This window comes from Paenibacillus wenxiniae, from assembly GCF_039822605.1.
In the GTDB taxonomy this organism is placed as follows: Bacteria; Bacillota; Bacilli; order Paenibacillales; family Paenibacillaceae; genus Saccharibacillus; species Saccharibacillus wenxiniae.
Genome location: NZ_JBCGUH010000003.1, coordinates 230,686 through 346,028, shown reverse-complemented (window position 1 = coordinate 346,028; position 115,343 = coordinate 230,686). Strand labels below are relative to the sequence as shown.

90 protein-coding genes and 1 riboswitch are annotated in these 115,343 nt (G+C 46.8%); of the genes, 52 read left to right on the top strand and 38 right to left on the bottom strand.

The window, feature by feature from the left end; genetic code table 11:
- Positions 1-188: 188 nt before the first annotated feature.
- Positions 189-1,064, bottom strand: coding sequence for an NAD(P)-dependent oxidoreductase (locus AAHF22_RS07510; RefSeq protein ID WP_347324375.1), 876 nt, complete (start codon positions 1,062-1,064; stop codon positions 189-191).
- A 614-nt stretch (positions 1,065-1,678) separates the two neighbouring features.
- Here AAHF22_RS07510 and AAHF22_RS07505 point away from each other — a divergent pair.
- The 3 genes from AAHF22_RS07505 to AAHF22_RS07495 all read left to right on the top strand — a co-directional run bounded on the left by AAHF22_RS07505 (position 1,679) and on the right by AAHF22_RS07495 (position 4,507).
- Complete coding sequence (locus AAHF22_RS07505) at positions 1,679-2,314, top strand: NAD(P)-dependent oxidoreductase (protein ID WP_347324374.1); 636 nt, start codon at positions 1,679-1,681, stop codon at positions 2,312-2,314.
- Positions 2,315-2,736: 422 nt separating this feature from the next.
- On the top strand, positions 2,737-3,216 hold the full coding sequence (locus AAHF22_RS07500; protein ID WP_347324373.1) for a DUF3139 domain-containing protein: 480 nt from the start codon (positions 2,737-2,739) through the stop codon (positions 3,214-3,216).
- Between the two features lie 88 nt (positions 3,217-3,304).
- Entirely contained in the window at positions 3,305-4,507 is a 1,203-nt protein-coding gene (locus AAHF22_RS07495) for an ROK family protein (RefSeq protein WP_347324372.1), read from the top strand.
- A gap of 231 nt (positions 4,508-4,738) precedes the next feature.
- Here the strand turns inward: AAHF22_RS07495 and AAHF22_RS07490 are convergent, their stop codons facing one another.
- The 5 genes from AAHF22_RS07490 to AAHF22_RS07470 form a co-directional block, all read right to left on the bottom strand.
- The gene (locus tag AAHF22_RS07490; RefSeq protein ID WP_347324371.1) at positions 4,739-5,242 is read right to left on the bottom strand and encodes a DinB family protein; all 504 of its coding nucleotides are present in this window, start codon (positions 5,240-5,242) and stop codon (positions 4,739-4,741) included.
- Between the two features lie 12 nt (positions 5,243-5,254).
- On the bottom strand, positions 5,255-10,309 hold the full coding sequence (locus AAHF22_RS07485; RefSeq protein ID WP_347324370.1) for a DUF4132 domain-containing protein: 5,055 nt from the start codon (positions 10,307-10,309) through the stop codon (positions 5,255-5,257).
- Positions 10,310-10,366: 57 nt separating this feature from the next.
- On the bottom strand, positions 10,367-10,702 hold the full coding sequence (locus AAHF22_RS07480) for a hypothetical protein (protein WP_347324369.1): 336 nt from the start codon (positions 10,700-10,702) through the stop codon (positions 10,367-10,369).
- Between the two features lie 28 nt (positions 10,703-10,730).
- The gene (locus AAHF22_RS07475) at positions 10,731-11,150 is read right to left on the bottom strand and encodes a hypothetical protein (RefSeq protein ID WP_347324368.1); all 420 of its coding nucleotides are present in this window, start codon (positions 11,148-11,150) and stop codon (positions 10,731-10,733) included.
- A gap of 672 nt (positions 11,151-11,822) precedes the next feature.
- The gene (locus AAHF22_RS07470) at positions 11,823-12,626 is read right to left on the bottom strand and encodes a VLRF1 family aeRF1-type release factor (RefSeq protein ID WP_347324367.1); all 804 of its coding nucleotides are present in this window, start codon (positions 12,624-12,626) and stop codon (positions 11,823-11,825) included.
- A gap of 475 nt (positions 12,627-13,101) precedes the next feature.
- Between AAHF22_RS07470 and AAHF22_RS07465 the strand changes: the two genes are divergently transcribed.
- The 8 genes from AAHF22_RS07465 (at position 13,102) to AAHF22_RS07430 (ending at position 20,789) form a co-directional block, all read left to right on the top strand.
- Positions 13,102-14,046 carry a hypothetical protein gene (locus AAHF22_RS07465; RefSeq protein ID WP_347324366.1) on the top strand — a complete coding sequence of 315 codons (945 nt, stop codon included), beginning with the start codon at positions 13,102-13,104 and terminating at the stop codon, positions 14,044-14,046.
- A 614-nt stretch (positions 14,047-14,660) separates the two neighbouring features.
- Positions 14,661-15,428: a TIM barrel protein gene (locus AAHF22_RS07460; protein ID WP_347324365.1), complete on the top strand. Its 768-nt coding sequence runs from the start codon at positions 14,661-14,663 to the stop codon at positions 15,426-15,428.
- 95 nt (positions 15,429-15,523) lie between these two features.
- The gene (locus AAHF22_RS07455) at positions 15,524-16,195 is read left to right on the top strand and encodes an NAD(P)H-dependent oxidoreductase (protein ID WP_347324364.1); all 672 of its coding nucleotides are present in this window, start codon (positions 15,524-15,526) and stop codon (positions 16,193-16,195) included.
- Between the two features lie 374 nt (positions 16,196-16,569).
- The gene (locus AAHF22_RS07450) at positions 16,570-17,727 is read left to right on the top strand and encodes a YhgE/Pip domain-containing protein (protein WP_347324363.1); all 1,158 of its coding nucleotides are present in this window, start codon (positions 16,570-16,572) and stop codon (positions 17,725-17,727) included.
- A gap of 48 nt (positions 17,728-17,775) precedes the next feature.
- Positions 17,776-18,387 carry a TetR/AcrR family transcriptional regulator gene (locus AAHF22_RS07445; RefSeq protein ID WP_347324362.1) on the top strand — a complete coding sequence of 204 codons (612 nt, stop codon included), beginning with the start codon at positions 17,776-17,778 and terminating at the stop codon, positions 18,385-18,387.
- 801 nt (positions 18,388-19,188) lie between these two features.
- On the top strand, positions 19,189-19,752 hold the full coding sequence (gene amaP / locus AAHF22_RS07440) for an alkaline shock response membrane anchor protein AmaP (RefSeq protein ID WP_347324361.1): 564 nt from the start codon (positions 19,189-19,191) through the stop codon (positions 19,750-19,752).
- Between the two features lie 21 nt (positions 19,753-19,773).
- Positions 19,774-19,971, top strand: a complete 198-nt coding sequence (locus tag AAHF22_RS07435; RefSeq protein WP_347324645.1) for a DUF2273 domain-containing protein — start codon at positions 19,774-19,776, stop codon at positions 19,969-19,971.
- 371 nt (positions 19,972-20,342) lie between these two features.
- Positions 20,343-20,789: an Asp23/Gls24 family envelope stress response protein gene (locus AAHF22_RS07430; protein ID WP_347324360.1), complete on the top strand. Its 447-nt coding sequence runs from the start codon at positions 20,343-20,345 to the stop codon at positions 20,787-20,789.
- Positions 20,790-21,056: 267 nt separating this feature from the next.
- On the opposite strand, the gene AAHF22_RS07425 is transcribed toward AAHF22_RS07430, so the two are convergent.
- Positions 21,057-21,629 (bottom strand): thymidine kinase, encoded by a 573-nt coding sequence (locus AAHF22_RS07425; protein WP_347324359.1) that lies wholly within the window; start codon positions 21,627-21,629, stop codon positions 21,057-21,059.
- 128 nt (positions 21,630-21,757) lie between these two features.
- Entirely contained in the window at positions 21,758-22,123 is a 366-nt protein-coding gene (locus AAHF22_RS07420; RefSeq protein ID WP_347324358.1) for an Hpt domain-containing protein, read from the bottom strand.
- Positions 22,124-22,166: 43 nt separating this feature from the next.
- Here AAHF22_RS07420 and AAHF22_RS07415 point away from each other — a divergent pair, with 43 nt between their 5' ends.
- The 6 genes from AAHF22_RS07415 to nfsA all read left to right on the top strand — a co-directional run bounded on the left by AAHF22_RS07415 (position 22,167) and on the right by nfsA (position 28,339).
- Positions 22,167-22,580, top strand: a complete 414-nt coding sequence (locus AAHF22_RS07415; RefSeq protein WP_347324357.1) for a response regulator — start codon at positions 22,167-22,169, stop codon at positions 22,578-22,580.
- A gap of 365 nt (positions 22,581-22,945) precedes the next feature.
- Positions 22,946-23,308, top strand: a complete 363-nt coding sequence (locus AAHF22_RS07410; protein WP_347324644.1) for a metal-sensitive transcriptional regulator — start codon at positions 22,946-22,948, stop codon at positions 23,306-23,308.
- Positions 23,309-23,393: 85 nt separating this feature from the next.
- Entirely contained in the window at positions 23,394-23,606 is a 213-nt protein-coding gene (locus AAHF22_RS07405) for a cation transporter (RefSeq protein WP_347324356.1), read from the top strand.
- A gap of 103 nt (positions 23,607-23,709) precedes the next feature.
- The gene (locus tag AAHF22_RS07400; RefSeq protein WP_347324355.1) at positions 23,710-24,411 is read left to right on the top strand and encodes a DUF4274 domain-containing protein; all 702 of its coding nucleotides are present in this window, start codon (positions 23,710-23,712) and stop codon (positions 24,409-24,411) included.
- A 440-nt stretch (positions 24,412-24,851) separates the two neighbouring features.
- On the top strand, positions 24,852-27,347 hold the full coding sequence (locus AAHF22_RS07395; RefSeq protein WP_347324354.1) for a heavy metal translocating P-type ATPase: 2,496 nt from the start codon (positions 24,852-24,854) through the stop codon (positions 27,345-27,347).
- A 248-nt stretch (positions 27,348-27,595) separates the two neighbouring features.
- A complete protein-coding gene (nfsA, locus tag AAHF22_RS07390; RefSeq protein ID WP_347324353.1) occupies positions 27,596-28,339 on the top strand; it encodes an oxygen-insensitive NADPH nitroreductase in 744 nt (247 codons plus the stop codon).
- 161 nt (positions 28,340-28,500) lie between these two features.
- Here the strand turns inward: nfsA and AAHF22_RS07385 are convergent, their stop codons facing one another.
- Positions 28,501-29,886 (bottom strand): MDR family MFS transporter, encoded by a 1,386-nt coding sequence (locus AAHF22_RS07385; RefSeq protein ID WP_347324352.1) that lies wholly within the window; start codon positions 29,884-29,886, stop codon positions 28,501-28,503.
- A 592-nt stretch (positions 29,887-30,478) separates the two neighbouring features.
- On the opposite strand from AAHF22_RS07385, the gene AAHF22_RS07380 reads away from it, so the two are divergent.
- The gene (locus tag AAHF22_RS07380) at positions 30,479-32,770 is read left to right on the top strand and encodes a hybrid sensor histidine kinase/response regulator (RefSeq protein WP_347324351.1); all 2,292 of its coding nucleotides are present in this window, start codon (positions 30,479-30,481) and stop codon (positions 32,768-32,770) included.
- Positions 32,771-32,952: 182 nt separating this feature from the next.
- Here the strand turns inward: AAHF22_RS07380 and AAHF22_RS07375 are convergent, their stop codons facing one another.
- The 5 genes from AAHF22_RS07375 to AAHF22_RS07355 form a co-directional block, all read right to left on the bottom strand.
- Entirely contained in the window at positions 32,953-33,747 is a 795-nt protein-coding gene (locus AAHF22_RS07375) for a TatD family hydrolase (RefSeq protein ID WP_347324350.1), read from the bottom strand.
- Positions 33,744-34,604, bottom strand: a complete 861-nt coding sequence (locus AAHF22_RS07370; protein WP_347324349.1) for an ABC transporter ATP-binding protein — start codon at positions 34,602-34,604, stop codon at positions 33,744-33,746. The genes AAHF22_RS07375 and AAHF22_RS07370 overlap by 4 nt, the downstream gene beginning before the upstream one ends.
- Positions 34,591-35,388 carry an ABC transporter permease gene (locus AAHF22_RS07365; protein ID WP_347324348.1) on the bottom strand — a complete coding sequence of 266 codons (798 nt, stop codon included), beginning with the start codon at positions 35,386-35,388 and terminating at the stop codon, positions 34,591-34,593. Before AAHF22_RS07365 ends, AAHF22_RS07370 begins: the two co-directional genes overlap by 14 nt.
- A complete protein-coding gene (locus tag AAHF22_RS07360; protein ID WP_347324347.1) occupies positions 35,388-35,678 on the bottom strand; it encodes an MTH1187 family thiamine-binding protein in 291 nt (96 codons plus the stop codon). Before AAHF22_RS07360 ends, AAHF22_RS07365 begins: the two co-directional genes overlap by 1 nt.
- A gap of 648 nt (positions 35,679-36,326) precedes the next feature.
- Positions 36,327-37,361, bottom strand: coding sequence for an ABC transporter substrate-binding protein (locus AAHF22_RS07355; protein WP_347324346.1), 1,035 nt, complete (start codon positions 37,359-37,361; stop codon positions 36,327-36,329).
- Between the two features lie 88 nt (positions 37,362-37,449).
- Positions 37,450-37,561: riboswitch (TPP riboswitch) on the bottom strand.
- A gap of 182 nt (positions 37,562-37,743) precedes the next feature.
- Here AAHF22_RS07355 and AAHF22_RS07350 point away from each other — a divergent pair.
- The 6 genes from AAHF22_RS07350 to AAHF22_RS07325 all read left to right on the top strand — a co-directional run bounded on the left by AAHF22_RS07350 (position 37,744) and on the right by AAHF22_RS07325 (position 45,439).
- Positions 37,744-38,160 (top strand): pyridoxamine 5'-phosphate oxidase family protein, encoded by a 417-nt coding sequence (locus tag AAHF22_RS07350; protein WP_347324345.1) that lies wholly within the window; start codon positions 37,744-37,746, stop codon positions 38,158-38,160.
- 507 nt (positions 38,161-38,667) lie between these two features.
- On the top strand, positions 38,668-38,886 hold the full coding sequence (locus AAHF22_RS07345) for a Spo0E family sporulation regulatory protein-aspartic acid phosphatase (RefSeq protein ID WP_347324344.1): 219 nt from the start codon (positions 38,668-38,670) through the stop codon (positions 38,884-38,886).
- Between the two features lie 202 nt (positions 38,887-39,088).
- Positions 39,089-40,759, top strand: a complete 1,671-nt coding sequence (locus tag AAHF22_RS07340) for a DUF8769 domain-containing protein (RefSeq protein WP_347324343.1) — start codon at positions 39,089-39,091, stop codon at positions 40,757-40,759.
- A gap of 676 nt (positions 40,760-41,435) precedes the next feature.
- Positions 41,436-43,715 carry a bifunctional 2',3'-cyclic-nucleotide 2'-phosphodiesterase/3'-nucleotidase gene (locus AAHF22_RS07335; RefSeq protein WP_347324342.1) on the top strand — a complete coding sequence of 760 codons (2,280 nt, stop codon included), beginning with the start codon at positions 41,436-41,438 and terminating at the stop codon, positions 43,713-43,715.
- Between the two features lie 336 nt (positions 43,716-44,051).
- On the top strand, positions 44,052-45,074 hold the full coding sequence (locus AAHF22_RS07330) for an EAL domain-containing protein (protein ID WP_347324341.1): 1,023 nt from the start codon (positions 44,052-44,054) through the stop codon (positions 45,072-45,074).
- Positions 45,075-45,298: 224 nt separating this feature from the next.
- Positions 45,299-45,439 (top strand): hypothetical protein, encoded by a 141-nt coding sequence (locus AAHF22_RS07325; RefSeq protein ID WP_347324340.1) that lies wholly within the window; start codon positions 45,299-45,301, stop codon positions 45,437-45,439.
- Positions 45,440-45,758: 319 nt separating this feature from the next.
- On the opposite strand, the gene AAHF22_RS07320 is transcribed toward AAHF22_RS07325, so the two are convergent.
- The 5 genes from AAHF22_RS07320 to AAHF22_RS07300 all read right to left on the bottom strand — a co-directional run bounded on the left by AAHF22_RS07320 (position 45,759) and on the right by AAHF22_RS07300 (position 55,546).
- Positions 45,759-46,913, bottom strand: coding sequence for a mannitol-1-phosphate 5-dehydrogenase (locus AAHF22_RS07320; protein WP_347324339.1), 1,155 nt, complete (start codon positions 46,911-46,913; stop codon positions 45,759-45,761).
- A gap of 282 nt (positions 46,914-47,195) precedes the next feature.
- Complete coding sequence (locus tag AAHF22_RS07315; RefSeq protein WP_347324338.1) at positions 47,196-49,166, bottom strand: PTS mannitol transporter subunit IICBA; 1,971 nt, start codon at positions 49,164-49,166, stop codon at positions 47,196-47,198.
- Positions 49,163-51,289, bottom strand: coding sequence for a BglG family transcription antiterminator (locus AAHF22_RS07310; RefSeq protein ID WP_347324337.1), 2,127 nt, complete (start codon positions 51,287-51,289; stop codon positions 49,163-49,165). The genes AAHF22_RS07315 and AAHF22_RS07310 overlap by 4 nt, the downstream gene beginning before the upstream one ends.
- 774 nt (positions 51,290-52,063) lie before the next feature.
- Positions 52,064-53,014 (bottom strand): cation diffusion facilitator family transporter, encoded by a 951-nt coding sequence (locus AAHF22_RS07305; protein ID WP_347324336.1) that lies wholly within the window; start codon positions 53,012-53,014, stop codon positions 52,064-52,066.
- A gap of 780 nt (positions 53,015-53,794) precedes the next feature.
- Complete coding sequence (locus AAHF22_RS07300) at positions 53,795-55,546, bottom strand: alpha-glycosidase (RefSeq protein WP_347324335.1); 1,752 nt, start codon at positions 55,544-55,546, stop codon at positions 53,795-53,797.
- 220 nt (positions 55,547-55,766) lie between these two features.
- On the opposite strand from AAHF22_RS07300, the gene AAHF22_RS07295 reads away from it, so the two are divergent.
- From AAHF22_RS07295 to AAHF22_RS07285, 3 genes are all read left to right on the top strand, one after another.
- Complete coding sequence (locus AAHF22_RS07295) at positions 55,767-56,249, top strand: hypothetical protein (RefSeq protein WP_347324334.1); 483 nt, start codon at positions 55,767-55,769, stop codon at positions 56,247-56,249.
- 388 nt (positions 56,250-56,637) lie between these two features.
- Positions 56,638-58,035, top strand: coding sequence for an L-cystine transporter (locus AAHF22_RS07290; protein ID WP_347324333.1), 1,398 nt, complete (start codon positions 56,638-56,640; stop codon positions 58,033-58,035).
- Between the two features lie 317 nt (positions 58,036-58,352).
- Positions 58,353-58,901 (top strand): hypothetical protein, encoded by a 549-nt coding sequence (locus tag AAHF22_RS07285; RefSeq protein WP_347324332.1) that lies wholly within the window; start codon positions 58,353-58,355, stop codon positions 58,899-58,901.
- 125 nt (positions 58,902-59,026) lie between these two features.
- On the opposite strand, the gene AAHF22_RS07280 is transcribed toward AAHF22_RS07285, so the two are convergent.
- From AAHF22_RS07280 to AAHF22_RS07255, 6 genes are all read right to left on the bottom strand, one after another.
- On the bottom strand, positions 59,027-60,538 hold the full coding sequence (locus AAHF22_RS07280; protein WP_347324331.1) for a CoA transferase: 1,512 nt from the start codon (positions 60,536-60,538) through the stop codon (positions 59,027-59,029).
- 485 nt (positions 60,539-61,023) lie between these two features.
- Positions 61,024-62,013 (bottom strand): Gfo/Idh/MocA family protein, encoded by a 990-nt coding sequence (locus AAHF22_RS07275; RefSeq protein WP_347324330.1) that lies wholly within the window; start codon positions 62,011-62,013, stop codon positions 61,024-61,026.
- 12 nt (positions 62,014-62,025) lie between these two features.
- On the bottom strand, positions 62,026-63,003 hold the full coding sequence (locus AAHF22_RS07270; protein WP_347324329.1) for a Gfo/Idh/MocA family protein: 978 nt from the start codon (positions 63,001-63,003) through the stop codon (positions 62,026-62,028).
- Between the two features lie 28 nt (positions 63,004-63,031).
- Complete coding sequence (locus AAHF22_RS07265; RefSeq protein ID WP_347324328.1) at positions 63,032-63,856, bottom strand: carbohydrate ABC transporter permease; 825 nt, start codon at positions 63,854-63,856, stop codon at positions 63,032-63,034.
- Between the two features lie 16 nt (positions 63,857-63,872).
- On the bottom strand, positions 63,873-64,772 hold the full coding sequence (locus AAHF22_RS07260) for a carbohydrate ABC transporter permease (RefSeq protein WP_347324327.1): 900 nt from the start codon (positions 64,770-64,772) through the stop codon (positions 63,873-63,875).
- Positions 64,773-64,841: 69 nt separating this feature from the next.
- Entirely contained in the window at positions 64,842-66,122 is a 1,281-nt protein-coding gene (locus AAHF22_RS07255) for an ABC transporter substrate-binding protein (protein ID WP_347324326.1), read from the bottom strand.
- Positions 66,123-66,435: 313 nt separating this feature from the next.
- Here AAHF22_RS07255 and AAHF22_RS07250 point away from each other — a divergent pair, with 313 nt between their 5' ends.
- On the top strand, positions 66,436-67,434 hold the full coding sequence (locus AAHF22_RS07250) for a LacI family DNA-binding transcriptional regulator (protein ID WP_347324325.1): 999 nt from the start codon (positions 66,436-66,438) through the stop codon (positions 67,432-67,434).
- 334 nt (positions 67,435-67,768) lie between these two features.
- Here the strand turns inward: AAHF22_RS07250 and AAHF22_RS07245 are convergent, their stop codons facing one another.
- Positions 67,769-68,704, bottom strand: a complete 936-nt coding sequence (locus AAHF22_RS07245) for an Rpn family recombination-promoting nuclease/putative transposase (RefSeq protein ID WP_347324324.1) — start codon at positions 68,702-68,704, stop codon at positions 67,769-67,771.
- 842 nt (positions 68,705-69,546) lie between these two features.
- Entirely contained in the window at positions 69,547-70,848 is a 1,302-nt protein-coding gene (locus tag AAHF22_RS07240) for an aldehyde dehydrogenase (RefSeq protein WP_347324323.1), read from the bottom strand.
- Between the two features lie 527 nt (positions 70,849-71,375).
- Between AAHF22_RS07240 and AAHF22_RS07235 the strand changes: the two genes are divergently transcribed.
- Complete coding sequence (locus tag AAHF22_RS07235; protein ID WP_347324322.1) at positions 71,376-72,032, top strand: TetR/AcrR family transcriptional regulator; 657 nt, start codon at positions 71,376-71,378, stop codon at positions 72,030-72,032.
- 341 nt (positions 72,033-72,373) lie between these two features.
- On the opposite strand, the gene AAHF22_RS07230 is transcribed toward AAHF22_RS07235, so the two are convergent.
- Complete coding sequence (locus AAHF22_RS07230) at positions 72,374-72,832, bottom strand: MarR family winged helix-turn-helix transcriptional regulator (RefSeq protein WP_347324321.1); 459 nt, start codon at positions 72,830-72,832, stop codon at positions 72,374-72,376.
- Positions 72,833-73,582: 750 nt separating this feature from the next.
- Between AAHF22_RS07230 and zwf the strand changes: the two genes are divergently transcribed.
- The 5 genes from zwf (at position 73,583) to AAHF22_RS07205 (ending at position 80,129) form a co-directional block, all read left to right on the top strand.
- Complete coding sequence (zwf, locus tag AAHF22_RS07225) at positions 73,583-75,085, top strand: glucose-6-phosphate dehydrogenase (protein ID WP_347324320.1); 1,503 nt, start codon at positions 73,583-73,585, stop codon at positions 75,083-75,085.
- 214 nt (positions 75,086-75,299) lie between these two features.
- A complete protein-coding gene (gnd, locus tag AAHF22_RS07220; RefSeq protein WP_347324319.1) occupies positions 75,300-76,199 on the top strand; it encodes a phosphogluconate dehydrogenase (NAD(+)-dependent, decarboxylating) in 900 nt (299 codons plus the stop codon).
- Between the two features lie 1,117 nt (positions 76,200-77,316).
- Positions 77,317-77,769: a MerR family transcriptional regulator gene (locus AAHF22_RS07215; RefSeq protein ID WP_347324318.1), complete on the top strand. Its 453-nt coding sequence runs from the start codon at positions 77,317-77,319 to the stop codon at positions 77,767-77,769.
- Between the two features lie 380 nt (positions 77,770-78,149).
- Positions 78,150-79,364 carry an MFS transporter gene (locus AAHF22_RS07210; protein WP_347324317.1) on the top strand — a complete coding sequence of 405 codons (1,215 nt, stop codon included), beginning with the start codon at positions 78,150-78,152 and terminating at the stop codon, positions 79,362-79,364.
- Positions 79,365-79,682: 318 nt separating this feature from the next.
- Positions 79,683-80,129, top strand: a complete 447-nt coding sequence (locus tag AAHF22_RS07205; protein ID WP_347324316.1) for a universal stress protein — start codon at positions 79,683-79,685, stop codon at positions 80,127-80,129.
- 528 nt (positions 80,130-80,657) lie between these two features.
- On the opposite strand, the gene AAHF22_RS07200 is transcribed toward AAHF22_RS07205, so the two are convergent.
- A complete protein-coding gene (locus AAHF22_RS07200; protein ID WP_347324315.1) occupies positions 80,658-81,614 on the bottom strand; it encodes an L-lactate dehydrogenase in 957 nt (318 codons plus the stop codon).
- An 886-nt stretch (positions 81,615-82,500) separates the two neighbouring features.
- Here AAHF22_RS07200 and AAHF22_RS07195 point away from each other — a divergent pair.
- The gene (locus AAHF22_RS07195; RefSeq protein WP_347324314.1) at positions 82,501-83,517 is read left to right on the top strand and encodes an NADP-dependent oxidoreductase; all 1,017 of its coding nucleotides are present in this window, start codon (positions 82,501-82,503) and stop codon (positions 83,515-83,517) included.
- Between the two features lie 589 nt (positions 83,518-84,106).
- Here AAHF22_RS07195 and AAHF22_RS07190 read toward each other — a convergent pair.
- Positions 84,107-84,607: a CcdC family protein gene (locus tag AAHF22_RS07190; RefSeq protein ID WP_347324313.1), complete on the bottom strand. Its 501-nt coding sequence runs from the start codon at positions 84,605-84,607 to the stop codon at positions 84,107-84,109.
- A 675-nt stretch (positions 84,608-85,282) separates the two neighbouring features.
- Between AAHF22_RS07190 and AAHF22_RS07185 the strand changes: the two genes are divergently transcribed.
- The 7 genes from AAHF22_RS07185 (at position 85,283) to AAHF22_RS07155 (ending at position 96,068) form a co-directional block, all read left to right on the top strand.
- Positions 85,283-85,666, top strand: a complete 384-nt coding sequence (locus AAHF22_RS07185; protein WP_347324312.1) for a response regulator transcription factor — start codon at positions 85,283-85,285, stop codon at positions 85,664-85,666.
- Positions 85,666-88,749, top strand: coding sequence for an ATP-binding protein (locus AAHF22_RS07180; RefSeq protein WP_347324311.1), 3,084 nt, complete (start codon positions 85,666-85,668; stop codon positions 88,747-88,749). Before AAHF22_RS07185 ends, AAHF22_RS07180 begins: the two co-directional genes overlap by 1 nt.
- Positions 88,750-88,956: 207 nt before the next feature.
- Complete coding sequence (locus tag AAHF22_RS07175) at positions 88,957-91,320, top strand: response regulator (protein ID WP_347324310.1); 2,364 nt, start codon at positions 88,957-88,959, stop codon at positions 91,318-91,320.
- The gene (locus tag AAHF22_RS07170) at positions 91,317-92,435 is read left to right on the top strand and encodes a HEAT repeat domain-containing protein (RefSeq protein WP_347324309.1); all 1,119 of its coding nucleotides are present in this window, start codon (positions 91,317-91,319) and stop codon (positions 92,433-92,435) included. Before AAHF22_RS07175 ends, AAHF22_RS07170 begins: the two co-directional genes overlap by 4 nt.
- The gene (locus tag AAHF22_RS07165) at positions 92,416-93,897 is read left to right on the top strand and encodes a glycosyltransferase family 2 protein (protein ID WP_347324308.1); all 1,482 of its coding nucleotides are present in this window, start codon (positions 92,416-92,418) and stop codon (positions 93,895-93,897) included. Before AAHF22_RS07170 ends, AAHF22_RS07165 begins: the two co-directional genes overlap by 20 nt.
- Positions 93,894-95,051, top strand: a complete 1,158-nt coding sequence (locus tag AAHF22_RS07160) for a hypothetical protein (RefSeq protein WP_347324307.1) — start codon at positions 93,894-93,896, stop codon at positions 95,049-95,051. Before AAHF22_RS07165 ends, AAHF22_RS07160 begins: the two co-directional genes overlap by 4 nt.
- 564 nt (positions 95,052-95,615) lie before the next feature.
- Complete coding sequence (locus AAHF22_RS07155) at positions 95,616-96,068, top strand: Lrp/AsnC family transcriptional regulator (RefSeq protein ID WP_347324306.1); 453 nt, start codon at positions 95,616-95,618, stop codon at positions 96,066-96,068.
- 265 nt (positions 96,069-96,333) lie between these two features.
- Here the strand turns inward: AAHF22_RS07155 and chrA are convergent, their stop codons facing one another.
- From chrA to chrS, 3 genes are read right to left on the bottom strand one after another with little or no spacing between them, the layout of a single operon-like run.
- Positions 96,334-96,891, bottom strand: coding sequence for a chromate efflux transporter ChrA (gene chrA / locus AAHF22_RS07150; RefSeq protein WP_347324305.1), 558 nt, complete (start codon positions 96,889-96,891; stop codon positions 96,334-96,336).
- A complete protein-coding gene (gene chrB / locus AAHF22_RS07145; protein ID WP_347324304.1) occupies positions 96,891-97,523 on the bottom strand; it encodes a chromate efflux transporter ChrB in 633 nt (210 codons plus the stop codon). Before chrB ends, chrA begins: the two co-directional genes overlap by 1 nt.
- A 2-nt stretch (positions 97,524-97,525) precedes the next feature.
- On the bottom strand, positions 97,526-98,011 hold the full coding sequence (chrS, locus tag AAHF22_RS07140) for a chromate efflux transcriptional regulator ChrS (RefSeq protein WP_347324303.1): 486 nt from the start codon (positions 98,009-98,011) through the stop codon (positions 97,526-97,528).
- Between the two features lie 258 nt (positions 98,012-98,269).
- On the opposite strand from chrS, the gene AAHF22_RS07135 reads away from it, so the two are divergent.
- The 6 genes from AAHF22_RS07135 to AAHF22_RS07110 all read left to right on the top strand — a co-directional run bounded on the left by AAHF22_RS07135 (position 98,270) and on the right by AAHF22_RS07110 (position 104,894).
- Positions 98,270-99,478, top strand: coding sequence for an amidase (locus AAHF22_RS07135; RefSeq protein WP_347324302.1), 1,209 nt, complete (start codon positions 98,270-98,272; stop codon positions 99,476-99,478).
- A 224-nt stretch (positions 99,479-99,702) separates the two neighbouring features.
- Complete coding sequence (locus AAHF22_RS07130) at positions 99,703-100,332, top strand: nitroreductase family protein (protein WP_347324301.1); 630 nt, start codon at positions 99,703-99,705, stop codon at positions 100,330-100,332.
- Between the two features lie 274 nt (positions 100,333-100,606).
- Positions 100,607-101,680 (top strand): GGDEF domain-containing protein, encoded by a 1,074-nt coding sequence (locus AAHF22_RS07125; protein WP_347324300.1) that lies wholly within the window; start codon positions 100,607-100,609, stop codon positions 101,678-101,680.
- Positions 101,681-101,775: 95 nt separating this feature from the next.
- Entirely contained in the window at positions 101,776-102,582 is an 807-nt protein-coding gene (locus tag AAHF22_RS07120; protein WP_347324299.1) for an MBL fold metallo-hydrolase, read from the top strand.
- Positions 102,579-103,667, top strand: a complete 1,089-nt coding sequence (locus AAHF22_RS07115) for an AbrB family transcriptional regulator (protein WP_347324298.1) — start codon at positions 102,579-102,581, stop codon at positions 103,665-103,667. The genes AAHF22_RS07120 and AAHF22_RS07115 overlap by 4 nt, the downstream gene beginning before the upstream one ends.
- 156 nt (positions 103,668-103,823) lie before the next feature.
- Entirely contained in the window at positions 103,824-104,894 is a 1,071-nt protein-coding gene (locus AAHF22_RS07110; protein ID WP_347324297.1) for a lactonase family protein, read from the top strand.
- Positions 104,895-105,162: 268 nt separating this feature from the next.
- Here AAHF22_RS07110 and AAHF22_RS07105 read toward each other — a convergent pair whose 3' ends face one another.
- Positions 105,163-106,005: a hypothetical protein gene (locus tag AAHF22_RS07105; RefSeq protein ID WP_347324296.1), complete on the bottom strand. Its 843-nt coding sequence runs from the start codon at positions 106,003-106,005 to the stop codon at positions 105,163-105,165.
- 124 nt (positions 106,006-106,129) lie between these two features.
- The gene (locus AAHF22_RS07100; RefSeq protein WP_347324295.1) at positions 106,130-106,480 is read right to left on the bottom strand and encodes a hypothetical protein; all 351 of its coding nucleotides are present in this window, start codon (positions 106,478-106,480) and stop codon (positions 106,130-106,132) included.
- A gap of 370 nt (positions 106,481-106,850) precedes the next feature.
- On the opposite strand from AAHF22_RS07100, the gene AAHF22_RS07095 reads away from it, so the two are divergent.
- From AAHF22_RS07095 to AAHF22_RS07085, 3 genes are all read left to right on the top strand, one after another.
- Complete coding sequence (locus AAHF22_RS07095; protein WP_347324294.1) at positions 106,851-107,303, top strand: Rrf2 family transcriptional regulator; 453 nt, start codon at positions 106,851-106,853, stop codon at positions 107,301-107,303.
- A gap of 78 nt (positions 107,304-107,381) precedes the next feature.
- Positions 107,382-108,014, top strand: a complete 633-nt coding sequence (locus AAHF22_RS07090) for an NAD(P)-dependent oxidoreductase (protein WP_347324293.1) — start codon at positions 107,382-107,384, stop codon at positions 108,012-108,014.
- A 612-nt stretch (positions 108,015-108,626) separates the two neighbouring features.
- Entirely contained in the window at positions 108,627-110,333 is a 1,707-nt protein-coding gene (locus AAHF22_RS07085) for an NAD(P)H-hydrate dehydratase (RefSeq protein WP_347324292.1), read from the top strand.
- Positions 110,334-110,730: 397 nt separating this feature from the next.
- Here the strand turns inward: AAHF22_RS07085 and AAHF22_RS07080 are convergent, their stop codons facing one another.
- From AAHF22_RS07080 to AAHF22_RS07070, 3 genes are all read right to left on the bottom strand, one after another.
- Positions 110,731-111,558 (bottom strand): TerC family protein, encoded by an 828-nt coding sequence (locus AAHF22_RS07080; RefSeq protein ID WP_347324291.1) that lies wholly within the window; start codon positions 111,556-111,558, stop codon positions 110,731-110,733.
- A gap of 485 nt (positions 111,559-112,043) precedes the next feature.
- The gene (gene nrdG, locus AAHF22_RS07075; RefSeq protein WP_347324290.1) at positions 112,044-112,547 is read right to left on the bottom strand and encodes an anaerobic ribonucleoside-triphosphate reductase activating protein; all 504 of its coding nucleotides are present in this window, start codon (positions 112,545-112,547) and stop codon (positions 112,044-112,046) included.
- A complete protein-coding gene (locus AAHF22_RS07070) occupies positions 112,522-114,759 on the bottom strand; it encodes an anaerobic ribonucleoside triphosphate reductase (RefSeq protein WP_347324289.1) in 2,238 nt (745 codons plus the stop codon). Before AAHF22_RS07070 ends, nrdG begins: the two co-directional genes overlap by 26 nt.
- A gap of 248 nt (positions 114,760-115,007) precedes the next feature.
- On the opposite strand from AAHF22_RS07070, the gene AAHF22_RS07065 reads away from it, so the two are divergent.
- A complete protein-coding gene (locus tag AAHF22_RS07065) occupies positions 115,008-115,343 on the top strand; it encodes an MTH1187 family thiamine-binding protein (RefSeq protein ID WP_347324288.1) in 336 nt (111 codons plus the stop codon).

Below are 115,343 nucleotides of genomic sequence, written 5' to 3'. Positions count from 1 at the left end.
TCATACGATTGTATTCCGACTTTATAGTCGTATACGTCGTATAAAGTGTATAGATTGGTATTCATTTTAAGCAAAGAAAAGCAAAGAAAAGCAAAGAAAAAATATATCATTTTATTCGAACGGGATACGGGTTATCCGCTACATTTTCTTTGATGTTTCATTCCGCTCTTCATTTTGGACTGCTGTCCTCACTTCTGATTTCGTTCCTGCAACTCCAACCAGATCGCTGCCATATCCATTTCACCTTTACCATGCTCGACCGCATCGGCAAATGTACGACTGGCTGCTGCGGACAGAGGTAATTCGATATCGTTTTTACGTGCTTCGTCCATCAGCAGGCCGAGGTCTTTGGATAGCAGGCTAACCATAAATGCGGATGGAAATTGCTCTTCGAGCAGCATCTTTTGCTTCGCATTCAGCATCGGTGTAGCGACCGCCGATTGACCGATCATCTCCAGCAATTGCGCACGTTTCAGTCCAGCCTGCTCGCCGATGACCAGCGCTTCGGCGATCCCTTGCATCGTTACCGCAAGCATCAGATTGATCGATAGCTTGGCAGAACTACCCGCACCCACCTCGCCAAAATGAATCGTATGCTTGCCCAAAATATCAAAATACGGCTGACAGCGTTCCACAGCATCAGCAGAGCCACCTGCCAGAATGACCAGCTGCCCTTGCTCCGCAGGCGCAACTGTACCTGATACCGGCGCATCCACATAGATCGCACCCACTTCTGCCGCCAGCGCTGCAAATGTTCGTGCCTCATCCGGGCTAATAGTGCTCATATTAATAATGCAGGCGCCTTCACAAATATGCTTCAAAATTCCGTGCTCGCCTTTCAGCACCGCTTCTACCGCATCGCCTTTAGTTAGCATAATAAATACGGTATCTACATCAGCGACAGCTTCGCCTGCTGTGGAAGCAAGAGTTGCGCCATCCTGCTGTAATGGGGCTGCTTTTTCCGCTGTACGATTGTATACGTGCACGGCATAACCGGCTTTGAGCAGATTGCGTGCCATCGGCAATCCCATATGTCCGGTGCCAATCCATGCGAGTTTGTTCATCATCTTCACTCCTTGCTTGATATAGAAAGATTGGTGTGGAAATAAATGGATAAATCACGTTTCAGTATAGGTATGACGGTACAATGATAACTATGGAGCTAACAACGTATCCTGTATGTACTTCACCTGTATACCGGCTAAGGAAACGTTGGAGTACAGTCTGTTTATGCGCTGTGTATGTTTGTATGTGCGATGCATGTTTGTATGTATTGTAGCATAAGCGAATAGTGTCATCGAATGATGAGCATTTAGCTTTCAGGTGTCAGTACAGGAGATAGATTTTCTTTTTTCATACTACTTTAAATACGACCTTTATCGCATCTAAACATCATCCTATACAAACATCACTCCATACAAACATCATCACATCTAAACACGATCTCAATTCCATTGCTAAACACGATCATAGCGTCGCATTAGCAGACCAGATCATATCCTCCAATACGATGACATCGTTATTCTCCAATACGATAATATTGCTATCCTCGAATAGGCATCATTTTAGAAATAGTTGACAGCAGAATCAATTGTAACTAAAATAGTTACATGTAAGCGAAAATGAATAACAGCTTCACCCTATACACATAAATGACCAAACCAGGGAGGAACTACACATGAAAATCGGAGTGATCGGAGCAACAGGTAAAGCAGGTTCGTTGATCGCAGAGGAAGCATTGAATCGCGGACACGAAGTGACCGCAATCGTGCGTGATGCAAGCAAAGTACAGAACAGCAAACTGAACGTAGTCGAAAAAGAAGTGACTGCACTGACCACAGACGATGTTAGCGGCTTTGATGTGCTGGTTAATGCGTTTGGTACACCGAATGCAGATGAGCATGTACCGGTCGGTCGTCATCTGATCGAGATTTTAAAAGGTGCTAGTACTACCCGTCTGATCGTCGTTGGCGGCGCAGGCAGTCTGTATGTAGACGATGCGTTAACGACACGTCTGATCGATACACCGGACTTCCCAGAACAGTACAAACCAACAGCATCCAAGCAGGGTGAAAACTTGCAAGACTTGAAGCAGTCCTCTGGTATCCAATGGACATTCGTAAGCCCGGGCGCATTCTTTGATCCAAACGGCCCTCGCACTGGTTCTTATACACTCGCAGGCGAGAAACTGACCGTAAACAGCGAAGGCAATAGCTATTCCAGCTATGCTGACTACGCGATCGCGATCGTAGACGAATCGGAAAAAGCAGCCCATGTAGGCGAGCGTATCAGCGTTGTCACTGAGGCGAAGTAAGAAAGAAAGTAAGGAAATACGAACACTGCATAAGGTCTAGTTTTATAAATAAGATGCTTATAGATATAATCCCTATAGATCGATAAGCTATATCTATTGAAATAGTGTCGAGTAGTAGATCGATTCGAAATAAAATAACAATAAAAAGCCGCTATCCATGTGATTGCGGTTTTTTTATGTAGTCTTACAAGTTCGATGCCCATACACTTAATCGTGCAGAGTGCAGAGTGCAGAGTGCAGAGTGCAGAGTGCAGAGTGCAGAGTGCAGAGTGCAGAGTGCAGAGTGCAGATCCAGCCCATAACGCGATAAGTTACAAACAATATATGGAATTTTATGTAATTACATACTATGATAGTCTTTTAGCACTCGATCCAAACATGCCAACATGAACGTAGCCATACCTATTATGGAGGTCGATATCATGTCATCCCGACTATCATCACCGACCGAATCAACTCATCTATCGAAACATCCGCAAACGTCCAGCACTGTTCCCGATCATATAAAGGGACGCTTCTCACGCCCGCATCCTATCGTCCGTTTCATTCTCACCACATTGCTGGTGCTAATCATTATAGGCTGTGCGGCATCTCCATTTATTGCCGTGCATTACCAGAAGCAAGTGTTTGCCGAGCGAGTACATACCTATCTCATCCAACACGAGCATTACAAACTAGAAGAGATCGCTTCGGTACAAGGAGTATGGGGCATCATGCTGCCTACTTTTTATGTCGACGTTGTATTCACAGATGAGCCAAATCGGGTGTATACGTATTTTGCTCATGATGAAGTATTACAGCACAGTCATCGCGCTATAGATGCAAGCGAACCCGACCAGACCGGCAACAGTAAGGCGCAGCATATTGAAGAAACGACATCAGCCTGGCAAACAGCTAAATAAATGACATAAATCCATAGCATTCCCATTCAAAACCGGATATAATAGTTAAAACAATTCCGATCAGAATTATAGGAAATGGTGGGGCGATATGGCTAAACAGTTCAAAGGGATGCCGTCCGTCAAAAAAGCGGTGTACGATCGCATTGCTGCGCAGCGAGATATTTCCAAGGCGGAGATTATGGAGCAGTTCCAACTGACGAGTAGCAGTCTAACGCGTTTGCTGGATGAACTGTCACGGGAAGGCTGGATTATGGAATCCGGCTTCGGGCAGTCCACCGGGGGACGCAGACCGATTTTGTATCAGATTAATCCGGGACATCGGTATATATTTGGATTGGACATTTCTCGTATCTATTCAGTGCTAGGTTTATACGATATGGAAATGCGGCCACTAGAACTCGTTCGCTGGAATATGGACGAGCACATGACACCGCAGCGTTTGACCCAGCATGTGGGCGAGAAAGTGCAGGAGTTGTTAGCCCGTCATCGTATTCCAGCAGAGCATGTGCTTGGACTGGGAGTTGGAGCGGTTGGGCCGCTAAGTCGCGAGCAGGGGCGCATTTTGAACCCGCTCTATTTTGCCGCTTCCGGTTGGAACGATGTACCACTGCGTCAATGGCTGGAAGAAGCGACCGGCATGTCGGTGATCGTGGAAAATGGCGCCAATACGGCGCTAATCGGGGAGCATTGGATGGTGCGCAGCGAGCATATTCGGCATATGCTCTATGTGCACGTCGGTACAGGACTGCGCTCTGCAATGCTGTCGAACGGACAAATTGTACACGGTGCAGTCGATATGGAAGGATCGATCGGACAGATGATTATTCAGACCGATGGCCCTCGTCTGCATGGCACCGGCAATTATGGCGCATTGGAAGCTTTCGCTTCGGTGCAGGCAGTCGAGCAGCAAGTGCGCGCACGCAGTAAAATGAATCGCGAGCAATGGATCGGTGGTAGTCTGGCGGTTAAGCCAGAAGCGATTAACTTTGCGACTATCGTACAGGCGCTCGAATCGGGCAATGAGTATGTGCGTGAAATTTTCGCGCAATCGGCAGCTTATCTTGGGATTGGTCTCGCCAATCTGATCAATGTGCTGCATCCTGAGCAGATCATTTTGGGCGGCGTGATGATCAGCGCAGGTGATTTATTTTATAACACAGCAATTTCAGTCGCCGAGCAAAATATTTATTATTCGGGCAGCTATCATCCTGAGTTTTCACGTGGCATATTGCAGGAAACCGCCGTGTCCACCGGAGCTGCCGTGATGGTGTGGAATGAGTATGAGCTGTGATCTATGTATCTAGTATATAGATCAGGTTAAAGATCAACTTTGATTGTGTACGGGCACACGTATAATTCAACATGTAAAGCAGCTGTAAAACTGAAATGAATCTCGGTCAAAGAACTAGCATTGTCGCTAAACTTAGGATTTTATATAGAAAAATAGAGCACTCTAGCATAGAAAACGCCAGCGATTGTCATCTATAGACAGTCGCTGGCGTTTTTTTATAAATATACACGTTTATTCAAACAAACGAACCTTTGGATCACGCTGTAAATTATGCACGAGCATCGCATGAAGCTGCCCGCGATGATGGTAAAAGTGTGCCTGCGTATCGAGTAGCCACTCAAAGCGTGAATGAACACCGCCCCAGAAAGCAGTCGTCTTCGTCAACAGCTCGTCATCACTCAATCTGGCGATCCCTTGCTTGAGTGCAGCATAATGTATAGTTAATGCGCGTTGGATCGCTTCACGGTTCATAGCAGGCTCGTTCTGCTCATAAAACACGTCCATTTCTTCTTCTGACGCACCTGCACCAATGAGATAATCGGCTTCACACAGTACGGCAAGATGAGCGAGCAATTCGCCAACGGACATTTTATCGGCTGTGGGACGGACAGCTAAGTCTTGCTCTCGCAATGTGTCGATGATGCCCAACACAGACTCAATCGCCATATCCATCTGATCGAATACGCTCTGACAATATCGATTCATCTTCATCTGATCTATCTTCGCCTCATTCATCGTTATTTCTCCTTAGCGCCGCAGTTGCTCCAAAATTTGTGGATCTTTAATCTTCTGATCCTCTGCCAGCAGCAAAATTTTGGACACAATCTCTGCTGTGCGCGGATCTTCATCCAGGAATGGCAGGAATAAACGACCACGGTGCTGGGAATGTACAGGTACGATATGAATGGCGCCGACGGTTTGTTTATGCACGATCGCACTGCCGAGATGCACGCTGTATTCGCCCAGCTTACCCTCAATGATGGCATGATTACGATCTAGCTTGACATTGTCCAGCTTCAGCAGGCGAATTGTTTCTTCGACAATAATACGACGCAGCTCAATCGTCGTCAGGCTGGCTTCTGGATCGACACCGCCCACATGGGCAACGCTCACGACCAGATCCAGATCACGCATCACCTCAGAAAATACAATCGGTGGCACATCTTCTAGCGGAATCGGCTTGTAGGTGGAACGGTCATGAAACTGTACCGTTTCCAGCGTTGGTGCTTCGGTATCTGCCGGAGAGAACCAGTCGGCAAGGGCATAGATGCTGGCAATTAAATTATGCTTGTAATCGACCTTTTGCAATCCTTCTTCATAGTTCACCGTCCAGCCACGTCCGCGTAGCAACGCGCTCGTTTTGCTTGGCTGTACCTGATGTCCAGCGTAACGACGGGAAATAATGCCACTCGCCTTCTCATCCGCATTGGGCAAATATAGCTCACGGAATACCTGCTTGAACGGTTCACGACGCACCTGATCCGCACGATCTGCCTGTTGCGCGTAAAATTGTCGTTCCAGCGCATCACGCTGAAATGCCTGCCATTGTCCGCTTTCAAACAGATGAATCGGGTGAGCAATCGTCACTTCGTCTGTTGCGTCCAGCGTTCCTGCTTCAGGTATGAAGGACGTAGATAAACTTGTGCCATCGTTCGATAAGTAACCGAGGCTGCCATCTTCGACTTTGCGGAACACAAGTGCTTTGAACAGCGGTGATAGCACCGGATTGTGCAGCAGATTCACGATTTCCTCCGACTTGAATGCCGTCTGATTAATCATGGAACGCTCTAACTCCTGACGTGCACGCTTGTACTGATCAGTCAGTTCGCTTTTCAATTCCTTGAGTTTGACGATATATTCATTTTTATTCAATCTGGAAGGGACGGACTTGAGCAATTTGCCGCCTTTGGTAGCGACCAGACTCGTCTGACCTTCGTTATCGATATCCAGACGTACAAGCAAGTCGTCTTCCACTTCATAGTCGTTAAAATAAAGCAGCATATCGCCCAGCTTACGCGCTTCCAAATCCCAGATCAGACGTGTCACATCCGCATAGCCAGCATTGCGTGCCAGATTATCCAGCGCAATAGCTGCCGATGTGCTTTCACTCGCGCGTCGCTGTGCACCGAATGCTTTACTCTGTTTCAGGAATAGCTGGATAAATTCATAACGTTCACGCAGATCGGTATCGCGTTCCGCGCTGGATGCGAGCGGGATCAGGCTATAGGCGAGTAATTGATCCTTTGTGCGCTTATCCGCTACCTGCTTATGCGTTTTTTGTAGATCCAGCTTACCGAGCACCGCATCGGCGAACAGCTGACTGCGTCGATGATTGGCACCACCAGAAATGTACTTGGCACAATCGTACAGAATCGCGAAGCGCTCCGCACCAATCTCTTCATACGCTTGTTGGAACCAGTTCAGATCGAATGCGCCGTCATTGAACTGCTGCGGCGTGATCGGCGAATAATGCGCAACGATCGTTTCCTTTTCCGCAGAGAACGTTTCGTTAATATGGGCGTGGAAATACCATGCCGCACTGCGCAGACCTTTCCAGTTCAGATGCTTCGCTACAATTTCCAGCCATTGTGGTGCATACATCGCCGCTTCCAGCAATCGACGCTCGGATACCGGCTGAGTTTGCAGCAGTTCTGCCAGCAATTGCTCGTCTTCACCTTCCATTGGATAACAGCCTTTGAGCAGATGGCTGAACATTTCTTTTTTCGTAAAATCGCCACCGTACATATAGCCACGTACAAATGTTTCTTTTTGCAAATGGGTCAAAATAGAAATGAAATACTTCATGCCAGAGTAGCGCATAATGCTGGCAGCAAGCGGTGATACGGGTGTTGGCAATTCACCGCGCTTAAGCTCGATATCGAGCACACGAGCGATAATCTGATCACGTAAAGGCTGCAAATTCGGGCAGCGATCCACAACATTCGTTTTGGCATACGTCATCGTCATTTCGTGCATCAGCTGGCGGCTACTGCTCGGATCGTGCATCACCAGACGATAAATCGCTTGCTCGCTAATACAGCCAATCAGATGCGCACGTGCATAATCTTCAAGCGTATTAGCGCCATGCAGATCATACTCCAATTGCTCGCTAACTTGTTCAATCGCATACAATGTGCGGAAGCGTTCCTTGAACGATTCATCCTCTATAGTACGCTCACGTAGCACACGAACCCACGGATTAATTAGCAGATTCAGCACGAATGCTTCCTTTTTCAAATGTTCCTGCGGGAACGATTGCAGAAGCTCATGGACAGCTAGATTGCTCAGATGATAGGATTGTTCATCCAGCAATTCATCTGCCAGTGCGCCGAGCAAGGAGTCGATCTGATTGCGGTAGTCCAGCTTTTCCCTTGCCTGCTGAATATCCAGAATCTGATCCATCGGATAAACCGACTTCATATACTCCTCACGCCATCCGTCCAGCAGGTTTTCGTTATTCGGGAAGTACTGGCGATAGTACCAGAAATAGCTCATATTATGAATCGTAGTATTCAGTGCTTCAAGCCGGATGTGAAATTGCAATTGTAGCAGTTCAGGCGGCGTTAGTTTCAGTCTGTCAAAATAGCCTCGCCACACGTCAGCTTGTGGAAAGTCATCCAGCGCATTGTACGTTTCCGGGACGGGTTCAAATAGAGGCATGGATGTTCTCGCTTGCAGACTGTGACCGATGAGCTGATCAATCGTATAGCCGCTAGAGTAATGGAGCTGATACTCCACATTTCGCTGCTCATAGACCAGATCGTTTAGCTCCTGAAAAATCTGCTTGATGCGCTCCGGTTCCATTGTCAGCACATCACGCGTTATATGAAAATCGCCGAGATCTACTGGCTCATTCAGCCACGGCTGCTGTTCCTCTGGATCGTATAGACCATAACCATTGCTAGCTGTATATTCAGCCTGTTCACTCTGGAGCTTATCTAGCAATACCTGCTCCTTTGCGGTCGGATTCGTTAACGCTGCTGTCGCTCCAACGAGTCTTGTGAATTGCTCCTGTCGGGACGATTTCGCTTGCAGCTCAGTTAACAACTCCAGTCCAGCAAGGCGTTGCAGTTCTGTTTTGCTATTTAATAGACGCGGGATCACAGACTCCAGACGTTCCTCTGGCTGCGATAGCAGCATACGGATACCACCCTGGCGCAGCGAGCCTGTTTTCAGCCGGAATAGATCCTCAATTCGCTGAATTTCCTCATCATTTAGCGTGAAGTGGGTAGCACAACGAACCGCTTTTTCACGATTGCTCATACTTTTGTCGCTCAGTGCATCCAGTACAAAGCGGCGTTGGGCCGCGTCTTCGCCATCTTTGATAACATGCTCCAAAATCTGGCCGCGCAAATCAGGTGACATCTGATCCTTCATATCGAGCACCTGCGAGATGCGCACCGGATCAGGCTCATAGCTCGCCAGATAAAGCAGCTTATTGATGAGCATATCCGTGTGCAATTGATACGTCGAAAAGGTCAGCGTATCCGATGTGCCAGACAGCTCGTTCGACGGCATCATTTGTAACAGGTCGCGAATACGCACAAAGTCGCGCTCACGCTCTGCCTGATCTTCTAAAACCGGCGTGCGACGAATGCGCAGCACACGTTCCGAACCGAGCACATCATTATGGAACTCCCATATGAATTCGCAACCGTACACATAATTGACCAGTACACTGTAAAATAGCTCTGGATCAGTAGCCGGATTCAGCTCCTGTTCGTGCAGTAACTTGCGCGCAAGCGTAAATCGCAGCTCCTCATACTGACTGTTCGCCAGTACATAGAGTGCAATCAGCTTGCGATAACGAATACCAGAGTCGATCACCGTTTCAATGCGTGCAGGTAGATCCATTTCTTCATGTACTGCGGTTGCCCAGAGACTGATATAAATCTGGTTCGCATTTTCACTAGTCAGCCACTCGTGACGTACATTTTCATCCTGTAAAGCATCATAGATGAATTGAACGACTTGCTTAGCTACACGCTGCTGCGACGCTTCCAGATTCATGCCTGTCCATACATCCAGTGCGCGCACGATCGAGCTATAGCGAATCAAATCATGCTCTATAATCGTACCGAGCAGTGTCGTCGTTGCCGCTAATGTGCCTTCGTCCATCATCTCAGCAATCGTCTGACGCAACCCCTCCTGTAAACGTGCAGCCACGAGCAAATCAGCGACCGTTGCATAACAATCCGATTGATGGGATATAAGCATACCTTTGAGCATCGAATGTTTGAGCAGCGCCGTCTGATTCTCACCATGAATAATGTCCATCAGCAGTCCGCGTATCGTCTGATCGCCTTCATCCAGCGCGCGTGCAATCAGATCGGCAATAGCAACTTCATTCGGCATATGATGCCAATCATAATCCGGTTGCTTCAAATACGCATGCAGATCAAAGCCTCCGCCGTATAGTCGCAGTAAAGAACTCATTTTCTCAATAATGCGGCCTTTATGTAGTGTGATGTTGCTTGTGCGGTAAGGTTTGCGCATATAGCCGGCGCTGTATGGATATTCGGTAGCGTGCTTGATTATATATTGTACAGGGGCGATGATCTCTGGCCCAGCGAGATGCTTTGCCACCGATAATAAGGGGTCAAACAAACGCGCTTCGTCTCCAGCTGCCAACGCTTCCAGCTTACTGCATAACGGCTCGTAAGCTTCACTATTCGGCGCGTACATCGTCTGCATTAGCTCGATGCACAGCTCTGCGATCTGTTTCTCGTCACCTTGTAATGTATCGCTAATCTCTTGAAAACGTGTTTTCAGTTCTACCGTTATTTCATACCAGGTTGCCATAGAAATGCTCCTTTCGGATGAACGTGATAGTTATGGTGATAGAGGGTATAGGTAAGCTTATTGCTGTAACCATGCAGCCCATCGTTTACGGGAAACAGGTCGATAAAACAGCCGTTCCAGTTCATCATATTGTTGCTCATCCACATGTAGCCAGAGCGCCTTTTTGGCGATTTTGGCACAGGGCTGTGCAGTGGCATGCTGTCCACCTATCTTATGGCGCATAGGAATGCGAAATGCTAGTAAAGCGGATCGTTCAGTCCATTCCTCCCAGCTAAAACAAGCTTTGCGCTTCCAATCGATCATGTAGATGGAATAAAGCGATTGCTGCGCCACCTGTCTATGTATGATTAACCATGTCGATGGCACAATTTTTTGCCGTTGTCTTCGATTCATAACATGTTCCTCGCCTGTTGTTGATTGCTTACCATAGTCGTCCAGCCAGCATCGTTAGCCGAATAAGCACGATGGTATCATTCTCCTGTAGCGCTAACGGTGCAGCAAGCTCTGTCAGCTCTTCATCACGCCAAAATACGCGGTACAGTCCATCCTTGAAAGCGAGCAATGCTGCATCAATCGCCTGCTGCTCGTCCGGCACACGTGTATCCTCCACATGTCCAAAGCCAACCTTGCCTGTGTCTGCGCTCTGCTGTACTTCCTGCTCGGTTAAATACGGTAAAATATTGCCGGTATGTTGCCGTTCAACAAACGCATTCACACTCGACTGCACAAGCATCGTAAGTAACTGCTGCAATGTGGTTGGTTCACCAGCCAGTGCGATCGTCTGGTTCATCAGACTGCTGCGACGTCGCGATGGACTTTTGACGGTGACCTGGATGTTCATCATATCCCTCCTAATGTGATTGGTTGTATACATGTATTGTGTGCGGTTACAGCATGAAATAATGGCTCTAATCGTTCATTCCATCACTTCATCAAGCAGACCATAACAGCTGGCGCAGACAGCGGATGAAAGTATAATTCGTTCGATACTGCGGTATGTAAAATAGAGTAATAGACGCCTGCGTTATACTTATCATGGTACTGTTATACGTAGCATAACACAAATTTTACAATAGGAACAAGTGTTCTGTTAAATTCTGCTTGCACAGATTGACTGGTATGCACTGGCATCAGAAACGAAGTGCCGACAAAGGAAATAAAATGAAGTAGCGATAGAAGAAATAAAGATAAAGAAAACAAAGATAAAGAAAACAAAGATAAAGGAAGTTACGACAAAGGAAGTCATAATAAACGAAGTAATGATAAACAAAGTAACGATAAACAAAGTAATGATAAACAACAACGAATGTTATTCAATAAAGTAACCTAAACTGGCGATCCAAACGATCCAGACCATTCAAAAAAAGCCCTCCTGCCGTAATCGAAGCGTGGTTCGATCCGGCGGAGAGCTGTTGCTTTCACATAAAATGGAGAAAGATTCATAACCAGCATGGATGGCTGTACAGGTCACATTAGCCATGCCAGGCATCCAGTGAGAGCGCCTGGAAGCAGATTAATCCTGTAGGACAGCGTATGCCTCCTGAAGTACGTCTTTCGGCTTCATATTGCTCAAGTTTTTCGGTACAACATGGACGGAAATACGCGCATTCAGTGCTTCCTTCACCTGAGAAGCAAGCTGCTTCTCGCCGCTTAAAATAATTTCCTCCCACTGCTTATCCTTCGCCATATGTTCAATGATCGGTACGAGGCGTTTAATCCAGCGCGGACGAATCACATCCCATTGTTCGGAATAATTCTCGCGCTGCTTATTCACCGCAGATTTGAGATCGCTCGTATTTTGACTGGAGCGTTCACGCCATTCATCATGGACCAGATCCCATTCATAATAGTGTTCGCCATGAATCTCACATAGTAGACTATCGAGTATGGTAACCGTGTCATTGCTCAGCTGTACAATTCCAGCTGCCGGGCAACGTGACATGATCGCTTCCAATTCTTCCAGATGCGGCTCCGCTTCAAAATAAAAAGCATTTGGCACGCCCGTCTGCACCTTCTCGCAAAAGAACAATCCGCCTGATGAATCGGTCACGATGATCAGACCCTTTTTCATCTCTGTACGACTGTTTTCAATACGTTCTTCGACCTTCGCTTGCATGTCCAGCAGCATATCGAGATAGCGTTTTTCCTCGCCAGCTTCGGTGTACTCGGCTAGCTTTTTAAAACCGTTCTTGAGGCGTATTTTCCATTCCGGCTGGGTGTTGGCAGTTGGTTCAGTGTTCAGATAGATGGTCAAAAACCGTTCCGCCGATTGGGCAGAATACTTCTGAAGTGCTTTCCAATTTTCCATAAATCCCATAGTAGTACCTCCTCAAAGAGAGTTCCTTTTGTCTTTACCCTTACACAAAAGGCTCAAAACTATTTTTACAAATTCTTCAATAATGATCAACCTTATGTATAAATAGTGCGTATAAATAATAGAGTAATATCCTAAAAAATAGGATATAGGAATAATGTACTATTTGTTACTATTTCCAACTATTACTAATTAAAATGATTTATAATTAGCCTATAGTAAGGGTGTATCGTCCTGTTATGAAGAGGATTTTTGGGGAATGGGTCTAACTTAAGTTGCACTATTGGAATAAAAGTAATGAATAAATAGTACATTCTGAGTAGGTATGAAAAACGTCGAGTCGGCTTTAAGGAGTCGATTTATTTCATAATAGATGTTGTTGTCGCGGTTTGCGTTTTCCTGACTATACAGGCTAATAAAGCATAGCGATTGTAGGTCCTAGCAATTTATTAGTCAGAGAAATAAGGAGAATAGGGATATGAAATTACATGATTGGCTACAAGCTACACGTCGATTCGTACACACGCATACATTAAGTGTAACCGGAGCAGGACTATTGCTTCTGTGTGGGAGCGGTGCGTTCGTTATTGCTATGTTAACCGAGCCAGAACATGAAGTAGCCGCGCATTCGTCAACGGTACAGGCTGCTTCTACTTCAGTGTCTGCATCATCACGGGTTAATCAAGCGAATGTGATAGAGGCCACATCAGATATGGGACAGTTGCCGACAAGCGAGGCTGTGCCAGTAGAAACGTTACCTGATCCTGCGGCTACAGCGATTACCATTTATCCTACAGGACAGATGGTGAGCAATGAACCGGGTGGCAAACGACCGGTGACACTAGCGGTAGAACGCCAGATCAAGGCGGATCAATGGCTCGGTGATAAACTGGTCATCGGACCGAAGGAGTCTGCATTGACTGTCGATATGTTACGCAAAGATGGTGGCGATACCGGTGTATATCTTATGCCTGCTGCGAATCCGGTAGAAGTGGCAGATCTGTATTTTACGTTAACAAAAGCCGGCGGAGAGAGACTGGCAAGCTCAGGCTATGGCCTGGCTGTGAAGGCGTTATATGGCGAACTGGTCATTCCAGTAGAAACGATGAAAAAATCTGCCCAGCGTGATATGAACGTACAGATGCATACCGACCATACACTACCCCAACCAGCAGGCGCACAGTCCACCTCCATGCAGGTCAATGTAGGCGATAGCGCTGGCGACATGTATATCACTTTACCTATCGAAAATACGTCATTAACATCTTCTCAACTGAAGCAACTCAAAGTCGAATTCCAACCAGCAGACGGACAAAAGCAATACGTAGATTCATCATTAACAAACTATAACGAAACGTATGCACACGGACTCCGTTTCCAGGTGAAAGCATCCGGCACCTATACGATTGTACTTCCAGTTTGACAGGTACAAACTTTGTAAAGGTAAGGCATTTTGCTATGGAAAAATAGTCTTGTATTCAACCCGATGTCGGAAAAGCATAACCACGATAGCAGTAAAGTATTTCACTATCAAAAAAATACAGCACTAAGGTATTTCGCTGTCACAAAAACCATTAAAAACCATTTGTCATTGAACCACATGTTAGAGATCATAAACACTTATAAAAGCTGCTGCTATATCCAAAGCTTCTGCATCCACTATCGATGTAGAAGCTTTTTTTATACTTTGATAATGAGTAAAAATGGTTATAAAAGGTTTAAATGTTTTTTATTGCTACTAAAATGTTATGTGTATGCAAATCCGTTTGCTGCGGCAAGCACTTCACTGCGGGAAGGAAATAAGGGGAAAGGACGACCTCTAGTGTTAGCGATCTCCTAACACGGGGTCTAATGAAAAGGGATTTTTGTGTAGCAAAATATCATACAGCTTCCGAGCACGGGAATCTACCATTCACTTCTACTCCGTAGATTCCTGTGCGAGACCGGAGTCCGTCCCCTTATTCCTTCCCGGAGTGGTGTACGCCCCACAACCCAATTTCAGCCCCATAACTACCCCAATGATTAGGAGTGAACAGCATGAAATTATCGTACAATACAGAAACACTGTTTCAAGGACGAAATATTGTGGAAGTGATGAAGTTGCTGCATGAGCATGGGCTGGATACGATTGAGTTCTGGTCATGGAAAGATAAAGATCTGGCTGCGATTCGACAACTACAAATGGAGCTGGGTATGAATGTAGCTACGATTGTGGTCAGTCCATCGACGATGGTGGAGCCGGAGCGCCGGGATGAGGCGCTGCAAGCACTGCGAGAAACGGCAGAGGCAGCAAAGTCGCTGCATTGCGACACGATGGTGCATACGATTGGTTTTGAAAAGGAAGGATTATCACGCGATGAGATGCTACAAAGCCTGATCGATGGGCTACGCGCTGCGATTCCGATATTGGAGCAAACGGGCGTCACCACAGCCATCGAACCGTTAAACACGACAATCGACCGTGAGCTGAGCGGATATGTGCTGAACACATCACAGCTTGCGTTTGATATTGTGGAGGAAGTGAACCATCCGCTCGTTAAAGTCTGCTATGATATGTACCATGTGCAGGTGATGGAAGGCAATGTGCTTACCCGACTGCAAAATCATATCCGCCATGTCGGTCATATCCAGGCTGCCGGTGCACCAGGACGACATGAGCTGTATATGAGCGAGCTGAATTATGATTATGTGATGGATGCGATCAAGCAGCTCCAGTATAACGGGTATGTGGGCATTGAATATTTTCCGATTCATGATCCATTGCGTGACCTGATCGATTTGCAGCAGCGGTTTCATACGGGATAATCCTCGGTTGACAGTAGACCGAATACAATCTATAATTTCATTGTTACTAAAAGTAAATATGTTATCAAACATATATATATTTGGAGGAACCATACATGGATAAAGAAGTAAGAAAAAAAGAGATTTTGGACGCTTATCATTTCAGACATGCAACGAAGGCATTTGATCCAGCACGCAAAATTTCGGACGATGATTTTGCTTTCATTTTGGAAACAGGACGTCTATCACCAAGCTCGGTTGGTTCAGAGCCGTGGAAGTTCCTCGTTGTGCAAAATGAGCAATTGCGCGGTAAGCTGCGTGAAGTCACATGGGGTGCACAAGGACAATTGCCAACAGCGAGCCATTTTGTCATTATCCTTGCACGCAAAAACGTGCGTTACGATTCCCCGTATCTGCGCGAGCAAATGCTCGAAGTGAAGCAAATGCCGGAAGAAGTGTTCAATCAGGTGCTGAGACGCTATCGTGAGTTCCAGGAGCGCGATCTGAACATTTTGGAAAATGAGCGCGCTTTGTTTGACTGGGCTTCCAAGCAGACGTACATCGCGCTTGGCAATATGATGACCGCAGCCGCAGAAATCGGCATTGATTCTTGCCCAATCGAAGGCTTCCAGCTCGATAATGTAGAGAAGCTGCTCAAAGAAGAAGGCTTGCTGGATGACAGCGAATTTGGCGTCAGTGTGATGGCAGCGTTTGGCTATCGTACAGACAAGGAACTGCGTTCCAAACAAAGACGTACAACAGAGCAAGTTGTACAATGGATCAACTAAGGTTTAACAGATTAACTAAGGCTTAGCGGATCAACAAAATAGAATGAATGATAATTAAATAATGATTGATGAGGGAGAGCATAGATCATTCCGATAGCTGGTGATGATTTATGCTCTTTTTGTGTCTGTCCTTTGTGCATAGGATGGGCGTATATAAACGTATATCGTAGCTGAAAATATCGTTAAAATTTTAGCTTTGACAGTATGCGCTTACAGCTTTTATAGTTATAAAACAAATGTTTAAAACGTTTGTTTGAAACAGAGTATTCGTTTATTTGAAATGGATCATTCATTGGTAATAGATGATACGGTAGCAAACAACGGCTGCGAACAGACGAAGAAAGTATAGAATAAGAGAGTACAAAGGAGACGGTATGAAACCTATTTTGCAAGCATTTCTTCATTTACCGACCACTCGTGTCGGCATCATTACAGCTATTTTATTTCAGTTGATTTTTGCAGTCGTATGGATGACAGGGTATCATGGCATTACCGACCGTTTGAATCAGTTAAGTGTAGCGGTTGTGAACGAGGACAGCACATTTGGCGAGCAGGTTGTGAACGGTTTGAACGGCAAATTGCCGGTACAACTCAAGACAGGGCTGACGATGGAACAAGCACAGCAACAACTGCAAGCACGTGATATTCAGATGATCGTGGACATTCCGGCGGATTTTGGTGCGACGATCACATCGACTAAGCCGGCACAGATTCATTATCTGGTGAACGAATCCAATCCGGTGATGATCAAAAATATGATGACCGGTATTGCAGATGGCATCACAGCCAGTGTGAATAAAGTCGCAATCGAAAATGGATTGCAGGGCGTGCTGAGCGGCTCTGGGCAAATGTCTGCACAGCAGACGCAAAGCATGGCTACCGCGTTATCGCAGCGTGTTGTATCCAATATCGAATCGGTCAATCCGGTACAGGGCATGAACAATCAGATGGTGCCGATGATGATGATTCTTGCCTCCTATGTGGGCGCGATGATTATGGGACAAAACTTCGAAATCTCTTCGCGTGCACTAGCTACACGCTTTGGTCGCTGGCCGCGTATGACCGTGCGTCTGCTCGTTACTGCGGCGGCATCGATCGTCGTATCGTTCGTAGGCACCTCGCTCGTTGCGCTGCTCGGTGGGCAGCTTGGACATGGCTTCTTTGCCCTGTGGGGATTTCAGGCATTGTTCCTGCTAACTTTTATGTTCGTTTCCCAAATGTTCTTGTTTGTATTCGGGATGGCGGGCATGCTATTTAACATTTTGATCCTGTCCGCACAGCTGGTGTCGTCCGGTGCGATGATGCCGCGTGAACTGTTGCCTGCTTTTTATCAGGTACTGGGTGAGATTTTCCCAGCCACCTATGCGGTGCAAGGACTAATGAACATTTTGTTTGGAGGGACGGGCACAGCGAAGGATAGTTTGGCGCTGGTAATCATTATGATCGTGGCACTGCTCATCATCGTAGTTGCTACATCGCGGAAGCCTGATCGCATGCCAACTCCGGCTCCGGTTGTGATTACTGAATCCTAATTGTAAACGTAACGAATGATACTGAATGGATATAGGGAAGTGACTTCTGTGAGTAAGGATGAAGAGCACGTCAAACTGCGTATTTTGAAGGCGACGCGCAAGCTGGCAGCGGCGCGCGGCTTTGATACGACAACGGTGCGCGAAATTTGCCGTGAAGCTGATGCGAATATATCACTTGTCTCGTATTATTATGGCGGTAAAGAGCAGTTGTTTGAAGCGATGCTGGATGAGTTTATGCTGGGCAAGCCCTTTTCGGATGCACTGCGGCAGGAAAATCTTGATCCGGTAAACGGAGTGGAAAAGCTGGTCGCTCGTTTATTTGAGCTATGGCAGCAGGACCCGGAGATTTCGCTTATTTTACATCAGGAATTGGCGCTGCGCTCCGAGCGAATCGAAATCATTCAGCGGTATACATTGCCTGCATGGAGCTTGCTACGTCATTATTTGGAGCAAGGAAGGGCAGAGGGATTATTTTATTTTCAATCGCTTGATCTGGCGTTGCTGCAAATGACAGGCAGTATCGTATTTGCCAGCAATGCCGCAAAGGCGTATCCGATGCTGCCGCTACTGGATGAGCAGCCTTTACCACCGCATGAGCATTTAGCCCAGTTAACGGGAAGTTTGCTGGCATCGGTTGGTTATCATAGTTTCACCACATAGTACAGTTATGATCCAACAGGGGATTTCCGAATGAGCCGGCTCGCTGGCAGCTCGGAAATCCCTTTTTTGCGCTAGGAAAAGGCGATAAGAGGACAGTAACAATTTACATAATCCCTCCATTTAGTTAACATAATTTACAATTTAGTCATATAAATAAGTGATTCAACTAATAAAAAGGCTGGTTATGTTAATAACAGGATTGAAGTTGGCACAAACCAATTGGGTACGAGATATAAGTGAGCTATAAGTCAGTGATCCGATTGCTTATTATCACTTGTATCCTGGTACATGTGCAGGCATAGTGCAATACGCTGTATTTTCTTATTTCCTAGCTGCTGTTAAGCGAATGATAGGTACAGGAAGTGAAGGGAACGTACAGGATGTGCAGGTGAAATGCCTTTACATGATGAATCAAGTTGTTTGAGTTGAAGAAGACGGGCTGGCCGCCAAAAAATGTAACATGCTTCATCTAACTTCTTATTAACAATGTTGTAACCTTTTTATTGCCGCTTTATTGCAGCGTATCGATCGTTCAATACGGGCAACCGAATGGTCTTACTATGTTGAAATTGTCTTACTAACGATAATAGGTACATGCAAGCGATAAAATAAGACAGCCTGCACATCCAGATGGGCTGGATCGGATAGCACAGCTTTTAACCAGCATATGCCAGTATAAGGGCGTGAACTTGAAAATAAGCTCGGCATCTGAGCTATATCTGGTCTCATTATAACGATAAAGAATAGGAATCAAGAAAAGGGCAGCAGATCCAGACTGCTCACAAGTGAAGGAGAGATGGCATGAACAGGCTGACACGTTTATCTTTTGTACTGATCGGACTGGTGGGGATGGCGGCGATGGCAGTATTTGGCGCAATCGTATATCCACTGGGCAACTTTTCGAACATGGTTGATCAATACTTAAATGCACAACCGTGGGCGTTACAAACGGTCGCAATCGCTGCACTCGTATTGTTTGTTCTGTTTGCGCTATTGTTTTTGATCGGATTGCTGGCTCGTCCGAAGACACGGGCGCTTTATATTACGACTCCAGTTGGTCATATTCGTCTGACGCAAAATATGATTGAACAGACCATTTTCCATGCGGTCAAGGAAAAAAATGTACTCAAGCAACCGCAAATTTACACACGGCTCCAAAAGCGCAACAATGCCGTCTATACGAGCATTCGCGGTGGATTGATTCCGACGAGTCATGTGGTTGATGCTGCCAGTGATCTACAGCTTCACGTGGAACAACAATTGAAGCAGCTGCTGCAAATCGATCATGTACGTGTAGAAGTGCGTGTGGATGAGCGTCAGGAAGAAACGCAAAACAAAAACAAAAATGTAGCCCGTGTCATTTAAAGGAGGGAGTCTGCATTGGACATGATGGAACTATTATTGCCTTACCGTAGACGGATTATATGGACACTGCTGGGCTTGATGGTTGGTATTTTATGGATCACGATCGGTTTCGGTTATACCCTGCTGATCGTTGCCTGTATGCTGGTTGGTTATCTGATTGGCAAATGGCAGGATGGCGCAATGGATGTACAACGATGGATTCAGTTTTTTACGAGGTAGCCCATAAGCTACGGCTTGATGCATAGCTGGATGCATAGCATGTTCATCCAATAGATAGATTGATGTTTATCCAAGCTAATCTTTGCTCGTATATTTCGTAAGTCTAGTTCAAGTGTTGAGTTAAGGTTTATGTGAGAATTATAGTTAAATATGAATGAAATGAACAAGTATTCAGGATTATCGCATTTCGGTTCAGACCGGGCGAATCCTTTTACTATAAATATTAAGAATGATCAGGTATAACGAGGCAAACGTAATCATTGCGCTTGCCGCTTCATGAATGGCAACACTGTCGACAAACAATAACACATTGCTGCTATCAACGAATAGTAGCACCAAAAATGGATTGAACACAGAAAGGATGACTGAACATGGCAGAAACCAGACTGGACACAATCGAGACACAAACACAAGGCATACAGGTACGCAAAAATTCCCTGACTTTTGAAGATCAGGTCATTCAGAAGATCGCGGCATTGGCAGCAAATGAGGTACAGGGTATCCTGTCTCTGGAAGGTGGCTTCTTTAGCAATCTGGCAGGTCGCTTCAGCAATGCCGAAAATGTGATCCGTGGTGTAGATGTAGAAGTAGGTGAAAAGCAGGTAGCGTTGGATCTAGTAGCAACGGTCGAATACGGCAAGAGCATCCCAACGATCTTCAATGAACTGATCAAAAAGGTAAGTGAAGCGGTAAATCGCATGACTGGCCTTGAAGTAATTGAAGTAAACCTGAACATTGTGGATGTGAAAACACGCAAAGAATTCGAACTGGAAACGAAAGGCCCACAAGAGGAGCCGAAGGTAGAACGCGTTAACTAATGTTTGAATGGGATGCTGTATAATAGCATAAGCATGATCGTAGGCATAAAATAGGCAGCCATATCGGGAGAAAGATCATCCGATATGGCTGTTTCATAAGTATAAATAAAAGCCTGTGAACAGAGAGCAACATTATTACCATAAACAGCATCTCGTCGCAAAACGTAAAGTAAAAAAGCTGCCTGACTCCATAAAAGGGAATCAGACAGCTCTTTTATTTTACTTCATCATGCACAGACACGTCCTACACAGCATAGGCCTGCTCGATCACGATATAGGCGGGTTATTATAGCATTTGCGGCAGACCGGATAATATGTTTCGTTGCCACCGATCTGGATCTGCTCACCGGTATACACCGGATGGCCGTCAAGCATACGCATATTCATCGTTGCTTTACGTTCGCAGAACCAGCAGATCGTTTTCATTTCCTCAATCTTATCCGCGTAGAGCAACATATACTGACTGCCTTCAAATAGCTGGTTTTGGAAATCATTTTTGAGTCCGAAGCCCATAACCGGAATGCCCAGCTTGTCGACGATATCGACTAGCTGCAATACGGCGTTCTTTTTCAAAAATTGACATTCATCAATTAGCACACACGAAGGCTTCGGCGTGACATGTTGAACGATATTGAAAATATCCGTGTCTTCATGAATGGCAATCGCCTGACGACGAACACCGATGCGTGATGAGACATAGCCGATCTCGTCTCTCGTATCCAGCGCAGACGTGAAGATCAGGACATGCTTATTTTGTTCCTCGTAATTATGGGCGACTTTAAGAATTTCAATCGATTTGCCGCTATTCATGGCTCCGTATTTAAAAAACAATTGTGCCACTGCAAAGTGCCCCTTTCTCCGTAAATTCGCTCTTGCAACCTGATCTATTGTATCAGGAAAAGGAGAACAGACCAACCCGGTAGAAAGATAAAAGCAGAGACGGACGTTGATCTGTAGGGCACACCCATTTACGTCTTGTTGGCGCTGGCTGTCGCTTCATCAATAAGTTGCCCCAGCTGGTCAACCTGTTGCTGTAAACGATCCACATGTTCTCGTTTCCATATTCTGGACGAATCGTTTAAAATGTAGTTAACCATATCACCACACAGCTCATCAATCCCTGAATACGATAGGGTGAGCGCCAGTCCTTTGATGGCATGCACATGGCGATGAATCTGATGAGCGAGCGCCTGACCGGCGTCAGCATCAGGCGCTTCTAGCCCATTGTAGTCCTGCAAGCTCTGGTGCATATCGTGCATTTTGATCGCGGCATCTTGAAGGAAACGGACCCTTGTCTGCTCGATAATCTGCCGATAACGTTCTGCTTTGGACATGGGAAGCCTCCCTTTAATAATGAATAAGGATGTGAAGTGGTAGATGAAAAAGATTGGTATTGTTGATGATAGCAGTCCATTTGTCATGCTAGTCAGGCAGTTGTTAGAGCCTGAAAATGTCATGGTGGAATCGTATGAAGATGCAGCCGAGTTTTTCCGCATTCCTTCGCGGATTACAGGCTACGATCTGATCATTCTGGATATTAATTTGCCCAATCGAGATGGACTGGACGTACTGGACCAGCTCAAACGTACAGCAGCGACCCGTGATATTCCGGTGTTGTTATTGTCCGGCGACTCACGCCCAGAAATGGTCAGAAAAGGTGTACGAGGCGGCGCGATCGACTTTTTGACCAAGCCAATCGATCCGCCACAGCTAGTAGAACGGGTGATGGGGCATCTGGGCATTTCCGATTCCGAGCAGGATGAGTCTCAGCAGGAGATTGCCGACCAGTGACAGGAGTCGTCTCACTGGATGAAGAGCACGAACATCGTTAACCGTTTACAAAAACAGGAATTCGCTTCTGCACAGTATAACAAAGTAGCTTTTGTGGTTGTTAGCACAAGTATTGCATAAGCAAAAGCTACTCCATACAAAGTCATTCCAAGTGTAGCATAAATGTATTTACAAATGGAGAAAGATGCATGGTTTTAGCAATATTTGATAGATAATATTCGCTTGTAAAAAAGGATCTCCATACTCGCTTGAATACCCTATGGGGGTATGTTAAAATAAAGACAGTCACATTCTGCTTATTGGGCATATCCTGTATAGATGAACGTGCTGGATTAGACGTGGAAGGGGGACACAGGATGGAGAAGATGAACGCCAGTGAGCAGGAACTGCTCACGACGAAGTTGCCTGACACCGATAATGTGGATGCCTGTGGAACCGGCGATCATGCCAGTCGTCGCAGTCACCATTCGGAAGAAATGAAGCACAATCTAGTACGCAGACTTAATCGGGTAGAAGGTCAGATTCGCGGCATTAAAGGTATGATTGAGAAGGATACGTATTGTGATGATGTGTTGAATCAGATCGCTGCTGCTCAATCTGCATTGAATTCGGTCGGTCGCTTACTGCTTGAAGGTCATATGAAAAGTTGTGTCGTTGAACGGATCGAATCCGGTGAGCATGAAGTGATCGACGAGCTGCTCGTTACGATCAACAAGCTATTGAAATAGAAGGTTTAGATCATTGGAGTTGGGTAAATCATCGCCGTACAGCTAATGAAGGCGAGCATATAACAATATTAGGGAGGCTACAATTATGGCACAGGTGAAATTAGAAGTTGAAGGCATGTCCTGTCAGCATTGTGTGAACGCAGTCGAGGGAGCACTGTCAGAGATTGGTGCGAGTGGCAAAGTGAATCTGGAAGCCAAATCAGTCGATATTAGCTACGATGAATCCAAGCTGGATGTAGTGAAATTGACCGAAGTGATTGAAGAACAGGGCTATGATGTCATTTCTGCGGGTGCCTGAGTAGTACAGGCATGTAGACATTTTACAGTATTCAATGGTTAGTAAACGTAGCAGTCATCCGATCCGATCACACATCACCGCTGAGGGCGAAGGAGTGCACGACATGAACTGGACAGACATATGTCGAAATGGCACGCTGGAGCAAGTGCAGCTTGCCGTTCGGCAAGGGAATGTGAACGAGCGAGATCAACGGGAACGCACACCGCTTATGCTATTAATTACGAATAAGCGGCCTGTAGAACAGGTCGAGTTACTTTTACAACACCATGCTGATCTGGAGGCGACCGATAAGCTGGGCGAAACGGCTTTGTTCAAGTCTGTCAAATTCAAGCAGTATGCGATATTGAAGCTACTGGTCGAAGCAGGAGCTAAGCTGGATCATCCGCACGGTGTACCGTATACCGCCTGGTATGAAGCACATAAGCGCGGAGATAGGGCAGCTGCTGAACTGCTCCATAATACGCCAGGTGCTATCCGGCTGGAGCTGACCGATAAGGAACAACAACTTGTCGACAGTATTTTGGATCAGGAATCTGTCGCTCAAGCATGTGAGGCGATCCAGCACATCGATGATGCAGCTCTGCTACATGCGGTTGTACAGGAGTATAACTGGGATGACGGACATGAACCGATGCAAGCGGTAGCTAGCCATCCGTTATGCCAGTGGATTACACATTATCAAATGTTCGAACTGCTGGAAGGCGAATACTGGCTCAATATGGAGCAGGAAGAACGCGATCACCGTTCAGATGGTGCCGGTTGGTATACATTGGCGGCATTGTTGAAGCAGAAGCTAAGCCGTTAAGGGCAATGCAGTTATAGTGAATGAAGTCGTAGTGAATGAAATTGTAGTGTGCAATAGCAGAATGCGGATAGAAGTAAATTGAACAGATCTGAAAAGCCTGATTCACATAGCCTGATTCATATAGGATGAACAGAACAGTGAAATCAGGTTTTTTTAGGCAAAAAATATACCCCCATACCGTATATTTTGAAGATATAAAACAGTTTGGAGATATAAAATAATAATGTACAAAGGATATACGACCAGCGTGTATAGATTTTAAGCTCAGTAAATGAGGGTGTTGCTTATAAAAGAATGCTGCCATCCAAATGTGACAACCTGGTATGTGCAGTCGTTTACTGCGACTCCGTCCAAGTCGATACCCTTATTCCTTAGTGTAGTGTGGTTGAACCAGCACAATTTACGCATACACTATCATGTAAACCAAAGGAGGTACACCTATGACTCAACATGAACCCGAAGCTGACACGATCACTTCAGACGTAACTTCATCATCAGCACCAGCTGCGCCTGCCGAGCTACAGCAATTAAAACTGCAAATCGGCGGCATGACCTGCGCGGCCTGCGCGACTCGCATCGAAAAAGGTTTGCGCCGTATGGACGGCGTGGCAGAGGCGAATGTGAATCTAGCGATGGAAAATGCACTTGTTACCTATAATCCAAAGCAACTACAAGCAGATGAGATCGAGCAGAAGATCGGCAAGCTAGGTTATTCCGTGTTGCATGAAACGGTCTACTTAGACATTTCCGGCATGACCTGTGCCGCTTGCTCTGCTCGCATCGAAAAAGGTCTTGCGCGCATGGATGGCATAGCTGAAGCACAGGTGAATCTGATGCTGGAAACGGCGCGTGTGAGCTTTGATGCTGGCACGGTTAGCGTGCAGGATATTACGGATAAAGTGGCACGGCTTGGTTATAAGGCGTCTATTCAGGAGCAGGAAGGTGCAGAAGAACGCCGCGATCAACTACAACACAAACGCGGTTTGCAGCTGTTGATCTCGATCATATTGTCGCTGCCGCTGCTGTGGACGATGGTGGCGCATTTTAGCTTTACCTCATGGATCTATATGCCACATGTGCTTATGATTCCGTGGGTGCAATGGTTGCTTGCGACTCCCGTACAGCTTGTGATCGGCTGGCAATTTTATAAAGGCGCGTACAAAGCGCTACGTGGAGGCAGTGCGAATATGGATGTGCTCGTTGTGCTGGGCACGTCGGCTGCTTATGTTTACAGCGTGTTTTTAATGATTCGGGAGTGGATGGAGCCAGGCTTTCAAGCACAGCTGTATTTTGAAGTGAGCAGTATGCTGATTACGCTCATTCTGCTCGGAAAATGGCTGGAGCATCGTGCGAAAAGCCGTTCCTCTTCCGCCATTCGTAGCCTGATGAATTTGCGCGCCCAGCATGCGCTAGTTGAGCGGGATGGACAGGAAGTGCAAATCGCCGCTGAAGAAGTGCGTGTCGGCGATATCGTGATCGTAAAACCCGGCGAGAAAATTCCAGTCGACGGTATCGTACTGGATGGACGCTCCTCTGTTGACGAATCGATGCTGACCGGGGAAAGTTTGCCTGTAGACAAGACAAACGGAGATCGTGTGATTGGAGCAACGATCAATCAGAACGGACGTCTGCGCTTCCGTGCTGAACGGATCGGTAAACATACCGCGTTAGCACAAATTATTGGAGTCGTTGAGCAGGCGCAAGTGTCCAAAGCGCCGATTCAACGTATGGCAGACGTGATCTCTGGTATTTTCGTACCGATTGTCATCGGGATTGCGCTGCTGACATTCGGTATCTTTTACTTTGGCGTAGAACCCGGACAATTTAGCGGCGCACTGGAAAAAGCGATTGCGGTGCTAGTTATCGCCTGTCCGTGCGCGCTAGGATTAGCGACACCCACATCGATTATGGCTGGCTCAGGCCGAGCGGCTGAGTATGGCATTCTGTTCAAAGGCGGTGAGCATCTGGAAACCGCCCATCGTATCGATACTGTAGTATTGGACAAAACGGGCACAATCACCCGTGGCGAGCCGGTACTGACCGATTGGCATGTACAAGCTGACGTATTACCAGAAGCGCAATGGCTGGCACTCGTGGCAGGCGCGGAAAGCGCGTCCGAGCATCCATTGGCACGTGCAATTGTGGAAGGGTTGAAGGAACAAAATGTACAACCAGCGCCGCTGCAAGCATTTGATAATATACCGGGCAAGGGTATCGTCGCTACCTATGCAGAGCATACGATACGTATCGGAACACGCCTGCTAATGCAGGAGGCAGGCATAGCTACCGACGAGCTGGAAGCTTCCATTCAGGAGCTGGAACAGCAGGGTAAAACGGTCATGCTAACCGCCATAGATGATCAATATGGGGGCTGGATCGCCGTTGCGGATACCGTCAAAGATACATCCGCTGGAGCGATTCAGCGCCTGCAACAGATGGGTCTGAACGTGATCATGATTACAGGCGATAACGAACGCACCGCTCAGGCAATTGCCGCCCAAACCGGAATCCAGCACGTACTAGCAGGCGTACTGCCTGAAGGTAAAGCTGCCGAGATTAAACGCCTGCAAGACAAAGGACATATCGTAGCGATGGTAGGCGACGGCATTAACGATGCTCCTGCACTGGCGACAGCCAACACAGGCATCGCCATCGGCACCGGAACCGACGTCGCTATGGAAGCCGCCGACATCACCCTGATGCGTGGCGATCTGGACGGCATCGCCGATGCTATCCTGGTCAGCCGCCGCACGATCCGCAATATCCGTCAAAATCTATTCTGGGCACTCGCTTACAACGTCATCGGCATCCCCATTGCCGCGATTGGCCTTCTAGCCCCCTGGCTAGCCGGCGCTGCGATGGCATTCAGCTCGGTATCGGTCGTACTCAATTCCTTGCGTTTGCAGCGCATTAAGTTACAACGTGAACAGGTCTGAGTGGGAGTTTGACACGTCTTGGTTACGAGTAAATGTCTTTGATTACAATGGAACGAGTCTGACTGGAAAGTTATAAGTACGACGACAAGCAAGCAGCAAAGCAGCCAGCGATCATAGGATATGAATAAAAGAATGGATTCAATCCAGCTGTACACCTTCTGCGTGACTTTGCTCCTACTGTGTTAATAATGTAATATACTTATGAAACATAAGTAGAGAATCACAAGCAGACAGGAGTGACTACTCGGATGAATGATACAATCCGTTTATTAATGAACCACCGCTCAATCCGTAGCTACAAGCCGGACGCGGTAACCGATGAACAAATAGAAGCGATTGTGGCAGCAGGACAGATGGCGTCTAGCTCCAGCAATGTGCAGGCGTATAGCGTAATTGCAGTAAGAGATCCTGAACGCAAAGCAAACCTTGCTCGTATGGCAGGCAGTCAGCGCTACATTGAGGAATGCCCTGTATTCCTCGTCTGGTGTGCAGACCTGTATCGTCTGGAACATGCAGCACAGACGCATGCGCCGGAGAAAGAATCGTATTCCGATGCCGTCGAGAACTTTATCGTGGCTACGGCGGATGTCACACTAGCTGCTCAGAACGCAGCCATCGCGGCTGAATCGATGGGGCTTGGTGTTGTGTATATCGGTGGTATTCGTACCGATATCGAAGGCGTATCCGAGCTGCTGGGCTTGCCCGAACTCGTTTACCCGATCTATGGCATGTGCATCGGCTATCCGAATCAGGAACCCGGTTTGCGTCCACGTTTGCCGCTCAAAGCTGTATTGCATAATGAAGCTTACCAAGCAGAGACGACATTGCAAGCGGTAGAAGAATATGACCAGACGATGGTGCAGTATTTGTCCGAACGTACAGGTGGTACCAAAACTACACCGTGGTCACAGCAAATGGCGCAAAAGCTGACTACGCCTTCTCGGATGCAGTTGAAAGAGTTTTTGGAGAAGAAAGGTTTTAACAAGCGTTGATTCAAGCATTCTAAAAGTGTATGTAGGATGTAGAAATGTGTGTGCGTATGAATATAGCAAAGCCCTCAGTCGTTAGGACCGAGGGCTTTAAGTCGTGGAATGTGCAGATTTTGTCTGTTTATCATCCATTTCGTTTACGATCTATTGTGCTTGAAATCGATCTACTGCTGATGATTCAACAACTTACTACTCGGCGGCAAAAACAACGCCACCACCAGATTAAGCACCGCTACAGCCAGCATCAGCAGGAACACCGCATGAATACCACTTGCAATCTGCTCCGGGCTATCTGCGGTAACGATCGAGTTGAACACCAGACCGAATACGGCGACACTGACCGTTTGACCGAGGGAGTTCATCAATGTGTTCGTTGAGGTCGCCACACTACGCATACGGAAGTCGACCGCGCCCTGAATGATGACCATCGATGGGGTCACAATACAGCCCATGCCCAGTCCGATCAGCACAAGCGAAGCAACGATCAGTCCATACGAGGAGCCTGCCTGCATAATCGCGACGAGCAAGCTACCTGCGACGACGAGTGCGGAGCCGAATATAATGAGCCATTTGGCACCGATACGGTACATGAATCTACCCGACAGCGTCGACGCAAGCGGCCAGGCGATTGACATCGGCATCAGAGCAAGACCAGCCATCGTTGCACTGGAGCCGGACACATCTTGCATCCACAGTGCACAGTAGACGGTTACACCCATTACCATCCAGCGCGTCGTGAAGCCAAGAATATACGGAATGTTCAGCACCGGATTGCGGAACAGACTAAGTGGTAACATCGGTTCAGCCGCTCGCCGCTCGATCCACAGGAACAGACCGAGAAAGACGACAGTCACGAGAAACATCACCAGAATGAGTGGAGAATTCCATGCATATTCCTCACCGCCTGTTAACAAGGCAAGCAGCAAGGCGGTCATCCCGATCGTGAACGTAATCGCACCGGCATAATCGATCGCCTTTTTTTGCTTCGCAAACGATTCGTGGTAATACAGGAAAATAAACATAATCGCAATCACCCCGACCGGCAGATTAATAAAGAAAATCCAGCGCCAGGAAATATAATCGACAAAATAGCCACCGACCAGTGGTCCGAACAAGCCGGCAATTGACCAGACAGACGAGAAAATCCCCTGTACCTTCGCACGTTCCTTCCCTGGATACAGATCGCCAACGATCGTAAACGTGACCGGTGTCAGCGCACCAGCGCCAATCCCTTGTAGCGCACGATACCAGATTAGTTCAGTCATCGAGTCAGCCAATCCGCATAGCATCGAGCCGACGACGAACAGACCGAGACCGATTGCAAATACGAGCCGGCGTCCGTACAGATCGCCCAGCTTGCCGAAGATCGGGGTGGCGATACAGGTCGTTAATGTATAGACGGAGAAAATCCAGCTGATCAGGCTGAGTCCGCCGAGTGAATCAATAATACGTGGTGAAGCGGTACTAACAACGGTCGAATCCAGCGCCCCGATGAAGAGGGCGGCTAGTAAACCTACCGTTACCATAGAGCGGTTCGTTTCTTTAGACATAGCGAGGTTTTCCTTCTTCCTGTTCTGGTATATCAAAGCTGTATTCTCTTTTAAAGTAAATCGAGCAACTCCAATCAGAAGTTTGTCTATTTTAAGATGCACATCTAAAAATATGCGTTTTTATAGTAGCACAATTCAGAAGGCACACCCCTTATCATTTTATAATCTGGCGCAATTTTGGCTTTTACTGGTACGATGCTGCTCTGTCTGAACAGGCTAAAATCGCATCGGTAGTACGCAGTCCTGACAATGGTCTCGTCCTACGTGATGTTGCTCATATTTAATGTAAATATATTATTATTTCTAGCTTTGCATCCCAATTAAAGCGAATTGCAGTGCAGCTTGAATATATAATATGCCCGATCACCATCCAAATCTAGTTACACAACGTACATATAGATGATACTGTCTATCCATGTTGCCGTGTAGGTGAATGTCTTAATCATAAGATCCATAAAAATAACCAGATTCATTTTTTAAATATACTCCTGTGCGCAACCGATTAGCGTATACTTAGAGTAGCATCCATTATCTTACAAGCTTATCGTATATCGTCGCCGATACATTACCGGAGAGGAAGAACATTTTATTCATGAATTATAAAAAGCAACAGGTTTTCGGCTTTGGTTTTCTGTTAGCACTTTCCGTCGTTTTATTTATTATTGAAGGGCTTATTTTGCAATACACCTCCATCTCAGGTGTATGGGGCGTAACAGGTATTTTAATGTTAGTGTTGCTTACGAGCGGAATCACAATCGCGATATGGACGATTCGGCGTACAACCGAGCGTTTGAAATTGGCGACTGATCTGATTAATAATACGGATTTTAATGAAGCTGAACGTCTTCCGCGTCTGACCGTAGAAGGTGGCGATGAAATTTCTAATATCGCTGAGGCGTTTAATCAAATGTCGCTGACACTGGAGATGCACAATCGCAAAGTCCGTGAAACGTCTGAACGTCTGGAAGACAGCAACTGGGTACAGACACAATTCGCGTTAACCGGCAACATTTATCAAGGGATTAACAACAAACAGGAATTAGCTGAAAAGATGATGACACGGCTTGTTCCTCTGCTGGAAGCTGCCTACGGATTGTTGTATTACACAGCACAGGACGAACAGGGCAAATATTTTCAATTGGAGTGTTCCTATTCGGCGTATACAGATATGCCAGCAGCTATTGCGTCATTTCGACCGGGTGAAGGGATAATTGGACGTGTTGCTAGCACACAACAGGTTATCGTTCTGAATGATACGGCGGAGCATCCTATTCGAATTCAGACCGGTCAGGCTGCATTGACGCCGCGCCAAATTGTGGTGACACCTATTGTATTCGATGGACAGATCATCGCTGTATGGGAGCTAGGTTCACTCCAGGCCTTTACTGCGCGTCAGTTGCAGCTGATCGAGCTGGTATGTACTAATTTTGGAGTAGTTATTAATAATATTGAGAATCGGATGCAGGTGGATCGATTATTGTATGATTCTCAGCAGTTGAATCAAGAGCTTCAGGCACAACAGGAGGAGCTTCAGGTGCAACAGGAGGAGCTTCAAACTATCAATGAACAATTGCGCGAACGAAGTGAGTTTGCCGAATCCAAAACGCATGAACTGGAAGCAACACAACAGGAGTTGCAAGATTATGCCCAGAAATTGGAACAAAGTTCAGGCTACAAAAGTCAGTTTCTTGCCAATATGTCCCATGAATTGCGCACACCGATTAACAGTATTCTTATTTTGTCGCAATTGATTGCTGAGCTTGAGCCGACCCATGAAGAAGATGAAGTGCCAAAGTATGGCAGTATTATTCATCGTTCTGGTGAAGATTTGCTAGCCTTGATTGATGATATTTTGGATCTGTCTAAAGTGGAAGCAGGTATGGTGGAAGTGCATCATGAAAGGGTATCACTGTTTGATCTGCCAGAAACGTTAAGCTACAGTTTTAACAAGCTGGCAGAACAACGAGGCATTGCCTTCCATTATACGATAGATCCCGATCTTTCTGATGAGATCTATACGGATGGGAAACGATTACAGCAAATATTGAAAAATTTACTTTCCAATGCGTTTAAGTTTACACCGAGTGGATCGGTGACGTTAAAAATAGAGCCAGCCCATCGCGCTATTCCGGCTCAGGGCTATAGCATACCGGATCATATGGAACAATGGATTGCCATCTCGGTAATCGATACCGGCATAGGTATTGCTAAGGATCGCCAACAGCTTATTTTTGATGCCTTTCAACAGGAAAAAGGATCTTTGACAGAGCGTGATTACGGTGGCACCGGTCTGGGATTGTCAATTTGCCGTGAGTTTTCGCGTCTGCTGGGTGGCTTTGTTACGGTAGAGAGTGAGCAAGGCAAAGGCAGTACATTTACCCTGTATCTGCCTGCTCAACAAGATGAAAAGGATGCAGTTGCAGTGGACATGCGCGATTCCGGCCCGATCGAGACTGCACCAACGATGCAAATTTTGCAAGACAAGCATGTGCTGCTGGTGGATGATGATCCGCGCAATATTGTCGCTCTGGAAAGTGCACTAAAAGTCAAAGGCATGAAAGTGTTCAGCGTTGCTGATGGCATGCGGGCACTAGACATGCTGGAGCAAGTGAAACCGGATCTGATTTTAATGGATATGATGATGCCGGTTATGGATGGTTATGAGGCGCTGCGACAAATTCGTCTACGTCCGGAGTGGAGGGAGCTTCCGATTATTGCTCTGACTGCCAAAGCAATGAAGGATGATCGTGAACGCTGTCTGCAAGCTGGCGCGTCCGACTATTTGAGCAAACCTATTCATATGACACAATTGCTATCAGCTATGCAGGTCTGGTTAACTCGTGTACAGGCGTATTCAAACGATAACGAGCTGGAAAACAAATGAGCCTAGCCTATACTTGTATACTATAGTCACGAAACGCACTGGATAACGAGAAGCAGACAACCGCAAAGCCCGCTTTAGTTCCGCATATGCGGCTGAAGCGGGCTTTTTGTAGCGCTAGTGGATTTCATGGTAGTCATTATATAGAAATAGCAGAGCAACAGCGACATTCCATCTCATTAGAGCTATATTCGGTAAAAGCGACGTGCATTTCCATATAGCAATGCAGCTGCATCGCTAACATCGAGTCTTTGAATATGTGCCCACGCACGGCATACATCTACCACCATCGCTGGTGTCGTTGATTTGCCGGCAAAAGGCCCTTCAAACGGCCACGGCCCATCCGTTTCTGTCATGACCAGTTCACGCGGATACAGCGCAGCCAGTTCACGAATGTCAGACTCATACACAATATCTGGTGTAAACGAAATATAGTATCCGCTTTGTGCCAGTCGATGGATTTGCGCTACCGAACCTTTAAACCAGTGGAAATGCGCACGTGTGATGTTATGCTGCTCCAGCAAATCACAGACCGTATCTGCATCATCGTACACGGCATGCAGCACGACAGGTTTATCATAACGTTTGGCCAATCGCAGATGCTGATCGAGCAGATCGATATAGCCCTGTTCATCCAGTGCATACCCTTCAGCGGCAAGCTCCTGCCGACGATAATACGGCAGACCGATCTCACCAACAGCTACCGCTTCGCTGATTCGTGTCTCGATCCATTGTAGTAATGCTCCCGTTTGCTGGGAGTTAGGTAGCGGTTGCTCTGGATGATAGCCATATGCAGGCTTAACGATACCTGGATACGTGCGTGCCAGCGATTCGGTACGTTGGCAGGATTCCCGATTCATCGATACAGCGATGAGTGTATCCAGTCCATAACGTGGCAGCTCGCGAATGATGGAACGCACATCGGCATCGCTGTATTGATCCAGATGAATATGCGTATCGATCCATGATAAGGCTGTCATCGCGCGCTCACCTCCTCACGTAGCAGCTCCGTTAGCCGTCTGCGTAGCGCGATAAATGAAGGGGTATCCACCAGTTCTTCGCGCCGTGGACGTTCAAATGGCACTTCGACTCGTTCCAGCACATGTGCTGGACGATTGGATAACACATAGATCGTATCGGACAGCAGTAAAGCTTCTTCAATATGATGTGTAATAAACACAACCGAGCGCCGATTTTCCTCCCAGATACGCAGCAGCCAGCTTTGCATCTCACTGCGCGTAAAAGCATCCAGTGCGCTAAACGGTTCATCCAGGCAGAGCAGTGATTGCGGTCCCAGTAATGCGCGTAGAAAAGCAACACGCTGCTGCATCCCACCAGATAACGTATGAGGATACGCCTGCCGAAAATCGCCCAGTCCAACTTTATCCAGCCAAACGCGTGCCATTTCCAGCGATTCCCGTTGTGGCAAGCCGGCAGTCTCACGTGCGAGCACGACATTTTGTTCAATCGTGCGCCACGGAAACAGGGCAGGTTGCTGCGGCATATAACCGGCACGTCCACGCTGTCCATTGATGCGTTTGCCCTGTAGCATAATGGCACCATCGTCTGGCAGCAATACGCCGCCGATCATTTGCAGCAGCGTACTTTTGCCAGAGCCAGACGGCCCAATGATCGATACGAATTCGCCCTCCTGCACAGTGAGCGAGATATCGTCCATCACCTGAAGCTGTTTTTTGCCCCTGCCGAATGTTTTGGAAATATGGCGTAGCTCTAAAAAAGGTGCGTCCGGCTTCGGGAAGTCCGATTGAGCCAAATGTGCCAGTGTGCTACTTGGTACAGGGGACGTGTGATCTGTCGATAAATTAGGACTTTTCATCTCCATGTCCTCCTTGTCGCTCATGATTGGTTCGTTGCCAGCGAATGCACCAGTGCTCCAGCAGTACAATGAGCGAGAACATGACCAGACTGAGTGCAATGACGATCAGAATGGCTACAAACATCCGGTCGGTGCGAAATGCCGATTGCTGCAATAGCATATAATACCCAAGTCCCTGATCACTGCTAATCCATTCCGCAATAATCGCGCCCATAATGCTATAGGTCGCCGCAATCCGCAGTCCGGAAAAGACCGCAGGCAGACTGTACGGTAATTCCAGCTTCCAAAATATCTGACCGCGATTAGCGCCGATCATTTGCATATAATTGAGCATCGTCCGATCTGTTCCAGCCAGTCCGCCGAGTGCGGCGACCGTGATTGGGAAAAAGCAGACGAGTACAATGACGATCAGCTTCGATAGAATACCAAAGCCGAACCAGATAATGAGCAGTGGGCCAAGTGCGATCACCGGAATATTTTGACTTAAAATAAGCAGCGGATACAACGCCTGCCGCAGAAATGGAATCACATGCAAAATGCCAGCCACAAGCAGACCAATCACCACACCGATGCCAAAGCCCTCCAGTGTCAGCTGTAGCGTTGCCCACGTATGTCCGAGCAGACGATCATAGCTGTTGCTAGCTTCGGTTACGATTCGTGCTGGACTGGGGAGAATCCAGTCCTCGATATGAAAAAATGACGTTGCCGCCTGCCACAATAGCAGGAACAAAACGACCGCCCCTAAGGGCGGCCATATGCCTTTCCACCAGTCACGTATAGACATTAGCGATACTTCTCAGTCAAACCGTCCATACTAATGCCGTCTGGACTATGGGCGATTTTGATCTGGGAAATGATGCTGGGGCTGCCTTTCTCCACAAGCGCCTCATGCATACGACGAACGATATCCAGCAGTTCTGTCAGTTCGCCCTCCATCGTTGTTTCGAGTGGATGGACTTCGTATTTTACGCCAGCTGATTGAATGACTTCGATGGCTGCATCTACATAATCGTAGGAGTGCTCACCTGGTTGTGTTTTGGGGATGACTTGAATGCTGAGTAGGGTGTGTGACATGATTTTCCTCCTGAGTTGGTAATAAACATCTTTTGCTGGGGACGCTGTTTGCAAACTATGGTGGTGGGCATACACCACTCCGGGAAGGAATAAGGGGACGGACTCCCGTCTCGCACAGGAATCTACGGAGTAGGAGTGAGTTGTAGATTCCCGTGCTCAAAAGTCGTCCTTTCCCCTTATTTCCGTCCCTCCGCTCCGTGCTGCTCGCATCATTGTTTGCACACACGTCTTCGCAAAATGATGTTGTATTACCCTGTTTATTTTATAGCCGTAACGCATGTTACTTTAAAAAATACTTTATAAAAAATCATATGCTTCATCACTGATTGTAATTTATTCCGTGCCACGCAATTTCATCCTAAATCTCACCTTATTCCTAAACTCTACCTTAATAAGATAAAGGCTACTTCTCCAGTAAAATGAAAGTCACTTCTCATTAACGCTCTGATGCGCGATCGAAGCAATATCAAAGCTAAAACAATGAAGCGATATCAAGGGAAGAAAGCACGCTCAAAACAATGAAGTGATATCAAGGCAAGGAAGCACGCTTAAAGCAACGAAGTAATATCAAGGCAACGAAGCAACATTGAAGTCACAAAGCGACATCCATGAAATCAAGCACTTTCAAATCAATTACGTTAGCAGCAATCATTTACTTGTTTGCGGTGCTGGCAAGAACTCGTTGGTAAAGGCTTTGCTAGCGTCGAGTGGTTGTTCGAGTAGTTTCTGTTTGTACATCCAGTCGGCGTAGCCTTTCCATACCTGCTCTTTTTGCAGTCCCCACTGGGAAGCGTCGTCTTGATAGCGTGGGGATAGCCATTCCTGGCTTGCTTTGACGAGTTTAGGATCGAGATCAGGTACGGCTTTGATCAGGATATCGGCTGCTTTGTCGGGATTGGCAATCGCGTATTCGTAGCCTTTAGCGGTTGCGCTCATAAAAGCTTTGACCAGTTCGGGGTCTTTTTGAATTTGTTGTTCATTGGTAGTGATGACCGGTGTGTAGTAATCCAGACTTGGTGAGTAATCTTTGACGTACAGCATATCGAGCGGTTCGCCGCGTAGTTTCGCTTCGATTCCAGTCCAGCCGTAGTAGATCCATGCAAAATCAATGCCTTTTTTTACAGCTGTAAAATAGTCGGCATCGCCGATATTGACGCTTTTCACTTTGCTCACATCGCCGCCATCGGTATCCATAATCGACTTCATGACCGCTTCTTCTACCGGAGAACCCCATGCGCCGTAGGATTTGCCTTCCATGTCTTTCGGTGTTTTGATGCCGCGATCAACCGGTGCGGCAAAGCCGGATGTATTATGTTGAATGATTGCTGCAATCGATACGAGTGGGACACCCTGTACACGTGCTTGCGTTACGCTTTCCTGATAGCTGATGCCGAATGGCACTTTACCGGAAGCAACGAGCGTATCCGCGCCGCTCTGACCCGGTTGGATAATCTCGACGTTCAGTCCGGCATCTTTGTAATAACCCATTTGCTGAGCGACATACAGTCCGGTATGGTTCGTATTTGGTGTCCAATCCAGCACCACCTGTACATCTTTAAGCGCGGGTGTGCTGCCATTAGACGCGGTTTGGGAAGTCGTCCCTTCCTTTTGTCCACATGCGGTCATGATGAGTAAGGCGCTTACGAGCAGCAGCGTGCCCAGCATCGTTCCAAGTTTTCTCATTGCTGTTATTTCTCCCTTCGTCTACTAACCTGTATAAAATAAAAAAGCGCCCCGGACCCGGGACGACATAGGTGCATATATGAGCTTACATACATGGCATGTGTAGCTTCCTACGCTGGCATTATCCAGATCAGGTATAAGGGTCAGTATTAATCGAATACACTCTCAGCCGAACTCCTCCAGCTCCCCACACGTTATGCGCTTTTTCTAGGTGTAATTATAGACGAGCATGAACGACCTGTCCAGCAGGATCGTAGCAGGGGGATGCGGTTCAGCATGCAACAGAGCGGGTATGTAACGAGTGGAGACATGAACGCGTCTGACGCGAAACATGGAACTTAGACGAACCTATTTCGATGTGAATTGTGAAAGGAGCTTGATTATGAGTACAGCAACTACAGAACAAGCAATCATCAAAGCCCTATCGAACAATCCGTTTTGCTCATTTGGCACAGTGGAGAACAACAAGCCACGTGTCCGCTATATGGCAATATATAATGATGGATTACAGATCCATCTGGCGACAGATCGCAAAACACATAAAGTAGAAGAGTTGGAGCAGAACCCGAACTGCTACTTGCTGCTTGGCTATGAAAAGGGCGGCAACAACGAAGTTGTACAGATTGAAGCGACTTGCAAAGTGTCCAGTGACAGCGAACTGAAAGAGCGCGTCTGGAAAGACGAGTTCAAAAAGTGGCTGGATGGCCCGGATGATCCGGACTATGTCGTACTGGATATTACACCGCAAACGATTGAATACATCGATCAGGACGGTAATCGTCAAACATGGGAAGCATAATCGCCGACATGTAACGCGTATTTATCCGACAAAATTAGCGCTATTCAGCGCTTTGGAACGAACCATAAGCGGACTCAGGCACAATTGCTGGAGTCCGCTTTTTGCGCGCCTTGACTGAGAAGAGCTAGAAAACACGTTTATTCGTTATCGAATTTTGTAATATTTACGTGTACATAGGGAGGGGAAGAAGCGTATTTTTTGTCAGTTTTTGCTTCCATTATCAGGATAAAATAGGGACTGTAGGAACTTGAAACGGCTTGTAAAATTAAGGTATAACGAATATAAAGCTACAAATTTTAGTTATTAAGCATGTGGTTCATCCTATGAATAATAGGATATAATCAACGGTGTTTTTATAGCAGTGCGTAGCATCCTATTTACGTATGAGCGATCATACGACAAGGTGACATACCGTTTCCAGACGGAGTCTCCTCCATAGCAGTAGAACGCTGCTGGTCAGTGCGGATGATGGATGCCGGAAGGGATAATCGACGGGAGGTGGTTTCCTTGGATTTGAGAAAGATGGAACAACAAATCGAGCAGGAGCGTCGTATTTTGAATCAGATGGCTGCCGAGCATGGCATTTGTGACCACCGCGTGATCGATCAATCCGAACAACTCGATCGGATTATGGATTCCTATCTGTATCATAAACAGCTTAAAAATAGAAAACTGTCTCGCGATTTGAATGAGAATTGCTTTCCACAAGCACCGTTGGAAGGCTGAAAATGAAAACGCCAAGCTGGCTCCATGCCGGTTTGACGTTTTTTTGTTTATGTTGCGCCATCAAGAGGAAATGGTGTAGTGATCGTGATGCAGCGGAGGATATCGGGCATACGGTTTATCCTTGCAAACAAGTTTATTGCCATCATGATCGACCGTATCGCATACTGAGATCATTCATCTGCATGCAGAAGGAGTGGAACTCATGATGGGCAAACACAGTGGAATCACATCGATGTCATCGGACAGGCAATTTTTGATACAGCAAGCGCTGGATGAACTGGATGCACGTTATGATGCAGCCGTGCATATGGTATGGGGAGAAGACGGGCAACATGACACCCGTGAAAGCGCGCATTATGCGCTAGGGCTGCTCTTATGCGGCGGTGCTGAACAAATCGCCACAGCTAGCCGCATCATTCAGCAGATCCTTGATCTACAGCTTGTACAGCCGGGTGAAATCTACGATGGTACATTTAATACATCGCTGGAGCGTGCGTGGCCTCCAGCCGGACATAGCGCCTGGAGCAGCTTTCCGCCAGGTTTTGGTTATGCGCAGTCGGATGCGCTGGATGAAGTGTATCGTCGCTTTGCGAAGTACGGTAATCTGAGCGAAAATGAGCAGCTGGCGCAGCTATTCCGTCAGGCGACCGATGAAGTGTTTCCGCGTGTATGGGAAAGCTTTGATCCGAACTGGCGCGAATTTATCGCGTCCACGTTTGCGGTGATTTTGGAGTATTTTGAACATGAATTGCCGGTGGAGCTAGTTGAAGGTATGGATCGTGCAATGCAGCTTACGGTAACGACTTCGCTCGAACGTTATCGCTCACAATCGATTCCGACCAATACGAATATTGAGCTGATGCATCTGTTTATTACTCATTATTACGGGCATCGTTATGGACAACTGGACTGGATGACACATGCGGAGCAAGGAGCGGCTGCACTGCATCGCGATTATATGGAGCTGCATTCGTTTGCCGAGTTTAATTCCAGCACCTATTATGGTGTTGATCTGACCGTGCTTGGCATGTGGCGCGTCTATGGACGCACGCTGTCATTTCGTCATATGGGTCTGGAAATGGAACATGGATTATGGCAGGATATCGCCGACTTTTACGGCCCGATGCTGGAAAATATATGCGGTCCTTTCGCACGCAGTTATGAAAATGATATAACGGAGCACAGTTCGATCGGTGTACTGCTCTATCTGGCACTCGGCGAATCGTACCGTCATCTGACCCGGGTCAATTGTGAAACGAGTCATAATCTGCTGATCGCGCTGGTAGGTGTGGACTTGAAAGAGCAGACACAAGAACGTCTTCTTCATACGGGCACTGAGCGCTTTGTCACCCGTCAATTCAAAGAGCTATGTGAACGCGATCTGCCGGGGCAAAATCGCCATGTATGTACAGCGAAAGCATGGATTACCGATCGGCTCATGATCGGCGGGCTGTCAGGGAGCCGCAATACGAATGGACAGATGCATCATGCTACCGCCCATTGGATGACGGCAACGGGTGAGCGTTATTCGCTGCGTATGGTACGTAGACAACAGGGGCAGAGCTGGAATACACATTTACGCGGAATGAGCTTTGATGTGGAGGTAGGTGTGCGTAAGCTGAACATTGTCGCACGATTCCAGACGATGCTACCGATGGAGCTTGTGTTTGAGCTGGATGGCCCACAGCTGGACCAGATTCATGTGACAGCGGATGGCTGGCATTTACCTGGCTTGCACATTGCGGTGCATACGGATGCGTCTACACCAACTGTAGTACAGTCTGGCTCGCGCGCCGAAATCGTCTATGCTGCTGGAAAGTCGAATAGTAGCTCGGACGTACTGCATTTTGCACTGACATTGGATGAACAATAAAAAGTATGGCAGAGCTGGCGATGTCCTGTGTAGATGTAGGATGTGCTACACAGGACAGGCTGTATGGAGAAATGGGTAAAACAGGAATAGAAACGGACATAGATATAGCGCAGGCGGCTAGAATGTAGATTGCTAGAGCCTATACAGAGCAGAAAGGGTACAAACAGAGAGTAAAAACGAGAGTACACACAAAGCGTACAAATAGGAGTACATACAGACAGATAGTACAAACAGCAGCACACACAGACAGAGAGGACAAACAGGGACAGCGTAGGTGACGACGAGGTAGAAATAGAGATAGATCATTATTTGAGCGCGCCGAAATACTGCTGAAAACGACGACAATCATGCCATTTCACTCTGCCCAAAAGACAACACCAACATAACAACAGATAGCAGCTTTTGCATGAAATTAAAAAAAATAGTAAATAAACGTTAACTTATGCTTCAAATATTGTAATCAATAGTATACAATTTTACCAAGCAATCGCACGTAAGGACGTTTGTTAGCTTCGATTTTACCACCGGTCAATATTTCACAGGTCGTAAGCGAAAATGCACTGACCATGCTGTTTGTACATATCTGGCTTCAACCACTGTTTTACCGACCGATTTTGGAAGCGATACAAAATGACTCTGATACGTGCCCAACATCATGTGGGAGGGGTTATGCATTTTGAAACTGGGGAAAAAGACAATTCGTAAAGCAGTGACCGCTCTGGTCGCACTACAGCTATTTGCTGTGACAGCTGTTCCGGTATTCGCAGCGGAAACAACTGGAAGTGCCGTCGTTAAAATTCGTCTGATGGAGACGACCGATATTCATACGAACGTCGTCAACTATGATTACTACTCCGACAAGCCGACCGATGAGTACGGCTATGCCAAAACAGCTACACTGATCAAGCAAGCTCGCGCTGAAGCGAAAAACAGCGTCTTGATCGATAATGGTGATCTGCTGCAAGGCACACCGCTGGGCGATTATATGGCAAAAGTAAATCCGCTCAAACCCGGTGAAGTTCATCCGGTGTACAAAGCGATGAATCAGTTCGGCTATGATGCAGGTAACTACGGTAACCATGAATTCAACTATGGTCTGGATTTCCTTGCAAACGCAGTCAAAGGCGCTAATTTCCCATATGTGAATGCCAATATTTATACGGATGATGGTACAGGCAAAGGCGAGAAAAACTATTTTACCCCTTACCTCATTCTCGACAAAAAAGTAACGGATGAGAGCGGCGCGACACACGACCTGAAAGTGGGCGTGATCGGCTTCGTTCCACCGCAAATTATGCAATGGGACAGCGCCAACCTGAACGGCAAAGTGGTCGTGAAGGATATCGTAGAGACGGCGAACAAGTTCATTCCACAAATGAAGGCAGAAGGTGCAGACATCATTATCGCGGTTCCGCACTCTGGCTTTGAAGATATTCCGCAAACCGAACTGATGGAAAACTCCGTGCTGTACTTAAGCAAAGTGCCAGGCATTGATGCAATCATGTTCGGCCATGCGCACAAAGTATTCCCAAGCAGCGACTTCGCTGGCAAAACAGGCGTTGATCTGGCCAAAGGCACGATCAATGGTGTACCTTCCGTGGAGCCTGGCTTCTGGGGCGACCATCTCGGTATTATCGATATGGAGCTGACGCAAGATGGCGACAAATGGAAAGTAACCAATTCGACGGTTGAAGCACGTCCAATTTATGACAAAGCGACCAAATCCGCACTTGTTGGTGCAGATCAAAGCGTTGTCGATTCCGTATACAAAGAGCACGAAGAAACACTGGACTATATCCGCGGGCCAGTCGGCACGACAACGTCCCGTATTACGAGCTATTTTGCACTGGTGAAAGATGATCCATCGATCCAGATTGTTACCAATGCTCAAAAATGGTATCTGGAGCAAAAGCTGCAAGGTACCGATTATGAAGGGATGCCGATTTTGTCCGCAGGTGCACCATTCAAAGCAGGCGGCCGTTCTGGTGCGAACTATTACACCGATATCCCAGCAGGCACGATTGCGATCAAAAACGTATCTGACCTGTATGTGTATCCAAACACCGTCTATGCGGTCAAAGTCAATGGAGCGGAAGTGAAAAACTGGCTGGAATGGTCCGCAGGCCAATTTAACCAGATCGATCCGTCCAAAACAGGCGAACAGCCGCTGATCAATATGGACTTCCCAACGTATAATTTTGACGTGATTGATGGCGTAACATATCAGATCGATGTGACACAGCCAGCAAAATACGATGGCAAAGGCACAGTGGTCAATGAGTCTGCTAACCGTATCGTCAATCTGGAATACAACGGCAAGCCGATTGATCCAAAGCAGGAGTTTATCGTAGCAACGAACAACTATCGCGCATCTTCATCCAAACTGGCGAATCCAGATGGTAAGCGTATCGTTCTGGCTGCTCCAGATGAGAACCGTCAGGTCATCATCGACTATATCCGTGAAAACAAAACGATCAACCCGACAGCTGACGGTAACTGGTCGTTCGCTCCAATCAAAGGTAAAGCCAATGTGACGTTTAACACATCACCTAATGCACAAAGCGCATTGTCCACCAAATCGGCAGTAGCGGATAAAGGTGAAGCGATCACTTATGCAGGCAGTGCAACAGATGGATTTGCTAAATATACAATCGATCTGTCGACAGCAACAGCACCTGTGAAAGGTAGCGAACCTGCCAAGCCGGCTACTCCGGCGAAACCAGCAACGCCTGCCAAACCGGCGACCCAACCAGCAGAGCCAGCGAAGCCAGCAACACCGGCGAAGCCGCCTGTTAAAGGTTCATCGGATCAAACGTACACGATTAAACGCGGTGACAATCTGTACCGGATCGGTCTGAAATATGGCGTATCCTGGGAAGAACTAGCGAAATTCAACAAGATTACAGACCCTACACGCTTGCAAGTTGGGGATGTGCTTGAGATTCCAGCCAGCTGATTGCCTGCCATACGAATGAGTTAAGCCCAAAGAGCTGTGGTGGATAACACCGCAGCTCTTTTGTTAAATGAAAGTGACTTCCCCGTTAAGAGTAGGCATCTCTTCAGGTTACATAGAAAGTTACTTGTTGTGATTAATAAGTGCTTATTATGGGTAACTAGAACTATTTAAGGACTGCGAGCGGACTAGAATCATGAAGGATACCATGATCTTGTGCTATGTTGAACATGACCTGAAAGAAATGACTTTTCAAAAGCCAACTAATATAGAAGGATAAAGCGGTAGCTTGAGTCTGTCGGATACCCGTACATCCTATTCGACCCGGGGAGGGTAACTATGAATTGTAGCGAATGCAGCTATATTCAACCAATTGAGGATCAGGGTATCGTCTCATTACGACCGATGTCAGATTCGTTAGAGCGTATGCTGTTTACTCAGGATTTTGAATTTGTAACTATAGGGGATACAGTATCAATCGATTATTATTCGCGAGAACAGATGCTGGATATTTTACAATGGGTGTGCAAGTTACCTATGGTGGAAGGAAGCGATTTGCAGGTGGGCATTTGGGGAGCAGGAAATATTGGAGGGGAGCCTTCCTGGCTGCCAGCAACGGTGATTATTTCCCGCTTGCAAAATTACGATATTGTCGATATCATACGTCGGCGTCAGTTTACGAGTCATATGCAGCCGATTGTCGATGAACAGGAACAGGTAGTGGCATACGAGTTTCTGCTTCGTCCGGTGTTGGATGGCCCTTCGTTTCAGCCGTATCGATTGTTTGATATTGCACATCGGACAGGATTACATTCCTTTTTAGATCGTGCAGCGCGCATCTCGGCGATTGAGACAAGTGCACAGCATTTGCCATGTGGGGTCAAACGATTTATTAACTTTTTACCATCGTCGATCTATAATCCACAGTATTGCCTTAGCCATACGTTTGCTGCGATTGAGCGGCTACATCTCGATCCGAAAGACTTTGTGTTTGAAGTTGTGGAGACGGAAAATATTTTGCATATGCCCAAGTTACAAAACATATTCGATGTGTATCGCAGCAACGGTATTTTCGTAGCGCTGGATGATGTCGGTTCCGGTTATTCCAAGCCAGAGCTGATCGATAAGCTGAAGCCGGATTATGTGAAGATCGATCGCGGATTGATCGATTATTGTGATCAGGACAAGACGAAGCAGCAGCAGATTGCTCATATTGTGGAGCGATCACTTGATGTGGGGAGCCGAGTGCTGGCAGAGGGAATTGAACGACGTGAGGAATTTGAATTTTGCCGCAGCATCGGTATTAATCTGGCCCAGGGGTATTTGTTTGGCAGACCGGCAGAACAGCCTATTGCTAGGTAAGTGACTAAGTTATGGACTGAAATGAAGATGGATAGCTAGATATGGAAATACGTCTAAAAGGAAAAGCCTCTTTCGGTTTGAAAGGGGCTTTTTACTGTTTATATTCGTTTGTGATTTTGGATAAATGGATAGGTGAATGATATGAGATATGATACAATCGTAGCAAGATATTAAGCGTTTCGGTGGGGCGATCACGGCGCAGCCTTCCATAAGGAGGTGATGCCATGATCGCACTTGTTTTGATTGAGTTTGTTGATGTATTAAAGATGATAGCGGCTTCGCTTAGTATTGCACTGAGCGGACGAAAGCTATACCGTCTTGTTCGTCGCAAGCTTAAAAACAAGCAGAAAAAAACCACCGATTAAGGTTGACCGCCTTCGGTGGTTTTGAGAAATACCTGAGGGTATAGCGCGCCGTGGGTTCTACCACGCTTTATGTCCCATAGCTCTACCGCGCCAACGGTAGGGCTATTTCTTATTATAGTTAACCGCGATTAACTACAGTCAACTATAGTTAACCTGATTGTATACTAGCACCAGTATATTTTCAAGGTTCACAATGTAACATGTTACATGATGAGTAGTCGTCTGAATAGGCATGTTAATCCTCTTTTCAGCTCAAGATATAACGCGTTACATTGTGAGTATAGAGCCGACTGAATATAACGTCCTATGCAGATAGGCATTAGCCTTTCAAGCTTTTCAATTCCTCATAAGCAGCCATCACCTTATTATAATCCTCGCTATCCTTCGCAAAGCCAGTCACATCGCTCACAACCGGGCCTACGCCTTCGGCTTGGATACGTCCTTGCAGTTCCGCAGATTGTGGATCATTGGCATTATCATAATGGAATGCCGCCGCTGCGCCTTGCAGCAGATGATCGCGTCCCAGACCTAGCTCAGCAGCCATATTGGCAGGGCCGATTAGACGATCTGCTGGGCCTAACTTACGCAGTGGCTCGCGTCCAACACGGATTACTTCATCGCGAATATAGGGATTTTTGAAACGTGTTTCGATTTTGTCGATGTATTTGGCATGCTCGTCTGCATCAAAACCGTGCTTTTTCACGAGTGCTGCGCCGCTTTCTTCCATCGCCGGACGCACGATGGCGCGTACCGATTCATTCTGAATGCTCTGGTCGATCGTTTCGATCCCTTTTAGGAAACCGAGATAAGCGGTAATCGCATGACCGGTGTTGAGTGTGAACAGCTTGCGCTGTACGTAAGCGACGAGATTGTCCGTCAGCTTCATACCGTCGATCTCAGGGGTGCCACCTTTGAGCTTAGGCTCTTCTACGATCCATTCGTGGAACGCTTCTACGCCTACGTCCAGCAGATTGTCACCCTGGAATGGCGGTACGATGCGATCGACCGAACAGTTAGCAAAGCCGACATGTTCCTGTGCATACGCTTTGCCTTCGTCGGACAGATGACTTTCCACTTGCTCTTGCAGATGACTTGTCGCACCAACCATATTTTCGCAGGCAATAATATTAAGTGGACCTGCACCGGCAGTACGGCGCGCTTCAATTCCCTGTGCAATCGTTGGGGCGATAAATTTTAGTACATTAGGGCCGACTGCGGTCGTGATAATTTCGGCTGTAGCGATTTCGTCGATAATTTCCGATCCGTTGGACATGCAGCCGGATACGTTCGTAATCGTCTGTACACTTTTTTCCAGATCGAGAATATGAATGTTGTAGCTCTTTTGCTCGTTCAGGGCATTGATCATTTGCTCATTCACATCGGCAAATACGACATGGTAGCCTGCGTTTGCCAGTAGTGCTCCGATAAAGCCACGACCGATATTACCTGCTCCGAATTGAATTGCTTTTTTCATAACTTGCACCTCCATAAGTATAGGACAGCTTGCCATTTGCAGTCAGATTAGGATCACTAGAAGATCGGTTGTCGCAAATATGTGCAACATGGGGATCATCCGAAGATTAGTTTTCGCAAATATAGGCAACGGCAGGCTGTTGTTCATAAGTTAAATATGTCATCTCGTTCAATAGATGTGAATAGCAACAGACGAATAAACAGGTTAAATCAGCAGCCTATGCGCTGCTGATTTAACCAATCATGCTCTATTTATAACCAGTGAAGGCTAATTTATACCTTATTAGATCGAGAATGTACGATAGATTTCGTCCGCATCGGTTACTTTTGCCAGATGATGGACAACGGATTCGTCTTCGATCGTTTCAGCGATTTTGGTCAGGATTTGCAAATGCTCTCCACCAGCACCAGCGATACCGATCACGAGATACGCTTTACCGCCTTCAAAATCAACGCCCTGTGGATATTGCAGGACAACGATACCGGAGGTTTGAATTTGTTTTTTTGCTTCGCCTACGCCGTGTGGAATCGCCACGCCATTACCGATATACGTCGTCGCTACTTGTTCACGCTCATGCATAGCGGCTACATAGTCTGGTTTGACGTAACCGGAAGCGGCTAGCAGTTCACCTGCTCTACGAATCGCTTCTTCTTTTGGCTCGCTTGTCAGGCCCAGTACGATGTTTTCTTTACGCAGGACACCTTTACCAGCAGCGCCATCTTTCGTATCGGCAACGATATGCGGTGCATTATGGCTTAGCACTTCACTGACTTCTTCACGGACGCCAGCTGCTTCTTTCGGAATCGAAGATTCGGCGTTGCCGGATGTTGCATCTTTAAGCTTTTGAATCATATCATCATAGATCGGATTGTTGATAAAGTTATCGATCGATACATGCTGTGCATTGGGTGCTTTACCACGTGCACGGCTGGTCAGGTTTTGCTGAGTGACAACGATATCCGCATCACCTGGAATCGAATCAACCGCTGAATTGGTTACTTGAATAGGCAGACCGGCTTGTTGTACTTTTTTACGGAATGACGATGCCCCCATTGCGCTGGAACCCATACCGGCATCACAGGCGAAGACGATTTTACGAACGTTACCTGTTTGCAGATCGCCAGCGTTAGTCAGCGCCATTGCAGGCGTAGCGCCACCTGTTTTCATGTTTTTAGATGCCGTTTTTGCTTTTTCCAGATCGTCTTCGCCTACTGGTGAAGTGCGCAGGAAGATCGCAGATAATAGGAATGATACCGCAGCAGCCACGAGTACGCCTGCCAGAATGTGCAGATGCTCGCCTTTTGGAGCGAGACCGAGAATCGCGATGATACTACCCGGAGAAGCAGCACCTGTCAAACCGTTATGCAGCAGTACGTTAGTGAATACACCTGCCATACCACCAGCGATAACCGAGATGAACAGCAGTGGTTTCATCAGTACATATGGGAAGTAGATTTCATGAATACCCCCAAAGAATTGGATAATGATCGCACCTGGAGCGGAAGCTTTAACTGTACCTTTACCAAAGATCCAGTACGCTAACAGTACGCCCAGACCTGGACCCGGATTCGCTTCCAGCAGATAGAAAATCGATTTGCCATCAACAAGTGTCTGTTGTGCGCCCAGTGGTGTGAAGATACCGTGGTTGATTGCATTGTTCAGGAATAGAATTTTACCTGGTTCAACAAAGATCGAAACGAGCGGCAACAGATTATGAGCAACAAGGAAGTTAACACCTGTTGTCAAAATATGAGTGAATATTTCAACGAGTGGAGCAATACCGACATAACCGAGCAATGCCAGCAACATACCGATAATACCGGCGGAGAAGTTGTTGACGAGCATTTCAAAACCGGATTTAACTTTGCCTTCAATCATTCGGTCGAATTGTTTGATGACCCAGCCGCCAAGTGGACCCATAATCATGGCACCAAGCAGCATTGGAATATCTGCGCCGACAATGGTACCCATTGCAGCGATGGCACCCAGCACACCACCACGATGATCGTGAACGAGTTTACCGCCGCTATATGCGATCAGGAGTGGTAGTAGGTAGGTGATCATTGGACTTACAAGCTCGTTAAATTTAGCGTTAGGCAGGTAGCCTGTTGGAATGAATAATGCTGTTAATAGACCCCATGCGATAAATGCGCCGATATTCGGCATGATCATAGCACTTAAAAAGCGTCCAAATCCTTGCACACGGTCGCGTGCGCTGCGTTTGGCTGGAGCAGAAGTGTTGACTGTGCTCATAATTGTTCAACCTCCATCATATATTGTTCGATTTTACGGGTGTACAGATCCCGCATCATGCCAGATATTTCGGACTTTAGCTCAGACGGTTGATCGGAGACGAGCCTTGTGACAAAACCAGGGCGGTCGATAAGCGATTTGCTCACTTCATTGACGGCTTCCAGATAAGATTTGCTGCTGTCCTTCGGAGCAAGCAGCACGATGGCGGCGTACAGGTCAACCGACTGTGTTGCCGCCTGAATCGGTGTGGCAAAGCGGATAATGCCGAGAAACAGAGTCGGGACAACGGTAGAGCGGCAGTGTAACAGGATCAATCCATCCTGCGACAATACCGTTTCACCCATCCGCTCGCGTTCATGCAGCTCCTGTTCCAAAATGTGAGCACGTTCAGCTGAGCTGGTGAACATGCCAGCGAGTTGATGGATCAAATCGCTGACGGAATCGATATCGAAATCATCACGGATGACGAGTCCGGCGGTCAGATCCAGAATACCGGTTACGGTATCCTTATGTGATCCTAGCGTATCGGTTAATCGTTCTGCCGGATCGGATGGACGCTGAATTTGCGGTCGATGGGTGCTACGTAGCTCCAATCGAGATAGCATCTTGCGTATATCGTTAATATCTTCTGGTGACAGCAGTGGTGATACTCGAATAGTCGGGATATGACTATCCACCTCAACTGTAGAGATAATCACGTCGGCTCTCGTTTCCATTCGGGCAGCCTCCGAAGAGGATACAACATCGATAATTTGCAAAAAAGGAAATTCACGCTTGACCCGAATCGAGAGCAAGCTGGACGTTCCCATTCCGCTCGCACAGGCGATGATCGCTTTGAGCGGCTTGGTCTGTGCGGCAGCATATTCAGACATTGCTCCAATATGCATTGCCAGATAGCCGATTTCTGCTTCCGGTACGTCACGTCCGGTGAACTCGGCAAGCAATCGTGCACACTTGCGAGCGATCTCAAAAGTTGGACCATATTGCTCCTTGATCTGAGCAAGCAATGGATTGCGAATATCCAATCCTAATCGCAGTCGCTCAATCGCGGGTCCCAGATGATTAATAAAGCCTGCGAACAGCTTACTGTTCCCTTTGAGTTCAAAGCCGGTTTCCGCTTCAGCCATCTTGAGGATGTCGCGGGCAAGCTTGACTAGCTCAAAGCTGACATGCTCATAATATGAATCGGACTCGGCACCAAGCCTTGTCTCTGCTCCTTTAAAATGCATGGTAATGTACCCCATCTCATCTTCAGGGATCGTAATCTGAAACGATTCCTCCAGCCGCTGTGCAAGCTGACGGGCGATGCGAAATTCGCTTAACTGCTTCAATTCACCCAGCACATGAGGAGCAATCGTAATACGCTGACCGCTACGGATTCGTTCGATCGCCAGGGCCAGATGGACGGTAAGCCCGATGTAGGCGCTATCTGTTAGCTTCATCTGCATATCATGCTCTAAAGCGGCAAGATATTGTTGAAGCTGATCCATCATGCCATCGTCGACCAGATTGAGCAGCCGATTGCGGATGTGGAACTGTACTCGTCCTGGCTCTTCATCGGTTTGAAAGCGATCGCTCACCAGATGAGTCAGTTGATACTCATCTACACTTTCATACAATAAATGTACAAGTGCAGAGCGAATGCTGTTCTCGGTGCCTTCGATATATACGCCAAGTCCGGGTTTGCGTACAAGTGTAATATCGAAGGAGGACAGCCATTGCTCAATGCGATCCAGATCATTGCTCAGTGTGCCTTCGGTCACTTTGAATTGGGAAGCAAAAGCATAAAGTTTAATCGGTTCACGAGAAAGGAGAAGTTCGCTGATTATGAAGTAGTGCCTTTCCTCGCGAGTGTAATCTTTGCGCGGGGTTTGCCCTTCCAGTTCGTCACGTGCTGCAAGTAGTGCAGAGGGTTCACCTTCAAGGGCAAGACCGGTACCAGGCTTTCGAATCAGCCTGAGCTTGTGCTGGCGTAACCATTCTTCGACAGCCGGCAGCTCACGCTTGACCGTTTTTTCACTGACGTCCAGATGATCCGACACATCGCGGATCGTAATATACTCGCCATGTGCCCCGATCAAAAACTGAAGCATCAACGTCAGCCTGTCGGTCAGCTTCTTCAAAATCGAAAACCTCCTTTCCAAATATCCGATTGTAAACGATATCATAAAATTTCTACTAAGAAAGAAGAACTACGTTTTATATTTCAAATTTTATGCCTTTCGTCGGTCGACATCAATTGAAAGATGCCACAATTTGTCCTCTGTGCATAAGGGACAAAGGTAAAGAAAGCCTTGCCGTTAAAGGAAAGTAAAGATGGGAAAAGAGGAAATACACTGAAGCCACGCGGCGGTGTATGTATAAAAACAACAAGCGGCTAACCGTAAAATACACCATCATAATGTGACAAATAACGACATATCGAATATGGCTAGAGCTTACATACGAACATATGAAGGAGAAGTTAATGAGTTTGTTGGCAAAAATACCATAAATTTCATGTATACGCTATGTATTAAACCGCGAATAAACTTGTCTAAACACGAACAGAATAATTTGCTGCAAACAACGTTTAGTGATGAATAAAGTGGAGAACAAGAAAAGAAGAGAAGGAATCTCAGTTAAAGGGATCGACAATGAGGATATGGATATGTATTCAATAGTAAATCAGCTATTCATTCATCCGTTCATCCTAACCAAAAGCAGTATATGGCTAAGCAACAGTAGATATCAAAGCAATCGTAAAGCAATCGTAAGTAGAAAACAGCAAGTAGCAGGCGGAAAATAGAAAACAAAAACAAAAAACAGCCTGATCGTCATCCTCAGGCTGCCTTTGTTACCACAAACATACATAAAATACGAACGGTTCAAACCGATGTTCGATGTTGCCCCTGATGCTATTTGGAAGAAGGAGGCGGAGCAGAATTGGTTAGAACAGATGTACCTGACGACTCCTGTTCATCCGCATACCACGGATTCAAATGCACAAGTACCTCGGTCACCTGCGCATCGGCTTGCATAATATTCCTTTTCATCAATCTGGAAATATCATGTCCTTGCTGAATCGTGAGCGTTGCATCCACACCGATGCGAATATCAACGACGATATAATGTCCATGTTCACGCGCACGAATGCGGTCGATCCGCTTCACTTCCGGCATTGCGCTAAGAACAGCGGTATAATCGTCGATCTTTTGTGGCTGGACAGCTTTTTCCATCAAGATATCGATCGATTCGCGTCCCGTCTCATAAGCAAGCTTCAAAATCAGCAAGGCGACGATCATACCAGCGATCGGATCACCGTAAGCAAGCAAAGCATATCCATAATACTCCCCGATGAGCGCTAGTCCAATCCCAAGAAAGGCAGCGGCTGACGCATACACATCTGCCAGATGATCCTGTGCGGTTGCGATCAGCCCTTTGCTGTTCGCCGCACGTCCTGCTTTCATCGTATACACATACAGTGCCAGCTTCCACACCATCGATATCGCAGCAGCGATAAGCGGAATTACATGTGGCTGTGTCGGCGGTTCGAATAGCAGCATAATCGAATGATAGCCGATATAAAAGGCAGCCAGCATCAAAATAACCGCTACCATGCTCGCTCCAACCACTTCTGCCTTCCCATGTCCATACGGATGATCCTCATCCGGTGGAATCGCCGAAATGCGCATCGAGCCAAGCGCTGTCGCCGAAGCAATCACATCACCAGCATTGTGAATGCCATCGGCGATCAATACTTGACTGTTAAACAGAAAGCCGACAATCAGCTTCAGCAGCGTCAACGCAATATTACTGAACAGACTGAGCCAGGCAGCCAGCATAGATGAAGAATTAGCAACACTCATAAGGAAAAGGTCCTCCTGCCATGAAAATAGTCAAACTACAATTCTGCCTCCATCAGCATCTATACATATACCAATTAAATGGCCCAGTCACCTCTAAGATGAGCTGTTATGGAATCATGTTATAGAGAAGATTAGCAAAAATGTTCGCCTTTACCTATACATGCGATGTAACCAATGAGCCGGATGCATGCATTATGTATAGGTCTGTATGGCGATTGTGCGTATACAACCATATGCCATATATTCGATGGAATCAAGCCTATTTTGGGATTGATTTGTAAAATAATACGGCGATCCTCGTCTTGATGCTCGCTTAAGCTCGGTTGCGGCGTTGCTTCAGCAGAACAGGCAAGGCTATGCTGCTCCGGTTGGAGTGACATAGCCTTGCCTGTGTGAATATATTAATATGGATAAATACAGATAAATACGGGTAAGCCTATTTTGCTACATATAATAAAGGGAAATATCGCTACTATAACGTCGTCAACTCAGATTAAAGGACGATGAAAAGAATATATTCCTGCAAAAAGCACGCATTTAGCTTAGATGTCCAAATCAAGAACATATTCCTGCAAAAAGCACGCATTTAGCTTAGATACCCAAATCAAGAACATATTCCTGCAAAAAGCGCGTATTTAGCTTAGCTGCCTAAATAAAGAACATGTTCATACAAGAAGCATCCAACCAGCTCAGATGCTTCTTGTATGAGGCACTAATATAGGATGCAGCACTAGCAATATATCTGGTACTAACTTATATAGCCGCGTAGCCAGAGTCTAATTAAGCCAGCGAATCCAGACAACGCAACACCTTGTAGCCATATGCAGGCAGTTCATGCTGTAGCTTTCCGTTATCCAGCGTTAGCTCCTGCTGATCCAATACATCTTCCCAGTGCGCGGCTCCCAACTCCAGCTCCACCGTGATCGGCTGATCCGAGCTATTCATCGCAATGACGAACCGTTCTTTATCATCAGCGCGCTCGTACACCAGCTCATTACTACCTTTACGAGAGTGCAGGAAGCGGAAGTTACCCTGACGAAGTGCCGGATGCTGCTTACGCAGCGCAATCACCTGACGGTAATAGTCGAACAGCTCACGATCCTGTTCGTCCTCATCCCATACCATGCAGCGGCGGCAATCTGGATCATGTTCGCCTTCCATTCCGATTTCGTCACCATAATATACGCACGGCGCGCCTGTATACGTCATCTGGAACAGTACCGCCAGCTTAAGGCGTTCCTTATTGCCTTTCGCCACCGTTAGGGCACGTGCCGTATCATGACTATCCAGCAGATTGAAGGCGACTTCGGTCACTTGCAATGGATAACGCGACATTTGCGTACCAATCGCATGTGAGAACGTCAACGCGTCCGTTGTATCTTTAATGAAGAAGTCGGTCACTGCATTTTTAAATGGATAGTTCATCACCGAGTCGAACTGATCGCCCTGTAGCCACGGACTGGATTCATGCCAGATTTCGCCCAAAATATAAATGTCTGGATTGATCGCTTTGACCGTTTGTCGGAATTCACGCCAGAACTGGTGATCCACCTCGTCCGCTACATCCAGACGCCAGCCATCGATGCCGTACTCCTCCGCCCAGTAACGAGCGACGCCAAGCAGATATTCTTTAACCTCTGGATTTTCCGTGTTCAGCTTCGGCATGAGCGGTTCAAAGTCAAACGTATCGTAAGTCGGCACGCCATCTTCGACCGCCAGTGGGAATTTACGCACATGGAACCAGTCTTTGTAGCGCGAATGCTCGCCCTTTTCCTGCACATCGACAAATGGCTTGAACGTTTTGCCAGAGTGATTGAATACCGCGTCAAACATTACACGGATGCCTTTGCTATGACAGGTGTTGATCAGCTTTTTCAACGTTTCCTCATCACCAAAATGCGGATCGATCTGCATATAATCTTCGGTGTCGTATTTGTGGTTCGTCGTCGCTTTGAAGATCGGACACAGATAGATCGCATTCACACCCAGTTCGGTCAGATGATCCAGATGATCGATAATACCCTGCAAATCGCCACCAAAGAAGTTATACCATTCCGGCTTGCCGCCCCACGGCAGCGTACCTTCTGGATCATTGGACGAATCGCCATTAGCAAATCGTTCCGGGAAAATTTGATAAAATACCGCGTCCTTCACCCATTCCGGTGTCGTGAACACATCGACCGGATTAATAAACGGGATATCGAATAGACGATCCATATCCGGTTCTTTCTCACCAAATTTATCTTCGTCCATCCAGATCGTTTCATTGTCATTGCTCAGCTTAAAGCCGTATTTGAGACGACGATACGGTGGCTTCACTTCACATTGCCAGTAATCAAACAGATCATCTGTAGCGAAGATCTTCATCGGCACAAGCTCTTTCGATTGATCCCAGATGTATTTATCTCCTGCTAGTGCCCATGCTTCAGTGACATCTTTCTTTTTCGTGCGCAGACGCAGATGAATCGTTTCCCCGTCATAAGGATAACCCCAATTCAGCTTGGGACGATGGTAAATGGCTTCGATCAGCATAGTGATGCCTCCTGTTATCATATGTAGATACTATCGATGTTTACCCTGAGAGTTTGGAGTGAAACAACCCCTCACTTTTAATTAGTTATACAGGCTAGAAAGTGAAAAGTGATATACGTTGAATTGGATACATAACCTGTCCAGGTCATTCTAATGAAATATCATTGAGCGAAAATAAACGTAGTATAATGATGTGAAAAATGCTTAAGGAGTATAAAATGTGAAAACAAAAAAACGTTTTTATTCGATGGTGTTATTAATTGTAGTAGGTGTAGCTGCTCTTCTTTTAAACGGGGTGGATAATGACCATTCTAATGTAAAGCAAGCACATACGGATGTGTTAACGACAATAGACAATAAGCCAGGCTTTAGTTCTGATCCATTGATCGACAATACCATTATGGTTAAGGACGTACTGAATAACGACACCTACCAAAAAAGCATCACGATCTCCGGGGGCTACCTGAAAATCAGTATTAACAATCGTTCAACTGCCAGTATGACATTTACGTTAAATAAAAATGGTAGCAATGGCCCTCTTATTTTACTAGGTGTAGTGGATGCCAAACACAACGAATTTTATACAGATGCGACTCTGGAGAAGGGCGATTATATGATTACTATATCATCAGGCTCAGGTAAAATGTCAGGTGATTTGAGTATGATTGCAGGTTCTAACTTAGAAGCATTAAAAAATAACTAGGATGTGAACTACCGGTTTACTCGTTTCGATGGATTTATTTCATTCAACAGTATTTTATAGGTTACATAGATTACTTTTTGTGGAGGTAATTGAATCATTACCATGCTTATGTTTTTCAAAAGTTACACAGTATAAGCAATATCGCTCCAATCGATCTGTTCCAATTTATAGTAGCAGGTTAGCGGAACGCCTTAACGTAAAGCAGATGGGCAGAGCGCCTTAACGTAAAATGGAAGCCCTCTATCTTCATAGCTTTTGTTGTCAAAAAACCGATAGACGAAGCTGCAAAAATCCACCTTAATTATTACTATGAGTTTAGTCGGGTTTATGCTAAACTGTAACAATTATGTGCACCTATCTGTAAAACAGTAAAGAAAAGAGGGGAATTATGGATACGTTATTGATCATCCTAAATGTAGCTGTGCTGATCGTATTGATTGGCTTGCTTGCCTGGATGCAGAAAAAGCATGTGTCGTTTACGAAACGTGTATTTACAGGTTTATTGCTTGGGATCGTATTTGGTGTTGTGCTACAGCTCGTGTACACGCCTGATTCTGACATTTTATCCGATTCGATCAGCTGGTTTAGTCTGGTCGGCAGTGGCTACGTGCGCCTGCTGCAAATGATCGTCGTTCCACTGATTATGGTATCGATCATTATGGCGATCCTTAATCTGAATGGTCGTCAAAATCTCGGTAAAATTAGCGGTTCGATTCTGCTCGTCCTGCTGCTCACGACAGCGATTGCAGCAGGGATCGGTATCGCATCTGCACTCGGTTTCCATCTGACTGCGCAAGGGATGCCGATTGGAGATGTGGAAGAACAACGCGGCGTATTGCTGCAAGAGAAATTGGGCGATGTGCAGGACAAACCATTACCAGCGCAATTACTTGAATTTATTCCAACTAATCCTTTTGAAGATATGACCGGTGCGCGTCAGTCGTCTACACTTGCTGTCGTGATCTTCTCCGCATTCGTAGGTGTGGGGGCGCTGGGCTTTATGCGTAAAAATCCGAAACAGGGTGAAGTATTCCAAAATATGATGTCTGCCGTATACGGTGTCGTGATGCGGATTGTAACTTTGATTTTGCGTCTGACTCCATATGGCATTCTAGCGCTGATTACGAAAATGGTCGCTACGACTAGCGGTCAGGACATCCTGAATCTGTTCAAATTTGTACTGGCTTCGTATGTTGCATTGATTGCGATGTTTATCGTGCATCTGATTATTTTGGCGATCGGTGGTCTGAATCCGGTACAGTATGTCAAAAAAATCATTCCTACATTGACGTTTGCTTTCACTTCGCGTTCCAGCGCAGCAACGATTCCGCTGAATATCGATACACAAACGCGTAAGCTGGGTGTGTCGAGCGGGATTGCCAATCTGTCGGCGAGTTTTGGCGCTACGATCGGGCAAAACGGCTGTGCCGGTATTTATCCGGCGATGCTGGCGGTGATGATTGCCCCGACGGTAGGTATTAATCCGCTCGACTGGCAGTTTATTTTAACATTGATCGCGGTAGTGACGATCAGTTCACTGGGCGTAGCTGGTGTCGGTGGCGGCGCTACCTTTGCCGCATTGATCGTATTGTCAACGATGAACTTGCCTGTTGCACTTGCAGGTCTGTTGATCTCGATCGAACCATTGATCGATATGGGCAGAACGGCATTGAATGTAAGCGGCTCGATGGTTTCTGGTGTCGTTAGTAGCCGTGTATTAAAAGAACATGATCCGGTCGTATACAACCAGGATGTAGCCGAGCAGGAACCTGCGGAAGCTTCCTGATTGATCTGTGCTCTATCGAATGATCAAACCCCTGCTTGCATTTGGTTATGATGCGAGCAGGGGTTTTGTATTATTTTCCGTTAACATAAATCTGGACGGGTTTGGATGAAGATTCGAGTTGTCCTATAATGGAATAGATTCGTGACTATCTAACAAAATGTATTTATCACTACATACTTTCAGGATAGGCATATACTCGAATTGGAATGAGTGCGTGTAGGGGTTATGATGGTTCCATACACAATATCATGCAATGGATATAGTATAATAGCACTTTATAAAGAACGTATAGGGAATGTAGAGGGAGGGGGAGAAGATTGACACACGAACAAATCGTATCATTTATTAGGTGGAATCAGGAGCGCGGCTGTGAAGCGAAACTTACGGCTGGAGCCAATGATGAGCAGATGAAGGAGCTGTCTCTACCGAGCATCCTCACGCAGCGCTATGGAACGTTGCCAACATCCTTCTCCGTATGGATACAGTCTGTCCAAACACTTGTTGCACCGCACGGGCAGGCCTGGTTTTTAACGGCTGCGGATTACCGTGAACATCGTAATGATGATATAGCTCATCAAGGCGCTGCCTTTGCCTGGAATGAGTGGGAGAGCATGAGTCTGGAAGCTGCCGGCGATGATGCAGACTGGCAACAACAGATTCGTTCATTTTGGGATCGGTATGTACCGATTGTGATGATTGTACAGCCGGAATACGCCTTTTATGCGATCGATACTCACAGTCGTGATGGTGCGGTCATTTATGGGCGTGAGCCAGAGTTTGAAGAAAGTGATGAGATTGCCGCATCGTTTGAGCAATTTATGCAACGCATCATGGATGGCACATTAAAATGGTACAGCCAGGTATAAACACCGGCTGTACCATTGATCATTGTAGGAGTCATCGTTCTATTTTGTCTATTGTTACTGCATCGCATTGGCATGCAGGCTACTGGAATCGAATGATTATACATTACATACAGCGTATCCCATAATTACAGCCACTCTGCACGCCCTGAAGCGCGCGGTACGAGCACGGTGCGATATTCACCCGGCGTTTCCGACATATGCACCTGATCAGTCACACCCTGGTAGTGCCCACATGGAGTATCTGCCGTAAACAGCTCCGGGTCTAAATACAGATGCTCGTCAGACGAGCCAGCGGTTTGATGAGCAAATCCTTTATCAAACAGACCGAGCGACATGAGCCATAGCGATACACGGCTAAGCGAGATATGCACGCGGTAGCTACCGCCTTCTGTTGCACGGCGAGCGAGTGCCGCCATCGCACCAGCTGCGGCAAGCCATGAAATGATATAGTCGTTGACGACAAGGATCGGTGGCAGTTCCGGTTGCTCTGGTGTACCTTCGAGCGCCATCACACCGGTTAATGTGCCGGCCGTCTGGTCAAAGCCGATTCGATCTGCCCACGGCCCTTTGTCCCCATTCAGTGATACAGAGACGTGAATAATACCTGGACGAACAGCGGCGCTTTGCGCTGCGCCAAGTCCGAAGCGTTCCAGATAAGAAGGACGACGATTAGCGAAGAAAATGTCAGCATCCTTCAACAATTCCATCATCCGTCCATGTGCAGCCTCATCACTTAGCTCCAGCATCGCAGAGCGCATACCAACATTAGCAGTGTAATACGTCGTATCCACTTCCCAATCGGATGGGCGCCAGATGTTCAGCACATCTGCACCATGCAGTGCCAGTGCACGCCCGACACCTGCACCTGCGATCACATGTCCCATACCGAGTGCACGAATCCCTTCCAATGGGGCAGAGCCGCCCTGTGGCATCGGCTCCGGTGCGCTATCGCCAATCTTTTCAATCTCTACCAGCGGTAAAGAGGCGATGGAGTCAAAAGCAGGCTCATTTAGAAATTCCTCAACCGTCTGTGCCATCGGCATAACGACTCCCGCTTTGGCTCCGGCTTCTTCCAGATCGCGTGCATTCCATTGTGAAATGGCATGAGCGACAGCTTCCGGCGTATCCGCACAATTCAGCAGCTTTAACGTATTCATTTTCAGCTTAGGATACGGCTCCAGTGGCATGACCCAGCGTTGGTCCTTCGTCTGGTAAAAGCGGAATTTAAACGATGGACTTGGATCAGATGGACTCATCGGCGAATAGCCGTTAAGCTTTTCCCATTTACGATCATAAAAAGGAGACAGACGGTGCAAAATTTGCCGCAAATCAAGCGAAATATTCTGCCCGTTGCCACCGCGTAGTCGCCATATATTCGCTGCGGCTACAGACTTGGCAACCATACCGATGCCCGCTGAGCTAGCCAGCCGGAGCACGCTAGGAACGATCGGGTCTTTGCCGGTAAACTGAATCTCACCGCCACTATCTTTCGCGGACAATCCCATTCCGTTCAGTACGTCTTCCAGTGCAGCATGAATGTCAAACACGGTATGATCGGCACGATGGTCGACCGCATATTGAATACGCTCTTTCAGCAGCGCAGGTTGTTCTTTTCCGGTAGAGTTAGTCGTGATCATAGGATACACCTCTTTGGATAGAATAGTCGTTGCCTTTGTAGTGGGTCAGAACATAATTAAAAACAGCAATAGCAGTAGCAATAGCAGTACAAAGGCACTCATGTATTTATATAAACACATTATATAAATGTATACATATTAGTTTAGACGTTTTGGTGATAAAAACAATGAACAATAATGGGTCAGATGAGGTCTATGCCACATATGATCCACAATTGTAGGTATAGTTGGTCGATTACATTGTGAAATTGCGAAATACAATCGATCCTGTCCGAAAGACAATGATTGATAACAACATGAATCTACCTAATCTAAATAATAGCAAGTATGAAAAGAGCAGCACACTCGATTGCAGTGTGCTGCTCTTTATTGGTGTATATTGATTTACGTTATATCTGCATAGTGGATCGTCACTAGATCGGCATCCTGGCATCACTACCGCTATATGCTCGTTTGACATCGCTTTGGTTGTTTTATGCACCATGCTACAGTTTCATCGGCTGTTGATTTGCCGCTGAAGCATACGCGGCTAAAGCGACCTCAGTCGAACGTTTTCCATCCAGTCCGGTAACTGGAACGGGTTCGCCGCTCAGCAGAGCAGCGACGAATGCCTTGAGCATATAATGATCCATATCGTCGCCCCAGTAATACCAGTTCGCTTTCATCGTCGTATCACTGAACAGTTCATTTTTCTGCTCAAAACAATCGATCCATAGACTGCCTTTTGTGCCGGTAATCTCCATCGTCACATCGCCCCAGGTTGGGAACGAAGCGGTGCGCGACCAGCTCGGATCAAGCACAGCGACCGCGCCGTTATCGTATTTCATATGCACCATACCGGCATCATCGATATCCATCTCGTAAAATAACGTCTCTGCCAGCGCGTATACTTCTGTTACGCGCGCTTCAGGCATAAACCAGTTCATCAGATCGGTCACATGCACGGTATGATCAAATACCGCGCCGCCGCCAGCAAGCTTTTTGTCCGTAAACCACGGAATATCAGGCTTTGTACCGCGATTCGTACCTTTGATGGCTACGATGTCGCCAATATCGCCGCGCTCGATCGCTGCTTTGGCTTCTACAACCGCAGGCACGAAGCGACAGGGGAAAGCGGTCATTAGCTGCACACCATGTGTGTGTGCACTGTCGATCATTTGGTCCATTTCTTCCATGCTTAAGCCGAGCGGCTTTTCGCACAATATATGTTTGCCATGCTCGGCAGCAGCGATCGCCAGCTGAGCATGGTACGCATTTTCAGAGCAAATAATAACCGCATCGATATCGGTAGCGAGTAAGGCGAGGTAGTCGTCATAGTACGGAATGCCGTGACGCTTTACGACGTCGGCTACTCTGGTCTGTTCTGCATCGGCAATGCCTGCTACGTGGACGTTCGGCAGTTGCAGCAATTGCTCCAAATAACTGAACGCATGCGAGTGGGCAAAGCTAATCATGCCTATATTAAGTTTGGTCACAGTATCGTCCTCCTACAGATAGATCGGCAATCCGGTCGCAGCGGATTGGATCGCAGCACGCACAATCTCGATATTCGTACACGCTTCTTCCGCCGTAATGAGCAGGGGCGTATCGTGTGTAATCGCCGCAATAAAATGTTCCAGTTCGCGATAATACGGATCGGCATACGTTGGGCTTTGGGGTACAGCGACTTCTGCCGTACCTGCCGTTTGTGTCTGCTGACGCTTAATATGCAGCGAACCCGCACTGTTGCTGTCAAAGCGCAGCAAGCCTTTGCTGCCAGCCAGTTCGATGCCATAGCGAAAGGCTTCCGGTACGCCCCAGCCTGCTTCCAAATTAGCAATTGTTTTGTTGCGGAATTGCAGCGTCACGAGCGCATAATCCAACTCGGAATTACGATAATTGATCGTATACACCGACTCCACGTCACCGAGTGTCCACCGTAAAAAGTCGATATCATGGATCATCAGATCCATAATGACGCCGCCACTATGCTCAAAATCGTGATACCATGCACTGGCTGCACCGGGATGTGGACCGACCCGTTTCGTATGCACAACACCCACACGTCCAATTTCGCCGCCTTCAACACGGCGCTTCATATCCTGATAATTCGGGAAAAAGCGCAGCACATGCCCGATGCATAGCCGCACGCCTTTCGCCTTACAATACATCGCCATCGCTCTGCCTTCCTCTGCTTGCAATGCGATCGGTTTTTCACAAAAGACATGTTTGCCATAATCGGCAATCTGCTGCACATAATCCCGATGCAGCGGTGTTTGCAACAACACACAGACGATATCCGGGTCCGTTTCCTTCATCATCGTATCAAAATCATCGTATGCGGTCGTGTCATACGTAGCGGCAATGTGCTCTGCCGCCGCAACCTGTACATCAAACGCGCCCACCAGTTCCGCTTCCGGCATTTTTGCCAGATTGGCAGCATGTATACGGCCCATCGTGCCACAACCTACAATTGCAACTTTCATTCCTGTTCACTCCAATGTGCAAAATCGTTTACTTGGAACCTGTCATCGAAATCCCCTCGACAAAATAGCGCTGGAAGAAAATAAAAATAATGAGCATCGGAATAGTCGCCATCACCGATCCTGCCATCAGAACCGGGAAATTGGTTGTGAATTGTCCCTGTAATAGCGACAATCCGACCGCCAGCGTCATTTTATCCGGGCTGCTATTCACAATCAGCGGCCACATCAGATCATTCCACGATGCCAGCATCGTAAAGATCGCCACCGCCATCAGACCGGGAACGGTAAGTGGTAGCATGATACGCCAGTAAATTTTAAACTGGTTGCAGCCGTCGATCTTCGCCGCTTCCGCCAGCTCATTCGGTAATGACATAAAAAATTGACGCAGCATAAACATCCCAAATGCACTAAACAGACCGGGCACAATTAGCGCCTTCAGCGTGTTAAGCCAGTGCAGATCACGCATAATCAAAAACTGGGGTAGCATATACACCTGTCCAGGTACCATCAGCACAGCCAGCGACAATACGAATAATAGATGTTTACCTGGAAAATCGATCTTGGCAAACGCGTAGGCTGCCAGCGAGCAAAATGCCAGTTGACCGATCACTTTTGCTGACGCGACCAGCACCGTATTTACGAAAAACTCGAAAAACGGCAATAATTGCAGTACCCCGCTATAATTCGCCCACACCGGTTGCGCCGGGAAAAAGACGATCGGCACACGTGTAGCTTCTTCCATCGTTTTGAGCGATGTGAGCACCATCCACAGAAAAGGGAATACCATCGCCACGGCGCCGATTATCAAAATCACATGAATGACGATTCGAGCAGCATTCATTTTGCTCGTCATAGGCTGCTGGCTCCTTTCATTCGTAATGAACCCATTTGTTCTGGAGTTTCATCTGTATAATCGTGACGATCATAATGAGCGCGAACAGCAACATCGCTACTGCCGCCGCATAGCCTTCATTGTTCAGTACAAAGGCTTGCTCATAGAAGAAGTAGACGAGCGATTGGGTCGTATCGAGTGAAATATTTTTGTCGCCAATCATCATCCAGATCAGATCGAACACCTGAAACGCATTAATAATCGAAATCAGACTCGCAAAAAAGACGGTCGGTGACAAAATTGGCAGCGTGATCGTCCAAAACTTACGGATGAATCCAGCTCCATCCAGATCAGCCGCTTCATAATACGATTTGGAAATGCCCTGTAAGCCTGCTAGAAAAATGACCATATTGTAGCCGATACTGCTCCATACTCCGACCAGAATGACCGCAAAGGGAGCGACCATCGGATCGGTCAACCACATTGGGCCGTCAATCGAAAGCTTGTGCAGCAGTTGATTGAGCAAGCCATAATCGCTGTTGAACAGCCATTTCCAAACCATCGCCACCGCAGCCGGCATCGTGACTACTGGTAAAAAGTACAATGTGCGGTATACGTACACAAACTTGATTTTCTGATTCAGCAGTGTAGCAACGACAATGGATAACGCGATACTGATCGGAACAGACAGAAACGTGTACAATAGCGTATTGCGCAATGTATGCCATACATCAGGATCATGTAACATCGTTTCATAATTGCTCAGCCCTGCCCAGTGATATTTGCCAAAGTCGCCCCACTCGGTAAAGCTAAAATAAAACGTCTGTATTACAGGCCACATGTAAAAAAACATCAATCCGAGCAAGTTAGGCGCAATCATAACGAATGCCCACATCACATCGGTTTTGTTATACTTTCGACCGAGCCACCATTTCATTATGAGAACCTCCTGCACATAACCGATGCAGAGCTTGCACGCACACAGCAAGCCCTGCACCGAAACCGTCTATTCTTTAGCAAGGATGTCATTCATTTTGGAAGCTACTTCTTTAGCAGCATCCGTAACACTCATCTGTCCGTACCATGCTTTTGTGAAATACTCGTCTTCCAGTGCAAGCCATGCCGCTGTATCTTTGGACACCGGATACGGTTTGGCATTAGCTGCCGCATCGATAAACACTTGCAGATTAAATTCAGGTACCGATTTGACCCATGCGGACTGTGTGCCGTTGAAAGCAGGAATACCGGAACCGAACGAAGCGAAAATCTCATTAGCTTCTTTAGAGCTTAAATAGGTCAAAAATTGCTGTGCTTGCTGTGGATGAGCAGTTTTGGCGCTGATCACGTTCGCTGCGCCGTGGATCACCTGTGTATCTTCTTTACCTTTAGGCAGTTTCGCCACATTCACATTGGCTTTCGTATAGTCATTGTTGGCATACTCACCTACAGCCCATGAGCCGTCATATAGCATCGCCAGCTTGCCGGATTCAAACAGTTTCACCGGATCGGTTTGCGACATTTGAGCGGCAGTTGGTGAATCGCCGGCTTTGATAAAGTCGGTCCAGTATTCCAGGCCTTCAATACTTGCTGGCAGATCATAACCGGATTTTTTCTTGTCTGGCGAGATGATATAACCACCAGCTTGCAAAATGGTGTCATAGTAGCCCTGCTGGTTTTTCTGCTGTGCACCGATCCCCCAGATGCCTTTATCTTTATTCGTCAGTTTGGCAGCGGCCTCTTTCACTTTGTCCCAATCCCAAGTATCGTCCGGTACAGCGACATTGGCATTTTTGAACAGTGTTTTGTTGTACCAGAGACCAATGGTGGACATTTCAAATGGAATACCATACTGGCTGTTATTGTATTTGTACAGATCAATCAAGCCACTTGGGAAATTAGATACTTGAATATCGCCCTTTTGCGTCAAATCATCGAGCGGCATCAAAATATCGTTGGAGATGTATTTTAGCGCATTCGGACCATTCATCCAGAACACATCGGGCAGGCTGTCGCCAGTAGCAGCCACATTCAATTTGTTCCAATACTGATCCCACGGTGTAAGCTGGATGTTAACTGAAATATTGGGGTGAGATTGCTCGAACGTGTCGATAATTTTTTCCATGGCGGGCTGGTAATTTTTGTCCCACATGCCATAAGTCAATGTGACTTTCTCCGTAGAGGAGGTAGATGATGTGGTTGCATCACTGGATGTGCTGCCAGAACTACAGGCACTTAGTGTCATACTGAACAACAATAACAACGCGCTCAAACCTGTCCATTTTTTCATTCTCAATAAATCCCCCTTTAAAATGTAATCCATTACACAGAATGCGAGCTACAATAATCCCGTTTTGTAAGTGTGATTAAGATGTTAGGTTTGTTAAAATTGTAATCGATTACTGTTAAAGTGATTATAGTTTGAATAAATATGCATAGTCAATACAGTTTTACACGTTTATTTTGATGAAAATGTGCAATATCATTCCTTTTTAAGTTATATTTATGTATAAACTGGAATGAAAATCACTGTAATTCACCCATAAAGTGTAGTATACTGTTATCGATTACATTAATTATGGTTTGCGGGAAGGTGAGGAACAATGGCTTCAATTCAAGAGGTAGCCAGGGAAGCAGGCGTTTCCACTGCGACAGTGTCGCGTGTTATAAATAATCATCCATTTGTATCAGACAAATCCAGACAATCGGTGGAAAAGGCGATTCGCAAACTGAATTATGAGCCGAATATGATGGGGCGTAATCTACGCACATCCAGTACGAATATGCTGCTCGTGTTATTGCCGAGCATTTCCAATCCGTTTTATTCGAAAATATTACAGGGCATTCAAGATACCGCGCGGCGTAAAGGCTATTATATTCTCGTTTGTGAAACGGATGCGTCGTCAGAAATCCAGAGCTTTTTTATTAATACAGCCAAACAGCAACTCGCTGCTGGTATCATTTCACTCGATCCCAGTCTGGATCTGGAAGATGTGCTGCTGCCGCAATTACAAGACGGGTACCCAATCATTCAATGTGGCGATTCTCCGCAAAATGATACGATCCCGTACGTGAGTATCGATAATGCGATGGCGGCATATAAAGCGGTGAAATATTTGCTGGCGACCGGTCATACCCGGATTGCCTTAATTACGGCGAGCGATGATTTCCGTTATGCGACCGCCCGTCATGAAGGTTATATGAAAGCACTTGCCGAATCCGGTATCCAGCCACGCGAAGAATGGATCAGTCGAGGGGAAGTCGATTATGAAGGCGGCCGACTGGCGATGCAAAAACTGCTGACGCTGGATGAGCTACCGACAGCTGTATTTGCGATTGGTGATATTATGGCAATTGGCGCGTTAAAGGCAATCCGCGAGGCTGGATTACATACACCATCCGATATTGCGGTGATCGGTTTTGATAATATCCCTTTTTCCAATATGACGACACCTACGTTAACGACCGTCTCTCAGCCGATGTACGATATGGGCTGTAGTGCAGCCCAGATGATGATCGACAAACTGAACCAGAAGGAAAAGACGATTAAAAGTTTGATCCTATCGCATGAGTTGATTATTCGGGAGTCGACGGAGTTGTAGGTGAGTGGGGTTGTAAGGTGCAGGAATGGGTAGGAGAGTTAGTGTAGATCGAAAGCAGATGTAAGCTCAGGGTTCGCGATATAATAGAGGGGTCAATAGGTATCAAGCCTTTGGTCAGTAAATTGGTTAGTGAAGTTTGCGACAGAATAGATATATCAACATGTGATCCGGTCAAAGTGCCGTTATGCGAGGACGGCTGCGATAGGTGAGCTTGTAAAGCTAATCTTAGCTGATTGGTTTCTCCATATCATTCCCATCTTATATAAAAAAGCCGTGTCAGGACACGATTTCTGTCCGCACGGCTGTTCTTCTTATTTCTTAGGATGAAGTCTATTTACTCTAAAGACTGTGATAAGGAATGCACGTCCTCTTCCGAAAGTCCGGTTGCTTCAGCAATTGCAGAGACAGCGAGACCTAAGCGAAGCAAACGTAAAGCCGTTTGCTTTTTTTCTTCTTCTCTCCCCTGCTGAATTCCTTGTTCGATCCCTTGTTCGATTCCTTGCTCAATCCCTTGTTTTACGCCCTCTTCTACGCCAGATTTGAATCCATAAATCTCTGCATTTTTGGCAGCTTCCATTAGCGAAGCCTGATCATGCAAAAACTTCTGTCTCGCTTCATATCGCATTCGGGCTTCGCGATCCTGGCTGAGAAATTCTAGCGTCGTCATCGCTTTTTTCAATTTCGGCTCATTCATCGTTAGCACCTCCCATTGGTCTGGTGTTGCGCCTTGTAAAAATAACAGCCAATTGGCTAATCCGCCCTGTTGTAACGAGATCGATCCAGCATCCAATTTAGGTAATTCCAAAAAATGAATCTCAATATCATCGGTTAACTCGATTCCGGTTCGATCCTCACGCAGATGAAATACATTGTGGTATTGCTCATTTTTCAGCAATTTGAAATTTACGATATTAATTGTCACACATCGTTGAAGCGTGCTATACGACTGTGCTTCGACTAGCTGAGAAGTATATAGTTTGCTCCAATAAAATAGGGTTCGTTTCTCCATATCATAACGGTTAAAGAGCTGCATTTCCACATTAATTAGTTCACCTTCAGTCGTCCGCGCTCGCACATCCATAATCGACTGTTTATCCGTGGGTGAGTCTTTGTCGGTGTATGGATTGAGTAAAATAATTTCGCTCAACAATGGCTTGTTCGCTTCCATAAAGGTGCGATTGAGGAATGTTAGCAGCACATCTCGATTTTCTTCACTACCAAAAATACGTTTGAACAAAAAGTCATTTCGCGGATCAAGCAACTCCGGCATAGGCAATCCTCCAACTCATACTTTCTTCACACGATAAAACTTAAAAAAGTTATAATTATAAAAGAATACTTGGAAGTAGAAGGATTGTAGTTACTTTAATTTTAGTTAGAAAAACTAGTTTTATCAAGGGAAATACGTCTTTTTATTAAAATAAAAAGTATAGGAATGCAGTCGGTTTTAATTTTATTAAAACTTTTATACGTTACTTAGTTTTAGCTATTCTCCCTTATCGAGAACAACTTCCTACATATGTTTAGCATCCTATTCGGTAATCGTTTCAAGCTATACGCTCACATGGAAAACAGCAGATATGCGAACAGGGTGGAGAGAATGCAGTCATGTTGATCCTGCTATAGAATAGAGAAATAAAAAAAACAATTGTAAGAAATAAAAGCAGAGGATACGACGTTACTCGTTATTCCTTTCGCAATATATGGCTTGTACGCAAACTCGTATACCTGTAAGCAGCACGGAACAGAAGGAAATAAGGGAAAAGGCGACTTATAGTGTTAGCGATTGCCTAACATGAGGTTCAATAAAAAGGTGATTTTTGCGAAGCAAAATATCTTACTGCATTTGAGTGCACGAGGCCACATTATATTTTTAGTGCATAGATTCCTGTGCGAGATGGGAGTTTGTTCCCTTATTCCTTATCGGAGTAGTGTCTGTTATACAAAAGCACATATCAAAGCATGCAAGCGAGTAGCTATCGACAACCAAGCAACGATCAACAAAAAGCAGCAACCCACTTCTCACAGGCTGCTGCTTTTTCAATCTATACTTTTCAATCCACAATCGTTCAGTCCTTACTTATAACCCTAACTTAATCTACCCAATCCCACTTACAAATTACGCTTCATCACACTCTTATGATGCGAAAACACCTCAAAGCTCTGCTGACCATGATACGAACCCATGCCACTTTCGCCTACGCCGCCGAAGGGCAAGTAATGGGAAGTCATATGGGATAGCGTTTCATTAATACAGCCGCCACCAAAGGATACCGTATCCAGCACCTGGTCAATCAGCTGTTCATTCTGGGTGAACAGGTACAGTGCCAGCGGTTTAGGACGATTCACGATCTCATCCAGCAATGGATTTAGATCATCATATTCGATGACGGGCAGGATCGGTCCGAAAATTTCCTCCTGCATAATTGGAGCATCCCAGCTTACATGGTCCAGCAACGTAGGCTCGATGATCAGCTCATCACGCAGCGAGCGTCCGCCGAACAGCACCTGTTCATTGTTCATCAATCCAGTTAACCGATCAAAGTTACGTGTGTTCACGATATGAGGGAAGTGCGGGTTGCTCAGCACATCCGCTGTATATTTATCCGCAATTTCTGCTTGCACCAGCTCGGCAAACTTCGCTTTCACACTGCTATGAATAAGCAGATAATCCGGCGCGACACAGGTCTGTCCAGCGTTCAGGAATTTACCGCGTACCAGTCGCTCTGCTGCCAGTTTCAGATCAGCATCTGCGTGTACGATCGCTGGACTTTTGCCGCCCAGTTCTAACGTGACCGGGGTCAGATGCTCGGCTGCTGCACGCATCACGACACGTCCAACATGCGTACTGCCAGTGAAGAAGATATAGTCGAATTTTTCTTGAAGCAGAGCGGTACTTGTTTCCACTTCGCCTTCCACGACAGCGACATATGATGCAGGGAACAGGTCGCTCAGCATGTCGAAGATCAGATGCGACACGGTAGGGGTCAGCTCAGATGGCTTCATTACTACCGTATTACCAGCGGCAATCGCGCCAACGAGTGGGCCAAAAGCAAGCTGGAACGGATAGTTCCACGGTGCGATGATCAGCGTTGTACCGTAAGGCTCTGGATAAATGGTACTCGTTGCATCCGGTAATGCTGCTGCGGTAGGCACAGTACGTGGTGCTGCCCAGGCTTTTAAATTGTCCAGCGCAAAGTCCAGTTCACCGAGTACGATGCGAACTTCGGAGCCAAACGCTTCTGGCTCAGATTTGTTCAGATCAGTATGCAATGCTTCCAAAATACGGGGCTGGTAACGCTCAATTCCAGCGCGCAATGTGCGTAATGCTTCTATACGATAAGCGACATCGCGAGATTGTCCTGTTTTGAAAAAACTGCGCTGCTGCGCAATAAGTTGTTGGATTGATTCCATCGTTATTCACTCCTATAAGTTAAATGCTTCTGCTTTTGTTTAACCAAAAATGGTATAGTTCAGACAAATAGCAAACAATATAATGGCAAGCCATTTATTTTAAATACACAATTAAACAGGAAATATATCATTCCAAAATACAATTATACATAGCAATATACAGTGATAGGATTATCTATATCGCGATCCTCTACACGCACAGAAAATTCTCTACATAATGGTTCTCTACATCTATTTCTGAGCCATATAGGATCGTATACAAGTATCATCCTGAAAATGATTGCTCACAACTTTTATGAAAATAAAATAGTTATATACAACACAATTTGGATTATATGATAGCCTGCTGCGAATGACAATAACCAGAAAAGAAGTAGATGCGGCTTATGCCACAAATGTGGTATAAATGAGTATGAAGTTCGATGATCATGCCTGAAATCGATTCATTAAAATACGAACCTTCTGCTGTAGCAGTACGAAATCCAGTGAATCGCAGTATAAATCTCATGTATAGGAGGGCAATCCCTATGCCGGATTCGCTATCTTCAACACCGCAACCTGCTGGCTCGATCCCATCATCTATCCATCATTCGGACAAGAAACCGAAACTTGACCCGCGCATCGTGCGTACACGTATGCTGCTGCGGGATGCACTGATCGAGCTAATGGAGCAGCAACCGTACGACAAAATTACGATTCAGCATATTGCAACACAAGCGACCGTGAATCGCAAAACATTTTATCTCCATTATGAAACGAAAGATCATCTACTGTATGCGGTTACTGATGAATTGCTCGGTGAGCTATTTGGCGAAGCGCGGGATGCCAATTCGTTTAACCAATCGGTCGAGGAATTACAGCGTTATATTGCGGGGCGTATTTTCACTTATATTATTCGCTACAAGCGGTTTTTCGAGGTGATGTTTGAACGGCAAGCGATGTCAAACTTCGTGCAGTATATGAAGCAATATATCGCACGTTTTTACGAGGAGGAATTTGCCCGGCTAGAAAATGATAAATTGCCTGTACACAAAGATGTGATTGCCAGCTATATTAGCTCTGCATATGTAGGTGTCATCCACTGGTGGCTGCGTGAAGGCATGCCGTATACGCCAGAGGAGATGACCGAGCAGATGATTGTACTCAACTCCAATGGACCGATCCGACTGATTCAGCAGCAATGAAATAATAAATAAGCCTATTCCAGCCAGTCCATCTGTCATGTCAGATGTCCGCTTGAACAGGCTTATTGGGTTGTTGAAAAGGACGCTTTGAAACGCCTGCGCATCAGCAGCGTGCAGATCAACATCTATTAGAACTATACAACTGATAAAACATCGTGCATCAAGCTAAATGCATAGATCCGTCCAAACGAACGGTAAATGAACAATGCTGAACATATAAAACCGTCATTCGATCCAACATTAAGGTACGGTTTCCAAGCGTACTGATGCTGCATCAGGTGTTTATTGAAGTGCTATCTTTTAAAGTACTAGCACTTGATTCAAGCATTGCCGAGCCATCTTCAATGTATCGACACGGTGTCCAGCGCTTCATCAATCTGAGCATTTTGCTTGATGCGGCTTAGCAAACGATGCAACATGGCACGCTCATCCTCTGCAATGCCATCCATCAAATCGCGTCCGGCTTCCTGCATAATTTCACATACGGCAGGTTCTAGCTGTGCACCTTCGGCGGTCAGATAGATTTTGAAGCAGCGGCGATCGTCTGTGCATGTAATTTTACGGATAAAGCCTTTGCTCTCCAGATTGGACAGCATGCGTGTAATATTCGTTTTATCTTTACCGAGGCGCTCGCCGATTTCATTCTGGGTGAGACCATCCTTTTTCCAGAGCAACATCATTACAAATGTCTGCTCAGGTGCCAGATTGAACGGGGCAAGTTTGTGTTTAATATATCCTGCAATCGCCAGATGGACATCACGAATGAATACGGTATAACTCTTTTCTACGTCATATGGCATCGAACTCACCCTTAATTTATTTGATTACTGTCATTGTATTGATCGTTATCTATCCTCCATAGAACTGTATCGATAGAAGTTGTATGAATCATACGATGGAGAAGACTCTATATCTATCAAGATGACCGATACAGCCTTCCTTTATGCATAGAATACGCATACGAATGGGTATAGTTGGTATAGCAACCGTCATCACTATGAAGCGGTTTTGTGTATCTAATCTGCCTAATTAGCGTTGAATCGACGTTAGACTATCACTTTTACCTAAGACTGTCAACGAGGCGAATGAACCGAATCCATCGACAAAAAATGAATGTAAATGTGTAGCTAATAGCCTAGAATAAGCTGCATGATAGGCGTGAAGCGATACGGCAAGCAGCAAAAAGTCAAATGTAAGCGGTAATATTCAATGTGAAAGTTTCATTTTCATCTTGACATTGTTCGACACAAGGTCTATTGTAATTTTTGTGAGCTTGACTGTCACAAAAGAGACACAATGCCAGATTGACATTATGACGAAGCTTGAATAAATGATATGTATCTTTGTTTATATGAAATGTATAGCGGATGTATATCTAAAGCGAGCAATCGTTTATTTTTTGTCGATATAGTTGCTATATCAACCGTATACTGTAGGCAGGAATTACGTTTGTATGATAATTAGAAAATTAGAACTAGCCCATACACCCATAGCATGTGCGCATGCTGTATAGAGAAAAAGGGATAGGTACATTATGGAGGAGAAACGATATGGAAGCTATGACATTTGTATTGTTCGGTTCGACCGGGGATCTGGCGAAACGCAAGATTTTCCCTGCTTTGTACAACCTGTATGTGGATCGTAAAATGCCGGAAGCCTTCTCGATCATCGGACTGGGCCGCAAATCATTTAATGATGCGACCTTCCAAACGTATGTAGAGCAGTCGCTTCAGGAATTTTCACGCAATACACCGAATGATCGTAAGACGGTTGATGCCTTCTTGCGTTCGATTCGCTATCATATTTTGAACGTGGACGATACTGCTGGTTACCAGGAGCTGCTCAAGCTGGTAGAACAACGTGAGTCCGAACTGAACATCCCGCAAAACCGTATGTTTTACATGTCGGTTGCACCGGAATTTTTCGGCGTGATCGCAGACAATATCAATGCAAGCGGACTCGGTAACACATCCGGCTGGAAACGTCTGATCATTGAAAAGCCATTTGGACATGATCTGGAATCCGCACGTCAATTGAATAAACATTTGAGCAAAACATTCGCTGAGGAAGAAGTGTTCCGCATCGACCACTATCTGGGCAAACCGATGGTGCAAAATATGGAGTCCTTCACTTCTGCGAATCCAGTCATCCAATCGCTGTGGAACAACCGCCACATCGCCAACGTACAAATTACCGCATCCGAAGTGGTCGGCGTGGAAGAACGCGCAGGTTACTATGATCATACCGGTGCCATCCGCGATATGGTGCAAAACCATATGCTGCAAGTGCTGATGATGACGGCGATGACATTGCCAGGCGGACACACCGCAGACGATGTACGTTCCCATAAAAAATACATCGCCAAGGCACTGCGTCCGATCTCTAAAGAAGATGCTCACAAACATATCGTGCGTGCACAATATGCGAATGGCGTCGTATCCGGCCGCGAAGTACAAGGTTATCAGGATGAGCCAGGCATCGAGCTAGGTTCCAACACCGATACATTTGTAGCGGCGCGTGTGTGGGTAGATGATTTCTCATGGGAAGGTGTTCCATTCTACATTCGTACGGGTAAACGGATGAAAGAGAAATCGACACGTATCGTAGTTGAATTTAAAAACACAATGCAAAACAGCGAAATTTGCGTCGACTGCGATGGTCAGCCGAACATGCTTATTATCAGCATCAACCCAGAAGAGAAAATCACGTTGCAACTGAATCGCCGTAACGTGAAAACAGGTCTACTGGAGCCAATGACATCTGAATTCGTGATGGGTACCGATCATGATCCAGAAGCGTATGAGCTGTTGATCGGTGATGCACTGAACGGTGACGGTACATTTTTCGCACACTGGGATGAAGTGGAATTGTCCTGGCAGTGGGTACAACCGATTCTGGAAGCTTTCGCGGACAACAGTTTGCCACTGCATGACTATGCAGCTGGCACCTATGGTCCAGCAGCATCTGATGCATTGCTTGCCGAGCAAGGTTTCCGCTGGCTGGGCGATCAGAATGCCGCACCAGTACGCACCGGTGTTGCTTCTGCACGATAAGAGATAAGCTGTTCTTTTTAAAGATGAATGGTTGGCTTACGCTCTGGTTAATGATAAACAGAGCGTATTCACCATGCCTTCAGAGTCGGGATGCCGGCTTTGCAGAATGTCAGACTGTGCTGAAAGTGGTAGCACTAGGACTGGCTATAGATGACCAGATAGGCTAGAGATAAAAAAGGGATGTTCCATCCCAAACATAACGGAGGGCTATACTATGAAAATCGGTTTGATCGGCTTAGGCAAAATGGGTATGAATCTGGCACAAAACCTGATGGATCACAAACACGAGGTTGTTGCTTTTGACCTGAACAAAGAAGCAGTTAAAGAAATTACCGATCTCGGCGCACAGGGCGTAGGCACGATTGCAGATATGGTAAGCAAGCTGGAATCTCCACGTATCGTATGGGTCATGGTTCCCCACGGCGTAGTTGATTCCGTACTGGGCGAGATCGCTCCACTGCTGTCTGAGAACGATATCGTGATCGAAGCAGGCAACTCCCACTATAAAGAATCCGTACGTCGTTACAATGAAATGAAGCAAAAAGGTATTCATTACATGGACGCAGGTACATCCGGCGGCATGAGTGGCGCACGTAACGGCGCATGTTATATGATCGGTGGCGACAAAGAAGCATGGGATGTCGTAGAACCGATCTTCCGCGACACGGCTGTTGAAAATGGCTACCTGTATGCAGGCGAAGCAGGCAGTGGTCATTACCTGAAAATGGTCCACAATGGTGTCGAGTACGGCATGATGGCAGCAATCGGCGAAGGCTTCGAAGTGCTGGAGAAAAGCCCATACGACTTCAACTACGAAAAAGTAGCTCGCGTATGGAACAACGGCTCCGTGATCCGTTCATGGCTGATGGAACTGACTGAAAATGCATTCGCTAAAGATGGACGCCTGGAAGAAATTCAAGGCATCATGCACTCCTCCGGCGAAGGCAAATGGACCGTTGAAGAAGCAATGGACCTGCAAATGGCAACCCCAGTTATCGCCCTGTCCCTGCTGATGCGCTACCGCTCCCTGGACAACGATACATTCACAGGCAAAGTCGTAGCAGCCCTACGCAACGAATTCGGCGGCCACGCCGTAGAAAAATCCAGCAAGTAATGTATAAATGATTACTTCAATAACAGGTTGATCGATAACATCAAGCGATCCTTCAACCTAGGCTATAGAAAAGAGCTGCAAACCTGATATCCACTCAGGCTTTGCAGCTCTTTTATTTATGTCATCTTAATGTATAACTGTTGATACATTCCCTTAAAGGTAAAGCATGACTATATCCATGATCAATCTAACTTCATTAAAACCAAATATTATTTAAATACAATCCCATTCAGATACAACTATCCATATCCATATCAAACCATATTTAAATTAAGCTTCCCTCAACCCCATACAATCATATTTAAACGTAATTACCCCCACATTTAAATTTGAATATAACGTAAATTTGAATATAACGTAAATTTGAATACAACGCTATCGCAACCACCTCCTATAATTACTAAATTTATAGTGCTCATTGCTCTCTATTCATCCATTGATCCACTCATTTCCTGTAATCGCCAAATCTCCCTCTGCTGCTCCCTCCCCCATTGGAGTTTTTTAACTGCGCCTACCACCTCAAAATCATAATGCATGCTCTATTCCATATTGATGTTTACACCCTCACTTATATTCTTAAAGTACGTTCTTATGTATGCTTTACTCCAGCCAATCATTATTTTCAAAACAACTTAAATCACTCAAAAGTAGAACAAACGTAAAGAAAATGCGGCAACCCGCACAGAGCGGAGGGAAGGAAATAAGGGGAAAGGACGACTTATAGTGTTAGCGATCTCCTAACACGCGGTTCAATGAAAAAGTGATTTTTGCGAAGCAAAATATCTTACTGCTTTGAGCACGGGAATCTACAATGTACTCCTAATCAGTAGATTCCTGTGCGAGACCGGAGTCCGTCCCCTTATTCCTTCCCGGAGTGGTTGTAGCACTGCGCCCTATTCTGCCAGAACGACTACGAAAGAATCAAAGATTTCATAACTACGCTCTTAAAATGCACTTTTTAAATGTCCTTTAAAACAAGCCACCAACACAATAATTTTCTGAAAACCACCAAAAAACTCCAAAAACCGTTTTCATAACGTTGACGTTAACGTTAAATAGGTATAATATATTCATATAATATATGTAATTATTTAAATAATAAAACGGAGGGGTGACCATGACATTGTACAAAATCGATGAGGTTGCCAGTGAATGTAATCTGACGAAGCGCACGATTCGGTACTATGAAGAGATTGGTCTGCTGTCCCCACAGCGTAGTGAGGGCAACACACGATTGTACACACGTGAAGATATCGAACGGCTCAAAAAGATTATTAGTGCGCGTGATGTACTTGGCTTTTCCTTGCAAGAACTGCATCGGTATATCGAGGTGGTTGAAATGCTCACCGGACAGCGCGAGCGTTACCGCAACATTACCGATCTGGAAGAGCGCAGGCGTCAATTGGAAGAGATCGATGAGACGTTGGGCAAGCAACTCGATATGATGGAAGGTAAGATGCGTACGATTCAGAGTTTTAAAGAGGAAGCTGAACAGTTGCGTCAGCAAGTGCGCAAAGGGATGGAGAGGCTGGGAAGTGAATCGACGGAGCGCGCAGAAGCTGATTATTGAATAATCTGTAGGCACTGATCGTTAGACATATAGTGTAGAAGTAAACATAGCGAACTTATACCAAATTCGTGATAAGCCCGTTGTATCCACTATAGTTCGCGCTCGCTGATCATCCATATCTCAATCATCCATATCGCATAGGTTATGTTATGACTGTATCGTCACGTCATTAGACATGTCTTTAAACAAATGACCGGCATTGTATCTGGAGTCATATTGCTTGATCCAACAATAACTAAAAGCTGATGGATATAGAGTGTGCAAACAACATCGTTTAACAGAGCAAGCATAGCAATACGCTCTATAATCAAGCTCTATATCATTTCATTATAAACAGCACTTAAAAATAGAGAGCAGTACAAAGGGAGGAACCTTCAACAATGAGTACGAAAACAGCTTCAGTCAAAGAGCTTCCTAAGCAGGGCGGATTATTATCACAGCCAAAAGCAGTCTGGGCGGTTGCCTTTGCCTGTGTGATTTCATTTATGGGTCTTGGTCTGGTTGACCCGATTTTACCAGCGATTGCCAAGCAGCTTGATGCTACACCAAGTCAGGTGTCACTGCTATTCACCAGTTATAATCTGGTAACCGGTCTGGCGATGTTAATTACCGGTTTTGTATCGAGTCGGATCGGTGTGAAATGGACACTGCTTAGCGGTGTTGTTCTAATCATTATATTTGCGGCACTTGGTGGTATGTCCGATACGATCGGTCAAATCGTCGGTTTCCGCGGCGGTTGGGGTCTTGGTAATGCGCTCTTTATCGCGACTGCATTGTCTGCGATTGTTGGTCTGTCCACTTCTGGTACAGCTAAAGCGATTATTTTATACGAAGCAGCGCTTGGTCTTGGTATTTCTGTAGGTCCACTGCTTGGTGGTGAACTTGGTTCGATCTCATGGCGTGGCCCGTTCTTCGGCGTGAGCGTACTGATGCTGATCGGTTTTATCTTTATTCTGGTGATGTTGCCTAAAATCCCAAAACCGAAAACACGCAGTTCACTCGCCGATCCGTTTAAAGCATTGAAATTTCCAGCCTTGAAAACACTGGCGATTGTTGCCTTTTTATATAACTTTGGGTTCTTTACATTGATGGCTTATTCTCCTTATGTGATGGGATTAGATGAGCACGGTCTTGGTTATGTATTTTTTGGTTGGGGGATTTTGCTGGCAATCACTTCGGTATTCGTCGCACCGAAGCTGCAAGCACGCTTTAACCTTGCAGGTTCGATGGGTGTAATGCTGACACTGTTCGCACTCGATCTGGTATTTATGGGTCTGGGTGCAGCATTCGGTTCACCTGTGCTTGTCATTATCGGCGTGATCGTGGCGGGTATTTTCCTCGGTATTAACAATACGCTGATCACAACAGCGGTGATGGAGTCGGCACCAGTTGAGCGTTCTGTCGCTTCCGCAGCTTACAGTTTTGTGCGCTTCCTCGGTGGTGCCGTATCGCCATTCCTTGCAGGTAAACTGGCTGAATGGTACAACTCGGCAACCCCATTTTACTTCGGTGGTGCGATGGTACTGGTCGCTGTTATCGTCCTGATCGTGCGTCGTCGCCATCTGGCAGGTATCGATGTATCACACGGACATTAATGTTGGACGTAAGATTTGAAGTTGTGTGAACATGAATCCTTTATATTTTCTGATCCATCCTGTTTTATTTGTGCAGGCAGGTGTGAATGGTGGGTGCTGTGTCATACAGCAGATATGAACCGCCAGCGGCTGTAATCTTTTTTACTCCGTCCGTTGCCGGGGGATAGTCCCACACAACATATATGATTTCTGAGCTAGATAATAGGCCAGACACGGATGCCGTGAAGTATAGCTCTAAACAATATATAGGAGTCCAGCTATACCTAACATCGTTACACCTGCTGCGCAACAATTCAACAATAATTGGAGGAAAAGAACATGTCAGAACTACATGATCATTTAGCATATGGGCGTATACTGGTCGCAGTGGACGGCTCTGAACATGCACAGCGTGCACTGGAGCATGCCGTCAAGCTGGCACAATCGTTACAGACGGCACCGCATTTGACGGTGCTACACGTCAATCCTACGATGATGGTCGCTGAACCACCGCTTGGCGTGGATGTGGGTGTCCGTCTGGACGAAGAAGGGCGCGAGATGACCGAACCGTACCGTCAATATTTGGATATGACGGGTGTTGCCTACGATGTGCGCTATCATACCGGCGATCCGGCAACGGTAATTTGTGATACAGCAAAAGAGCAAACGATCGATCTGATCGTGATGGGTACACGCGGCATGAGTACGATGTCCGAACTGTTCCTGGGTAGTGTGAGTCATAAAGTCATTCAGCACGCGCATTGCCCGGTGTTGACGGTAAAATAATGAATCGATCGGCAGATCCAACTGGCTTGAATATACTTGCATAGATCTTATAGATCTTATAGATCTTATAGATCTTATAGATCTTATAGATCTTATAGATCTTATAGATCTTATAGATCTTATAGATCTTATAGATCTTATAGATCTTATAGATCTACACTGCATCCTGTTCAATCGTTCGATATGCTACGCTAGCTGAAGGCGGATATAGAAAATCGCAGATGAGATCCAATACATGGATAACGACAATACATGCACCATCAAAATAGAAATACAACTCTAATACAGCTATACCAAATAGCCAGCAGTAGTCGTAGAACTCCATACGAGTTCCACAGCTACTGCCGGCTTTATTCATATCTACCTATAAGTTCATAGACAAAACCTATAAAATACGCTTTATACAACGCCTGTCCTATCGAATAGTATCAGGCATATAGGATCATTTATAGACAACCAAGCTATAAAACATAACTATACGATATCAGATCTTATACGATATAACATCTCAGCTCCAGTGGATCTGACTCATACTGTGATCTGCACCTGCTCAATCGCTGTCCGAATCACATTGCAGGAATGTTCTAGCTGGCGTTGCTCTTCTTCATTCAAACGAAGCTCAATCAGCTCTTCAATCCCATTCCCACTAATAATCGCCGGTACGCCTGTGCATACTTGGTGTTGTCCATATTCACCATCCAGAATAGCCGAGACTGCGATAATCCGATGCTCATCGTACAAAATAGAGCGAGCGATATGGGCGAGTGCATTGCCGATACCAAACTGCGTATGGCCTTTACGAAGGAAAATTTCCCAGCCAGCATCACGCGTTTTGAGTGCGACATCTTCCATACTCAATTCAGGAAACCGCTCGGCATGTTGCTCCAAAATGTGCAACAGCGGCTTACCGCCGATCGTAACATGAGACCATGCCACAAATTGGGACTCACCATGTTCCCCTAATACATAGCCGTGTACACTACGTGGATCAATGGAAAAGACGTCAGACAGAATCGTTTTCAGACGGGAGGAGTCGATCGATGTACCGGTGCCAATCACACGTCCGCGAGGCAGTCCGGAAAATTGCCATGTCAGGTACGTTACAACATCGACTGGATTCGCTGCGATAATAAATACGCCATCAAATCCGCTCGCCATAATCGGATCGATAATTTCTTTCGTAATCGCTGCTGCTTCATGCAACACCGTCATGCGATCCTGACCAGGCTTCGGATTCGCACCTGCCGTAATAATGACGATGTCCATATCTCCGCAATCATGCAAGGAACCGGCATATACTTTAGTACGATGTGAGGTAAAGTCCATGCAGTGTGACAGGTCAAGTGCCTGTGCAACGGCTTTCTCGTGTGTACGTCCTACCATCATAATCTCATCGGCAATCGACTGATTAATCATCGAATACGCACAACCGGCTCCGACCATCCCGACTCCAACAATGGCTACTTTTCTGTTCTTTCTACCCAAATGCACAGCCTCCACTCTTTATAAAATCACGCTATTAGCTGCTCAAACCGACAACTATCGCGTCTAGTTATCAATTTCCAGTGCAACCATAACATTTATGCAGTAATGTTAAAATACATTCCACAATTGCCATTATACATGCTTTTTATGCATGTGTAACTGTTAAATATGTCATATAAGTTAACTCTTTTATTAACCACACTGGATTCGGAATTGGATTGTGATTGAATAATATGTAATGCAGATTGGCTATTATGTAATGAAGAAACGAAAGGAATACGCTTCTCTATAGTCCTATCTTTTTACATAAATAAGATAATCTAAACACATCATAAAGACGATCTACATCACAGACATGATCGAAACCTATCGCATAATCGCATAACAGTAATTTCAATCCGTAACCTCAATTAGTAATCCGGTCTGTAAAAAAGGCGAAGTAAGAAACAAAGTAAGCATAGAAGTTGGTATACAGGTGTCATAAGATGTGGCGATTGGGGTAAATAATAAAGTGAGCTACAGCCTATGCACCCGTGGCAAACTCATCGGTGTATACGCTCCATGCATAATTGCAATAATTTGGATTGCAGTGTTCTAAGAATTGTATTTGAACTCGTATGAATGTGAGCCGCACTTCACTATGGGAAGGAAATAAGGGGAAAGAGCGACTTCTAGTATTAGCGATCTCTTAACACGGGGTGCAATGAAAAAGTGACTTTTGTGGAAACAAAATATCTTACCTCTAAGCACGGGAAGCTACACTTCACTTCTATTGCGTAGATTCCTGTGCGAGACCGGAGTCCGTCCCCTTATTCCTTCCCGCAGTGGTGCCCAGCTCACCATCTACGTTTGCATATACAATAAATGATAAGAGGAGGAACATACTATGGCAGAACAAATGAATGAATATTTTGCGCTGGCAAGTCGTCCGGAAGGAACACCAGCGTTGGAGCATTTTACAGTAAAGAAAGAAGAGCTGAATATGCCGGAAGATGGGCAGCTGCTCGTCAAAACATTATATGTATCGGTTGACCCATATATGCGCGGTCGGATGAAAGACGCCAAATCATATGCGGCACCGTATGCAATCGGTGAACCAATTACAGGCGGCTCGATTGGTCGTGTGTTGCATAGCCGTGTTGATGGCTTTGCAGAAGGCGATATTGTCGCTGGTGGCTGGGGCTGGCAACGTTACGGCATTATCGATGGCAAGAGTTGTCGCCGGATCGATCCTGAGCTGGCGCCGATCACAACAGCACTTGGTGTGCTGGGCATGACCGGATTGACCGCTTATTTTGGTACACTGCGTATCGGTAATCCGCAACCGGGTGAGACGCTGGTCGTATCCGGTGCAGGGGGTGCGGTCGGTATGATTGTAGGGCAGATCGGTAAAATCAAAGGGGCACGCGTCATCGGCATTTCCGGCTCGGATGAGAAAAATCGTTATCTTAAGGAAGAGCTTGGTTTTGACGAAGTGATTAACTACAAAACCGATCAGCCGCTGGCAGAAGCATTGGAACGCGCTTGCCCGGACGGCATCGATGTGTATTTTGATAATGTGGGCGGCGATATTACAGATGCGGTCATCCCCCTGCTGAATCGTAACGCACGTATTCCGCTATGTGGACAAATCTCGCTTTACAATCAGGAGAAACCAGAGCTTGGACCACGCATTCTGCCTATGCTGCTCACTCGCACGGTGCTGCTCAAAGGTTTCCTTGTCGGCGATTATGCATCCGAGCAAGAAGAAGGACTGCGTGAACTGGGACAATGGGTACGCGAAGGACGACTCCAATACCGCGAAAATATCATCGATGGCTTCGATAATATTCCAGAAGCATTTATCGGACTATTCAGCGGTGAGAATCTTGGTAAGCAGCTTGTGCGTGTAGCGGAAGATTGATGTCGTAATTGATGTCGTAAATGAAGATTGATGTCTTAAATGGGGTTCATACTGGAGTGTGTACTTCAACTCGTATGTGTGTAAGCAGCACAGAACAAAGGAAAGGAAATAAAGCGAAAGGGCAACCTGTCGTGTGCGTGCTTTTCCAATACGAGGTTTATTAGCACGAGGTTTCACTAGATTTAATGGAAAGTCATTTTTGCGAAGGTGGAATATCTTACCGTTTGCAAGCAAGGGCATCTAAAACCTACTCTTCACAAGAGCATCTACAACTCACTCTTCATTGAATCACTCTTCATTCGCAGATGCTTGTGCGAGACGGGAGTCCGTCCTTTTGTTCTTCCCGCAGTTGGTGTATGTCCTAGCAACATAGTTGGCGTATACGTCCTGGTACATGGACTATAACCTAACAACATGTACGTTCTAGCAACATGTACATTGTCCCTACTATAACAGCAAAAAAGCTAAAGCCTTCCCAACTCGCAGCATACGATTGCATATCGCAATGTATTCCTGTAAGTCGGACGAGAGCTTTAGCTTTTTTGTATATAACATACAGACGCACCGTATGCCTAATGATCAACCGCGATCAAACGGACTGACCGGATTCCACCTGTTCACGGATGGCACGATATTTACGATACATATTGAGGCGCCAGTGTAACAGCGTCCCAAAGGCAAGAATGAAAAACACACCTGCTGTCTGCGGAATGGTAATGTACTGCTCGATAAAACGGTGCAGCAGCAAACGAATGAGCAGCAAGCCGAGCAGGATAAATAGAAAACTTTTCGAGCGCTGGATCACAACATCGGTACCGTTATGCTCGAAACGTGTACCTCGAATGAGCGGATACGAGAAAATAAACCACCCCACTAGAAAGGCTCCAAGCGCCCACAGCCAGGAAACGCGAAAATCCGGCACGACAAACATGAAAAAGCCGGTACTCATACCAAGTGGCGGAATTAGAATTTTTTTGGCATTAACGGGTCTATGATTTGTACGCGAGCGTACCAGAATCGCCGTCAGAGCGATAACAAGCAGTCCGACAGTCGAGCCGATTTGTAAAAAGGAGGGACTGAATTGAAGCATAATCGCGGTAAAACCCCTCTCCACAATGTGAATTCAACTACTTATGTAGTATACCATATCCATTCTTTTACGCATCGTACGTAACGCTTAAAATTTGTATTTTTTGCAAAACCTGCTCTGGTGCTCTCTATCTACTTCATCGCAGTCATCCATTTATTAGACAGATGCGAATAAAGTTTGAAGATCTAGTGCGTTTCCAATTAGAGTCATTCCTATCTCGATTAGCAAAAGCCAGGTTCGAAAATGCGGGGGAATGGAGAGTAGCTCAATCACAATATAATAGAAATACGATAGAAGATCGGCAGGCGACCAGCCATCCACCAGATTAAGAATGATGTACTATTTGCGAATAAAAGCGATTTGCCGATAAACATAATTAACTAGCCATCAGGCTACTTTGATCTGAGTTTCGCTATAGGGTGGCATCACCTGATCGGTCTGTGCTGACCGTCATCAAAGGCAGTGCAGCTGTCATAAACAGTGTGCTGGGATCGATGTGACTGAAGCTTATTCAGAACGAGGATGATTGTGGTAATATACAATTGTTATTGTTTTAAATAAATTCAATATTATGTTAAAAGAAGAGGGTTTACGGAAGCGCCAGCTTGTAGAGGGCTGTACCGATCAGCCGTATACATACGATGGTGCATATTGACGGATGTGGGAGGCAAAACGATGACGGACAAAAAGATTTTGATTGCTGAGGATGAACCAGCACTACGTTTTTTATTGATGGAAACGCTTGAGGATGAAGGTTACGAGATGACGGAAGCTGAGGATGGACAGCTGGCGAAAGATCGTCTATCCCAGCAAGAGTATGATCTGATCGTGCTTGATTATATGATGCCGGAAGCGACGGGCATTGAAGTGTGTGAATGGCTGCGAGCGAGCGGCAATGCCAATGCGGATAAGCCGGTTATTTTGTTAACGGCTAAGGCGCAGGAACAGGATCGTTTGCGCGCGGAGCAGGCTGGGGTAACGTTGTTTATGTCCAAGCCGTTTAGCCCGCTTGCACTGATTGACGCAGCCGAGGGGCTGCTGACCGGGGAGGACGCCTGATGCAACAGGGCGGTTTGACCCGGCGTGTAACCCGCTGGACGATCATTGCCTTTTTGATCTTTGGCTTGATTATCTTTGCGGTAGAATGGTCATTCAAGCAGCAGGTAACGAATATTAATACTGAAATTAACTATCATCTGGATCAGCAAAATCGTCTGCAAGCGATCGATGAATCGTATCGCTCGGCTGTATCGAATTTTCGCGCGTATCTTGCATTTAGTGTGACCACATTTCGAGTGCAGGCGGAGTCGGATCGGGATCGTTTTTTGCAAGATTTGAATCAATACCGTCTTCGTTCGGTAGATAAGCTGAGTAATGAAGATGCAATTATTGAGCTGGATCGGCAAAGCCGCGAGTATTTTAGTTATTTTCCACTGATTGAAGGATATAAGCAGCAAGGCAAGCAAGATGAAATCGAGAGCACATCGCGTAATATTACAACTGCACTGGTGCAGTCGGTGAACAGTCAACTTGAAGATTTGATCAGCAATGAACGCGACCAAGTAAATCAGCTCATGCAACGGAGTCAGCAGCTGAACTCGATTGTGCTGTTTATTCCGCTTGTTTTTATTGTTCTCGGCTTAATCGCAGCTTTACTGCTCGTTCGGTATTTACGCGAATCGATCATCCGTCCGGTCGTTAGTCTGGAATCGGCAGTACATCGCATTAGTAATGGTGAGTATTTGCATGTAGATCAGCGCACGTCCACTGATGAGATTACGAGTTTGATCACTGGAATTAATCATATGTCCGACCAGTTGCGTGAGCGTCAGCAACAGCATGAATACAGTCTGCAACAGATGGAACAGCAAAATGATGAGATGGAAGCGCAAAATGAAGAAATTATGGCACAGCAGCATGAGCAATCGGTTATTTTGGAAAAGTTAACTGAACGTGAAACACAGCTACAGCTGATCAACTCCTATCAGGAGAAGCTGACCGGTTTCAGCAGCATGAAGGAATTTCTGGAAAATAGTCTGCGTGCTTTAATGCATGCGACACATCATGATGCGGTTATGCTCGTTGTACGCGATCAGAGGGAGCCAGCCGGTTCCTTTCGCATGGTTTGTGCCGTAGGTTGGCCGCAGCACGATACGGGTCGCAAAGTAGAACAGCTGTATGGCCCGGCGCTGGAAGTGATGGAGGAGCGCAGACCGGTCGTGCGCAGTCGCTCGCTGAGTGGCGAAGAGATCGGACTCCATGAAGGGTATGAGCGTGCAGACGATCATTATTATCCGCTCTTTGATGAGGATCTACAGGTGATCGGGTATGTGCTGTTCACGACGTATGGCAGTCTGGCGGTCCACATTAAAGATCGCATGTTAACCGAGGGACTGATCAATCAGTTTGGCCTGGCGTATCAGGCACAGCTGGCAGGCGAGGAACGGCGCAAGCAAAGTATTCGTCTGGAAGAGCTGAATACCGAGCTGGAAGCAGAGAAGCTGATGATCAAACAGCAACGCGATACGATACAGGAAATTATCGATTCGTTGCAGGAAGGGCTTGTGTTATTCGATCATAACGGGATTATTTCGTTTTGCAATGAACAGGTGAGTGCTGTATTGCCAGATCTAAAGGCAGGCGGATCGATCGATAGTCTAAATGCTTTTCTCGACAAGCAACATATGGGCACTTACAAGTTAAGCGAACAAATAGTACATGCGATGAAGGAGCATCTGACCAACTGGAGAACCCAGTTCAGTCTTCGCGCTCGCGATGGCAGCGTACACCATATGGAAATGTATATCAATCTGATCACCGGAGCCGATTTGCAAGAATATCATCTGATCGTATTGCGTGATCGTACCGAAGAGGAACAGGCGAATCAGATGAAAAATGAATTTGTTAGCATCGTATCCCATGAGCTGCGTACACCGCTGGCAAGTATTCTGGGCTTTGTGGAAATTTTGCTAAACCGTGAAGTTAAACCGGAGAAAGCGAAGAAATATATGGAGACGATTCATCGTGAGGCGAATCGATTGTCCAATCTGATTAATGATTTTCTGGATTTGCAGCGTATGGAATCTGGAAAACAGACGTACACTTTCGTTCCATTCGATCTGCGTGCGATTGTGAGCGATGTGGCGATGCAGTGGGATGGTAAGCAGGAGCATCATGTGTATTCGGAGCTGCCAGAGCATACGGCGCTTGTGCGTGCCGATCAGGATCGAGTGACCCAGGTCATGCATAATTTGATCAGTAACGCGGTGAAATATTCCCCGGGCACGGATCGAGTTGATGTGCGCCTTCGTGAGGATGCAGGCAATTGGCTGGTGGAAGTACAGGATTACGGACTGGGTATTCCGGATGAGGCGAAAGACAAGATGTTCAGTAAATTTTATCGTGTAGACAATTCGGATCGTCGTCAGATCGGTGGCACTGGTCTCGGACTGGCAATTGTACGTGAGATTCTCAATGATCTTGGTGGCGAGATTACCTTCGAGTCCGAGCTTGGTCAGGGCAGTACCTTTATCGTGCGACTGCCAAAGCTTACTGTACCTGTATTGGATGATCATATTGTCGTGATTGAGGATGAGGAGAATTTATCCCGCTTGATTGCAGCGACTTTTGAAGAACAACGTTATGAAATTTTAACGTTGAACAATGCAGAGGAAGCGATTCTTGGCTTGCAGCAGGCAAGCATTCCACCGCTGCTATGTATTGTGGATATTCATTTGCAAGGGCCGAAAAGTGGCTGGGACTTTATTGCCGCACTCAAAAGTAACCCATTAACTCGTGACGTGCCGGTTATCGTATCGTCAGCGCTGGATCAGCCAGGCGATTTTGCCGAGAAGGTTGACGAGAAATATTTGCAGAAGCCATTTACGGTAGATCGCCTATTGGAGCTGGGCGTGTCGCTTATGGATCAGAGTCCGCAGACGATTCGAACCGATATGGTCGTACAGGGAAATCAGGATGAACATTTACTTCAGCAAGCGCTGCGACGTAGCGGTCTTGGGGCGGCAGAGCTAAAGCTAGTCGATGATGTGATCAAGGTTGATTTGCTGGGCGATACGGATCAAGCCAATCAGGTAGACTCAATGCAGAAGCCAGATTCAAATGGTGGAACTGGAGCGGTCTAGCCGTTGTTTTTCCGATCATGAATGCAGCTATTGTGCACATGAGAGCAATGGAACGCTATAATCGAGGGTAATAGAAAGTATGCTTTACGGTTAGGTAGCGCATGGTAGAAGAGCGCTGCGCCACCTAACGGTGTTACGCGGAATAGAATGTACTCACACAAACGGCGATGTCGATGACCGCCTGCGACAACAGCCAGGGAGGATTTTATGGATAAATATCAGCGACTCTTTATAAAGCAGATGAAGGACAAAATCAAATCCGCTACGACATCCGGACAGTCTACCAGTGAGGCTGAATTGTATCGACTGCTACATTCCGCTAAAGGCACCGCAGGAACGATTGGACTGGATGATTGGTTTCAGACGGCTTCCGGTTTGCTTGAACGTGTGGAAGCAGAAAGTACCCGTGTCTGGCGCGTAGCAGAAGCGCGTGAACTGCTGGCTCCGCTCGCTTTTTTACTACTGGATAGTGTGGATGAACCCGAGGATGACGGTGATCAGCCGGCTCTCGTTGAGGAGCCGCCAGCAGAACTACCACCTTATATGGGTACATTGCTGATCGTAGATGATGATCTAAGCCTGTTGCTTGTACTGAAAGAGCATCTGGAGCGAATGGGATATATGGTGCTGGCTACGCCGGATGCCGAGCGAGCGCTGGAGCTATTTTATAGTATGAAGCCGGACTGTGTCGTACTTGATATTGTGCTGGAGGAACGAAGCGGTCTGGAACTATTGCAGGAAATGCAGTCTCGTAGCGAGCAGTATTTGATTCCGGTGATCGTGATCAGCACGAATCGTGATCGCACGACTCGTATGCAGGCATACGAATCGGGTGCGGACGATTTTATGGGCAAGCCGTTTGATGTGGAAGAATTTGCGGTACGGGTGAAACGACAAGTATCTCGTCGTTTGAAGCTGAATCGTCTGCTGATGATGGACGAGCTGACCGGTGCCTATAATAGTACCTTTTTTGCACAGGAGCTGGTTCGTCATTTGCAATTGCAGCTGGAACGACCACAGCCTGCTACATTGACGTTATTCGATCTGGACAGCTTCCGTTATATTAACGAGCGGTTTGGCTATGCGGAAGGAGATCGTCTGCTCAAGCATTTCTCCGATCTGGTCAAGCCCGTGCTAGGACCACAGGATATCTGGGCGCGAGATCGTCATGATCGCTTTTATTTGTTACAGCCAGGAGTGGGAGAGAAGGAAGCCGCTTCGTTTGCCCATCAGTTGTTGGGACGACTGGAGCAGGATGAAGAAATTGGACTGGATGATTATCGATTGTCGTTCTCAGCCGGTATTCTGGAGCTGAAGCCGGGTATGAGCGCTGCTTCCTGTTATGACGGAATTATGCGGATCGTGGCGGAAGCGAAACGTAATCGTGATGGCGTGATGGTCGTTCCTGAGCGTCGTAGACCGGTCGAAAATGGACAGGCTGTACGTCTGGTGGAAATGGCATTGGATGCAGAAGCACATGCGCAGCAACATGATGATGCAGACAAAGCGGCTTCGCCGTCTGCTCACCCACACACAGAAGCATCGCAGCCATCTTCATCCGCAAAGTCTGCCGAACCAGAACAGCCGGATTCGATGTTATACAAAATGGACGATTTAATGTCGTCTCTGTCTTCGAGACTTAAGCGACATCAACGTCCTGAATCTGCTATGGATGACGACAAGTATACGGATCATTCACTTCAGGTGCAATCGGAGCCGACTGCACAGCCGTCTACGCCAGTGGCGCAGCAGGAAGCTGTACCTTCATCAACATCCGTACCGGAAGCTGTAACTCCATCAACATCTGTACCGGAAGCTGTAACTCCATCAACATCCGTATCGGAAGCTGTAACTCCATCAACATCCGTATCGGAAGCTGTAACTCCATCAACATCCGTATCGGAAACTGTAACTCCATCAACATCCGTACCGGAAACTGTAATTCCACCTACACCTGTACGAGAAACGGTAGCGCCAGTGAATACAGCACCAGTAGCACAGGTTCAAGAAAATACGACGGGATCCGTTCCTGCGTTTCAACCTGATACCATCCGTGAGGCCGAAGCACGAGACGGTTCCGGTCGTCGTCTGGAGTGGGTCGATCGTGAAGAAAAAGTGCTGCTTAGTCAGCAGACCGCTGAGATTGAACAGGCTCCTATTCCGCCGATGGATGTGAACACATGGAGGCTTGCGATTGTCGATGACGATGATCTGATTCGCAATATGCTCAAAAAGCGTCTGTCTTCCCTTCAAGCTGAGCATGAGCTTGATATTCGTGCTTTTAGTGATGGTGAGGAATTTTTCAGTGATCCGTGGCATGGGGAGAATGCGCGGTATTTGCTCATTTTGGATCGGATGATGCCACGGATGAATGGGATGGAGGTGTTACGTCGATTGCGCAGCTCGGATAAACGTAATCGTTACACCGTACTGATGCTGACTGGAGTGGGCGATGATCGTGAAGTGGCGGATGCGATCAGTGCTGGTACCGATGACTATTTGACCAAACCATTCAGCATGGTAGAACTGGAGGCACGTATTCGGCGGCTGTTAGGGAGGATGAAGGCATGAAACAGCTGGATACGAATCAGGCGCTGCTTGCCTTCGCGCTGCTCAGCGCCTTGATGTTGCTGCTTCTGTTACTGCTCTATGCGTATCTGGCGTATCGCAAAGCAACGTATAATAAACGCCAGCTTGTTGTATATGAGATGGTACGTGATCTGGAGCAGCCGGATTCAGCGCTGGAAACGTATCTGGAAACGGGTGAGGCGTCCCGGCGTCTGTCGACCCGGGAGCCTTATCGGATGGAAGCATTACAGGAGGCACTACAGCATCGTCTGTCGATTAGTAACACACCTGAAGAGCGCAGGCTCATTTATGAGTTTGCCGAGCGGTACTTTTCAGGGCATTATCGGAAAGCGCTGCGCAATCGCCGCTGGAGCACACGGATGAACACATTGCTCTGGATTGAGCAGTTTCGTATTCATTCGCTTCAGCCCGAGCTGATACGCTGGATGAAGGCGCCGCGCTGCTCGGAGGAGGAGCACTTTCAGATTTTGCGTATTTTGTCCAAGCTGAACAGCGAGCAGATCGTCCCCTTCCTTAGTGAAAAGGATCATAATCTGTCGGACAGTCAGCTACTACAGATTTTGCTACCGCTTAACGAGGAGCTGATCGATCAGTTATTAGCCCAGTTTGATACATTACCGAGACGGGTTCGCTATAACTTGATGGATGCACTGCGTATTCATAATGTACGTTCCACCGAAGTTCTCGCTCTGCTGGAGCGTCAGCTAAGTCATTATGATAGAGAAATACGGATTCGTGCGCTCAAGACCATTGCCAACTTCGGCTATATGTCGCGTGAGGCAACGCGCCTGCTCGTGGAGGTGCTGGAGGAGGAGCATGATCATCCAGAGGATATGACCTCCTCATGGCCGGAACGACTCATGCGTGCTAAGGTGATGGGCAATGTGCATGAAGATGTGTTTGTATCTTACTTGTTAGAGATGCTGGGCGATTCTTCGTATCGGGTCAGACAGCAGGCAGCTGAATCGCTGTCCAGCTACAAAAATGGACTGGAGCTGCTTGCCAAAGTAGCTGCTGGAGAACATGCGGACCGCTATGCACGTGAGATGGCGGAGGAGACGCTGGAAAGGAAACAATATGAACGCAACCTGGCTTGAGCTGATCGGTACGATTTTCGAAATGATCAGCATTATTATTGCCATCTATGTCGTCGTGGTCAGTCTCGTCTATATTGTGCTATTTTTCGTAGCGGCTCAAAAGCTGAATCGGGAAAAGGACGTCAACGAGAGCCAGTACGAGCAGGTGCTACAGGAAGAGTTGGCACCGCCATTATCGATTATCGTACCTGCGTACAATGAAGAGCTGAATATTGTATGGAGCGTGCGTTCACTGCTGGGGATTAACTACAAGCAATTTGAGATCGTCGTCGTGAACGATGGTTCCAAAGATGCGACCGCTCAGCAATTGATCGATGAATTTGATATGGTGGAGATTAAGAGCCGTGTACGCTGGTCAGGGCTTGGCAAAGAAACGAAGCCGATTCGCGGCATTTATCGTTCCCTGCAACATAGCAATCTGGTGCTGGTCGATAAGGAAAATGGCGGTAAAGCAGATGCGCTGAATGTGGGCATTAATGTGTGTCAGTATCCATACTTTGCTTCACTGGATGGCGATACGGTGCTAGATCAGGATGCTTTTATTAAGGTGATGAAGCCGATTATGGATGCAGGGCCTGACGAGGAAATCGTAGCTACCGGCGGTAGCGTTGGGATTGCGAACGGCAGTTATGTGGATAGCGGTTATTTGAGCCGGGATAGTGTACGCCTGTCGCATAAGCCGCTCGTCGTGATGCAGGTGATTGAGTATTTGCGCGCCTTTCTGATGGGACGGATTGGGCTTAGCCGTTACAATCTGCTGTTGATCGTATCCGGTGCATTTGGTATTTTCAAAAAAAGCTGGGTGATCGAGGTTGGCGGCTATGAAGTGAATACGATCGGTGAAGATATGGAGCTGGTTGTTCGTCTGCACCGACGGATTCAGGAAAAGAAAAGCAAAGCGCAGATCGTGTATGTGCCCGATCCGGTCTGCTGGACAGAAGCACCGGAGCAGGCTAAAATTTTACGTCGTCAGCGTACACGCTGGCATCGTGGACTATTCGAAAGCTTGTGGAAAAACCGTAAAATGATGTTGAATCCGCGCTATGGCAAAATCGGTATGATCTCGATGCCGTATTTTCTATTCGTGGAGCTGCTCGGTCCGGTCGTCGAGCTGACCGGGATTGTGACTGTGCTGATTGGCTTATTTCTGGATACGATCGATATTCGGATTACGCTGATTCTGGCGCTGCTCATGTTGCTATACGGTTCGCTGTTATCGATGGGAGCGGTATTATTCGAGGAATGGTGCTTCAAACGCTATAAACGGGTCAGCGATCTGACACGTCTGTTCCTATACGCTCTGTCAGAAACGTTCTGGTATCGTCCGATGATGACATTTTGGCGTTTTGAAGGGCTGATCCGCATTGCGGCACGTAAAAAGCATGCCTGGGGCGATATGGCACGCGGTGGTGTGATGAACTCTAAGAAGACGGATAACGGTGCCAATGGAGGTGGGTCATGAAAGCCAGAAAGATATGGTCATTCTGGATCATTCCCATTCTCATTGTAGCGCTGTTGTTAACACCGTGGATTTGGTGGGAAGTGAAGCCAGATACGAAGTTACAGGTGACGATTCTGGATAAAACGGTGCCTAACACAACGTATCGTGAGCATAAAGGTCTGGTTTGGCTGCTCAATCAGCAAAAGTATACCAAGGTAAATGGACAGCGTTACAACTATACGACCGATTACTATGGCTTTTTCCCAGAAAGCAATGATCAGTATAAAGTTACCGGATTGCCGCAAGATATGCGCAATACGGATATGATCTATGTAGCGGATACGTATGGCGTGGAGAAAGCGCAATATTTGCAGGCGAACAATGGTGCCAGCATCGGAACCGATGATGGTGATCTGTCGCAAGGGATGTTATATGGCGGTCTGGATACATCGGATGTACAGCGCATTCGCACCGGGGTGACCGAGCAGGGCGTGAAAACGCTAATCGCAGAGTTTAACAGTCTGGCTACACCGACAACGGCGAGTGTGCGCAACCAGATCTATCCGTTGCTTGGTGTCGAATGGACAGGTTGGACAGGACGTTATTTTGGCGATCTGGCACGTGGTGGCGAGGTGCCCCAATTTCTGACTGGAGACGGGAGTGATCCGAATCGCTGGCCGTATACCAGTTCAGGTATCGTGCTGGTGCATGAGGACGGACGTGTCGTCGTGCTACAGGAAGGGAAGCAGATTGGAGAGCAAGGCGTACAGGCAGTGCTGACGGCGCAAGGAAAGGCGCTAATCGGCTTCGATACGACAGTACGTTATAATTACTGGTTTGATATTATGAAGCCAGCGGAGCGAACCGAAATTCTAGCTAATTACGATCTTGGATTGACGCAAGACGGTAAGCAGAAGCTTCAGGAGGCAGGCATTAGCGATACCTTCCCCGCCGTGATCCGGCAGCAGCATGCGACCTATACTTCGTATTATTTTGCAGGTGACTATGCGGATCATGACCAGTATCCATTCTGGCGCCGTTATGAAGGTTGGGATACGGTGAAACGCTGGTTTACACTGGATCAGCGAGGGAGTGAGGATGCCTTTTACTGGCATTTATATGTACCGATGATGAAGGCGATTCTGGCGCAAACTGCGGTTACAGAGCGGCGCTAAGGATCTCACGCGAAAGTAGACGGTGCGTCGCTTATACTGTACAACGACTGTAATATCAGGTAGGGCGAGGATCAGAGGTAGAATGGGATGTAGAGCTAACACATACAGATTTAACGTATATACATGTAACCTATATCGATCAAACCTATATTAATCTAACGTATATCGATTAACATCAAGCCCTGTCGTTCCTTTTGGAAAACAGGGCTTGTTACATAACGAATATGCAGAGTGAATGATAATATGATGAAGGCGATACTTTTTTAGGATATGAGCGGAGAGGTCTGATGTATAATAATAAAGAAGCAAATTGTATATGTCGTATCGTATAATAGATGACGTATTTTTCGTGCGCCAAAGAGAACATAGGGGAAGCACAATCATCATAACGTGCTATAAACATACATAGTTCATCAATACACGACATATTGCGGTTGAAAGAATGAAAAGTCAGGATATATCGTTTTAGACGTACAGCAGCATGTTAAACCTCCAGACGTTTATATCGAACAGGCATATTATTTCGACCGAACGATAATAATGAAATTCCGGAGGAGGACATTCATGGATCAGGTTGATGAGCAAATATTGCTGCACTTGCAGCGTCATGCCCGTATCTCTATGACTGATCTGGGCAAAGAAGTTGGATTATCCCAACCCGCAGTGACAGAAAGGGTACGCAGGCTGGAAGAGAGCGGTTTGATTCAAGAGTACCGTGCTGTCGTTTCGCCTGAAAAGTTAGGTTATCAGGCATCTGCTTACTATCTTTTTCATACGAACAATGGGGTTGATTTTGTTGAAGTATGCCGAGCATCACCGGAGGTGATCGAGTGTCATCGTACGAGTGGCGAGTATAACTATTTGCTCAAAGTGCTGACTTCCTCTATCCGCGAGCTAGAGTCGTTTGAAAATCGGATTAGTCATTATGGTGACTATACGACTTTGATCGTGCTATCTACACCGATGGAGCAACGTCTGCTTGTTCCAACGGGGAACGGATGCAGACGCTCGGTATAATGGAGCCGATGCCCTATAGCTATGATGTTCTGTAGTTATATTGCGAAGGATAGCTATGAGCGTAAGCGCACAGGGAGATCGTTGCAGTGACAAGTCTAAAGCTAGAGAAGTCTCTGCTCTGCGGCGAACCATTGCGTAGCATTTTCAAATTGCGCAGCATCGTCAACAACGATAATACCCCTGCATCGCCGTAAGGCTATTGCAGGGGTATCCGTTAGTGTCATGTAGTAAAGCGGCAGCGTCATACCAGCACGATCACGATCGATTACATAAAATAAGGCAAGGCGAAGGCACCATAAGCAAAGGCTGCGATAATCACAAAAGCCGGATGAATTTTGCGAATTTGCATCGCCCAGAAGGCAACAAGTGCGATCGCAAGCGTCTGCCATATGCCGATCGATGTATACGATTCCTCTCCCAATTGCCAGGTCAGCAACAGCATCATCACCGCAATGACAGGCTGTACAAGCAGCGTCAACCCTTTTACAACTGGAGATGTGCGATACTTTTGCAATAGACGCAGCAACACGATCATCGCTACAGCCGAAGGTACAATCGTCGCAACCAGCGCGATGAGCAAGCCCGGAATGCCTGCGACATCAAAGCCGACAAAGGCGGCAATTTTCGTTGCGATCGGTCCTGGCAATGCATTGCCAAGCGCCAGTACATTTGAAAATTCCGTATCATTCAGCCAGTGAAAATGGGTCACGATCTCGTTATACATGAGCGGAATCGAGGCCGGTCCGCCTCCATACCCAAGCACATTGGCAAGGAAAAAGCCCCAGAACAGTTTCAACCATTCCAGCCAGTCTGTACTCCACATTATGCTTCACCTCCACCATGACGGCGTTTTTTCAGCCAGTTCACCAGTCGGAAATGAAAGGCACCATAAATCAGGAATAGCGCAATAACAATCGCCGCATGCACATGGACGACCTGTAGCAGCACGAATACGATCACAAATAAGGCAATTCCTAGCGCTACGCCCAGTCCTTTGACTGCCTTTTCGCCAAATTCATAGGCCATCACACCCAGCATAACCGCAATGACAGGTACAACGGCAGCGATCATACCCTGAATCATTTTGGATTCACTTAAAAAGGCAACCGCCGACAGCAACACGATCATCGCAATCGCTGAAGGCAAAATATGCGCCAGAACCGCGATGATCGCACCGCTCACGCCTTTGCTGCGATAACCAAGATACGCCGCCATCTTGGTTGCGATTGGACCTGGCAGTGCGTTACCAAGCGCTAAAATTTCACCGAATTCATCATCGCTAAGCCAGCGATAGCGTGTGACCGCTTCATAGCGAAATAGCGGCATCACCGACGGCCCGCCGCCATAACCAAGAATACCAGTGCGAATCATCGCCCACGACAGCTCGCTATAGGTGGCTTCGCGAAATGGAGTTTCCTGCTTATGTTCAGCAGCCGGAGCTACGGGTGTGTTCATCGTTATAACCTCATTCCCATCCGGCTTTTGTAACGTGTGATCAGTACCTGACAATCGACACTCATAATTCCCGGCATTGTGTATAGTTTATCTTTCAAAAACGTTTCCATCTCCTGATTATCACGGAACAGTCCATGCATATGCAGCTTGCTTGGTCCAGTCATATGATAAAGGCTCGTGACGACAGGTTCATCGGCAAGCATATCCGCAGTTTCATGCAGATGCTTTGGCTCGACTTCTACATTAAAGAAGGCGGAAACGGAAATGCCGATTTTGGATGGATTGATCACCGCAGCGAAGCGCTCAATCGTTCCATTCTCAATTAAAGCATTCACTCTGGACTGCACAGCGACACGGGATAGACCGATGTCTTTGGCCAGATCGGTGTACGAAATACGACCATTTTGATTTAAAATAGCGATAATCCGGCGATCAATATCGTCGATATCGACCGGCTGTGTATCGCCGGTAGGTTTGGAAGGATGCATGGTATTCACTCCTTAGATAATAGAAGATACAGGCGGAAGACAGGAAGATCATCGTTTCCGATCTGCTCTACAGGTTTCCATTTTTCGAATATATGCAATATTCACTTTCTTTTTGTCTGCAAAATAATACTTTTAATTGCAATATGAATAAATATATAATGGTTAATAATCGATTTCAATATGAAATTCATAATTTACTTACGATGGATCAGATGCGCGGTACGGAGCTGCTGCCTGACAAGTATAGGGGGAATCGCAATGACGCAGAAATGGAATGCATTTGTAAATGAGCAATGGACGATGAAAAGCGCAGGAGCAGAAGGATCACTAGCCGGTCTGCACTTTGGCGTAAAGGATGTATTTGAACTGGAAGGCTATACGGCCAGCGCTGGAAATCCAGATTGGCTGCGCACACATCAGCCTGCTACGCACACAGCACCGGCTATTCAGCGTTTGCTGGATGCAGGCGCTGTCCTGCAAGGCACGACACAGACGGATGAACTGATGTACAGTCTGAATGGGCAAAATGTTCATTATGGCACACCTGTAAATCCAGCTGCACCGGAGCGCATTCCCGGCGGTTCCTCCAGCGGTTCGGCAGTCGCTGTCGCCGCAGAGATGCGCGATTTTGCGATCGGTACCGATACAGGCGGTTCGGTACGTATCCCGGCTTCGTATTGCGGTATCTTCGGTATGCGTCCAACGCACGGTTTGATCGATATGACCGGTGTTATTCCGCTGGCGCAAGGTTTTGATACGATTGGCTGGATGGCGAACAGTGCGGAGTTATTGCATAAGGTAGGCAAGGTGCTGATCGATTCCACAGCAGACGCTTCGTCAGCAGGGGCAAACTTTGAACAGCTATACATGCCGGAGGAGGCATGGGCAGTTGCCGAGCCAGAAACGGTAGCTTTACTGCAAGCAGCGGCAACAAGGCTGTTACAGCAAGGGGATAACCAGCGCCTACAGCCGCAATCGATTGCCATTGCACCCGAAGGGTTGGCGGCGTGGATGACTGCATTTCGCACGGTGCAGGGGATTGAGATCTGGGAAGAGCATGGACAGTGGATTGGTGAAGTGAAGCCTGTCTTTGCTGAAGATATCGATGGACGCTTCCGCTGGGCAAGCACACTGCGTCGTGAAGATAGCCATGCAGCTTTCGCGCTTAAACAGACAGTAAAGGAACGTCTACAGGAACTGCTCGGTCAACGCGGACTGCTCGTCTTACCAACGGCGACTGGCCCTGCTCCACATCTTCATATTCACGGCGAGGCCAATGAACAGCGTCGCTCGCAAACAATGCAGCTTTCCTCGATTGCGGGTCTATCCGGTTTGCCACAAATTACGATTCCAGCAGGTATGATCGACGGAGCACCGGTAGGCTTATCAGTGATCGCTGGTAGCGGTCAGGATTTGCGTTTACTGCAATGGGTACAGGCAGCAGTGCATAGCCAAAGTTTGATTTAAAACCTGATAACCATACGGTTCATACGAATACAGTTGACACGGATTTGATGCAATCGTATAATCACAGTGGAATATATATAAGATTACTATTAATAAGTTGCAACTGACGCTGTACATAGCTTTGATTTATCGCCTTCATAGGCGATGGCTCAAGCTGCTTCAGGTGGCTGTACCGTCTGTTTCGCTTCAAATCGATATCCACTATTTTAAAGGGAGTGCTGTTCATGTCTAATGCGATCAAACCGGAAACGATTCAGGTTATCGAAGACCGTCATTCAGTTAAAGTATATGAAAAAGGGTATGTGATCCCACAAGAGGATATGGACTTGATCCTGTCCGCTGCCAATGCAGCTCCATCTGGCTGGAACTTGCAACACTGGAAATTCCTCGTGATCGACGACGAGGCGAAAAAGCAAGAACTGTTGCCGATTGCTTACAACCAAAATCAAGTTGGCGATAGCTCGTTTACTGTAGCGATTCTTGGCGATCTGGAAGCGAACAAAAATGCAGTTCCTGTCTACGATGCACTCGTAGAAGCAGGTGGCATGAGCGCGGAAATCCGCGATACACTGATCGGTCAAATTAATGGTGCTTACGAGCATCCAGGCGTAGCACGCGATAGCGCACTGTCTAACGCTTCGCTGGCAGCAATGAATCTGATGCTGGCAGCACGCGCGCTTGGCTACGATACGTGCCCGATGGGTGGATTTGATCACAAAGCATTTGTGGAGCACTTCAATGTGCCAGAGCGCTACATTCCAGTCATGCTGATCACGGTTGGTAAAGCGGCGAAGCCTGCTTATGCTTCCGGTCGTTTCCCACTAAGTGAAGCGGTTATCAAAAATTCGTTCTAAAATTCGTTCTAATGCGCTAAGTCAATGCAAGGCCCGATGCATCACGCATCGGGTTTTTTTATTTTTTATATGTCATTAGACGTATTTTAATAGAAAATTTGGGGATTTAGCTCTAAGTCCCTATGAATTATAATGGTTTATTTTCCGTAAATATATAATATAGCAGCTTAACTATCGGTTTAGCTGCACACTGCTCTTATCGGTTACCCTACATGATTGGTTGTATATATGATTTTGCAGCGATGTAACCGATGCGGACGAAAGGGCTGGTTCCATGATTAATTTGATGAACAATTTAACGATGGTAACGACATTTTTGTTTTTTACCAATTTATTATTGAATAAGTTTAAAGATAACTTTCCACAATATAGTAAGACTTATCCATATTTGTCCGGTATTCTGCACGGATTGCTTGGTGTCGGACTCATGTTGCTTAGCGTGGCAACCACGACTGGCTTCCATCTGGATCTGCGCATATTGGCGATTATAAGTGCTGTGTATATGGGAGGGCGAAAGGCAGGAACGATTGCGCTATTCATCATTTTGCTAGCTCGCTTCCTGTTGTTAGATGTCACCAATATAATCGCTGTGCTGATCGGTATAATGATGATTTTGCTGTCCTATACATTATCTGTATGGCTGCTCGATCGTAAGCATCGTAAATCGATTCGTCGCTGGCTGGTGATCGTGGTGTGCAGCACTGTCATTCCGTGTCTTATTGCATATGTAGTATCGCCGGAGCGTCAGTTGTCTGATACTTTTCTTGTGATCCTGATGTATACGTCCGGCGGATTGTTCACCTATTTGCTGCTCACGCATTTGAGCCGCTCCAACCAATCGCTTTATCTGCTCAAGGAAAAGGCAAGCCGGGATTATTTGACTGGATTGTACAATCCACGCGCATTTGAAGGGATTTTTGAAGAGAAAATACAGGAGGCCGAAAAGACGCAGGAACCGTTCTCTCTGTTAATGCTGGATATCGATCATTTTAAAATGATCAATGATACGCATGGACATAGTGCAGGCGATGTGGTGCTATCCTGCTTTGGCAATCTGCTGCATCGTTCGGTACGCTCGTCCGACTATTGTGCGCGCAAAGGCGGCGAGGAATTTATCGTGCTGCTGAATGGATGTGACGCTGAACAGGCGAAGCAGACCGCGGAGAAGTTGCGCAAATTGATTGAACAGCAGGAATTCCAATTGCCTAACGGTAATCTGTTGAAAGTGACCGCATCGATCGGTGTGGCAACGTATCCGCTGACATGTGCCGAACTGCTGATTGATCAGGCAGATCGCGCATTATACCGGGCGAAAAGAGAAGGGCGGAACCGGATCGTATATGATTAACCGGATAGAGGAAGCGAGCGGCTATCCGGTTATTTATTATGATGTTCTATACATAAGAAATCAGGTTATAACTTTGACAATGTGAACTGGAAAGAATGATAATAAAGATTAGAACGTATCATTCCCAATATGCAGGAGGTGGACTGGAGCGCGGTTTACTGCGGCTCTGGACAATAATGAATATTGCTGAACAGATTGATGTACTGGAATTGAAGTTGGAGGTAGGCGGCAATGTGACGGTGCTGCATCCATTTGTTATTTATGAGCAAGGACAGGCAATCCTATTCGATACAGGCTTTCCCGGTAGTTATGAGAAGCTGGTAGCCTTATTAAAACCAGAATATCCGGTGCGCAGTGTCGTACTGACTCATCAGGATATGGACCATATCGGTTCATTGCCTCAGTTTATGGCACATGAGCCAGGACTAGCTGTGTATGCGCATGAGGATGATCGGGCGGCGATTGACGGCAAAGCTCCATTCATCAAAGGTTCTCCAGAGCGTCTGAATATGCTTCTTTCCAGCTTATCTCAGGTAGAAGCGGATACATTCCGCAGCGTGTTTTCGGCAGATACGCCAGATAATGTGAATCATGTGCTGCATGATGGTGACGTATTGCCATTTGCCGGCGGCTTGCAGGTCGTGCATACGCCAGGTCATACACCGGGACATATTAGTTTGTATCATCCCGGCAGCAAGACGCTGTTTACTGGAGATGCGATGACTGTTGTGGACGGCAAACTGTTTGGGCCTGTGCCTCAATTTACTCCGAATCTGGAGCAGGCGATCTTATCGCTAAACAAGTTCCGCGAGCTAGATGTGGATACGGTCGTTTGTTATCATGGCGGCATCTTTACAGGCGATTTTCAACAGCGTTTGGATGAGCTGCTGAGCGGCTCGTGACGCGCTATGCGCAGCTTCCTGGTCAAGCGGTTGTACTTCTGTCCGGCTTGATCGGAGGGCTGCTGTTTTATGTGCTTCATTTACCGGTGCCGTGGCTGCTTGGGCCGATGATTACCGTTTTTATCGGAGTGCGTCTATTTCGGCGATTGCGTCCTTCATGGCCTGCTTCCTTTAAAAATATCGGCATTATCATCGTCGGATACTCTATCGGATTATCATTAACGATCTCGACGCTATCTCTGATCGGTCAGCAGCTCCCGTCAATGATCACATTGACGGTGTTGCTGTTGCTGTTCTGTGGCGGATTGGCATATGTGCTATCACGCTGGACAGGCATTCCGTTTCAGACGATGCTGGTGGCTAGCATTCCTGGCGGATTAAGTCAGATTGTCGTACTGGCAGAAGAGCAAGAAGGGATCGATATTACGATTGTGACCTTTTTGCAGGTGTCCCGTCTGATGATGATCGTCATCGTCGTTCCGCTGCTCGTATTCAGCCCATTGTTTGCTACAGAGGTCAATGCGCTGACAGAGCCGTTAACACGCTCGGTCGGCAGCTGGAATGGACTGTTTCCATCGATATTGCCATTTCTCGTATTGTGTCCTGCCGCGGCGATACTGGGCAAAAAGATCAATTTCCCGACCGCTTATTTGCTGTTGCCGATGATCGTGACCTTTTTGCTACAGCTGATAGGTGTACATGCGCCCGCATTGCCGTTATCCGTGCTCGATGTGGCGCAACTACTGATTGGTAGCTCGGTAGGCTTAATGCTACAGCCGGAGCAGCTTCAACATAAGCTACGTATCGTATTGCTGGCACTGGGAAGCAGTCTCGTCCTGATGCTGTTTGCCTGCGGAACGACGCTAATTTTGATGAAGTGGCATGGTCTGTCTCCAGCGACTGCACTGCTCAGTATGGCGCCAGGCGGCATGGACCAGATGGGAATTATCGCCCATGAAGTGAATGCAGATGTAGCGACCGTTAGCTGTTATCAGCTTTTTCGCACTCTGTTAATTTTCCTTGTCGTACCGCCGGTTGTGCGTGCCGTGCTGGGACGCTGGCAGCAGAAGCCGGAGCATGGATAAGCATAGAGACGAGTGTCGAATAGGGAAACGATGATTCAGGAACGCTTGGATTCGGTATTAATGTAAAGAGTAAGCCTGCGTAGAGGCAGGCTTTTTCCATTTTCAAACGTTATCGTCCGGCAACAGGAACCGGATACTGTAGAAAGGGGAATGAGCATGTCTATCATCGATCATAAGGTATGGCTTTACATTGGTACGTACGCAAGCACGGAGGAAGCAGGAATTCATGTAGCGACGATGAACCGAGATACCGGTGAGTTAAAGCTAATTTCGAGCGTGACAGGTATCGAGAACCCCTCGTATCTCGCATTATCGCCAGATGGCTCCTATTTGTATGCAGCAAGTGAAAAGGATGAAGGTGAGGTACTTGCCTATGCGCTAGATGCCGATACCCATGAGCTGCATTTGCTGGATCGCAAATCGACAGAAGGTGGCGCACCCTGCTATGTTGAGCTGACACCAGATGGACGCCATCTGCTTGTAGCCAATTATACCGGCGCGAATGTATGTGTATTTCCAGTCCGAGCGGATGGCGCATTAGAGCCAATGAGCGGTCATGCTCAGCATGAGGGTAGCGGTCCGCATCAGGAGCGACAGGATCATGCGCATACGCATTCGATTGTGCCCTCGCTGGATGGCCAGATGGCATATGTATCAGATCTAGGAACTGATCGCATTACAGCGTATCATCTGGACGAAGCGGGTCAGATTAAGGAAGCAGGGCATACGCCTAGCGCAGCCGCAGCCGGCCCGCGTCATCTTGTATTTCATCCGAACGGTCAGCTAGCCTATGGGGTGAACGAACTGGATAGCACGGTGACAGCCTACATGCGTCATGTGGAGACAGGGATTCTGGAAGCGCTTGATACAGTGTCTACATTACCGGAGGATTTTGATGGGGACAATACAGGTGGAGACATTCGACTGTCTCTATGCGGACGGTATGTATATGCCTCCAATCGTGGACATGACAGCATCGTACATTATCGAATCGATGAACAGTCAGGTCAATTGGAAACGGTAGAATGGGTATCGGTTAAAGGACGGACGCCGCGCAATCTGGCAGTGCTGCCAGGCGGATATGTACTGGCGTCTAATCAGGATTCCAACAATATCGTCCAGTTTGCTACAGAGCCGGATTCTGGTCGTCTGACACCGACAGGGCATGAGCTTACACTGAATCGTCCGGTATGTGTGATGGCCGATCGATTGGAAATTGAAGATTAAGCTGTCTGTCTTGATCCTTATACAGCGATAGCGCAATGAATAAGGGCAGAATAGTGGCACGAATGATAGGTAAGCGAATCAGACCGAAAATAAGAATAACGCCGAGTCGATGTAACAACAGTTATATGTAGCTCGGCTCTGTCCAGTAGCAGCTATATGTAGCTAGACTCCGTCTAATAACAGTGATATGAAACAGCAAAAGGTGTACCTGACTCATCGCTCATGGTAGATGAGAGGTACACCTTTTTAGTTTGCATCCGTAGACTCGTTATTCATACTCACCTGCATACGGACGTTCTTTGCGCTGTGGCTCGCGCGTGAAGCGGAAGCCGACGATGAACACGAGTACCTGTACGATCAAAATATACGGTGCCGCAGTCAGCCCTAGCAGATGTAGCAGACTGATCGCGGCGATCAGCAGCGCCATGCCGACAAATGACGCTCGGCGACCACTTTCGCGAAAACCAGCACTTAATACGCCGTACAATAATAGCAAAGCGCCTGTACACGAAACGAATCGCAATACCGCGAAAAATGGAAAAGGTGGCCCTGCTGCATAGGCATTATGTATATCGCTCAAGCTGTGTAGCAGCAGTGCACCTTCTAACAGCAAAGCGATAAAAGGTACGAGCGGACGCAATGTCAATCCAAATAGCATGCCCCAGTGCGGTTGCTCACCACGAGCAAGCAGACTACGACGTTCGCGTGTTAATCGGCTAATTTGCATTTCCAGTGTACGATACAGAAGCAGCATCGATTGTCGGCTACGCTCGGCTAAATACTGATCAATGCGCTCGATTAGTTCCTGATCAGCGTACGGTGCAGCCTTACAAGCCAGAATACGCTCTACCATAATCGGCAGCTCGGAGGCAGCTGGTTGTGCTGTACGCGGCGCTGATCGGTCCGGTGTGACGAGCGGATACAGATGCCCTGCTGCCCGTGCCCAGTAGTCCAGACTGATCTCAATTCGACGCATCCGTTCCCGCTCTGCCAGCCTGCGCTGAGCTGCGGAAAAGCCATACACACCCGCCAGTAAAGCGAGTGCAGTGATCAGCGCCCCTATGAGTACAGCCGGGCTCTGCTGAAAAAGGGTTAGTTGCAGAGCTTCCACCCGATTCACTCCTTTATAGGCAATAAAATGAGATAAATAAGATAACTGTGATGAAAACATATACTGATATCACTATTACATAACTGTGTAAACGATTCAATAGCTATTCAGCGACCGCTAACAGTTATGGACGGTTATAGCGGTCATCATAGCGACGCTCATCACGCGTATAGCTTCTTCCCGAAACCGCGAAAGCTTCAACGAGCAGGATGATTGCTGTAATCGTATGCATGATCCAGCCAATGATTGGAATCCAGGCAATGGCAGATGTTACGATACCAATCGCATTACCAAACGGTGATCGACGTGCACGTACAGCCAGCACCAATGCAACCAGATGAAGCACAAAAGCTACAAACAAAGGGACATAACCATAGCTAATGACAAAGGTGCCTCCAATGAGTGGAATCGCCATTAGTGCTTCCAGTGCAAAGGTTAGCCATTTGAGTATAGGCAGTGTATTATCGTTTCGCATCGTGTTTCCTCCTTTATTTATTGTAGAATGATCTGATGGATACGCCTTCTTGGATGGAACTCTCTGACTGCATTGACGCTGGAGCGGTCTCCTATGCCGGGTCAGTGAGCTTGCTATAGATCCTCTATTGTATTATTAAACGTAAAATGAACTTTTGCGTCTATACGAGCTATTTTTCCTTACGATGAAGTACATTGGGCGTATATCGAGTACATAAAATTCAGATACGAAGGGGTTCGTTTTAGGTGAATTATTGGTATACTAAGATATGGACTGACGTCATTTGTAATTGTCATTAGGACAGATACTATATAGAGTTAACAGCTTTGTATGATGTGTATGAAAATAATAGATGGAGGGAGGGGTTCGCATGGCATATAATAGCCGTTTTGCCGTAGCGATCCATACATTGTCGCTGCTGGATAGTACAGAAGGACGGATTACCTCAGAGCTGATTGCTGGAAGTGTGAATACGAATCCAGTTGTTATTCGCCGTATGATCAGCCTGTTAACCAAAGCAGGAATTTTGCGTACCCAGCCTGGTGTGGCAGGGGCACAGCTTACGCGTCCTGCGGGTGAAATTACATTGCTTGATGTGTATCGTGCTGTACAAAATGATAGCCGTGACGATCTGTTTGCGATTCATGAGAATCCGAATCCAAACTGCGATATTGGACGCAATATCCAGCAGGAGCTGGAGCAGGTATTCGCTCGTGCTCAGCGTGCAATGGAAGGTGAACTAGAGCAGATCACATTGCGTCAGGTGACGACTGATCTACAACAGATGGAAGAAATCCGCCAAACGATTAGCCAGCAGGGCTGAATCAGTGGCGAGTGTACCGGGTATTAAAGGACAGAACCCGGCACAGCAAAGTTGCCATGACGGAAAGGATGAATCAACATGAAAATTATCATTATCGGCGCGAGCGGCATGATCGGCCAGCGTCTCGTACAGGAAGGGCTACGCCGTAAGTATGAGATTACCGCAGCCGGACGCGATGTGTCCAAATTCGATACTTCCAATGAAAAACTGCATGTAATGCGTATTGATGTACTCGACCCGGCAAGCGTGGAAGCAGCTGTATCCGGTCATGATGTCGTGATTAGCGCATACGGCCCACAACTCGGTCAGGAGGAACAATTGATCGAAGCCGCTCGCTGCATTAGTGAAGGTGTGAAAAAGGCAGGCATTCGTCGCCTGCTCATCGTCGGCGGCGCAGGCAGTCTGGAAGTTGAACCTGGCGTACGTCTGATGGATACTGAACAATTCCCAGACGAAGTTCGCCCAATGGCTCAGGCACATGCCGATGCTTACGAAATCTACCGTCAGAGTGAACTTGACTGGACTTACGTCAGTCCAGCAAGCTGGATTGAGCCTGGTAAACGTACAGGCAATTTCCGCATCGGAACGACACGCCTGATTACAGACGACGAAGGCGCAAGCCGTATCTCCGCCGAAGACTACGCTGCTGCTCTTTTCGATGAAGTGGAAGAACCGGCGTTTATCCGTGACCGTTTTACGGTAGCCTATTAAGTATAGGCGGCATTGCTTCAAATTGTAGTTACATGGAGTGGACTGTAACTACATGGACAAGAAATGATGTTGTACAATTACGACCAAACAAGATAAACATATTGATGAACATACGACTCCAGCATCGCTTAATAGCGATGCTTTTCTTTTTGCTGTGCTTTTCTTTTTGCTGTGCTTTTCTTTTGGTATGTCTTTCTTTTGGTAGGCGCTGCTACTTTACTGAAATAAAATCGTTTGTATTCATCGGTTGCGGCTACGGAATATACGTAGCTTCACACCTATTTATTTAATATTGTCATCATTGAAAGTAGATGAATGTATAGACTAGCTTTGCGATCTGTTTGGAGTGCCATTCGTGTTTCATCGTAAATATAGGCTGTGATCAGTACAGAACCGAAGGTGGAGCTAGCTGTATTTCTCATTCATTAGATTCCCGCGACTTGCTTAAGTACGTCCGTTTAGTCCTTCCTAAAGTGGTTCATGCCCACCACTCCGCAGTTAATCACTGGCACTACAATCAAATTCCCGTTCATCTGCCACCTCTCCCTTCATTTCGGTTAATACAACCATAGAACCTATATAGATTACAAAAGTCGAGAAAGGAGCTTATTCATGCATATCGTTACCGCACAACAGATGCGAGAACTGGATAATTATACGATTCAACAATTGGGCATACCGTCCCTATCGTTGATGGAGGTGGCTGGCAAAGCGATTGCCGATGAAGTGCTGGACTGGTGTGGCAAGCAGCAGGATGCTGCGGATATTCCTTCCGGTCCTGCTTTAACGCATCGTAGCAGCATTCATAGTGATGAGCATGCGCTACCAGAACAGGAGCAACACTGGCTCGTTCTGGTAGGCAAAGGCAATAATGGTGGAGACGGACTGGTCGCTGCCCGTTATTTACAAAATGCCGGCATGGGAGTCACCCTACTATATGCGATGCCGCCAGAGCAATGCAGTGGAGATGCAGCGATACAGCGTGACGCCGCCAAACGATCCGGCATTGAATATGCGGTCTGGGATGCGGAGTGGGATTGTTCTGCTGCCTCGCGAAAGGATGAACTTATCGGACCGAATCGTGGCGATATTGCGGCTTCGTTATCCCAAACGGCAAGATCGGTTTCTGAACGCTGGAAACCATATACCGGCATTATCGATGCATTGCTTGGAACCGGAAGTCAGGGAGAGCCACGAGAACCGTATGGAGCGATGATTCGGTCTGCGAATGCCTCTGGTAAGCCGATTATCGCTGCCGATATTCCAAGCGGGCTGAACGCCGATACTGGAGAAGTAGCAGATAGCTGTATTGAAGCAAGCCGAACGGTCTGTCTGGCATTTCTAAAACAAGGATTAACGCAATATCCAGGTGCAAGCGCTGCGGGCGATGTCGTTGTACGATCGATTGGTATTCCGCATCTTACTGCACAACGTGCTGGTATATCTTCCTATTTGATTACGGATACGGTGTTGAAGCAGGAACTACGCATCAACATTACACGTGCACGTGCCGTGGATGGTCATAAAGGAACGTATGGTCATGTGATGATCGTCGGGGGTAGCCTGAATATGAGCGGAGCTGGTTTGATGGCTTCTCGTTCTGCACTGCGCATCGGGAGCGGATTGGTCACATGGTTGCTGCCGGAGAAACTGATGAAGCATATGGTCGGTCATGTGCCGGAGCTGATGATGGCACCTGTATCGGAGGAAGCAAGCGGACAATGGACGGCATCAACGACGAAGGCTATTTTGGAACAGACGGCTAAAGCCGATGTGGTGGCGATCGGTCCCGGACTGGGTCGTTTTGAGCAGGATGGACAATGGCTGCGCACCCTGTGGGAGCAGTTGGATCAACCGCTTGTGATTGATGCGGACGGTCTTAACATTCTTGCCGAAGCGGACGGTCTGACCTCATGGCCAAAACGTGCTGCGGCTACGGTACTCACACCACATCCGGGCGAAATGGCACGCCTATCCGGTTTATCAACCAAAGAAGTACAGCGTGATCGTCTCGGTCTAGCACGACGTTTTGCAATGGAGCATGGTGTGATTCTTGTGCTGAAGGGAGCACGTACCGTCATTGCAGCTCCGGATGGAACCGTGCTGGTCAATACAACCGGTCATCCGGGCATGGGGACGGGCGGTTCGGGCGACGTGCTCACCGGCGTTATTGCCGGTTTACTCGCTCAGGGCTTAAATGGACTGCAAGCCGCAGCGTTCGGCGCTTATCTGCACGGTCATGCAGGCGAAATGGCAGCTCTCGCACGCTCCGGTCATCCTGCTTCGCTGCTGGCAGGCGATATGATTGAGCATTTGTAAGTATAGATCGGTGTTGCGGTATCGAGTATATGTAAACACAGGACATATACTGCAAAAGTAGCGGTAGCGGTAGTTCGGTTGCTATGTTAAATTGAAGTTTAATGTCATATAGTATCAAAGAAATTTGTGAGATGGTGCAAGTGTATGTTTGAACGATAGGCAACAGGCGCTTCAAACAGCTTGAAACTAAACAAAATCGTTGCAGATACAATGTTCTCAAATACGATAGAACAGAGATTATTACCTCTATTACGCGTAATCTAAAAAGACTGTCCGGCATAGTGCCAGACAGTCTTTTTGCATGGAATTCATTTTAAGTTTGTAAACAGCTATATCATCGTCAGCTTGCTTTAGAAGATGATATCAGCGAAGCAAGCTAATTTATAAGTTAATCCCCTTACAGATCTTCCTTAATCTCCTGCTTTACTTCTTTCACCGCATTATCCTCTTCCGGCACTTCACGTTTACTGGACAGGAACCAGCCGGCAAGTGCAATCGCAACGAGTACGATGTAGAAGCTTAGTTTCCACAGTTTGTTTTCTGGGAAATGTTCTGGAATCACAGCCAGTGCAGGGTGAGCAAGCGTAATAACGGACAGCTTCACACCGACCCAGCCGACGATCACGAAGGCTGCAATTTCGAGACCCGGACGTTCTTGTAACAGTCTAACGAAGAACGAAGCGGCGAAACGCATAATGATCAGACCAATCAGACCACCCAGGAAGATGACGATAAATTGTCCGCCATCCAGACCACCGATTGGCGGCAAACCACTTGCTGGAAGCGCGACAGCAAGCGCTACGGCTGCAAGGATCGAGTCAACGGCAAATGCGATATCGGCAACTTCGACTTTGAATACGGTCATCCAGAAGCCGGATTGCTTTTTCGGATTGGCCGCAGGCCCTTTATCTCCGGCAGCTTCCTCGGTCTTCGATTTGGAGAAGAAGTGACGCACGATATGATTAATGGAAATGTACAACAGGTAGAGTGCACCGATTGCTTGTACTTGCCATACGTCCACGAGGAACGAGATCAGGAACAACGAACCAAAGCGGAACACAAATGCCCCAAACAAACCGTAGAACAATGCCTTTTTACGTTGCTCCTCCGGCAAGTGTTTAACCATAATTGCCAGTACAAGCGCGTTATCGGCGGCGAGTAAGCCCTCCAGCGCGATCAGTACGAGCAAGACCCAGCCATACTCTAACAATAATGCTGCATCCATAAGATTCCTCCTAAAATAAAGTGATATGTCTGGCTCCAAAGAAGCCATATATATAAAAGAGACCTTTACCACAAAGGTAAAGGTCTCCAAAAGATAGCGAGTCTTCACCAAATTTGTGGTAAAGGTCTCGCTAACAATGAGGTCACATTCATTTTCATTGCCAAGCACAGCCGGGGTTATTCACCCGTAATGACGACTTGCCTGTACAGCTACTCCCCTTTAACAGGAATAGAATTATGAAGTTAGTGTGTTGCCGTACACGATCCGTATAGGCTCAGGATCGTCATGCCATTCGATGCCAAACGGCTACTTATATATAAACAGTCACTCATGCAGTTAAACAACGCGTACAGCGGTTAAAGCAATTTCTGTAGCACTAGACAAATCATATGCAAATTAATTGCATAAGTCAATCTTTTATTAAATAAAATTTTGCATTAACGGAAAAAGGTGCTTTCTTTTACAAATGTATACGATAGAAAGTGTTATGGTGTCCAGTATATTGCCTGCTGCTGCGTCAGACTGGATGAAACATCGATCAAACGCTGATTGGAACTTCCGCGATAACGGAGAGACACATCTCGCAACTCCTGAACGAATCTTCCTTCAATCAATACGTCACATAAAGATAGAAGTTTCAAATATTTATGCTGTTCCGAAAATAATTGCTCCCACGTGTATCCGGTATAGATCCAAATCGAAAAATGCGGCAGGCGTAAACGCACATGTTCTACAAAATCAGCAACCTCATCCGCCGAGAAAAAAGGATCACCCCCTGCAATCGTCAGTCCATCCAATAGCGGATTAGCTGCCATCTCCGTCAGCAGTTCCGATTGTTTTTGCACCGTAAATGGCTCGCCTGCTTGAAAAGACCACGTGTGTGGACTGAAGCAACCGGGGCAGCCGTGACGACAACCACTAATGAAAATAACAGCGCGCAGTCCGGGCCCTTCATTGATCGATTCAGGGATGTAGCCGCAAATGTTCATCCTGCGTCACCGTCTCTCCATGATGCTTGAGCCGATCGCGCACCTCGGCTTGCTTGGCAGGATTAAAACGAGTCTGGTAATCGCCAGTCAGATACCCGGTTACACGGCGCAGGCGAGCAATATGTACATCTGTTTCAGATGAACCACAGGCAGGACAATGCGAGCCGATCATCCCTTCATGCCCGCAGGCTGTGCAGCGATCGATCGGATGATTAATACTAAAATAGCTAATGTTTTGCTCCAGCGCGTATTGCACGATGCGAATCATCGCCGGTGCATTATGACGCGCATTGCCATCCAGCTCGATATAGGAGATGGCGCCTGCATTACAATAATGATGGAAAGGCGCTTCCAGCTGTATTTTACGAGCGGCACTAATCTCGTAATACACTGGAACATGAAAAGAATTCGTATAATATTCGCGGTCAGTTACACCGTCTATACTGCCGTAATGCTGACGATCCAGGCGGACAAACTTACCGGATAATCCTTCCGCAGGTGTAGCCATAAGCGAGAAGTTAAGCCGATGACGCTCACTAAGCGCATCACAGGCTTGTCGCATATAAGCGATTAATTCCAGCGCACGTTCGTGAACATGCGAATCTTCACCGTGATGCTTGCCGTACAGAGCTTTCATACATTCTGCCAGACCGATAAATCCGATCGATAATGTACCATGTTTGAGCAGTTCGCCTACAGGCTCGTCCGGTGCCAGCTGCTCGCCACCTTCCCATATGCCTTCGCGCATCATAAAATCCGACGCTTTGGCAGGTTGTGCCGCTTGAATGCGATAGCGATGCAGCAATGCCTGTGCTGCCAGCTCCATACATTGATCAAGCGCTTGCCGAAATCCATGCTCATCCGCTTCTGCATTCAGACCCTGATGTACACCATAATCGATACCCAGCTTCACCAGATTGATCGTATTAAATGACAGATTGCCTTTACCAGACAGATGATTGCGACCGAAGCGATCGGCGATCACACGTGTGCGGCAACCCATCGTAGCAAACTCGGTATCTGGATCGCCTGGTACTACATGCTCCAGATTGAGCGGAGCATCCAGATTGGCAAAGTTCGGATACAGTCGTTTGGACGAACAATCGATCGCTTTGAGGAACAGATCATAGTTAGGATCACCGGGTTGCTGATTGATTCCGCGCTTGCATTTGAAAATCTGAATCGGGAAAATAGGTGTCTCACCATGACCCAGGCCTCGTACCGTAGCAGCAAGCAAACTTTCGACGACCAGTCTTCCTTCCAGCGAAGTACAGGTGCCGTAATTAATACTTGTAAACGGAATCTGCCCACCGCCCCGGCTCGACATCGTATTCAGATTGTGGATCAAGCTTTCTGCGGCTTGAAATGTCTCACTGCGCGTCTCTTCCAGCGCATATCCGTATGCGAGCGGATATTGCTTGGCAAGACGAGCATCGCTCATCTCCGCTCCAGCAAGCAGACGTTCCAGCGCATCGGCAGTCGCTTGCTGTAACTCCGGCGATTGTGCAGCGGTGCGATGCCATTCACCCAAATAATGTAGTCCTTTGCGCAGATGTTTACGGAATGAACGGGTGACATATGGAGCGAGATCATAGTCGAGCTTGTTGGCAGCCACGCCGCCAAACTGCGAATTTTGCTGACATTGAAAAATAATCGCCACCTGCGCCATCGCCGTCATAATCGAATTGGGGGTGCGTAAGCTACCATTGCCACTGCTAAAGCCCTGACAAAGCAGCCGTTCAAACGGAATGAAAATACAGTTCGTCGTGCCCAGCGCATAATGATCCAGATCATGAATATATAGCCGATTAGCTCGTACTGCTTCGGCAATAGGAGCAGGGAGCATATGCTGCTCGGTATACCATTTAGAATATTCACTGCCCAGCCGGCTCATTTTACCGGAAAAGCTGTCTCCGTTCAGATTGGCATTTTCACGTGCCGATTCATGTTCTCCATATATAATATGCTGTCCTAGCTCTACGAGTGGATGGATAGGCTGTTCCACTGGTGGATCGGTTAGCTCATATTCATCTGCTACCGATGTGTTGGATCGAGCCGCAATGGGATCAGGCTGTGTATGGCGGTGGGGAAGATGATATGAAAATGGATAGGAGTCATCATACGTATGATGATCAGAACGTGAACCGTCCACTTGGATAGACTTTGGTTTGCTGGTAGTGTTAGTTTGCAGCTCGAATGGCTGAATGGTCATGATAATCATCCCTTTCTATTCAGATGATGTGATGTATGAGTGCTATGAATTCGCCAAGCACATACGAAATCCACTATGGAATACATTCTATATATAGATGTTATAATCCGTATATGACACAATATATTGACATTCACTTCGAATTCAGTATACCCGTACAATACTGAAGCAACCTAGCCGTTGGGCATAACATTGGAATTTGGGTAAAACAGAGGTAGAATACAATCAAAACAGAGGAGGAATGAAAAATGGCTATTGCAGAAGTAACCGTCATTCCAATCGGAACAGGCAGCACCAGTTTGAGCGCCTATGTTGCAGATATGCAGCGCGTACTGGACACTCAGCAAGGCGTTACCGTACAACTCACACCGATGAGCACAATTATCGAGGGTGACATCGCCGACGTGCTGCGCGCCATTCACGCCCTGCACGAAAGCCCATTCCAGGCAGGCGCCGGACGTGTATCCACATCGATCAAAATCGACGACCGCCGCGACCACCCTACATCGGCCCAATACAAACTCGATTCCGTACGCGAAAAACTATCCAACGGCACAAGCGCAACGACAACGAAGTCCGAGTAA

What these genes read in the sequence shown, in the direction of transcription:
- AAHF22_RS07125 (WP_347324300.1), top strand. Translation starts at nt 100,607, where the DNA reads ATGATTAATTTGATGAACAATTTAACGATGGTAACGACATTTTTGTTT.
- AAHF22_RS07160 (WP_347324307.1), top strand. Translation starts at nt 93,894, where the DNA reads ATGAAAGCCAGAAAGATATGGTCATTCTGGATCATTCCCATTCTCATT.
- AAHF22_RS07185 (WP_347324312.1), top strand. Translation starts at nt 85,283, where the DNA reads ATGACGGACAAAAAGATTTTGATTGCTGAGGATGAACCAGCACTACGT.
- AAHF22_RS07430 (WP_347324360.1), top strand. Translation starts at nt 20,343, where the DNA reads ATGGCAGAAACCAGACTGGACACAATCGAGACACAAACACAAGGCATA.
- AAHF22_RS07135 (WP_347324302.1), top strand. Translation starts at nt 98,270, where the DNA reads ATGACGCAGAAATGGAATGCATTTGTAAATGAGCAATGGACGATGAAA.
- AAHF22_RS07120 (WP_347324299.1), top strand. Translation starts at nt 101,776, where the DNA reads ATGATAATAAAGATTAGAACGTATCATTCCCAATATGCAGGAGGTGGA.
- AAHF22_RS07380 (WP_347324351.1), top strand. Translation starts at nt 30,479, where the DNA reads ATGAATTATAAAAAGCAACAGGTTTTCGGCTTTGGTTTTCTGTTAGCA.
- AAHF22_RS07405 (WP_347324356.1), top strand. Translation starts at nt 23,394, where the DNA reads ATGGCACAGGTGAAATTAGAAGTTGAAGGCATGTCCTGTCAGCATTGT.
- chrS (WP_347324303.1), bottom strand. Translation starts at nt 98,011, where the DNA reads ATGCATCCTTCCAAACCTACCGGCGATACACAGCCGGTCGATATCGAC.
- AAHF22_RS07315 (WP_347324338.1), bottom strand. Translation starts at nt 49,166, where the DNA reads ATGAGCACAGTCAACACTTCTGCTCCAGCCAAACGCAGCGCACGCGAC.
- AAHF22_RS07205 (WP_347324316.1), top strand. Translation starts at nt 79,683, where the DNA reads ATGTCAGAACTACATGATCATTTAGCATATGGGCGTATACTGGTCGCA.
- AAHF22_RS07410 (WP_347324644.1), top strand. Translation starts at nt 22,946, where the DNA reads ATGAACGCCAGTGAGCAGGAACTGCTCACGACGAAGTTGCCTGACACC.
- AAHF22_RS07500 (WP_347324373.1), top strand. Translation starts at nt 2,737, where the DNA reads ATGTCATCCCGACTATCATCACCGACCGAATCAACTCATCTATCGAAA.
- AAHF22_RS07465 (WP_347324366.1), top strand. Translation starts at nt 13,102, where the DNA reads ATGAAATTACATGATTGGCTACAAGCTACACGTCGATTCGTACACACG.
- AAHF22_RS07245 (WP_347324324.1), bottom strand. Translation starts at nt 68,704, where the DNA reads ATGCCGGAGTTGCTTGATCCGCGAAATGACTTTTTGTTCAAACGTATT.
- AAHF22_RS07320 (WP_347324339.1), bottom strand. Translation starts at nt 46,913, where the DNA reads ATGAAAAAAGCAATTCAATTCGGAGCAGGTAATATCGGTCGTGGCTTT.
- AAHF22_RS07350 (WP_347324345.1), top strand. Translation starts at nt 37,744, where the DNA reads ATGAGTACAGCAACTACAGAACAAGCAATCATCAAAGCCCTATCGAAC.
- AAHF22_RS07210 (WP_347324317.1), top strand. Translation starts at nt 78,150, where the DNA reads ATGAGTACGAAAACAGCTTCAGTCAAAGAGCTTCCTAAGCAGGGCGGA.
- AAHF22_RS07065 (WP_347324288.1), top strand. Translation starts at nt 115,008, where the DNA reads ATGGCTATTGCAGAAGTAACCGTCATTCCAATCGGAACAGGCAGCACC.
- gnd (WP_347324319.1), top strand. Translation starts at nt 75,300, where the DNA reads ATGAAAATCGGTTTGATCGGCTTAGGCAAAATGGGTATGAATCTGGCA.
- AAHF22_RS07340 (WP_347324343.1), top strand. Translation starts at nt 39,089, where the DNA reads ATGATGGGCAAACACAGTGGAATCACATCGATGTCATCGGACAGGCAA.
- AAHF22_RS07215 (WP_347324318.1), top strand. Translation starts at nt 77,317, where the DNA reads ATGACATTGTACAAAATCGATGAGGTTGCCAGTGAATGTAATCTGACG.
- chrB (WP_347324304.1), bottom strand. Translation starts at nt 97,523, where the DNA reads ATGAACACACCCGTAGCTCCGGCTGCTGAACATAAGCAGGAAACTCCA.
- AAHF22_RS07090 (WP_347324293.1), top strand. Translation starts at nt 107,382, where the DNA reads ATGAAAATTATCATTATCGGCGCGAGCGGCATGATCGGCCAGCGTCTC.
- AAHF22_RS07305 (WP_347324336.1), bottom strand. Translation starts at nt 53,014, where the DNA reads ATGAGTGTTGCTAATTCTTCATCTATGCTGGCTGCCTGGCTCAGTCTG.
- AAHF22_RS07195 (WP_347324314.1), top strand. Translation starts at nt 82,501, where the DNA reads ATGGCAGAACAAATGAATGAATATTTTGCGCTGGCAAGTCGTCCGGAA.
- AAHF22_RS07450 (WP_347324363.1), top strand. Translation starts at nt 16,570, where the DNA reads ATGAAACCTATTTTGCAAGCATTTCTTCATTTACCGACCACTCGTGTC.
- AAHF22_RS07085 (WP_347324292.1), top strand. Translation starts at nt 108,627, where the DNA reads ATGCATATCGTTACCGCACAACAGATGCGAGAACTGGATAATTATACG.
- AAHF22_RS07280 (WP_347324331.1), bottom strand. Translation starts at nt 60,538, where the DNA reads ATGATCACGACTAACTCTACCGGAAAAGAACAACCTGCGCTGCTGAAA.
- AAHF22_RS07395 (WP_347324354.1), top strand. Translation starts at nt 24,852, where the DNA reads ATGACTCAACATGAACCCGAAGCTGACACGATCACTTCAGACGTAACT.
- AAHF22_RS07080 (WP_347324291.1), bottom strand. Translation starts at nt 111,558, where the DNA reads ATGGATGCAGCATTATTGTTAGAGTATGGCTGGGTCTTGCTCGTACTG.
- AAHF22_RS07455 (WP_347324364.1), top strand. Translation starts at nt 15,524, where the DNA reads ATGGATAAAGAAGTAAGAAAAAAAGAGATTTTGGACGCTTATCATTTC.
- AAHF22_RS07385 (WP_347324352.1), bottom strand. Translation starts at nt 29,886, where the DNA reads ATGTCTAAAGAAACGAACCGCTCTATGGTAACGGTAGGTTTACTAGCC.
- AAHF22_RS07270 (WP_347324329.1), bottom strand. Translation starts at nt 63,003, where the DNA reads ATGAAAGTTGCAATTGTAGGTTGTGGCACGATGGGCCGTATACATGCT.
- AAHF22_RS07180 (WP_347324311.1), top strand. Translation starts at nt 85,666, where the DNA reads ATGCAACAGGGCGGTTTGACCCGGCGTGTAACCCGCTGGACGATCATT.
- AAHF22_RS07330 (WP_347324341.1), top strand. Translation starts at nt 44,052, where the DNA reads ATGAATTGTAGCGAATGCAGCTATATTCAACCAATTGAGGATCAGGGT.
- AAHF22_RS07375 (WP_347324350.1), bottom strand. Translation starts at nt 33,747, where the DNA reads ATGACAGCCTTATCATGGATCGATACGCATATTCATCTGGATCAATAC.
- AAHF22_RS07400 (WP_347324355.1), top strand. Translation starts at nt 23,710, where the DNA reads ATGAACTGGACAGACATATGTCGAAATGGCACGCTGGAGCAAGTGCAG.
- AAHF22_RS07190 (WP_347324313.1), bottom strand. Translation starts at nt 84,607, where the DNA reads ATGCTTCAATTCAGTCCCTCCTTTTTACAAATCGGCTCGACTGTCGGA.
- AAHF22_RS07230 (WP_347324321.1), bottom strand. Translation starts at nt 72,832, where the DNA reads ATGCCATATGACGTAGAAAAGAGTTATACCGTATTCATTCGTGATGTC.
- AAHF22_RS07290 (WP_347324333.1), top strand. Translation starts at nt 56,638, where the DNA reads ATGGATACGTTATTGATCATCCTAAATGTAGCTGTGCTGATCGTATTG.
- AAHF22_RS07485 (WP_347324370.1), bottom strand. Translation starts at nt 10,309, where the DNA reads ATGGCAACCTGGTATGAAATAACGGTAGAACTGAAAACACGTTTTCAA.
- AAHF22_RS07260 (WP_347324327.1), bottom strand. Translation starts at nt 64,772, where the DNA reads ATGAAATGGTGGCTCGGTCGAAAGTATAACAAAACCGATGTGATGTGG.
- nfsA (WP_347324353.1), top strand. Translation starts at nt 27,596, where the DNA reads ATGAATGATACAATCCGTTTATTAATGAACCACCGCTCAATCCGTAGC.
- AAHF22_RS07470 (WP_347324367.1), bottom strand. Translation starts at nt 12,626, where the DNA reads ATGGGATTTATGGAAAATTGGAAAGCACTTCAGAAGTATTCTGCCCAA.
- AAHF22_RS07265 (WP_347324328.1), bottom strand. Translation starts at nt 63,856, where the DNA reads ATGACGAGCAAAATGAATGCTGCTCGAATCGTCATTCATGTGATTTTG.
- AAHF22_RS07175 (WP_347324310.1), top strand. Translation starts at nt 88,957, where the DNA reads ATGGATAAATATCAGCGACTCTTTATAAAGCAGATGAAGGACAAAATC.
- chrA (WP_347324305.1), bottom strand. Translation starts at nt 96,891, where the DNA reads ATGTGGAGTACAGACTGGCTGGAATGGTTGAAACTGTTCTGGGGCTTT.
- AAHF22_RS07370 (WP_347324349.1), bottom strand. Translation starts at nt 34,604, where the DNA reads ATGAAAAGTCCTAATTTATCGACAGATCACACGTCCCCTGTACCAAGT.
- AAHF22_RS07510 (WP_347324375.1), bottom strand. Translation starts at nt 1,064, where the DNA reads ATGAACAAACTCGCATGGATTGGCACCGGACATATGGGATTGCCGATG.
- AAHF22_RS07155 (WP_347324306.1), top strand. Translation starts at nt 95,616, where the DNA reads ATGGATCAGGTTGATGAGCAAATATTGCTGCACTTGCAGCGTCATGCC.
- AAHF22_RS07110 (WP_347324297.1), top strand. Translation starts at nt 103,824, where the DNA reads ATGTCTATCATCGATCATAAGGTATGGCTTTACATTGGTACGTACGCA.
- AAHF22_RS07170 (WP_347324309.1), top strand. Translation starts at nt 91,317, where the DNA reads ATGAAACAGCTGGATACGAATCAGGCGCTGCTTGCCTTCGCGCTGCTC.
- AAHF22_RS07490 (WP_347324371.1), bottom strand. Translation starts at nt 5,242, where the DNA reads ATGAATGAGGCGAAGATAGATCAGATGAAGATGAATCGATATTGTCAG.
- AAHF22_RS07360 (WP_347324347.1), bottom strand. Translation starts at nt 35,678, where the DNA reads ATGTCACACACCCTACTCAGCATTCAAGTCATCCCCAAAACACAACCA.
- AAHF22_RS07325 (WP_347324340.1), top strand. Translation starts at nt 45,299, where the DNA reads ATGATCGCACTTGTTTTGATTGAGTTTGTTGATGTATTAAAGATGATA.
- nrdG (WP_347324290.1), bottom strand. Translation starts at nt 112,547, where the DNA reads ATGAACATTTGCGGCTACATCCCTGAATCGATCAATGAAGGGCCCGGA.
- AAHF22_RS07505 (WP_347324374.1), top strand. Translation starts at nt 1,679, where the DNA reads ATGAAAATCGGAGTGATCGGAGCAACAGGTAAAGCAGGTTCGTTGATC.
- amaP (WP_347324361.1), top strand. Translation starts at nt 19,189, where the DNA reads ATGAACAGGCTGACACGTTTATCTTTTGTACTGATCGGACTGGTGGGG.
- AAHF22_RS07480 (WP_347324369.1), bottom strand. Translation starts at nt 10,702, where the DNA reads ATGAATCGAAGACAACGGCAAAAAATTGTGCCATCGACATGGTTAATC.
- zwf (WP_347324320.1), top strand. Translation starts at nt 73,583, where the DNA reads ATGGAAGCTATGACATTTGTATTGTTCGGTTCGACCGGGGATCTGGCG.
- AAHF22_RS07235 (WP_347324322.1), top strand. Translation starts at nt 71,376, where the DNA reads ATGCCGGATTCGCTATCTTCAACACCGCAACCTGCTGGCTCGATCCCA.
- AAHF22_RS07130 (WP_347324301.1), top strand. Translation starts at nt 99,703, where the DNA reads ATGTCTAATGCGATCAAACCGGAAACGATTCAGGTTATCGAAGACCGT.
- AAHF22_RS07300 (WP_347324335.1), bottom strand. Translation starts at nt 55,546, where the DNA reads ATGCTGATCGAAGCCATTTACCATCGTCCCAAGCTGAATTGGGGTTAT.
- AAHF22_RS07415 (WP_347324357.1), top strand. Translation starts at nt 22,167, where the DNA reads ATGAAAAAGATTGGTATTGTTGATGATAGCAGTCCATTTGTCATGCTA.
- AAHF22_RS07255 (WP_347324326.1), bottom strand. Translation starts at nt 66,122, where the DNA reads ATGAAAAAATGGACAGGTTTGAGCGCGTTGTTATTGTTGTTCAGTATG.
- AAHF22_RS07250 (WP_347324325.1), top strand. Translation starts at nt 66,436, where the DNA reads ATGGCTTCAATTCAAGAGGTAGCCAGGGAAGCAGGCGTTTCCACTGCG.
- AAHF22_RS07435 (WP_347324645.1), top strand. Translation starts at nt 19,774, where the DNA reads ATGATGGAACTATTATTGCCTTACCGTAGACGGATTATATGGACACTG.
- AAHF22_RS07365 (WP_347324348.1), bottom strand. Translation starts at nt 35,388, where the DNA reads ATGTCTATACGTGACTGGTGGAAAGGCATATGGCCGCCCTTAGGGGCG.
- AAHF22_RS07475 (WP_347324368.1), bottom strand. Translation starts at nt 11,150, where the DNA reads ATGAACATCCAGGTCACCGTCAAAAGTCCATCGCGACGTCGCAGCAGT.
- AAHF22_RS07420 (WP_347324358.1), bottom strand. Translation starts at nt 22,123, where the DNA reads ATGTCCAAAGCAGAACGTTATCGGCAGATTATCGAGCAGACAAGGGTC.
- AAHF22_RS07070 (WP_347324289.1), bottom strand. Translation starts at nt 114,759, where the DNA reads ATGACCATTCAGCCATTCGAGCTGCAAACTAACACTACCAGCAAACCA.
- AAHF22_RS07460 (WP_347324365.1), top strand. Translation starts at nt 14,661, where the DNA reads ATGAAATTATCGTACAATACAGAAACACTGTTTCAAGGACGAAATATT.
- AAHF22_RS07095 (WP_347324294.1), top strand. Translation starts at nt 106,851, where the DNA reads ATGGCATATAATAGCCGTTTTGCCGTAGCGATCCATACATTGTCGCTG.
- AAHF22_RS07355 (WP_347324346.1), bottom strand. Translation starts at nt 37,361, where the DNA reads ATGAGAAAACTTGGAACGATGCTGGGCACGCTGCTGCTCGTAAGCGCC.
- AAHF22_RS07240 (WP_347324323.1), bottom strand. Translation starts at nt 70,848, where the DNA reads ATGGAATCAATCCAACAACTTATTGCGCAGCAGCGCAGTTTTTTCAAA.
- AAHF22_RS07100 (WP_347324295.1), bottom strand. Translation starts at nt 106,480, where the DNA reads ATGCGAAACGATAATACACTGCCTATACTCAAATGGCTAACCTTTGCA.
- AAHF22_RS07495 (WP_347324372.1), top strand. Translation starts at nt 3,305, where the DNA reads ATGGCTAAACAGTTCAAAGGGATGCCGTCCGTCAAAAAAGCGGTGTAC.
- AAHF22_RS07165 (WP_347324308.1), top strand. Translation starts at nt 92,416, where the DNA reads ATGAACGCAACCTGGCTTGAGCTGATCGGTACGATTTTCGAAATGATC.